Source organism: Jannaschia sp. W003, assembly GCF_025144335.1.
In the GTDB taxonomy this organism is placed as follows: domain Bacteria; phylum Pseudomonadota; class Alphaproteobacteria; order Rhodobacterales; family Rhodobacteraceae; genus Jannaschia.
This window is the reverse complement of sequence record NZ_CP083539.1, coordinates 187,501-297,332: the sequence shown is the minus strand read 5'-3', so window position 1 is coordinate 297,332 and position 109,832 is coordinate 187,501. Positions and strand designations below refer to the sequence as shown.

General features: G+C 72.5%; 113 protein-coding genes (2 of these 113 only partly in view). 44 read left to right on the top strand and 69 right to left on the bottom strand.

What is annotated here, in order from left to right; all coding sequences use genetic code 11:
• Positions 1-822 carry the 3' portion of a UbiH/UbiF/VisC/COQ6 family ubiquinone biosynthesis hydroxylase gene (locus tag K3554_RS01360; protein WP_409197328.1) on the top strand. 417 nt of this gene lie to the left of the window's left edge, so 822 of the gene's 1,239 nt are visible here — the last part of the coding sequence; the start codon falls outside the window, past its left edge; the stop codon is at positions 820-822.
• A gap of 5 nt (positions 823-827) precedes the next feature.
• On the opposite strand, the gene K3554_RS01355 is transcribed toward K3554_RS01360, so the two are convergent.
• The 9 genes from K3554_RS01355 to K3554_RS01315 all read right to left on the bottom strand — a co-directional run bounded on the left by K3554_RS01355 (position 828) and on the right by K3554_RS01315 (position 6,960).
• Positions 828-980 carry a Trm112 family protein gene (locus tag K3554_RS01355; RefSeq protein WP_259945729.1) on the bottom strand — a complete coding sequence of 51 codons (153 nt, stop codon included), beginning with the start codon at positions 978-980 and terminating at the stop codon, positions 828-830.
• A 35-nt stretch (positions 981-1,015) separates the two neighbouring features.
• Positions 1,016-1,657, bottom strand: coding sequence for an LON peptidase substrate-binding domain-containing protein (locus K3554_RS01350; RefSeq protein WP_259942621.1), 642 nt, complete (start codon positions 1,655-1,657; stop codon positions 1,016-1,018).
• A gap of 25 nt (positions 1,658-1,682) precedes the next feature.
• Positions 1,683-2,600, bottom strand: coding sequence for a tetratricopeptide repeat protein (locus K3554_RS01345; protein ID WP_259942618.1), 918 nt, complete (start codon positions 2,598-2,600; stop codon positions 1,683-1,685).
• Positions 2,601-2,667: 67 nt separating this feature from the next.
• Entirely contained in the window at positions 2,668-3,456 is a 789-nt protein-coding gene (locus K3554_RS01340; protein WP_259942616.1) for an exodeoxyribonuclease III, read from the bottom strand.
• Between the two features lie 265 nt (positions 3,457-3,721).
• The gene (locus K3554_RS01335) at positions 3,722-4,405 is read right to left on the bottom strand and encodes a hypothetical protein (RefSeq protein ID WP_259942613.1); all 684 of its coding nucleotides are present in this window, start codon (positions 4,403-4,405) and stop codon (positions 3,722-3,724) included.
• Positions 4,406-4,690: 285 nt separating this feature from the next.
• Positions 4,691-6,085 (bottom strand): dihydrolipoyl dehydrogenase, encoded by a 1,395-nt coding sequence (lpdA, locus tag K3554_RS01330; RefSeq protein ID WP_259942610.1) that lies wholly within the window; start codon positions 6,083-6,085, stop codon positions 4,691-4,693.
• A gap of 67 nt (positions 6,086-6,152) precedes the next feature.
• Positions 6,153-6,548: an MAPEG family protein gene (locus tag K3554_RS01325; protein WP_259942609.1), complete on the bottom strand. Its 396-nt coding sequence runs from the start codon at positions 6,546-6,548 to the stop codon at positions 6,153-6,155.
• Positions 6,545-6,724, bottom strand: coding sequence for a hypothetical protein (locus K3554_RS01320; protein ID WP_259942608.1), 180 nt, complete (start codon positions 6,722-6,724; stop codon positions 6,545-6,547). The genes K3554_RS01325 and K3554_RS01320 overlap by 4 nt, the downstream gene beginning before the upstream one ends.
• Positions 6,721-6,960, bottom strand: coding sequence for a DUF3303 family protein (locus K3554_RS01315; protein WP_259942607.1), 240 nt, complete (start codon positions 6,958-6,960; stop codon positions 6,721-6,723). Before K3554_RS01315 ends, K3554_RS01320 begins: the two co-directional genes overlap by 4 nt.
• Before the next feature lie 173 nt (positions 6,961-7,133).
• Between K3554_RS01315 and K3554_RS01310 the strand changes: the two genes are divergently transcribed.
• On the top strand, positions 7,134-7,517 hold the full coding sequence (locus K3554_RS01310; protein WP_259942606.1) for a rhodanese-like domain-containing protein: 384 nt from the start codon (positions 7,134-7,136) through the stop codon (positions 7,515-7,517).
• Between the two features lie 736 nt (positions 7,518-8,253).
• On the opposite strand, the gene odhB is transcribed toward K3554_RS01310, so the two are convergent.
• Positions 8,254-9,822, bottom strand: coding sequence for a 2-oxoglutarate dehydrogenase complex dihydrolipoyllysine-residue succinyltransferase (gene odhB / locus K3554_RS01305; protein ID WP_259942605.1), 1,569 nt, complete (start codon positions 9,820-9,822; stop codon positions 8,254-8,256).
• Positions 9,823-9,826: 4 nt separating this feature from the next.
• The gene (locus K3554_RS01300) at positions 9,827-12,778 is read right to left on the bottom strand and encodes a 2-oxoglutarate dehydrogenase E1 component (RefSeq protein WP_259942603.1); all 2,952 of its coding nucleotides are present in this window, start codon (positions 12,776-12,778) and stop codon (positions 9,827-9,829) included.
• A 62-nt stretch (positions 12,779-12,840) separates the two neighbouring features.
• Here K3554_RS01300 and K3554_RS01295 point away from each other — a divergent pair, with 62 nt between their 5' ends.
• A complete protein-coding gene (locus K3554_RS01295; protein WP_259942601.1) occupies positions 12,841-13,719 on the top strand; it encodes a hypothetical protein in 879 nt (292 codons plus the stop codon).
• A gap of 5 nt (positions 13,720-13,724) precedes the next feature.
• Here the strand turns inward: K3554_RS01295 and K3554_RS01290 are convergent, their stop codons facing one another.
• From K3554_RS01290 to mdh, 5 genes are all read right to left on the bottom strand, one after another.
• Positions 13,725-14,333, bottom strand: a complete 609-nt coding sequence (locus tag K3554_RS01290; protein WP_259942600.1) for a hypothetical protein — start codon at positions 14,331-14,333, stop codon at positions 13,725-13,727.
• A 14-nt stretch (positions 14,334-14,347) separates the two neighbouring features.
• Positions 14,348-15,235 carry a succinate--CoA ligase subunit alpha gene (gene sucD, locus K3554_RS01285; RefSeq protein ID WP_259942598.1) on the bottom strand — a complete coding sequence of 296 codons (888 nt, stop codon included), beginning with the start codon at positions 15,233-15,235 and terminating at the stop codon, positions 14,348-14,350.
• 10 nt (positions 15,236-15,245) lie between these two features.
• Positions 15,246-15,665, bottom strand: a complete 420-nt coding sequence (locus K3554_RS01280) for a succinyl-CoA synthetase subunit beta (RefSeq protein ID WP_259942595.1) — start codon at positions 15,663-15,665, stop codon at positions 15,246-15,248.
• 164 nt (positions 15,666-15,829) lie between these two features.
• Positions 15,830-17,023, bottom strand: a complete 1,194-nt coding sequence (gene sucC / locus K3554_RS01275; protein WP_259942593.1) for an ADP-forming succinate--CoA ligase subunit beta — start codon at positions 17,021-17,023, stop codon at positions 15,830-15,832.
• Positions 17,024-17,210: 187 nt separating this feature from the next.
• Positions 17,211-18,173 (bottom strand): malate dehydrogenase, encoded by a 963-nt coding sequence (mdh, locus tag K3554_RS01270; RefSeq protein WP_259942592.1) that lies wholly within the window; start codon positions 18,171-18,173, stop codon positions 17,211-17,213.
• A gap of 106 nt (positions 18,174-18,279) precedes the next feature.
• Here mdh and K3554_RS01265 point away from each other — a divergent pair, with 106 nt between their 5' ends.
• Positions 18,280-18,738, top strand: a complete 459-nt coding sequence (locus tag K3554_RS01265) for a DUF2267 domain-containing protein (RefSeq protein ID WP_259942590.1) — start codon at positions 18,280-18,282, stop codon at positions 18,736-18,738.
• A gap of 33 nt (positions 18,739-18,771) precedes the next feature.
• Here K3554_RS01265 and K3554_RS01260 read toward each other — a convergent pair whose 3' ends face one another.
• Entirely contained in the window at positions 18,772-19,110 is a 339-nt protein-coding gene (locus tag K3554_RS01260) for a hypothetical protein (protein WP_259942589.1), read from the bottom strand.
• 201 nt (positions 19,111-19,311) lie between these two features.
• Here K3554_RS01260 and K3554_RS01255 point away from each other — a divergent pair, with 201 nt between their 5' ends.
• The 5 genes from K3554_RS01255 to K3554_RS01235 are packed head-to-tail and all read left to right on the top strand — an operon-like array spanning position 19,312 to position 22,631.
• Positions 19,312-20,136 carry a CoA ester lyase gene (locus K3554_RS01255; RefSeq protein WP_311200389.1) on the top strand — a complete coding sequence of 275 codons (825 nt, stop codon included), beginning with the start codon at positions 19,312-19,314 and terminating at the stop codon, positions 20,134-20,136.
• A complete protein-coding gene (locus tag K3554_RS01250; protein WP_259942583.1) occupies positions 20,133-20,684 on the top strand; it encodes an NnrU family protein in 552 nt (183 codons plus the stop codon). The genes K3554_RS01255 and K3554_RS01250 overlap by 4 nt, the downstream gene beginning before the upstream one ends.
• Entirely contained in the window at positions 20,681-20,887 is a 207-nt protein-coding gene (locus K3554_RS01245) for a DUF1737 domain-containing protein (RefSeq protein ID WP_259942582.1), read from the top strand. Before K3554_RS01250 ends, K3554_RS01245 begins: the two co-directional genes overlap by 4 nt.
• Positions 20,884-21,909, top strand: a complete 1,026-nt coding sequence (locus K3554_RS01240) for a MaoC family dehydratase (protein ID WP_259942579.1) — start codon at positions 20,884-20,886, stop codon at positions 21,907-21,909. The genes K3554_RS01245 and K3554_RS01240 overlap by 4 nt, the downstream gene beginning before the upstream one ends.
• Before the next feature lie 32 nt (positions 21,910-21,941).
• Positions 21,942-22,631: a DUF4344 domain-containing metallopeptidase gene (locus K3554_RS01235; protein ID WP_259942577.1), complete on the top strand. Its 690-nt coding sequence runs from the start codon at positions 21,942-21,944 to the stop codon at positions 22,629-22,631.
• A gap of 57 nt (positions 22,632-22,688) precedes the next feature.
• Here K3554_RS01235 and K3554_RS01230 read toward each other — a convergent pair whose 3' ends face one another.
• Positions 22,689-23,729, bottom strand: coding sequence for a hypothetical protein (locus K3554_RS01230; protein WP_259942576.1), 1,041 nt, complete (start codon positions 23,727-23,729; stop codon positions 22,689-22,691).
• 99 nt (positions 23,730-23,828) lie between these two features.
• On the bottom strand, positions 23,829-24,167 hold the full coding sequence (locus K3554_RS01225) for a DUF3140 domain-containing protein (RefSeq protein WP_259942573.1): 339 nt from the start codon (positions 24,165-24,167) through the stop codon (positions 23,829-23,831).
• Between the two features lie 140 nt (positions 24,168-24,307).
• Here K3554_RS01225 and sdhC point away from each other — a divergent pair, with 140 nt between their 5' ends.
• From sdhC to K3554_RS01180, 9 genes are all read left to right on the top strand, one after another.
• On the top strand, positions 24,308-24,691 hold the full coding sequence (sdhC, locus tag K3554_RS01220) for a succinate dehydrogenase, cytochrome b556 subunit (RefSeq protein ID WP_259942570.1): 384 nt from the start codon (positions 24,308-24,310) through the stop codon (positions 24,689-24,691).
• 11 nt (positions 24,692-24,702) lie between these two features.
• A complete protein-coding gene (gene sdhD, locus K3554_RS01215) occupies positions 24,703-25,074 on the top strand; it encodes a succinate dehydrogenase, hydrophobic membrane anchor protein (RefSeq protein WP_259942567.1) in 372 nt (123 codons plus the stop codon).
• An 11-nt stretch (positions 25,075-25,085) separates the two neighbouring features.
• The gene (gene sdhA, locus K3554_RS01210) at positions 25,086-26,897 is read left to right on the top strand and encodes a succinate dehydrogenase flavoprotein subunit (RefSeq protein WP_259942564.1); all 1,812 of its coding nucleotides are present in this window, start codon (positions 25,086-25,088) and stop codon (positions 26,895-26,897) included.
• The gene (locus K3554_RS01205; protein ID WP_259942560.1) at positions 26,897-27,226 is read left to right on the top strand and encodes a hypothetical protein; all 330 of its coding nucleotides are present in this window, start codon (positions 26,897-26,899) and stop codon (positions 27,224-27,226) included. The genes sdhA and K3554_RS01205 overlap by 1 nt, the downstream gene beginning before the upstream one ends.
• Positions 27,223-27,414: a hypothetical protein gene (locus K3554_RS01200; protein ID WP_259942558.1), complete on the top strand. Its 192-nt coding sequence runs from the start codon at positions 27,223-27,225 to the stop codon at positions 27,412-27,414. The genes K3554_RS01205 and K3554_RS01200 overlap by 4 nt, the downstream gene beginning before the upstream one ends.
• The gene (locus K3554_RS01195) at positions 27,411-28,211 is read left to right on the top strand and encodes a sulfotransferase domain-containing protein (protein ID WP_259942556.1); all 801 of its coding nucleotides are present in this window, start codon (positions 27,411-27,413) and stop codon (positions 28,209-28,211) included. Before K3554_RS01200 ends, K3554_RS01195 begins: the two co-directional genes overlap by 4 nt.
• A complete protein-coding gene (locus K3554_RS01190) occupies positions 28,201-28,527 on the top strand; it encodes a hypothetical protein (RefSeq protein ID WP_259942554.1) in 327 nt (108 codons plus the stop codon). The genes K3554_RS01195 and K3554_RS01190 overlap by 11 nt, the downstream gene beginning before the upstream one ends.
• A 9-nt stretch (positions 28,528-28,536) precedes the next feature.
• Complete coding sequence (locus K3554_RS01185; RefSeq protein ID WP_259942551.1) at positions 28,537-29,316, top strand: succinate dehydrogenase iron-sulfur subunit; 780 nt, start codon at positions 28,537-28,539, stop codon at positions 29,314-29,316.
• A 103-nt stretch (positions 29,317-29,419) separates the two neighbouring features.
• A complete protein-coding gene (locus tag K3554_RS01180) occupies positions 29,420-29,944 on the top strand; it encodes a peroxiredoxin-like family protein (protein ID WP_259942549.1) in 525 nt (174 codons plus the stop codon).
• 67 nt (positions 29,945-30,011) lie between these two features.
• Here the strand turns inward: K3554_RS01180 and K3554_RS01175 are convergent, their stop codons facing one another.
• Positions 30,012-30,182 (bottom strand): hypothetical protein, encoded by a 171-nt coding sequence (locus K3554_RS01175; protein ID WP_259942547.1) that lies wholly within the window; start codon positions 30,180-30,182, stop codon positions 30,012-30,014.
• A 329-nt stretch (positions 30,183-30,511) separates the two neighbouring features.
• On the opposite strand from K3554_RS01175, the gene K3554_RS01170 reads away from it, so the two are divergent.
• On the top strand, positions 30,512-31,675 hold the full coding sequence (locus K3554_RS01170) for a type III PLP-dependent enzyme (RefSeq protein ID WP_259942546.1): 1,164 nt from the start codon (positions 30,512-30,514) through the stop codon (positions 31,673-31,675).
• Positions 31,676-31,903: 228 nt separating this feature from the next.
• On the opposite strand, the gene deoD is transcribed toward K3554_RS01170, so the two are convergent.
• From deoD to K3554_RS01150, 4 genes are all read right to left on the bottom strand, one after another.
• Positions 31,904-32,605 (bottom strand): purine-nucleoside phosphorylase, encoded by a 702-nt coding sequence (deoD, locus tag K3554_RS01165; RefSeq protein ID WP_259942545.1) that lies wholly within the window; start codon positions 32,603-32,605, stop codon positions 31,904-31,906.
• Between the two features lie 60 nt (positions 32,606-32,665).
• Positions 32,666-33,001, bottom strand: coding sequence for an H-NS histone family protein (locus K3554_RS01160; RefSeq protein WP_259942544.1), 336 nt, complete (start codon positions 32,999-33,001; stop codon positions 32,666-32,668).
• Between the two features lie 88 nt (positions 33,002-33,089).
• The gene (locus tag K3554_RS01155) at positions 33,090-35,048 is read right to left on the bottom strand and encodes a methylmalonyl-CoA mutase family protein (protein WP_259942543.1); all 1,959 of its coding nucleotides are present in this window, start codon (positions 35,046-35,048) and stop codon (positions 33,090-33,092) included.
• A 266-nt stretch (positions 35,049-35,314) separates the two neighbouring features.
• Positions 35,315-36,379: an alpha/beta hydrolase gene (locus tag K3554_RS01150; RefSeq protein WP_259942542.1), complete on the bottom strand. Its 1,065-nt coding sequence runs from the start codon at positions 36,377-36,379 to the stop codon at positions 35,315-35,317.
• 180 nt (positions 36,380-36,559) lie between these two features.
• Between K3554_RS01150 and K3554_RS01145 the strand changes: the two genes are divergently transcribed.
• The 7 genes from K3554_RS01145 to K3554_RS01115 all read left to right on the top strand — a co-directional run bounded on the left by K3554_RS01145 (position 36,560) and on the right by K3554_RS01115 (position 43,404).
• Positions 36,560-37,897, top strand: a complete 1,338-nt coding sequence (locus K3554_RS01145; protein WP_259942541.1) for a 1-acyl-sn-glycerol-3-phosphate acyltransferase — start codon at positions 36,560-36,562, stop codon at positions 37,895-37,897.
• A 118-nt stretch (positions 37,898-38,015) separates the two neighbouring features.
• Positions 38,016-39,296, top strand: coding sequence for a crotonyl-CoA carboxylase/reductase (ccrA, locus tag K3554_RS01140; protein ID WP_259942540.1), 1,281 nt, complete (start codon positions 38,016-38,018; stop codon positions 39,294-39,296).
• Between the two features lie 201 nt (positions 39,297-39,497).
• On the top strand, positions 39,498-39,689 hold the full coding sequence (locus tag K3554_RS01135) for a hypothetical protein (RefSeq protein WP_259942538.1): 192 nt from the start codon (positions 39,498-39,500) through the stop codon (positions 39,687-39,689).
• Positions 39,682-40,362 (top strand): autoinducer binding domain-containing protein, encoded by a 681-nt coding sequence (locus tag K3554_RS01130; protein ID WP_259942537.1) that lies wholly within the window; start codon positions 39,682-39,684, stop codon positions 40,360-40,362. Before K3554_RS01135 ends, K3554_RS01130 begins: the two co-directional genes overlap by 8 nt.
• A 124-nt stretch (positions 40,363-40,486) precedes the next feature.
• Positions 40,487-41,092 carry an acyl-homoserine-lactone synthase gene (locus tag K3554_RS01125; protein ID WP_259942535.1) on the top strand — a complete coding sequence of 202 codons (606 nt, stop codon included), beginning with the start codon at positions 40,487-40,489 and terminating at the stop codon, positions 41,090-41,092.
• 54 nt (positions 41,093-41,146) lie between these two features.
• Positions 41,147-42,688: an ATP-dependent RecD-like DNA helicase gene (locus tag K3554_RS01120; protein ID WP_259942533.1), complete on the top strand. Its 1,542-nt coding sequence runs from the start codon at positions 41,147-41,149 to the stop codon at positions 42,686-42,688.
• A complete protein-coding gene (locus K3554_RS01115; RefSeq protein WP_259942530.1) occupies positions 42,685-43,404 on the top strand; it encodes an SDR family oxidoreductase in 720 nt (239 codons plus the stop codon). The genes K3554_RS01120 and K3554_RS01115 overlap by 4 nt, the downstream gene beginning before the upstream one ends.
• A gap of 8 nt (positions 43,405-43,412) precedes the next feature.
• On the opposite strand, the gene K3554_RS01110 is transcribed toward K3554_RS01115, so the two are convergent.
• From K3554_RS01110 to K3554_RS01015, 20 genes are all read right to left on the bottom strand, one after another.
• Positions 43,413-43,946: a hypothetical protein gene (locus K3554_RS01110; protein ID WP_259942527.1), complete on the bottom strand. Its 534-nt coding sequence runs from the start codon at positions 43,944-43,946 to the stop codon at positions 43,413-43,415.
• Positions 43,947-44,019: 73 nt separating this feature from the next.
• Positions 44,020-44,784: a TIGR02186 family protein gene (locus tag K3554_RS01105; protein WP_259942526.1), complete on the bottom strand. Its 765-nt coding sequence runs from the start codon at positions 44,782-44,784 to the stop codon at positions 44,020-44,022.
• The gene (locus K3554_RS01100) at positions 44,781-45,707 is read right to left on the bottom strand and encodes a sulfite exporter TauE/SafE family protein (protein WP_259942524.1); all 927 of its coding nucleotides are present in this window, start codon (positions 45,705-45,707) and stop codon (positions 44,781-44,783) included. Before K3554_RS01100 ends, K3554_RS01105 begins: the two co-directional genes overlap by 4 nt.
• A 123-nt stretch (positions 45,708-45,830) precedes the next feature.
• A complete protein-coding gene (locus K3554_RS01095; RefSeq protein ID WP_259942522.1) occupies positions 45,831-46,631 on the bottom strand; it encodes a purine-nucleoside phosphorylase in 801 nt (266 codons plus the stop codon).
• On the bottom strand, positions 46,615-47,580 hold the full coding sequence (locus K3554_RS01090; RefSeq protein ID WP_259942518.1) for an ABC transporter permease: 966 nt from the start codon (positions 47,578-47,580) through the stop codon (positions 46,615-46,617). The genes K3554_RS01095 and K3554_RS01090 overlap by 17 nt, the downstream gene beginning before the upstream one ends.
• A gap of 10 nt (positions 47,581-47,590) precedes the next feature.
• Entirely contained in the window at positions 47,591-48,766 is a 1,176-nt protein-coding gene (locus tag K3554_RS01085; RefSeq protein ID WP_259942516.1) for an ABC transporter permease, read from the bottom strand.
• Entirely contained in the window at positions 48,763-50,607 is a 1,845-nt protein-coding gene (locus K3554_RS01080; protein WP_259942513.1) for a DUF262 domain-containing protein, read from the bottom strand. The genes K3554_RS01085 and K3554_RS01080 overlap by 4 nt, the downstream gene beginning before the upstream one ends.
• Positions 50,607-52,166 carry an ABC transporter ATP-binding protein gene (locus tag K3554_RS01075; RefSeq protein WP_259942511.1) on the bottom strand — a complete coding sequence of 520 codons (1,560 nt, stop codon included), beginning with the start codon at positions 52,164-52,166 and terminating at the stop codon, positions 50,607-50,609. The genes K3554_RS01080 and K3554_RS01075 overlap by 1 nt, the downstream gene beginning before the upstream one ends.
• On the bottom strand, positions 52,163-52,522 hold the full coding sequence (locus K3554_RS01070; RefSeq protein ID WP_259942508.1) for a hypothetical protein: 360 nt from the start codon (positions 52,520-52,522) through the stop codon (positions 52,163-52,165). Before K3554_RS01070 ends, K3554_RS01075 begins: the two co-directional genes overlap by 4 nt.
• Positions 52,522-53,535 carry a BMP family protein gene (locus K3554_RS01065; RefSeq protein WP_259942506.1) on the bottom strand — a complete coding sequence of 338 codons (1,014 nt, stop codon included), beginning with the start codon at positions 53,533-53,535 and terminating at the stop codon, positions 52,522-52,524. The genes K3554_RS01070 and K3554_RS01065 overlap by 1 nt, the downstream gene beginning before the upstream one ends.
• A gap of 82 nt (positions 53,536-53,617) precedes the next feature.
• A complete protein-coding gene (locus K3554_RS01060) occupies positions 53,618-54,046 on the bottom strand; it encodes a GNAT family N-acetyltransferase (protein ID WP_259942505.1) in 429 nt (142 codons plus the stop codon).
• Positions 54,039-54,650, bottom strand: coding sequence for a tRNA (adenosine(37)-N6)-threonylcarbamoyltransferase complex dimerization subunit type 1 TsaB (gene tsaB / locus K3554_RS01055; RefSeq protein ID WP_259942504.1), 612 nt, complete (start codon positions 54,648-54,650; stop codon positions 54,039-54,041). The genes K3554_RS01060 and tsaB overlap by 8 nt, the downstream gene beginning before the upstream one ends.
• Positions 54,643-55,203, bottom strand: coding sequence for a NifU family protein (locus K3554_RS01050; RefSeq protein ID WP_259942503.1), 561 nt, complete (start codon positions 55,201-55,203; stop codon positions 54,643-54,645). Before K3554_RS01050 ends, tsaB begins: the two co-directional genes overlap by 8 nt.
• A 109-nt stretch (positions 55,204-55,312) precedes the next feature.
• Positions 55,313-56,824 carry a serine protease gene (locus tag K3554_RS01045; protein WP_259942502.1) on the bottom strand — a complete coding sequence of 504 codons (1,512 nt, stop codon included), beginning with the start codon at positions 56,822-56,824 and terminating at the stop codon, positions 55,313-55,315.
• A 145-nt stretch (positions 56,825-56,969) separates the two neighbouring features.
• Complete coding sequence (locus K3554_RS01040; RefSeq protein WP_259942499.1) at positions 56,970-57,425, bottom strand: universal stress protein; 456 nt, start codon at positions 57,423-57,425, stop codon at positions 56,970-56,972.
• A gap of 67 nt (positions 57,426-57,492) precedes the next feature.
• Positions 57,493-58,605, bottom strand: coding sequence for a hypothetical protein (locus K3554_RS01035; protein ID WP_259942497.1), 1,113 nt, complete (start codon positions 58,603-58,605; stop codon positions 57,493-57,495).
• Entirely contained in the window at positions 58,602-59,465 is an 864-nt protein-coding gene (locus K3554_RS01030; protein ID WP_259942495.1) for a branched-chain amino acid aminotransferase, read from the bottom strand. Before K3554_RS01030 ends, K3554_RS01035 begins: the two co-directional genes overlap by 4 nt.
• A gap of 79 nt (positions 59,466-59,544) precedes the next feature.
• A complete protein-coding gene (locus tag K3554_RS01025; RefSeq protein WP_259942492.1) occupies positions 59,545-61,842 on the bottom strand; it encodes a glycosyl hydrolase family 28-related protein in 2,298 nt (765 codons plus the stop codon).
• 102 nt (positions 61,843-61,944) lie between these two features.
• The gene (locus K3554_RS01020; protein ID WP_259942489.1) at positions 61,945-62,340 is read right to left on the bottom strand and encodes a DUF4864 domain-containing protein; all 396 of its coding nucleotides are present in this window, start codon (positions 62,338-62,340) and stop codon (positions 61,945-61,947) included.
• A gap of 55 nt (positions 62,341-62,395) precedes the next feature.
• On the bottom strand, positions 62,396-63,976 hold the full coding sequence (locus tag K3554_RS01015) for a lysine--tRNA ligase (RefSeq protein ID WP_259942487.1): 1,581 nt from the start codon (positions 63,974-63,976) through the stop codon (positions 62,396-62,398).
• An 86-nt stretch (positions 63,977-64,062) separates the two neighbouring features.
• Between K3554_RS01015 and K3554_RS01010 the strand changes: the two genes are divergently transcribed.
• Positions 64,063-64,500, top strand: coding sequence for a tellurite resistance TerB family protein (locus tag K3554_RS01010; RefSeq protein WP_259942484.1), 438 nt, complete (start codon positions 64,063-64,065; stop codon positions 64,498-64,500).
• A 121-nt stretch (positions 64,501-64,621) separates the two neighbouring features.
• On the opposite strand, the gene yaaA is transcribed toward K3554_RS01010, so the two are convergent.
• A complete protein-coding gene (gene yaaA, locus K3554_RS01005; protein ID WP_259942481.1) occupies positions 64,622-65,389 on the bottom strand; it encodes a peroxide stress protein YaaA in 768 nt (255 codons plus the stop codon).
• A 1-nt stretch (position 65,390) separates the two neighbouring features.
• Positions 65,391-67,517, bottom strand: a complete 2,127-nt coding sequence (gene recQ, locus K3554_RS01000) for a DNA helicase RecQ (protein ID WP_259942479.1) — start codon at positions 67,515-67,517, stop codon at positions 65,391-65,393.
• Positions 67,518-67,614: 97 nt separating this feature from the next.
• Between recQ and K3554_RS00995 the strand changes: the two genes are divergently transcribed.
• Positions 67,615-68,292, top strand: a complete 678-nt coding sequence (locus tag K3554_RS00995; protein ID WP_259942476.1) for a hypothetical protein — start codon at positions 67,615-67,617, stop codon at positions 68,290-68,292.
• 6 nt (positions 68,293-68,298) lie between these two features.
• Here K3554_RS00995 and rsmD read toward each other — a convergent pair whose 3' ends face one another.
• Entirely contained in the window at positions 68,299-68,853 is a 555-nt protein-coding gene (gene rsmD / locus K3554_RS00990) for a 16S rRNA (guanine(966)-N(2))-methyltransferase RsmD (protein ID WP_259942473.1), read from the bottom strand.
• A gap of 7 nt (positions 68,854-68,860) precedes the next feature.
• Entirely contained in the window at positions 68,861-70,063 is a 1,203-nt protein-coding gene (locus K3554_RS00985; protein ID WP_259942470.1) for an NAD(P)/FAD-dependent oxidoreductase, read from the bottom strand.
• Positions 70,064-70,141: 78 nt separating this feature from the next.
• Between K3554_RS00985 and K3554_RS00980 the strand changes: the two genes are divergently transcribed.
• Complete coding sequence (locus K3554_RS00980; protein WP_259942467.1) at positions 70,142-70,630, top strand: peroxiredoxin; 489 nt, start codon at positions 70,142-70,144, stop codon at positions 70,628-70,630.
• Position 70,631: 1 nt separating this feature from the next.
• Here K3554_RS00980 and K3554_RS00975 read toward each other — a convergent pair whose 3' ends face one another.
• Positions 70,632-71,063 carry an Lrp/AsnC family transcriptional regulator gene (locus K3554_RS00975; RefSeq protein WP_311200350.1) on the bottom strand — a complete coding sequence of 144 codons (432 nt, stop codon included), beginning with the start codon at positions 71,061-71,063 and terminating at the stop codon, positions 70,632-70,634.
• A gap of 104 nt (positions 71,064-71,167) precedes the next feature.
• On the opposite strand from K3554_RS00975, the gene rocF reads away from it, so the two are divergent.
• Complete coding sequence (rocF, locus tag K3554_RS00970) at positions 71,168-72,088, top strand: arginase (protein WP_259942465.1); 921 nt, start codon at positions 71,168-71,170, stop codon at positions 72,086-72,088.
• 1 nt (position 72,089) lies between these two features.
• Entirely contained in the window at positions 72,090-73,166 is a 1,077-nt protein-coding gene (locus K3554_RS00965; protein WP_259942463.1) for an ornithine cyclodeaminase, read from the top strand.
• 115 nt (positions 73,167-73,281) lie between these two features.
• Here the strand turns inward: K3554_RS00965 and K3554_RS00960 are convergent, their stop codons facing one another.
• A complete protein-coding gene (locus tag K3554_RS00960; protein ID WP_259942459.1) occupies positions 73,282-74,175 on the bottom strand; it encodes a mechanosensitive ion channel family protein in 894 nt (297 codons plus the stop codon).
• Here K3554_RS00960 and K3554_RS00955 point away from each other — a divergent pair.
• Positions 74,174-74,395, top strand: coding sequence for a hypothetical protein (locus tag K3554_RS00955; protein WP_259942457.1), 222 nt, complete (start codon positions 74,174-74,176; stop codon positions 74,393-74,395). The genes K3554_RS00960 and K3554_RS00955 overlap by 2 nt on opposite strands.
• Before the next feature lie 29 nt (positions 74,396-74,424).
• Here K3554_RS00955 and K3554_RS00950 read toward each other — a convergent pair whose 3' ends face one another.
• The 9 genes from K3554_RS00950 to K3554_RS00910 all read right to left on the bottom strand — a co-directional run bounded on the left by K3554_RS00950 (position 74,425) and on the right by K3554_RS00910 (position 84,313).
• Positions 74,425-75,114 carry a hypothetical protein gene (locus K3554_RS00950; RefSeq protein ID WP_259942455.1) on the bottom strand — a complete coding sequence of 230 codons (690 nt, stop codon included), beginning with the start codon at positions 75,112-75,114 and terminating at the stop codon, positions 74,425-74,427.
• Between the two features lie 159 nt (positions 75,115-75,273).
• Positions 75,274-75,582: a 4a-hydroxytetrahydrobiopterin dehydratase gene (locus K3554_RS00945; RefSeq protein WP_311200349.1), complete on the bottom strand. Its 309-nt coding sequence runs from the start codon at positions 75,580-75,582 to the stop codon at positions 75,274-75,276.
• Complete coding sequence (locus K3554_RS00940; RefSeq protein WP_259942453.1) at positions 75,579-76,787, bottom strand: GNAT family N-acetyltransferase; 1,209 nt, start codon at positions 76,785-76,787, stop codon at positions 75,579-75,581. The genes K3554_RS00945 and K3554_RS00940 overlap by 4 nt, the downstream gene beginning before the upstream one ends.
• Before the next feature lie 46 nt (positions 76,788-76,833).
• Entirely contained in the window at positions 76,834-77,598 is a 765-nt protein-coding gene (locus tag K3554_RS00935; protein WP_259942450.1) for a glycerophosphodiester phosphodiesterase family protein, read from the bottom strand.
• Entirely contained in the window at positions 77,595-78,053 is a 459-nt protein-coding gene (locus K3554_RS00930; protein WP_259942448.1) for a RidA family protein, read from the bottom strand. The genes K3554_RS00935 and K3554_RS00930 overlap by 4 nt, the downstream gene beginning before the upstream one ends.
• A gap of 64 nt (positions 78,054-78,117) precedes the next feature.
• The gene (locus K3554_RS00925; RefSeq protein WP_259942447.1) at positions 78,118-78,789 is read right to left on the bottom strand and encodes a DUF2268 domain-containing protein; all 672 of its coding nucleotides are present in this window, start codon (positions 78,787-78,789) and stop codon (positions 78,118-78,120) included.
• Positions 78,790-78,992: 203 nt separating this feature from the next.
• Positions 78,993-80,372, bottom strand: coding sequence for an HlyD family type I secretion periplasmic adaptor subunit (locus K3554_RS00920; RefSeq protein ID WP_409197327.1), 1,380 nt, complete (start codon positions 80,370-80,372; stop codon positions 78,993-78,995).
• The gene (locus K3554_RS00915) at positions 80,369-82,114 is read right to left on the bottom strand and encodes a type I secretion system permease/ATPase (RefSeq protein WP_259942445.1); all 1,746 of its coding nucleotides are present in this window, start codon (positions 82,112-82,114) and stop codon (positions 80,369-80,371) included. Before K3554_RS00915 ends, K3554_RS00920 begins: the two co-directional genes overlap by 4 nt.
• Before the next feature lie 15 nt (positions 82,115-82,129).
• The gene (locus K3554_RS00910) at positions 82,130-84,313 is read right to left on the bottom strand and encodes a transglycosylase domain-containing protein (protein ID WP_259942444.1); all 2,184 of its coding nucleotides are present in this window, start codon (positions 84,311-84,313) and stop codon (positions 82,130-82,132) included.
• 281 nt (positions 84,314-84,594) lie between these two features.
• On the opposite strand from K3554_RS00910, the gene K3554_RS00905 reads away from it, so the two are divergent.
• Both K3554_RS00905 and K3554_RS00900 read left to right on the top strand, forming a co-directional pair.
• Positions 84,595-84,933, top strand: coding sequence for a P-II family nitrogen regulator (locus tag K3554_RS00905; RefSeq protein ID WP_259942442.1), 339 nt, complete (start codon positions 84,595-84,597; stop codon positions 84,931-84,933).
• Positions 84,934-84,953: 20 nt separating this feature from the next.
• Complete coding sequence (locus K3554_RS00900; protein ID WP_409197326.1) at positions 84,954-86,267, top strand: ammonium transporter; 1,314 nt, start codon at positions 84,954-84,956, stop codon at positions 86,265-86,267.
• Between the two features lie 126 nt (positions 86,268-86,393).
• Here K3554_RS00900 and trxA read toward each other — a convergent pair whose 3' ends face one another.
• The 8 genes from trxA to regB form a co-directional block, all read right to left on the bottom strand.
• Positions 86,394-86,714: a thioredoxin gene (gene trxA / locus K3554_RS00895; protein WP_259942438.1), complete on the bottom strand. Its 321-nt coding sequence runs from the start codon at positions 86,712-86,714 to the stop codon at positions 86,394-86,396.
• A 143-nt stretch (positions 86,715-86,857) separates the two neighbouring features.
• Entirely contained in the window at positions 86,858-90,220 is a 3,363-nt protein-coding gene (gene addA, locus K3554_RS00890; protein WP_259942436.1) for a double-strand break repair helicase AddA, read from the bottom strand.
• Positions 90,217-93,153: a double-strand break repair protein AddB gene (gene addB, locus K3554_RS00885; RefSeq protein WP_259942432.1), complete on the bottom strand. Its 2,937-nt coding sequence runs from the start codon at positions 93,151-93,153 to the stop codon at positions 90,217-90,219. Before addB ends, addA begins: the two co-directional genes overlap by 4 nt.
• A complete protein-coding gene (locus tag K3554_RS00880; RefSeq protein WP_259942428.1) occupies positions 93,150-93,827 on the bottom strand; it encodes a nucleotidyltransferase family protein in 678 nt (225 codons plus the stop codon). Before K3554_RS00880 ends, addB begins: the two co-directional genes overlap by 4 nt.
• Positions 93,824-94,819, bottom strand: coding sequence for an aminoglycoside phosphotransferase family protein (locus tag K3554_RS00875; protein ID WP_259942425.1), 996 nt, complete (start codon positions 94,817-94,819; stop codon positions 93,824-93,826). Before K3554_RS00875 ends, K3554_RS00880 begins: the two co-directional genes overlap by 4 nt.
• Positions 94,816-95,301 carry a tRNA (adenosine(37)-N6)-threonylcarbamoyltransferase complex ATPase subunit type 1 TsaE gene (gene tsaE / locus K3554_RS00870; protein ID WP_259942422.1) on the bottom strand — a complete coding sequence of 162 codons (486 nt, stop codon included), beginning with the start codon at positions 95,299-95,301 and terminating at the stop codon, positions 94,816-94,818. The genes K3554_RS00875 and tsaE overlap by 4 nt, the downstream gene beginning before the upstream one ends.
• 203 nt (positions 95,302-95,504) lie before the next feature.
• Positions 95,505-97,157: a PAS-domain containing protein gene (locus K3554_RS00865; protein ID WP_259942419.1), complete on the bottom strand. Its 1,653-nt coding sequence runs from the start codon at positions 97,155-97,157 to the stop codon at positions 95,505-95,507.
• A gap of 72 nt (positions 97,158-97,229) precedes the next feature.
• Positions 97,230-98,579 (bottom strand): sensor histidine kinase RegB, encoded by a 1,350-nt coding sequence (gene regB, locus K3554_RS00860; protein ID WP_259942416.1) that lies wholly within the window; start codon positions 98,577-98,579, stop codon positions 97,230-97,232.
• A 100-nt stretch (positions 98,580-98,679) separates the two neighbouring features.
• On the opposite strand from regB, the gene K3554_RS00855 reads away from it, so the two are divergent.
• Both K3554_RS00855 and K3554_RS00850 read left to right on the top strand, forming a co-directional pair.
• Positions 98,680-99,252 carry an ActR/PrrA/RegA family redox response regulator transcription factor gene (locus K3554_RS00855; protein WP_259942414.1) on the top strand — a complete coding sequence of 191 codons (573 nt, stop codon included), beginning with the start codon at positions 98,680-98,682 and terminating at the stop codon, positions 99,250-99,252.
• Positions 99,249-99,581, top strand: a complete 333-nt coding sequence (locus tag K3554_RS00850; protein WP_259942412.1) for a hypothetical protein — start codon at positions 99,249-99,251, stop codon at positions 99,579-99,581. Before K3554_RS00855 ends, K3554_RS00850 begins: the two co-directional genes overlap by 4 nt.
• Before the next feature lie 7 nt (positions 99,582-99,588).
• Here the strand turns inward: K3554_RS00850 and K3554_RS00845 are convergent, their stop codons facing one another.
• Together K3554_RS00845 and K3554_RS00840 are read right to left on the bottom strand one after the other, a co-directional pair.
• On the bottom strand, positions 99,589-100,065 hold the full coding sequence (locus K3554_RS00845) for a GNAT family N-acetyltransferase (RefSeq protein ID WP_259942410.1): 477 nt from the start codon (positions 100,063-100,065) through the stop codon (positions 99,589-99,591).
• Positions 100,062-100,691 (bottom strand): HD family hydrolase, encoded by a 630-nt coding sequence (locus tag K3554_RS00840; protein WP_259942408.1) that lies wholly within the window; start codon positions 100,689-100,691, stop codon positions 100,062-100,064. The genes K3554_RS00845 and K3554_RS00840 overlap by 4 nt, the downstream gene beginning before the upstream one ends.
• A 122-nt stretch (positions 100,692-100,813) precedes the next feature.
• Here K3554_RS00840 and K3554_RS00835 point away from each other — a divergent pair, with 122 nt between their 5' ends.
• The 8 genes from K3554_RS00835 to msrP all read left to right on the top strand — a co-directional run.
• The gene (locus tag K3554_RS00835; RefSeq protein ID WP_259942406.1) at positions 100,814-101,110 is read left to right on the top strand and encodes a hypothetical protein; all 297 of its coding nucleotides are present in this window, start codon (positions 100,814-100,816) and stop codon (positions 101,108-101,110) included.
• 89 nt (positions 101,111-101,199) lie between these two features.
• On the top strand, positions 101,200-102,585 hold the full coding sequence (gene ahcY, locus K3554_RS00830) for an adenosylhomocysteinase (RefSeq protein WP_259942405.1): 1,386 nt from the start codon (positions 101,200-101,202) through the stop codon (positions 102,583-102,585).
• A gap of 201 nt (positions 102,586-102,786) precedes the next feature.
• Entirely contained in the window at positions 102,787-103,620 is an 834-nt protein-coding gene (locus tag K3554_RS00825; RefSeq protein WP_259942403.1) for a PRC-barrel domain-containing protein, read from the top strand.
• Positions 103,621-103,862: 242 nt separating this feature from the next.
• A complete protein-coding gene (locus K3554_RS00820; protein WP_259942400.1) occupies positions 103,863-105,203 on the top strand; it encodes a PRC-barrel domain-containing protein in 1,341 nt (446 codons plus the stop codon).
• Positions 105,204-105,384: 181 nt separating this feature from the next.
• The gene (locus K3554_RS00815; RefSeq protein WP_259942397.1) at positions 105,385-105,726 is read left to right on the top strand and encodes a DUF2853 family protein; all 342 of its coding nucleotides are present in this window, start codon (positions 105,385-105,387) and stop codon (positions 105,724-105,726) included.
• Positions 105,727-105,909: 183 nt separating this feature from the next.
• Positions 105,910-108,525, top strand: coding sequence for an ATP-dependent chaperone ClpB (gene clpB / locus K3554_RS00810; RefSeq protein ID WP_259942396.1), 2,616 nt, complete (start codon positions 105,910-105,912; stop codon positions 108,523-108,525).
• A 100-nt stretch (positions 108,526-108,625) separates the two neighbouring features.
• Positions 108,626-109,369, top strand: a complete 744-nt coding sequence (locus K3554_RS00805) for a M48 family metallopeptidase (protein WP_259942394.1) — start codon at positions 108,626-108,628, stop codon at positions 109,367-109,369.
• Positions 109,370-109,529: 160 nt separating this feature from the next.
• Positions 109,530-109,832, top strand: the 5' portion of a protein-coding gene (gene msrP / locus K3554_RS00800) for a protein-methionine-sulfoxide reductase catalytic subunit MsrP (protein ID WP_259942392.1). Its footprint extends 600 nt past the window's final position; only the first 303 of its 903 coding nucleotides appear in the window; its start codon is at positions 109,530-109,532; its stop codon lies beyond the right edge, outside the window.

Genomic DNA, 109,832 nt, shown 5'->3' with positions numbered 1-109,832 from the left:
ATGCGGTTCGGGGCGCGCGTCGTCGCGCAGGCCCCGGAGCCGGCCGGCATCGCCGTGACGCTGGAAGGCGGCGAATCCTTGCGCGCGTCCCTCCTCGTGGGCTGCGACGGGCGGGCGAGCGGCGTGGCCTTGCGCGCCGGCCTGCGCCGCACCCGCAAGGACTACCGCCAGACCGCGCTGACCTGCGCCGTGGCCCACGAGCGGCCCCACGGCGGCGTGGCGCACCAGCTGTTCCTGCCCGCGGGCCCTCTCGCCATCCTGCCGCTCGCCGGGGACCGCTCGTCGCTGGTCTGGACCGAGACCCGCGAGGAGGCCGAGCGCATCCATGCCCTCGGCGACGATGCCTATCTGGAGGAGCTGCGCCCGCGCTTCGGCTCGTTCCTCGGGAACATCCGCATCGTGGGGCGGCGCGGCACCTATCCGCTCGCGCGCGACTACGCCGCCGACCTCGTGGCCGAGCGCGTGGCGCTGGCGGGGGACGCGGCGCACGGCATCCACCCGATCGCCGGGCAGGGCCTGAACCTCGGGTTCAAGGACGTGGCCGCCCTCGGCGATGTGGTGGCCGCGGCGCGGCGGCGGGGCGAGGACATCGGCTCCGCGCCGGTGCTGCGGCGCTACGCCCGGTGGCGGCGCTTCGACGCGGCGCAGATGGGCGTGGCGACGGATGCGGTGAACGCGCTGTTCTCGAACGACGACCCCGTCCTGCGCGGCCTGCGGCGGCTCGGCCTCGGCGCGGTGGACGCCGCCGCGCCCCTCAAGCGGCACTTCATCCGCGAGGCGGCCGGCCTCGCGGGCGACCTGCCCGCGTTGATGCGCGAGTAGCCCGGTCAGTCGATCTGCCGGGCCTCGTCCACCAGCATGATCGGGATGCCGCCCCGGATCGGGTAGGCCAGCCCGGCGGAGCGCGACACCAGCTCCTGCCGCTCGGCGTCGTAGGAGAGGGGGCCGTGGGTGCGGGGACACACCAGCGCCTCCAGCATCCGGCGGTCGTGCTCGGGGGCCTCGCGCGGTTCGGTCACTGCACCACCTCGTCGCCGTTCTCGCGCAGGCCGATCTCCATGAGCGTCACCAGCGTCTCGCGCCGGGTCTCGAGCGTGGGCGCCTCCAGCAGGGCCTGCTTCTCCTCGGGGTCGAAGGGGCAGAGCATGGACAGCGAGTTCACGAGCATCTCCTCCTCGGCGTCGCCCAGCGAGTCCCAGTCGGTGGACAACTCCTGCGACTCGAAGAAGCGGTGCAGGAGGTCCAGGAAGGCCGGGCGGTCGAAGCCCTCGTCGGTCTCGGGGCGGCCCAGGTCGCGCCCGAAGCTGGACCAGTCCACGTCGGCCTTGAGGTAGGGCTCGAACCCGCTCTGCTCCGCGGTCACCCGGTAGCGGGACACGCCCGCCAGCGTGATCATGTAGCGCCCGTCCTCGGTCTCCGAGAACTGCGTGAGGCGCCCCGCGCACCCGATCGACTGCAGCGCGCGCCCGTCGCCCGAGGGCTTGGCGCGCGGCTGCACCATGCCGATCAGGCGGTGCTCCGTGCGCAGCGTGTCCTCGATCATCTGCAGGTAGCGCGGCTCGAAGATGTGCAGCGGCAGCCGCGAGCGGGGCAGCAGCAGCGCCCCGGGAAGTGGGAAGACCGGGATCGTGTCCGGCAGGTCGGCCTGTCTGATCATGGCCCTCACCTAGTGCGCGGGGCGCTCAGGCAAAGATCATCGAAGACAGGCGCCTGCGGCCACGGATCGCCAGCGGGTCCTTGGGGCCGGCGGCGTCGAAGATCGTGAAGAGCTGCGCGCGCGCGGCGCCGTCGTTCCACTCGCGGTCGCGGCGGAACAGCTCCAGCAGCTGCTCCACGGCGCCCTCGGCGTCGCCCGAGGCCTGCAGCGCCAGGGCGAGGTCGTAGCGGGCCTGGTGGTCGGCGGGATCGGCCTCGACGCGGGCCTGGAGCTCGCCCACGGGACCGGCGTTCTGGCCCTGCCGGGCCAGCGCCACCTGGGCGCGCGCGGCCTCCAGCTCGGGGGCCCCGAAGATGGCGTCGGGCGCGGTGCTCAGGAGGCCCTCGGCCCGGTCCACGTCGCCGACCGCGAGGTAGGCGCGGGCCAGCCCGCCGAAGGCGGCGGCGTTCTCCGGGTCCTCGCCCAGCACGGCGGCGAAGGTCTCGGCGGCGTCCGCGGCCTCGCCGTTCGCCAGCATCTCCTCGGCGGCGGCCACGGCCTCGGCCAGCCCGCCGTCCTCCGCGCCGCCGCCCAGGGCGGCGACCTGCGAGACGAGCTGGGCGACCTGCGCCTGGCCCAGCGCGCCGGGAATGGTGTCCACGGGCTGGCCCTGCCACAGGATCAGCAGCGTGGGCAGCGACTGCACCTGGAGCTGCTGAGCCACGGCGGGGTTGGCGTCGACGTCCACCTTGACCAGCTTCACGGCACCCCCGGCGCGCGCCACCTCGCCCTCCAAGAGCGGGGTCATCGCCTTGCAGGGCCCGCACCAGGCGGCCCAGAAGTCGACGATCACGGGCACGGTCCGCGAGGCCTCGACGGCCTCGGTCATGAAGGTCCGGTCGGTGGCGTCCACGACGTGCGCGGACAGCGCGGCGCCGGCGGGCTTCTGTCCGAATTCGAGCATGGCGGCCTCCTCGGGATGGGTCGTGGCTCACTTAGGCGGGGCGGGGGGTGCCCGCAAGCGCGGGGCCTCAGAGGTCGAAGGTGGCGAAGACGGGGGCGTGGTCGGAGGGCTTCTCCCAGCCGCGGGCGCTTCGAAGGACGCGGGAGGAGTGGGCGGCGGAGGCGATGTCGGGGGTGGCCCAGACGTGGTCGAGGCGGCGGCCCTTGTCGGCGGCATCCCAGTCCGCGGCGCGGTAGGACCACCACGAGTAGAGGAGGCCCTCGGGGATGTCCTGCCGGGTGACGTCGACCCACCCGCCGGCGTCCTGCGTCTCGGCGAGGTGCTCGACTTCGACGGGGGTATGGGAGACGACCCGGAGGAGCTGCTTGTGGGACCACACGTCGTCCTCGCGCGGGGCGATGTTGAGGTCGCCCACGAGGATCGCGCGCCGGGGCCGGTCGGCGTGGAAGGCGTCGCGCATGTCGTTGAGATAGCGCAGCTTCTGGTCGAACTTGAGGTTCGCCTCGCGGTCCGGGACGTCGCCCCCGGCGGGCACGTAGAGGTTGTGGATCACGGTGCCGTCGCCCAATCGCCCCGCCACGTGGCGGGCATGGCCGAGGGCCGCGTGGTCGGCGCTGCCGGCGTCCTCCATGGGCAGGCGCGAGAGGATCGCCACGCCGTTGTAGCCCTTCTGCCCGCGCGCCGCCGCCCAGCGGTAGCCGAGCGCCTCGAAGGCGGCGAGGGGCATCTTCTCGACCGGGCTCTTGCACTCCTGCAAGCACAGCACGTCGGGCGCCTCCTCGCGCAGGAGGCGCGTGACGAGGCCCTCGCGCAGGCGGACCGAGTTGATGTTCCAGGTGGCGACGGTGAGGGGCATCGGGGCTCCGGGCAGGGTCGGGGAATCGGCTGGAAGGGGCGTACACCCTGCGTGCACCCCCTGTGCACCCCCCGTGCATACGTCGGGGCGCCGGGAAGGGGCTTCGCCACCATGCCCCCGGCGGGCTTCCGGGGCTTCGCCCGTCCGCGGGCGGATCGGTCCACCGGACCAATCTTCAGATGCCCGCGGACCCCCCCAAGGCATTTCTGGAACGAAGACCCGGAAGGCGCCGGAGGCGTTCGCCCGTGGCGAGGCTGAACGGAGCTCAGGCCGGGAGGAGCCAGCGCAGCTCGCCGGCCTCGCCGGGGGCCAGTTCGATGCCGCGGGCGAGGCAGCCGAGGAACGCGAACTCGCGCTCCTCCAGGGGGCCCGATTCCAAGAGCACGGCCAGCGCGGTCTCGAACAGGCGGCGGCGGCTCGCGTCCGAGAGCGCGCCGCGCATCCAGCGGAACGTGCCGGCGGTGACGGGGCGGTCGCACAGGGCGGAGGCCTCGCCGAGGCGCGTCTCGGCGTCCTTCAGCCCGGCCACCTCGCGGGCGATCTGCGCGGCGCGGGCGAGGCGATGGTCGTCGGGCGCGCGGCCTCGGCGCACGGCGTGGACGAGGAGGTCGAGCATCATGAACCGCTCGCCGCCCTCGGGCGCGAGGATCGCGCGGCGCTCGGCGCGGCGGCGCTCGGCGGCGCGGCGCAGGAGGCTGGCCGCGATGCTGCCGATGACGAGCACGAGCGCGACGACGCTGATCCAGGGCAGGCTCTCGAGCGAGAGGCGCAGGGCGTCGGGAAACACGAAGAACGGCTCGCGCTGGTGGGGCAGGAAGCCGGGGATCTCCTGCGCGCCCGCCTCGTGGGCCGAGAGCAGCACCGCGAGCAGGCCGGCGAAGGACCGGCCCCCGGCGCGCTGCGGGGGCTTCGGGGCGGGCGGCGGGGGCTTGCGGAACGGCAACGGCATGGAGGGATCCGGCTTGGGTTCCGTCCCTCATGGCATCGGAATGGGGCGGGACCGTGGAGCGCGCCGAGCGGCGCGGCGGCACGCCGGGGAAGTGTGGCATCTGGGTTGCGACGACCGTCCCGCCGCCGGCGGGCGGATCGGTCCAGTGGACCGATCCGAGGGAGGAGCGGCCGCCCGCGAGGGCGGCCGATAGCAGGTGGTGGGGTTGGGGGGCGAGGCTTCCGCCGCCAGCGCCCGTGGTGGGCGGAGGCCCCGGCGCGAGGCCGGGGCGTCAGGGTGCAGTCCTCAGGCGTGGATCGCCCCGTCGCCGCAGGCCAGCGCGGCCTCGCGCATCGCTTCCGAGTACGTCGGGTGCGCGTGGCAGGTCCGCGCCACGTCCTCGGCGGCGGCGCCGAATTCCATGGCCACGCAGATCTCGTGGATCAGGTCGCCCGCCATGGGGCCGATCACGTGGCAGCCGAGGATGCGGTCGGTCTCCGCATCGGCGATCATCTTCACGAAGCCGTCGGCCGCGAAGTTGGCCTTGGCGCGGCCGTTGCCCTGGAACGCGAACTTGCCGACCTTGTAGGCGCGGCCCTCCTCCTTGGCGAGCTCCTCGGTGAGGCCCACGGAGGCGACCTCGGGGTGGGTGTAGATCACGCCCGGGATCACCTCGTAGTTCACGTGGCCCGCCTGGCCGGCCAGGATCTCGGCCACGGCCATGCCCTCGTCCTCGGCCTTATGGGCCAGCATCGGGCCGGCGATGGCGTCGCCGATGGCGCGGATGCCCTCCACGGAGGTGAGGTAGTGGTCGTCCACCTCGATCTGGCCGCGCTGGGTGAGCGTGACGCCCAGGGCCTCCAGCCCCAGGCCGTCCGTGTAGGGGCGCCGGCCCGTTGCCACGAGCACGATCTCGGATTCGAGGGTGTGGGCGCTGTCGTCCTTGCGCAGGGTGTAGTGCGTGGTGGCCCCGCCCTCGCCGGTCTCGACCTTGGACACGGCGGCGCCGGTCACGAACTCGAGCCCCTGGCGCTTGAGGATGCGCTGGAAGGTCTTGGCGACCTCGGCGTCCTGGCCGGGGGTGATGCCGTCGAGGTACTCGACCACGGTCACCTTCGTGCCGAGGCGGGCGTAGACCGAGCCCAGCTCCAGCCCGATCACGCCGCCGCCGATCACGGTCATTGTCTCGGGGATCTTCTCCAGCGCCAGCGCGCCGGTGGAGGTGACCACCGTCTTCTCGTCGACGGTGACGTCGGCGCCGGGGACGGGCGCGCTCTCGGAGCCCGAGGCGACCACGATGTGCTTCGCCTCGTGGACCTCGTCGCCCACCTTCACCTTTCCCGCCTCGGGGATCGAGGCCCAGCCCTTGAGCCAGTCGATCTTGTTCTTCTTGAACAGGAACTCGATGCCCTTGGTGTTGCCGGCGATGACCTCGTCTTTGTAGCCGAGCATCTTGGCCCAATCGACCGAGGGGGCGTCGCCCATGAGGCCCATCTTCTCGAAGTTGTGCTGCGCCTCGTGGAGCTGGTGGGAGGCATGCAGCAGGGCCTTCGAGGGGATGCAGCCCACGTTCAGGCAGGTGCCGCCCAGGGTCTCGCGGCCCTCGACGCAGGCGGTCTTGAGCCCGAGCTGCGCCGCGCGGATCGCGCAGACGTAGCCGCCGGGGCCGGAGCCGATGACGATGAGGTCGTATTGGGCCATGGGGTGTCCTTCGTTGCGGAAGCCGGGGGCGCTGCCCCCGGGTTCCGTCGTCGCGGGTGGGAAGCGGTCAGATCAGGGCCGAGATAACCATCAGGAGCGTCGCGGTGAACCCCACCATCCACAGGAGCGAGCGGCCGGGGCGCAGGCCCATGGCGTAGGCCGGCACGTAGAGGATGCGGGCGCCGAGATGCACGAAGGCGAGCACGGCGGTGAAGGCCGTGGCCTCGCCCGAAAGCGTCACCACGGCCACGGCGGCGGTGAAGAGCGCGAGGCTGGCGGCGTGGTTGTCGAAGGCGCGCCCCATGCGCTCGGTGCGCTGCGAGAGCTGGCGCGAGGGCGGGCGGTCGCGGGCGGACATGGTGTAGCCCATGCCGACCTCGCGGTTGGCGGGGATCGCGTAGAGCGCGAACTGCGCCGCGTGGAGCAGCACGGCGAGGGCGAGGGCGAGGAGCTCGGGGGTCATCGGCGGGTCCTCAGGATCATCCAGGTGGTGAGCGCCGAGAGCGCCGCATACCCGAGGGCCAGCCACCACAGGAACGGGTCGGGCCCGCGCCAGGCCTGGATGGCGGCGGCCAGCACGAAGGCGACGGCCACGCGCAGGACCCAGAAGGCGAGGGCGCGGCGGGCGGGCTCGCTCATGCGCGGCGCATGAAGCGGGCCGCGAGCGCGGGGCCGGTGGCGTTCTCGACTTCGAGCCAGGCCTCGGCCTTGGCGCGGTCGTTGACCTCGAAGAGGGCGGTGACGCCGCCGCTGTCGGCGTCGCGCCAGAGCTGCAGGAGGGTGAGGCCCGCGTTCATGCGCTTCTCGGTGTCGGCGTCGAACCCGGCCTTCCAGGCGTCGTAGGCGGGGGGCGTGAGGTGGAGGAGGAGGTTCATGGGGGCGGCTCCGCGCGTGGGGGACGGGGGCACCCTCGCACGGCGGAGCCGCCGGTCGCCAGTGCCGAGGCGGGGGCGGGGAAAGGGCCGAATGCGACATGGGCGCCGGCACGGGGCGGTCGCGGCGGCGCGGAGGCGTGCTAGGCTGCGCGCGACCAACGGAGGAGGACACGATGGCGAAGTCGTCGAAGGACTACGTGGCGGAGGCCAAGGCGTCGGTGGAGACGCTCGACCACGAGGCGCTGCGGCGCAAGGTCGAGGCGGGGGCGCTGGTGGTGGACGTGCGCGACCCCACCGAGGTGGCGGCCTCGGGCCGCATCCCGGGCGCGGCCAACGTCTCGCGCGGCATGCTGGAGTTCCGCGCCGACCCCGACAGCCCCTACCACGACGCGCGGTTCGCCAAGGACCGCGAGGTGGTCGTCTACTGCGCAAGCGGCGGCCGCGCGGCGCTGGCGGCCAAGACGCTGGGCGAGATGGGCTACGAGAAGGTCTGGAGCGGCGGCGGGTTCAAGGAGTGGCAGGAGGCCGGGGGGGAAGTGGAGGAGGCGGAGGAGTAGGGCGCGCCTCAATGGGTTTGGCGACGCCGCGCTGGGCGTCGTAGCGCTCTATTCCAACGTAAGGCTAGGCATCACGTGCTATCGCCATCGGCAAAAAATTCCGCCTCAGGTGCCGTATAAAAGAGTAAGTCTCAATCGCCTATGAATCTTCGCTCTCTAGCATTTCGGCAAGCATATGTAGCCGCCTGAATTGCCTTCTGGCAGTTCTGCGGATACCAATGAAGGTAGTAATCGCAAACACTATTCCTGGAAAAGCGTAAATGGGACTGCTTTCCGAAACTGCTCTTTCCAGCGTCCATGCGACTAGAAGTACGGGAACTAACCAAGACAGAGACGTCAAGGTTTCTATTCGAGTGACTAGTCTAGAGACAACTGCCGTCTGGAATGCTCCACTATCTGACTTGTGGCTTTTGAATAGTTTGCCCTCAACGCGCATATCGTAATCGATGAGGGACCAGCCGCCATCGAGGAGGAGATCTCCAAGAACGTATGCAAAGAATATCCACGGCAACAGCAAAAGCGAGGCTTCATCACTATTGGTAAAGAGCCGCGCCACTTTCTGCGCATCTAAATCATTCCCGGTTACGACGGCAACGACTTCGAGTCCTTGGAAAGCTACGTAAAAGCTGAACGCCCCGATCCCGACTGCGGAGAAAGTCCTTGGCATGAACTAGGTAAAGGGTTCATTCCTTAACTCAGCCAACTACTTTCTACCGCAATCAGTCCCACTTGTCTGCTACAAATCCATCAGCAGCCGCCGCGGGTCCTCCAGCGCCTCCTTCACCCGCACGAGGAACGTGACCGCCCCCTTCCCGTCCACGATGCGGTGGTCGTAGCTCAGCGCCAGGTACATCATCGGGCGGATGACGATCTCGCCGCCCACCACCACGGGGCGGTCCTGGATCTTGTGCATGCCCAGGATGCCGGACTGGGGCGGGTTGAGGATGGGCGAGCTCATCAGCGAGCCGTAGACGCCGCCGTTCGAGATCGTGAACGTGCCGCCCTGCATGTCGGCCATCGACAGCTTGCCGTCGCGCGCCGCGGCGCCCTTCTCGGCGATGGCCTTCTCGATCTGCGCGAAGCTCATGGCGTCGGCGTCGTGGATCACGGGGACCACGAGGCCCGTGGGCGTGCCCGCGGCGATGCCCATGTGCACGTAGCGCTTGTAGACCACGTCCGTCCCGTCGATCTCGGCGTTGACCTCGGGCACCTCGCCGAGCGCGTGGATGCAGGCCTTGGTGAAGAAGCTCATGAAGCCGAGCTTCACGCCGTGCTTCTTGAGGAACAGGTCCTTGTACTCCGAGCGCAGCGCCATGATCGCCGACATGTCCACCTCGTTGTAGGTGGTCAGCATCGCGGCGGTGTTCTGCGCGTCCTTGAGGCGCCGGGCGATGGTCTGGCGCAGGCGCGTCATGCGCACCCGCTCCTCGCGGCCCTCGTCGGCGGCGGGGGTGGGGGCGCGGGATTCGGCCTTCGCGGGCGCGGGGGCCTTCGAGGGCGCCTCGGCGCGCTGGGCGTCCTGCTTCATGATGCGGCCGTCCTTGCCGGTGCCCTGCACCTGGGCGGGGTCGAGCCCCTTCTCGGCCATGATCTTCTTGGCCGACGGCGCGTGCTCGATGTCCGCGGACTGCGCCACGGCCTTCGCCGCGGGGCGCGGCTCGGGGTCGACGAGCTTCGGCTCGTGCACGTCCGCGCCGCTGCCCGCGGTCATGCGCGCGAGCGTGCCGCCCGCCTGCACCACCTCGCCCTCGGCCACGAGGATCTCGCTTAAGGTTCCAGCCGCGGGGGCGGGCACCTCGACCGAGACCTTGTCGGTCTCCAGCTCGCAGAGCATCTCGTCCTGCGCGACCGCGTCGCCGGGCTTCTTGAACCACGAGGCGACCGTGGCCTCGGAGACGCTCTCGCCCAGGGCGGGCACCACGACGTCGATGGACTGGCCGCCGCCGCCGCCGCCGGACGCGCCCTCGTCCGACTTCGCGCTCACCGCGCCGCCCGCGTCGCTGGTGCCCTCCTCGGAGCCGGGCTTGGCCACGGCCGCCGGAGCGGAGGCGTAGGAGGCGTCGGCGCCCGCGCCCTCCTGGATGGTGGCGAGCAGGGCGTCGACGCCCACGGTCTCGCCCTCCTGGGCCACGATCTCGCCGAGCGTGCCGGTGGTGGGGCTGGGCACCTCCACCGTGACCTTGTCGGTCTCCAGCTCGCACAGCATCTCGTCGGTGGCGACGGGGTCGCCGGGCTTCTTGAACCAGGTGGCCACGGTGGCCTCGGTCACGGATTCGCCCAGCGTGGGGACCTTCACTTCGATCATTCGATCACTCCATGCTCAGCGCTTCGGTGACGAGCGCCTCTTGTTGTGCCTTGTGCTGCGACGCGAGGCCCGTGGCCGGCGAGGCGGATGCGGTGCGGCCCACGTAGCGGGGCCGCGTGTGGGCGGCGCCGATGCGGGTCAGCACCCATTCGAGGTTCGGCTCCACGAAGGTCCAGCCGCCCTGGTTCTTGGGCTCTTCCTGGCACCAGACCATCTCGGCGTCCTTGAAGCGCTCCAGCTCCTTGACCATCGCCAGCGCCGGGAACGGGTAGAACTGCTCGAGGCGCAGGAGGTACACGTCGTCCGCCCCGGCGGCATCCCGCGCTTCCAGCAGGTCGTAGTAGACCTTGCCCGAGCACAGCACCACGCGGCGGATCTCGGCGTCCGGCTTCAGCTGCAGCTCGGAGTTGCCGTGCTGGGCGTCGTCCCACAGCACCCGGTGGAATGTGGAGCCGGACTGGAACTCCTCGGCGCGGCTGACGGCCATCTTGTGGCGCAAGAGCGACTTGGGCGTCATCAGCACCAGCGGCTTGCGGAAGGTGCGGTGGAGCTGGCGGCGCAGGATGTGGAAGTAGTTGGCCGGCGTGGTGCAGTTGGCCACGATCCAGTTGTCGCCGCCGCACATCTGCAGGAACCGCTCCAGCCGCGCCGAGGAGTGCTCGGGGCCCTGGCCCTCGTAGCCGTGGGGCAGGAGGCACACGAGGCCGGACATGCGCAGCCACTTCGACTCGCCGGACGAGATGAACTGGTCGAACATGATCTGGGCGCCGTTGGCGAAGTCGCCGAACTGCGCCTCCCACATGGTCAGGGCGTTGGGCTCGGCCAGCGAATAGCCGTACTCGAAGCCGAGCACCGCGTACTCCGACAGCGCCGAGTCGATCACCTCGAACGGGGCCTGCCCCTCGCGGATGTGGTTGAGCGGATAGTGCCGCTCCTCGGAGGTCTGGTCGATCAGGCCCGAGTGCCGCTGCGAGAAGGTGCCCCGCGTCGAGTCCTGCCCCGACAGGCGCACCTTGTAGCCCTCGGTCAGGAGCGAGCCGAAGGCCAGCGCCTCGCCGGTGGCCCAGTCGAAGCCCTCGCCGCCCTCGAACATGGCGCGGCGGCTCTCCATCAGGCGGCCCACGGTCTTGTGGAGCGGGAAGCCCTCGGGAACGCGGGTGATCGCCTCGCCCACCTCGCGGAAGGTCGCCTCGGAGATGCCGGTCTCGCCGCGCACGTATTCGGACTCGTCGCGCCGGTCGATGTGCTTCCAGCGCCCGTCGAGCCAGTCGGCCTTGTTGGGGCGGTAGTCGCGGCCGGCCTCGAACTCGTCCGCCAGCCGCTTCTGGAAGGCGGCCTGCATCGCCTCGACCTCGCCCTCGGGGATCAGCCCGTCGCGCGCGAGGCGCTCGGAGTAGAGCGAGAGCGTCGTCTTGTGGCCCTTGATGCGCTTGTACATCAGGGGGTTGGTGAACATGGGCTCGTCGCCCTCGTTGTGACCGAAGCGGCGGTAGCAGAAGATGTCGACCACGACGTCCTTGCCGAACTTCTGCCGGAACTCGATCGCCACGCGGGCGGCGTGGACCACGGCTTCGGGGTCGTCGCCGTTGACGTGGAAGATGGGCGCCTCGACCACCAGCGCGTTGTCGGTAGGGTAGGGGCTGGAGCGCGAGAAGTGCGGCGCGGTGGTGAAGCCGATCTGGTTGTTCACCACGAGGTGGATGGTGCCGCCGGTGCGGTGGCCGCGCACGCCCGAGAGCGCGAAGCACTCGGCCACCACGCCCTGACCCGCGAAGGCGGCATCCCCGTGGAGGAGCACGCCCGTCACCTTGCGGCGCTCGGTGTCGCCGAGCTGGTCCTGCTTGGCGCGCACCTTGCCGAGCACCACGGGGTTCACGGCCTCGAGGTGGCTGGGGTTCGCGGTCAGCGACAGGTGCACGACGTTGCCATCGAACTCCCGGTCGCTGGAGGCGCCGAGGTGGTACTTCACGTCGCCCGACCCGTCGACCTCCTCGGGCTTGAAGCTGCCGCCTTGGAACTCGTTGAAGATGGCGCGGTAGGGCTTGCCCATCACGTTGGCGAGCACCGAGAGGCGTCCGCGGTGGGGCATGCCGATCACGATGTCGCGCAGACCGAGCTGGCCGCCGCGCTTGATGATCTGCTCCATCGCCGGGATCAGGGCCTCGCCGCCGTCGAGGCCGAAGCGCTTGGTGCCCATGTACTTGACGTGCAGGTACTTCTCGAAGCCCTCGGCCTCGACCAGCTTGTTGAGGATCGCCTTGCGCCCCGCCTGGGTGAACTCGATCTCCTTGCCCAGGCCCTCGATCCGCTCCTTGAGCCAGGCGGACTGCTCTGGGTCGGAGATGTGCATGTACTGCAGCGCGAAGGTGCCGCAGTAGGTGCGGCGCAGGATCGACACGATCTGGCGGAGCGTCGCGACCTCCAGACCCAGCACCTGGTCGATGAAGATCGGCCGCTCCATGTCGGCCTCCTCGAAGCCGTAGGAGCGGGGGTCGAGCTCGGGATGGGGCACCTCGGCGCGCATGCCCAGGGGGTCGAGGTCGGCGGCGAGGTGGCCGCGGATGCGGTAGGCGCGGATCAGCATCAGCGCGCGGATCGAGTCGAGCACGGCGCGGCGCACCTGCTCGTCGGTGATGGACGCGCCCTGCTCGGCGGCCTTGGCCCGGATCTTGTCTCCGGCGGCCTTCGTCTCCTTGGCGGGGGCCTCGGGCCACTCGCCGGTCAGCGCCGCCGTGAGGTCGTCGGAGGGCTGCGGCGGCCAGTCGGCGCGGGCCCAGGAGGGGCCGGTGGCGCCCGACGACTCGCCGTCCATGGAGCGGAAGAACGCGGCCCAGGCCTCGTCCACCGCGCCGGGGTCTGCACTGTAGCGCGCGTAGAGCTGCTCCAGGTAGGCCGCGTTGTGCCCCTGCATGAAGGAGGTGGAGCGGAACGCGTCGTTGGGATTCTGTCCGGTCATCGGATCGCCTCCTGGGCGGGACGGCCCTCGCCTCGGGGGCGGGGCGGGGCTATGAGGGCGGCGTGAACCACCTGTTCCTGATCGGCGCGCCGAAGGGCGGCACCACCTCGCTGGCAGCAGCATTGGAGCGGCACGTGGCGGTCTCGGTGGCGCGGGGCAAGGAGCCGCGGCACTTCACCGACTTCGCCGAGCGGCGCTGGGCCGGGCCGGGCGCGCGCGCGTTCCGCGCCGACATCGTCGCCGGGCGCGCGGCGTGGGAGGCGCTGTTCGAGCCGGGCGCGGCGTGGCGCGTGGACGCCTCCACCGACATGCTCCACAACGCCGCCGCGCCGGAGCGGGTGGCGCGCTTCGCCGAAGAGCAGCCGGGCTGCACGGTCGTCGCCGCCGTGCTGCGCGACCCCGTGGAGCGGGCCGTGAGCGAGTACCGCCACACCCTGCGCGACGGGTTGGAGCGCGAGACGCTCGCCCACGCGCTCGATCTCGAGGCCGAGCGCCGCGCGGCGGGCTGGCAGCCCCTGTTCCGTCACGCCGAGCGATCCCGCTACGCCGAGGCGCTGGCGCGCTGGCGTGCTGTGGGGGAGGTGCTGGTGTTGGACTACCACCGGCTCGACGAGGCCCGCGGCGCCCTGTTCGCGGCGATGGGGCTGGAGCCGCCCGAGGGCGCCGCGCTGCCCCACGCGAACCGGGGCCGGGTGCCGCGCGTGGGCGCCCTGAACCGCCTCCTGCGCGCCGCGCCCCTGCGCCGGGCCGTGCGCCGCGTGGTGCCGGCCGGTCCCCGCGGCGCCGTGCGGCGCCTCCTGGAGAGCGCCACCACCGGCGCGTGGCAGCCCGCGCCCGCGGACCTCGCCCGCCTGCGCGCCCTGCTGGCCGACGACATCGCCCGGTGCGCCCGCGACGGGGACGTGCCCACGGCGCACTGGCACCTCGCGCGGGGCGGCTAGGGCGCTCATGCCGCTCCCCGCGGCCGGCGGGTCGGCGCGGCGAGGCCGAGGATCAGCAAGAGGCTCGCCCCCGCGGCCATGGCCAGCAGCCCGACGTCCACGGCCACCACCACCAGCGCGTCCACGAGGAAGGTGGCCACGAAGGCCCAGCAGAAAAGCACGACCACGACGGCCGTGGACACGAAGGCGTCCGTGGAGAGCGCCGCGAACAGCGCGCGGGTCAGCACGAGGTCGTAGAACTCGGCCACGCGCGCCAGCCACGCGAGCCACAGGGCCGCGGGCGCCACCACGAGGGGGACGCCGATGGCCCTAGCGAGGCCCGCGTCGCGCAGGCGCCGCACCGAGGCGATCCCGAGCGGCACGAGGGCGAGGGCCAGCACCAAGAGCCCCGCCGCCCCGAGCTGATCCGCCAGCCCCGCGAGGATGCGCCCCAGCGCCTCGGGCGCGGTCTCGGCCCCGGCGGTGGGGGCGGGCGTCGGCGGCGGCTCCGACAGTGCGGCGACGACCGCGACCCAGAGGGCGAGCAGCGCCAAGGGGGGCGCCACGGCGCGCAGGAAGTCGCGCCGCGCGAGCGGGCCGCGCCCGGCGTAGGCCCGCCGCACTCGCCCGGCCATGGCGCGAACCCGGCTCATCCCTTCGCGATCGCCTCCTGCACGGCCTCGCCCAGGGTGGCGGGGCTGTCGGCGACCACGATGCCGGCGGCCTTCATGGCCTCGATCTTGGACTCCGCGTCGCCCTTGCCGCCCGCCACGATGGCGCCGGCGTGGCCCATGCGGCGGCCCGGGGGGGCGGTGCGCCCGGCGATGAAGCCGGCCGTCGGCTTCCAGCGGCCCCGCTTGCGCTCGTCGGCCAGGAACTGGGCGGCCTCCTCCTCGGCGGTGCCGCCGATCTCGCCGATCATGATCATCGACCGGGTCTCGTCGTCGGCCAGGAACATCTCGAGGACGTCGATGTGCTCGGTGCCCTTGATGGGATCGCCGCCGATGCCCACGGCCGTGGACTGGCCCAGCCCGAGGTCGGCGGTCTGCTTGACGGCCTCGTAGGTCAGCGTGCCCGAGCGCGACACCACGCCCACCGAGCCGCGCTTGTGGATGTGGCCGGGCATGATGCCGATCTTGCAGGCGTCGGGCGTGATGACGCCCGGGCAGTTCGGCCCGATCAGCCGCGTCTTCGAGCCGTCGAGGGCGCGCTTCACCTTCATCATGTCGAGCACCGGGATGCCTTCCGTGATGCAGACCACCAGCGGGATCTCGGCGTCGATGGCCTCCAGGATGGAGTCGGCCGCGAAGGGGGGCGGCACGTAGATCACGGAGGCGTTGGCGCCGGTGCGCTCCACGGCCTCGTGGCAGCTGTCGAAGACCGGCAGGTCGAGGTGGGTCTGGCCACCCTTTCCGGGCGTCACGCCGCCGACCATCTTGGTGCCGTAGGCGATGGCCTGCTCGGAGTGGAAGGTGCCCTGCGAGCCGGTGAGGCCCTGGCAGATGACCTTGGTGTTCTCGTCGACGAGGATTGCCATGCGCGGTCCTTCAGTTGCGCGGAGCGAGACGCTCCACCTGCATGTATGTCTCGGTGCCGTCGGGGCCGGGGCGGGTGCCCACGTGGACCACGGCGACGCGCGAGGGGTTGAGGTAGCGGGCGGCGAGCAGCGCGGTGCCGTCCGCCGCCGCGTGGGTGCGGGGGAGGGGAGCCTCGTCCCGGATGCCCTCGGCCAGGAGGCCCGCCACGGCGGCCTCCACGGCGGCATCCGCGTGGTCGCCGTCGAAGGCGACCTCGCAGCGGCGGTCGGTGCCGGGCGTGGGCGCGCGGCCCCCGGTGGTCGAGGGAGGGGCGTCCGAGAACGGGCGGCTGTCGTAGAAGTCCACCCGCGCGCCGGTGGGGGCGAGCAGGGCCTCGGCCCGCTCGGCGGTCATGAGGGGCGAGAAGCAGTTCTCCGCGAAGGCCGTCATGGCCTCCTCCGGGCCGGCGAGGGCCGGGGGGGCGAGGAGGGACAGTGCCGTCGCGAGCACGAGCTTCCTGCCCTTCGCTTGCGCGTCCGCGCCGCTCCGGGGCTTCGCCCGTTCGGGGCTCGATCGATCCACTGGATCGATCGCCGGCTTTGCCGGGCCGCCCCTCACCCTTTGACCGCCTTCACGATCTTCTGCGCGCCGTCCTTCAGGTCGTCGGCGGCGATCACGTCGAGGCCGGAGCCGTTGATGATGTCCTTGCCCTTCTGGACGTTGGTGCCCTCGAGGCGGACCACCAGCGGCACCTTCAGGCCGACTTCCTTCACGGCCGCGACCACGCCCTCGGCGATCACGTCGCAGCGCATGATGCCGCCGAAGATGTTGACGAGGATGCCCTTCACGTTCGGGTCCGAGGTGATGATCTTGAACGCCTCGGTCACCTTCTCCTTCGTGGCGCCGCCGCCCACGTCGAGGAAGTTCGCGGGCTCGGCGCCATAGAGCTTGATGATGTCCATGGTCGCCATGGCGAGGCCGGCGCCGTTGACCATGCAGCCGATCTCTCCGTCCAGGGCGATGTAGTTGAGGTCGTGCTTCGAGGCCGCCAGCTCCTTGGGGTCCTCCTCGGTCTCGTCGCGCAGCTCGGCGATGTCCTTGTGGCGGTAGATGGCGTTGCCGTCGAAGCCGACCTTGGCATCGAGCACCTTGAGGTCGCCCGCGTCGGTCACGATCAGCGGGTTGATCTCCAGCATCTCCATGTCCTTCTCGGTGAAGGCCCGGTAGAGCTGCCCCATCAGCTTCACGCACTGCTTGACCTGCTGGCCCTCGAGCCCGAGGGCGAAGGCGACGCGGCGGCCGTGCCAGGGCTGGAAGCCGGTGGCGGGATCGACCGAGAAGCTGACGATCTTCTCGGGGGTGGAGGCGGCGACCTCCTCGATGTCCATCCCGCCCTCGGTGGAGCAGACGAAGCCGATACGGCTGGTCTGACGGTCCACGAGAAGGGCCAGGTACAGCTCGCACGCGATGTCCGAGCCATCCTCGATGTAGATGCGGTTGACCTGCTTGCCCGCGGGGCCGGTCTGGTGCGTGACGAGGGTGTTGCCCAGCATCCGCCGCGCCTCCTCGGCGGCCTCCTCCACGGACTTGGCCAGGCGCACGCCGCCCTTCTCGCCCGCATCGGTCTCCTTGAACGAGCCCTTGCCCCGGCCGCCCGCGTGGATCTGCGCCTTGACCACCCAGAGAGGTCCGTCGAGCTGCGCGGCGGCGGTCTTGGCGTCGGCGGCCTTGGTCACGGCCACGCCCTCGCTCACGGGGGCGCCGAAGTCGCGCAGGAGCGCCTTGGCCTGGTACTCGTGGATGTTCATGCGTGCGTCCCCGCTGATGTCCGGATCGCCGGCGGGGTGGCACGGGCGGGACGCGAGGGGAACCGGAATCGGGAAAGTTGGCGCTATCAGGCGCGGAAACGCGCCGATCGTGATCACACTCGATCGGGGTGTGATCACAAGTGGGCCGGCGGCCGGGGACGCACGCCCCCGGCCGCCGGGCGGGGACTCAGCCCAGCGTGCCGTCGATCGCCTTGCAGGCCTCCACGAGGCCCTTCACGGCGTCCACCGACTTGTCGAACATCGCCTGCTCGTCGCGACCGAGCTTGATGTCCACCACGCGCTCGATGCCGTTCGCGCCGATCACCGTGGGCACGCCCACGTACATGCCCTTGAGGCCCAGCGCCCCGTCGACCCAGGCGGCCGCCGGCAGGAGGCGCCGCTGGTCTTTGAGGTAGGCCTCGGCCATCTCGATCGCCGAGGCGGCGGGGGCGTAGAAGGCCGAGCCGGTCTTCAGGAGCCCGACGATCTCGGCGCCGCCGTCGCGGGTGCGCTGCACGATCGCATCGAGCCGCTCCTGGGTGGTCCAGCCCATCTGGACCAGGTCGGGCAGGGGGATGCCGCCCACGGTGGAGTAGCGGGTGAGGGGCACCATCGTGTCGCCGTGGCCGCCCAGCACGAAGGCCGAGACGTCGCGCATGGAGACGTCGAACTCGAGGCTCAGGAAGTGGCGGAAGCGGCCCGAGTCGAGCACGCCGGCCATGCCGACCACCTTCTCGTGGGGCAGGCCCGAGTACTCGCGCAGCGCCCAGACCATCGCGTCCAGCGGGTTGGTGATGCAGATCACGAAGGCGTCCGGCGCATGGGCGGCGATGCCCTCGCCCACGGATTTCATGACTTTGAGGTTGATGCCCAGGAGGTCGTCGCGGCTCATGCCCGGCTTGCGCGGCACGCCCGCGGTGACGATGCACACGTCGGCGCCGGCGATGTCGGCGTAGTCGTTGGTGCCCGCGAGCTTCGCGTCGAAGCCCTCGACCGGGCCGCTCTCGGCGATGTCGAGCGCCTTGCCCTGCGGCACGCCCTCGGCGATGTCGAAGAGGACGACGTCCCCCAGCTCCTTGATGGCGGCGAGATGGGCGAGCGTGCCGCCGATCTGGCCGGCGCCGATGAGGGCGATCTTGGGTCGGGCCATGCTGTTCACTCCGGGAATCCAGTCGCGCGGAGGGCTATCGGAACCGCCGGGGGCCGCGCAAGTCCCGCGCGGGACGGGGGGGTGGGGAGAGACCGGGGAGACGACGATGCCGATGCCATGGACCTACCGCCACGCCTCCGCCGAGTGGAGCGCGATGCTCGTGGACCTGCGGGACCGGATGGGCCTCGCGTCGGACAACATGGCCTACACCGCCTTCGACGGTGTGCTGCAGGTGTTCCGCCGGCGCCTCCGCGCGCGGGAGGGGCTGGACTTCGCGTCCGTGCTGCCGGCGGTGCCGCGCGCGATCTTCGTCGCCGGCTGGATCCCCGAGGCGGCGCCGCCGCCCTTCGCGGAGCGCGCCGCGCTGGTGCGCGAGGTGCAGGCGGTGCGCCGGGACCACAACCTCGCGCCGGACCACGTGATCGAGGCGGCGGCCTGGTGCTTGCGGCGGCGGGTCGACCCGCGCGCCTTCGAGAGGGTGCTCGCCCGGTTGCCCGAAGGGGCGGCGGCGTTCTGGCACGTGGACGTGGATGATCCGGGCGAGCTGGCGCCGCGGTTCCCCTAGGCGGCGCCCCGGGGAGGGGGCGCCGCGCGGGCCTCAGGCGTCGGCGTCGGCGGCGTGGGACAGGTCGTCCATCCGGTCCTCCCAGTGCTGGCCCGACGCCACGAGGCACATGCGCCCGTCGGGCAGCGTCACGGTCACGGTCCACGAGCCCGTCTCCTCGGAGGCGAACACCTCCAGCACGCGGTTCTCGGTGCCCAGCCCGATGCCGCGCCGCGTCTCGCCGAAATGCGAGGCGAGCCGCTCCACGATCTGAGGGCGCGTGCCGCAGGTGGAGCCGGCCGCCCCCGCGCTGCCGGCGAAGAGCGTGACGGCCACCGCGGCCACCGCGGCGAGCGCGGCGAGGGTGGCGTTCAGGATGTCCGTGTCGGTCATGGCACCGTCCTTGCTAGGAGGCGGGCCGCCCGCGAGGAGCGCGGGGGCGCGATCCTCGGAGGGCCCGGCCTCGTGCCGGGAACGGAGGGAGCCTGCGCCCGGGACGTGGAGATTCGGTTAACGATGGGTGCGTGCGAACGCGGCGTCCCATGCTGCACGTGCGAAGGTCGCGCTTGCCATGCGGTCCCGCCCCCCCTACCGATTCCGCCCATGACCCGACCCTTGCGCTCCGTGCTCTACATCCCCGGCTCCAAGCCCCGCGCCCTCGAGAAGGCCCGCGGCCTGCCAACGGATGCCATCATCTTCGACCTCGAGGACGCCGTGGCGCCCGCCGAGAAGGCGGCCGCCCGCGAGACGCTGCGCGAGGCGCTCGCGGGCGACTACGGCACGCGCCTGCGCCTCGTGCGGGTGAACGGCCTCGACACCGAGTGGGGCGCCGCCGACCTCGCCGCCTTCGCGGACGCCCCCTGCGACGCGATCCTCTTGCCCAAGGTCGACGGTCCCGAGACCGTGGAGGCGGCGCGCCAGCACGCCGCGCGCCCCTTCTGGGCCATGATGGAGAGCGCGCGGGGCATCCTCCACGCCGCCGCCATCGCCGAGGCGGTGGAGGGCTTCGTGCTCGGCACCAACGACCTCGCCCGCGAGTTGGGCTGCGAGACGCCCGCGGGCCGGATGCCGATGATGACGGCGCTGCAGACGGCCCTCCTGGCCGCGCGGGCCGCGGGCATCCCCTGCATCGACGGCGTCTACAACGCCTTCCGCGACGAGGACGGGCTGCGCGCCGAGTGCGCGCAAGGCAAGGCCCTGGGCATGGATGGCAAGTCGCTGATCCACCCCGCGCAGGTCGAGGTCGCCAACGCGGCATTCTCGCCGTCGGAGGAGGAGGTCGACCTCGCCCGCCGCCAGATCGAGGCGTTCGACGCCGCCATCGCGGACGGGCAGGGGGTCGCCGTGCTCGACGGGCGCATCGTAGAGAACCTCCACGTGGAGACCGCGCGGCGCACGCTCGCGCGGGCGAACGCATGATCGTCCTCGTCCTCGGCCTCCTGCTCTGGGCGGGCGCGCACTTCTTCAAGCGCATCGCCCCGGATGCCCGCGCCCGCCTCGGCGACCGGGGCAAGGGGCTCGTCGCCCTCCTGCTCGTCGTCTCGGTGGTCCTGATGGTGCTCGGCTACCGCGCCGCGCCCGCCGACGCCTACTGGGCGCCTCCTGCGTGGACGAAGCACCTCAACAACCTCCTGATGCTGGTCGCCTTCTACCTGTTCGGCGTGGGCGCGGCGAAGGGCACCACCGCCGGCTGGCTGCGCCACCCGCAGCTCACGGCCGTCGTGCTGTGGTCGGCGGCGCACGTGCTCGCCAACGGCGAGATCAAGGCCCTGGTGCTGTTCGGCGGCCTCGGGCTCTGGGCCGTGGCCGAGATGATCGTGATCAACCGCGCGCAGCCGTGGGAGCGCCCCGCCGCAACTTCGGTGAAGGGCGACGTGAAGGCCCTCGTCATCGGCCTCGTGCTCTACGCCGTCGTCGCGGCCGTCCATGTCTGGCTCGGCGTCTGGCCCTTCGGAGGACCCGCATGACCACCACGCTCTACCGCCTGCTGACGGGCGAGGACTCCTCGGAGTTCTGCCACAAGGTCACGCGCGCGCTCGACGCGGGCTGGGTGCTCTACGGATCGCCCTCCTACGCCTTCGACGCGGGCACGGGCGTCATGCGCTGCGCCCAGGCCGTGACGAAGGAGGCCGACGCCTACGACCCGGACCGGAGGCTCGGCGAGCAATGACCAAGACCAACCCGGGCCGCTTCTTCGAGGACTACCGCCTCGGCGAGACCATCCGCCACGCCGTGCCGCGGACCATCGCGGAGGGCGAGCGCGCGCTCTACCACGCGCTCTACCCCCAGCGCTTCGCGCTCCACTCCTCGGACGCCTTCGCGCTCGACTGCGGGCTGGACGGGGCGCCGCTCGACGACCTGCTGGTGTTCCACACGGTGTTCGGCAAGACCGTGCCCGACATCTCGCTGAACGCAGTCGCCAACCTCGGATACGCCGAAGCGCGCTTCCACCGCTCCGTCTGGCCCGGCGACACGCTGCGCGCCGAGAGCGAGGTGATCGGCCTGAAGCAGAACTCCAACGGCCGCTCCGGCGTGGTCTGGGTCCGCACGCGGGGGCTGAACCAGGCGGGCGAGACCGTGCTGAGCTACGTGCGCTGGGTCATGGTCCGCAAGCGCGACGAGGACGCGCCCGCGCCCGAGACCGCGATCCCAGAGCTGGCCCACGCGGTGGAGCCCGGCGAGCTGGAGATCCCCGAGGGCCTCGACTTCCTCGGCTACGATTTCGCCCTGGCCGGCGAGCCGCACCGCGCCCGCGACTACGCCGTGGGCGAGCGCATCGACCACGTCGACGGCGTGACGATCGAGGAGGCCGAGCACATGCTCGCCACCCGCCTGTGGCAGAACACGGCCAAGGTGCACTTCGACGCCACCCACCGCGACGACGGGCGCCGCCTCATCTACGGCGGCCACGTGATCAGCCTCGCCCGCGCCCTGTCGTTCAACGGGCTGGCGAACGCGCAGGTAGTGGCCGCGATCAATGCCGGCGCCCATGCCAACCCCTGTTTCGCAGGCGACACCGTGCGCGCCTGGTCCGAGGTGCGCGCCGTGGAGCGGCTGCGCAACGACGTGGGCGCCCTGCGCCTGCGCACCGTCGCCACCCGGGGCGAGGCCTTCGCGCTGACCGGCGAGGACGGCAAGTACCTCCCCGAGGTGCTGCTCGATCTCGACTACTGGGTGCTGATGCCGCGCTGACGCGCGCCCCCGGGTGCGCTAGGTTGCGCCCCATGATCCGTGCCCTTCTCCTCGCGTTCTTCGCCACCGCCGCCGCGGCGCCCGCCCGCGCGGACTTCGTGCTCAACAACCTGCGCTTCACGCTCTACCACGAGGCCGCCCATGCCGTGATCGACGGCTGGTCGGTGGGCCTGTCCGGCCCCGAGGAGGTCGCCGCCGACGGCTTCGCGGTGCTGCTGGCCCACCGGCTCCACGACGAGGAGACGTCGCGGGACCTCATCACCGACGCGGTGCGCCTGGGGCGGATGGACGCCGCCGAGGAACTGTTCGACCCCTGGGAGCAGTACATGCCCGGCGCCCAGCGCGTCGCCTGGACGCTGTGCCTGTGGTACGGGCTGGCGCCCGCGCGGCGCGGCGACCACGCCCGCGCGCTGGGCATGCCCGCGAGCCTCGCGCCGCGCTGCGAGGAGGCGGCGGGGCGCCTGCGCGCGGCGTGGGATCCGGTGCTGGAGCGGATGCGCGGCGCGGGCGGGCGCACCAGCTTCCGCGCCAGCCGCAGCGGCAAGGCCCTGCGCCTCCTGGCGCCCGACCTCCTGCGCCTCAACCGCGAGATCGCGCTGCCGCGCCCGATCCCGGTGCGCTCCGAGGCCTGCGGCGAGGACAACGCCTTCTACTACCACTTCGACGCCCGCATCGTGTTCTGCGACGAGATGGTGGGCGCCCTTCGCGCCGCCGCCCCCTGACACGCGAGAGGGGGCCGCGAAGGCCCCCTCCCACCCGTTGCCCGGCCCGGCCCGGCGTCAGGCGCGCGCGACGCGCCCCGCGACCGCGCCGCCGATCGCGGCACCGAGCCCGATCAGCGAGGCGAGGGCGGCCAGCCACGCGGCGGTGGCGGCGGCATCGGCGGCCGTGTCGGCGGCCTCCAGCGCGGCGGCCTGCGCCTCCTCGAGGGCGGCGGCGGCCTCGGCCTGCGCCTCCTCGGCGCGGGCCTGCACCGTGTCCACGAACTGCTCGGCCTCCGCGCGCGTCAGCCCGAAGCGCCGCTCCATCTGCGCCAGCGCCTCCTCGCGGTCCTCCTCGCCCAGCACGCCGCCGCGGCCGAACACGGTGTCGAGGAAGCCCGACACGTCCTGCCCGATGTCGCCGGGCGAGCGGATCGCGTCCGCGGCGGCCTCGGTGGCCTCCTGCGCGATGGCGGCCTGCTCGCGCTGCGACACCACGGCGCGAAACGCCTCGCGGGTCTCGCGGCGGAACGCCTGCGGGGTCAGGCCCTGCTCGCGCAGCGCCGACTGCACGCCTTCGGGCAGGCTGTCGATCGCCACCGACGGCACCGAGAGGTCGGGCAGCGACAGGTCGTCGGGGATCACGGCGCCCACCGCCGAAGTGGCGCCCGAGGCCGCCGTGCTCAGCGCCGAGCCGGCCACGCCCATGATGCCGCTCGCCGCCGACACCGCCAGCCACAGGGCGGCCAGCGTGGTCAGCGCCCAGACGCAGGCGCCGTGGATCGCGGCACCGACGGACGGGATCACGCCCGCCAGCCGCCCGGCCACGAAGCCGCCCGCCGCCAGCGCGACCAGTTGGCTGAGGAACTGCCAGATCGCGGTAGTGGTCAGCGCGCCGTTGGCGGGCGTCGCCTCGTCGGGCTCGAACAGCGTGAAGCCGAGGCCGATGCCCGCTACGCCCAGGAGCACGAACACCGCCAGCGCCACGGCCGTCCCGGCGAAGATCGCGCCCCAGACGGCCCGGCCGCGCGTGTCGTAGGTGCGCTCCACCGCGTCGTGGGCGAGGTCGGAAGTGGGGGGCACGGCGTCTCTGCGCGCGGTGCGGGGGGGCGTGGCCATGGGTGCGGTCTCCTTGCACGGGTCGGTCATGGATCGGGACGGGCCATCGGCCCGCCCGTCCCTTGGGCAACCGTCCGCAGCGGCGAGGGTTCCCCGTGGCTACCGGGCCATGCCGTTCTCGCCGAACGGATCGTGCCCCCAGTTCTTCATGGAAAACGTCCAGTCCGAGCCCTCGGGCTCGTCCGGCACCTGCGCGCCGTGGCGTTTGATGTAGCCCACCACTTTGCCCATGTGGTCCCAGTCGTCGTCCGAGAGGTCGCTCTTGTTGGTGCGCTTGATCTCGACGATGCGGCGCCCGGACTTGTGGCCGGTGCTCTCGCCCTCGCCCTGGCCGACGGACTTGGACTCCTCGGTCTCCAGCCAGTCCTCCAGCTCCTTGGGGGCCATGTTCACCAGCTTCCCCCATTCCTCCCAGATCTCGTCGTGCGACTTCGCCATGATGCGTCTCCTCGGTCGGGTCGGGGCCGCAACGGCCGGACGGGCCGGGGGTTCCCGCCGCCCCCCTGCGGCGCCGCGCCCCCGTGACACCGCGCGGGAAACCGCTAGAACCACCGCAGCACAGCTTGAAGGGAGGCCGCATGGCCGACGTGAACCGGGGCAACCGCCCGCTCTCGCCCCACCTGCAGATCTACCGGCCCCAGATCACCTCGATCTCGTCGATCCTCACGCGCATCACCGGCAACGCGCTGGTGGTGGCGGGCCTCATGGTCACCTGGTGGTTCCTGGCCGCGGCCGCCGGCCCCGACGCCTTCGCCACCGCCGACGCGGTGCTGACCTCGTGGTTCGGCAAGCTGGTGTTCCTCGGCTCGATCTGGGCGCTCTGGTACCACACGCTGGCCGGCATCCGGCATCTGATCTGGGACACCGGCAAGCTGCTCGACATCGAGAGCGCCGAGGCCATGGGCTGGGGCATCGTGATCGGCTCCGTGCTCTTGACCCTCTTCACCGTCGTCGTCCTCTAGGAGCCCTTCCCATGCCGTACATCACCGCGCGCAAGCAGGTCTCCGGCCTCGGCACGGCCCGCTCGGGCACCACCCACTTCTGGCAGCAGACGGTGCTGTCGGCGGCCCTCGTGATCCTGGTGCCGCTCTTCGTGTTCACCTTCGGCGCCATGCTCGGCGAGCCCTGGGCCGAGGTCGTCGCCTTCTACTCCCGCCCCTTCCCGGCGCTGGTGGCCGTGCTTACCTTGGCCGTTGGCTGGGTCCACTTCGCCAAGGGCGTGCAGGTGCTGATCGAGGACTACGTCCGCGGCTTCGCGCGCAAGGCGCTGATCGTCGTCACCAAGCTGCTGAGCTACGCCGCCGCGCTCGCTTCCGTCTGGGCCGTGGCCCGACTGGCCCTCTGAGAGGAATCCCGATGTCCGCCTACGAATACGAGACCCACGAATACGACGTCGTCGTGGTCGGCGCCGGCGGCGCGGGCCTGCGCGCCACCCTCGGCATGGCCGAGCAGGGCCTGCGCACCGCCTGCATCTCCAAGGTGTTCCCCACCCGCTCGCACACCGTGGCCGCCCAGGGCGGCATCGCGGCCTCCTTGGGCAACATGGGCCCCGACAACTGGCAGTGGCACATGTACGACACCGTGAAGGGGTCGGACTGGCTCGGCGACACCGACGCCATGGAGTACCTCGCCCGCGAGGCCCCCAAGGCCGTCTACGAGCTGGAGCACTACGGCGTGCCCTTCAGCCGCACCGAGGAGGGCAAGATCTACCAGCGCCCCTTCGGCGGCCACACCACCGAGTACGGCGAGGGCCCGCCCGTGCAGCGCACCTGCGCCGCGGCCGACCGGACGGGGCACGCCATCCTCCACACCCTTTACGGGCAGTCGCTGAAGCAGCGCGCCGAGTTCTTCATCGAGTACTTCGCGATCGACCTCGTGATGAGCGAGGACGGCCAGTGCCAGGGCGTGCTGGCCTGGAAGCTCGACGACGGCACCATGCACCTGTTCGCGGCCAAGATGACCGTGCTCGCCACGGGCGGCTACGGGCGCGCCTACTTCTCGGCCACCTCGGCGCACACCTGCACCGGCGACGGAAACGGCATGGTCGCGCGCCAGGGCCTGCCGCTCCAGGACATGGAGTTCGTGCAGTTCCACCCCACCGGCATCTACGGCGCCGGCTGCCTCATCACCGAAGGCGCGCGGGGCGAGGGCGGCTACCTCACCAACTCCGAGGGCGAGCGGTTCATGGAGCGCTACGCGCCCACCTACAAGGACCTGGCCTCCCGCGACGTGGTCTCGCGCTGCATGACGCTCGAGATCCGCGAGGGCCGGGGCGTGGGCAAGGACGGCGACCACATCCACCTGAACCTGAGCCACCTGCCCGCCGACGTGCTGGCCGAGCGCCTGCCCGGCATCTCCGAGTCCGCGCGCATCTTCGCCGGGGCCGATGTCACCAAGGAGCCGATCCCGGTGCTGCCCACGGTGCACTACAACATGGGCGGGATTCCCACGAACTACTGGGGCGAGGTGCTCGCCCCCACCGAGAGCGACCACGACCGCGTGGCCCCCGGCCTCATGGCCGTGGGCGAGGCGGGCTGCGCGAGCGTCCACGGCGCGAACCGCCTCGGGTCCAACTCGCTGATCGACCTCGTGGTGTTCGGGCGGGCGGCGGCGATCCGCGCGGGGCAGGTGGTCGACGCCTCGACCCCCGTGCCGACGCCGAACCAGCGTTCCGTGGACATGGCGCTCGCCCGCTTCGACGGCCTGCGCCACGCGCGCGGGCAGGTCGGCACCGCCGAGCTGCGCCTCGAGATGCAGAAGACCATGCAGCTCGACGCCGCCGTGTTCCGCACTTCCGAGACCCTCGCCCAGGGCAAGGAGAAGATGGACGGCATCGCCGGCAAGCTCTCGGACATCGCGGTCACCGACACCACGCTGATCTGGAACTCCGACCTCATGGAGACGCTGGAGCTGGCGAACCTCATGCCCAACGCGGTGGCCACCGTGACGGCCGCCGAGGCCCGCAAGGAGAGCCGCGGCGCCCACGCCCACGAGGACTTCCCCGACCGCGACGACGAGAACTGGCGCAAGCACAGCCTCGTGTGGTTCCGCGGCGACGAGATGAAGTCCGACATGGGCTACCGCGGCGTGCATGTGCAGCCGCTCACCACCCACAACGAGGGCGGCATCGACCCCAAGAAGATCGCCCCCAAGGCGCGGGTCTACTGATGCGCGCCGCCGCGGCCGCCCTCCTGCTCGTCGCCGCCTGCGGCCCCGCCGGCGCCCCCGTGGTGCCGGTGCCCGTGGACGCCGGCCCCGCGCCGGGCGTGGCGGTGACGCCGAGCGTGGCGACCGCGGCGGGCCCCGCGCTCGGCACGCCGCCCGACACGCCCGCGGGCGGCGGCACCAGCCTCGCCGCCGCGCCCGATGCGGGCAGCACCGCCGCCGACTGCGCCGCCGCCAACGGCGTCACGCTGGACGGCGCCGACGGCGTGCCCACGGGCGCCGCCGAGGACCTCGCCCGCTACCAGGCCTGCGTGGCCGCGGGCGCGCGGTGAGGCGCGCCGTCCCCCTCGCGCTGCTGCTCGGCGCCTGCATGGCCACCCCGGACACCCCCGAGGCGCGCCGCGCGGCCTATCTCGACTGCGCGCGGGACCAGGGCGTGCGCGTCGAGGACGGCACGATCCGCACCACCAGCCGCGCCGACCTCCAGCGGCTCGAGGCCTGCGAGGCGATCCCGCGATGATCCTCACCGCGCCGCGCCTCCTCGCCGTGGGCACCCACCACAAGACCGGCACGCTGTGGATGCGCGCCGTGTTCCGCCAGCTCGGCCGCGCCATCGGCGTGCCGGCCCACGTGGTCTACCCCACGACCCGGCCCGCCAAGGTCGCCCCCGGGGGCGAGCGCGCGATCCTCATGTCGTGGTCGTCGCGGTTCCCCGACTGGCTCCACCAGCGCCCCGACGCCCGCATCCTCCACCTCGTCCGCGACCCCCGCGACGTGCTCCTGTCCGGCGCCCGCTACCACCTCGACGCCGCCCCCGAGGGCGAGCAGTTCCTCCACGAGCCGCGCGCGGACCTCGGCGGCCGCACCTACCAGCAGCACCTGAACACCCTCCCCACCCCCGAGCAGCGCCTCCTGTTCGAGATGAGGGAGAAGCACGCCGAGACCCTGGCCGAGATGCTGGCCTGGGACGCCGCCGCCCCGAACACCGTGGAGGCCCGCTACGAGGACCTCATGGCCGACGAGGAGGGCACGCGCTTCCGCGAGATCCTGCGCGATCTCGGCCTGCCGGAGCCGGAGGTCGAGACCGGCCTCGAGATCTTCTGGGCCCGCTCGCTCTTCGGCGGGCTCAAGGACCCCGCCGCCCGCATCCGGCGCATCCGCGAGCACGTGGCCTCGGGCAGGGTCGCCCGCTGGCGCACCGAGCTGCCCCGCGCCGTGGCCGAGGCCTACGCCGAGGCCCACGGCGAGGCGCTCGTGACCTTGGGCTACGAGGACCACCCCACCGCCTGGCTTGGGGAGCTGCGCCATGCGGCCTGACCTCCTCCTCGCCGCCGCCGCCGCGCTCCTGCTCGCGGGCTGCAACACGCCCCTCGGCACCGAGGTCGCGCGCACCGCCGCGAAGTCCGCCGTGAACGCCGAGGTCCAGCGCCGCTTCCCCGGCGCCCCCGTGCAGCCCGTCACCGACTGCGTCATCGACAACGCCACCGGCGCCGAGATCATCGAGGTCGCCGCCGGCGCCGCCTCCGGCACCGACGCCCGCACCGCCGAGATCGTCGGCACCGTGCTGGCCCGCCCCGACACCATCCGCTGCGTGCTGGCCGAGGGCCTGCCCACGCTCGTCGGATCGCTCTAGGAGACTCCCATGGTCCAGTTCACGCTTCCCAAGAACTCCAAGATCACCACCGGCCGCACGTGGCCCAAGCCCGAGGGCGCGAACCGCCTCAAGACGTTCCGCATCTACCGCTGGAACCCCGAGGACGGCGCCAACCCGCGGATGGACACCTACTTCGTCGACCTCGACACCTGCGGCCCGATGATGCTGGACGCGCTCATCAAGATAAAGAACGAGATCGACCCGACGCTGACCTTCCGCCGCTCCTGCCGCGAGGGGATCTGCGGCTCCTGCGCCATGAACATCGACGGCGTGAACTGCCTCGCCTGCACCTACGGCATCGACGAGGTGGAGGGCGACGTGCGCGTCTATCCCCTGCCGCACATGCCCGTGGTCAAGGACCTGATCCCCGACCTCACCCACTTCTACGCCCAGCACGCCTCCGTCATGCCGTGGCTGGAGACCAAGTCGAATGAGCCGGCCAAGGAGTGGCGCCAGTCGATCGAGGACCGCAAGAAGCTCGACGGCCTCTACGAGTGCATCATGTGCGCGTCCTGCTCCACCGCCTGCCCCTCCTACTGGTGGAACGGCGACCGCTACCTCGGGCCGGCGGCGCTGCTCCATGCCTACCGCTGGATCATCGACAGCCGGGACGAGGCCACGGGCGAGCGCCTCGATCAGCTCGAGGACCCGTTCAAGCTCTACCGCTGCCACACGATCATGAACTGCACCAAGACCTGCCCCAAGGGCCTGAACCCGGCCAAGGCGATCCAGTCCATCAAGAAGATGATGGTCGAGCGCCAGGTCTGAATCCGCGCCCCCTGCCTCCGGGGCAGGGGGCGCCTCGCGCGCTCGTGAGAAACCTCCCCACGGTCCGGGACGTTGGACGCCTCCGGAACCACAGGAGATTTCCATGATCGCCACCGACACCCAGGCCCCGGCCCTCGCCTTCCCGCTCCTGGACGGCGGCCGCTTCGACCTCGCCCGGTCCGAGCCCGAGCGCTTCACCCTCGTGCTGTTCTACCGCGGCTCCCACTGCCCGATCTGCAAGCGCCAGATCGAGGAGGACATCGTGCCGCACCTCGGCGACTTCGCGGACATCGGCGTCGAGGTGGTCGCCGTCTCGATGGACGACCGCGAGCGGGTCGCGAAGCAGCAGGCCGAGTGGTCGTTCGGCGACCTGCGCGTCGGCTACGACCTCGACGAGGCCACGGCGCGGGCGTGGGGCCTCTACATGAGCCACGGGATCTCCGAGAAGGAGCCGGCGCGCTTCAGCGAGCCGGCCATGACCCTCGTGCGCAGCGACGGCCGCGTGTTCGCCCACTGGCAGCAGTCCACGCCCTTCGCGCGGCCCAAGATGGCGGACCTTCTCTCCGGCATCCGCTTCGTGGTGGACAAGGACTACCCCGCCCGCGGCACCGAGCGCGCGGCGGCCTGAGCGACCCCCGAACGAAAGGGAGGCCCCGCGAGGGGCCTCCCGTGTCGCATCGTCCCGGTGGGGGGGATCAGCCGGGCGCGCCGACCTCGACGCCGCCCTGGGGGATCGTGCCGTCGCCGTCGATGTCCTGATCGAGCGTGGCCTCCAGGCTGGTGTCGGTCGAGCCGGCGGTGCCCATGCAGCCGGCCAGAAGGGCCACCACGGGCAGGGCGACGAGAAGTTTCCAGGTGCGGGTCATCGTGGTCTCCAAAACGTGATTTGTGCGGGTTCAACCGGCCGGGGCGCGCTTTGTTCCCCGCCCCGGTTCCGCGCGCGTCAACCGCGCCCCGCGGGCCTGCGGCGGAGCCCGTGCGTGACGCGGGGGAATTCGCGAGAAAACCCATTGACCGAATCACGTTCCCGCTCCACATGCCCCCGCAAGACGCCAACGCACGCGCCTCTGGCACGGCTGACGGGCGGAGCTCCGGCTTCGCGGCACGGTCACGTAGCGACGGTAACGTCTCCCTTGGAACTGAGCGGTCTTCGCCGGGTGGATCCGGAATGGCCGGGTCTGATCGGAGATGACCAATGACTGCAGTGACCGGCTTCGGCCGCATCGCCCCCGTTGCGCCCTCGCGCGTGGAATCCTTCATCGCCGAGAACGCGTTCGACCGGCCCACGCTGGTGCTGGACCTCGACGCCGTCGAGTCGCAGTTCCGCGCCCTCGCCGCCGGCCTCGAGGGCGCCCACATCCACTACGCCGTGAAGGCCAACCCCCACCGCGCCGTGATCGAGCGGCTGGTCCAGGTCGGCTCGGGCTTCGACGCCGCCTCGCGCGGCGAGATCGAGCTGTGCCTCTCGCTCGGCGCCGACCCGGCCCACGTGTCGTTCGGCAACACCATCAAGCGCGCCTCGGACATCGCCTTCGCGCATTCGGTCGGCATCGACCTCTTCGCCGCCGACGCCGAGGAGGAGCTGGAGAAGATCGCAGCCCACGCCCCCGGCGCGCGCGTCTACATCCGCCTGCTCGTCGACAACCCCGAGGCCGACTGGCCGCTGTCGCGCAAGTTCGGCGTCGCCCCCGCCCGCGTCCTGCCCCTCCTGGAGCGCGCCCGCGCCCTCGGGCTGGTCCCCCACGGCCTAAGCTTCCACGTCGGCTCCCAGACCCGCGAGCCGCGCATGTGGGACGGCACCCTCGACCGCGTGGCCGAGGTGTGGGACGCGGCGCAGGACGCCGGCTACGGCCTGCGTCTCCTCAACATCGGCGGCGGCTTCCCGGCCTTCTACGGCACCGCGATCGACCACCCTACCGACTACGCCGCGGCCGTGATGCGCCGCGTGCGCGCCCGCTTCGGCGCCGTCGAGGTCATGGCCGAGCCGGGCCGCGGCATGGTCGCCGAGGCCGGCGCCATCGCCGCCGAGGTGCTGCTGGTCAGCCGCAAGGACGAGGCCGACCTCCACCGCTGGGTCTATCTCGACATCGGCCGCTTCTCGGGTCTCGCAGAGACCGAGGGCGAGGCGATCCGCTACCAGTTCGCCACCGCCCGCGACGGCGGCCCCGCGGGGCCCTGCGTCATGGCCGGCCCGTCCTGCGACTCGGCGGACGTGCTTTACGAGCAGCGCCCCGTCTCGCTGCCCCTGAGCCTCGCCGCCGGCGACCGCGTGGTGATCCGCAACTGCGGCGCCTACACGTCGAGCTACTCCTCGATCGGCTTCAACGGCTTCCCGCCGCTCGACGTCGTCGTGATCTGAAGCGGGGTAGGGGGGCGCCGCCCCCCGCCTTCGGCTCCCCCCGAGGTATTTCCGGCAAGGTGAGGGCCATTAACGGGTCCTCAACCTTTCCGAGGTTAGCGAGAGTGTGCGGAACAGGCTGAGGAGCCGATGGCCGTGCAAGGTGAGGGCGTGTGCCTCGCCGGAGCGAGATGAGGCCCTCCCTCATCTTGCTCCAAATACCTCGGGGTCCGGGGCAGAGCCCCGGCGCTACCCGAACGCCGCCTCCAGCGCGATCTCCACCATGTCCCCGAAGCTCGACTGCCGCTCGCTCGCCGGCAGCGCCTCGTGGGTCAGGAGGTGGTCGCTCACGGTCAGCACCGCCAGCGCCCGGCAGCCGTGGCGCGCCGCCAGGGTGTAGAGCTCGGCCGCCTCCATCTCGACCCCAAGGATGCCGTGGCGCGTCATCTGCTCCGTCAGGTCGGGCCGCTCGTCGTAGAACACGTCCGACGAGTAGATGCCCCCCACATGGACCGGCGCCTTGCCCTCGGCGGCCGCGTGGGCGGCCCGCAAGAGCCCCCAGTCGGCGCAGGGCGCGAAGTTCACCTCCCGCAGGATGCCCCGCGAGGGCGTCGAGATCGAGGTCGCCGTCATCGCCAGGATCACGTCGCGGATCGCCACCCGCTCCTGCATCGCCCCGCACGATCCGATGCGGATCAGCGTCCGCGCCCCGTACTTGGTGATCAGCTCGTTGGCGTAGATCGACAGGCTCGGCATGCCCATGCCCGAGCCGTGGATCGTCACCCGGTTGCCCCGCCACGTGCCGGTGTAGCCCAGCATCCCGCGCACGTCGTTCACCAGTTCGGGCGCCTCCAGGTACGTCTCCGCGGCCCACTTCGCCCGCAGCGGGTCCCCGGGCATGAGCACGGTCTCGGCGATCTGGCCGGCCTCGGCGCGGATGTGGGGTGTCATGGCGTCTCCAACGAAAAAGGGGCCCGGAAGGCCCCTTCTGCCGCGTGGAATGCCCCGGCGCTAGATCGCGAGGTCCTCGGGCTTGCCGCCGTCCTCGAGGTGGCTCTTGTACCAGGCCGGCTGGCGCCCGCGGCCCGACCAGGTGATCGAGGGGTTCTCGGGATGGCGGTACTTGGCCGGCGACTTCGCGCGGCCGCCCCCCGCCTTGCGCTGCGCCTGCCCGCCGTTCCCGCCGGTGAGGTCGTCGAGGGAGTACCCCTCCTTGGCGAGCATCGCGTCGATCTCGGCCCGCAATTCCTTGAGGCGGCGCCCGTCGTATTCGGCCTGCGCCTTGGCGATGGCCTTGAGATTCGCCTCCGCGTCGGCCTTGGCCTTTTCCAGGTCTTCGCGTGTCATCTTGTCGAGGTCCGCCATGTGAGAAATAGCCTTCGGTGAACGGTGCGTACCGTTCCATTAATCCGGCCATTTCCCTTTGGCAAGAAATCTATTCGGCCGCCATTTCCGAAGGCGCGGCCAATTCCACCACGTCGCCCATGATCCGGTTCAATTCGAAGTCCTTCGGCGTGTAGATCCGGGCGACCCCGAGCGCGCGCAAACGGGCCGCGTCCTCGTCGGGAATGATCCCCCCCACCACCACCGGAATCGCCATTCCCTCGGCCCGCAATCGCGCCATCACCGCCTCCACCAATGGCAGGTGCGAGCCGGAAAGGATCGACAGGCCAACCACATGCGCCCCGTCCGCACGCGCCGCCTCGACGATGGCGTCGGGCGTCAGGCGGATGCCGGCGTAGCTGATTCGCATGCCGCAGTCGCGCGCGCGCACCGCGATCTGCTCCGCCCCGTTGGAGTGCCCGTCGAGCCCGGGCTTGCCCACCAGGAACGTCAGGCGCCGCCCTAGGCGGTCGCTCGCGGCGTCCACCGCGGCGCGCAGGCCGTCCAGACCCTCGACCCGATTCGAGGGCGCTTCGCTGACCCCGGTGGGGCCGCGGTACTCGCCGTGGACGGCGCGCATCACGCCCGCCCACTCGCCCGTGGTGACGCCCGCGCGCGCCGCCTCGATCGAGGCGGGCATCACGTTGCGCCCCTCGGCCGCGGCCGCCCGCAGCGCCTCCAGCGCCCGCTCCACGCGCGGGGCGTCGCGCGCGCCCCGCCACGCCTCCAGCCGGGCGATCTGGTCCGCCTCGACGCCCGGATCGACGGTCATGATGCCGCCGTCCTCGCCCACCAGCGGCGAGGGCTCGGCCTCCTGCCAGCGGTTCACGCCCACCACCACCGTCTCGCCCCGCTCGATCGCGCCCAGCCGCTCGGAATTGGCCTCCACGAGGCGGCCCTTCATGTAGGGAATGGCCTCCACCGCTCCGCCCATCGCGTCCAGCCGCGCCAGCTCCTCGCGGGCGCGGCCCTTCAACTCCTCGACCTTCGCGGCCACGACCGGCGAGCCGTCGAACAGGTCGCCGTATTCCAGGAGGTCCGTCTCGTAGGCCAGCACCTGCTGCATCCGCAGGCTCCATTGCTGGTCCCAGGGCCGGGGCAATCCCAGCGCCTCGTTCCACGCCGGCAATTGCACGGCGCGGGCGCGGGCGCCTTTCGATAGCGTTACCGCGAGCATTTCCAAGAGGATGCGATAGACGTTGTTCTCGGGCTGCTGCTCGGTCAGGCCCAGCGAGTTGACCTGCACGCCGTATCGGAAGCGGCGCAATTTCGGATCCTCGACGCCGTAGCGCTCGGCGCAGATCTCGTCCCAGAGTTCCGTGAACGCGCGCATCTTGCACATTTCCGTGACGAAGCGGATTCCCGCGTTCACGAAGAAGGAAATGCGCCCCACCAGCCTGGGAAAGTCCTTGGAATCAACGCGCGGGCGCAATTCGTCCAGCACCGCCTGCGCGGTCGCCAATGCGTAGGCCAGCTCCTGCTCGGGCGTCGCGCCGGCCTCCTGCAGGTGATACGAGCACACGTTCATCGGGTTCCACCGGGGCGCGTGCCCGGCGCACCACTCGGCCACGTCCCCAATCAGGCGCATTGAAGGCCTAGGCGGCAGCACGTAGGTGCCGCGGCTGAGGTACTCCTTCACGAGGTCGTTCTGCACCGTGCCCTGCAGCGCGCTCACGTCCGCGCCCTGCTCCTCGGCCACCGCCACGTAGAGGCTCAGGAGCCACGGCGCCGTGGCGTTGATGGTCATCGAGGTGTTCATCCGCTCGAGGGGGATGTCCGCGAAGAGCGCGCGCATGTCGCCGAGGTGCCCGACGGGCACGCCCACCTTGCCGACCTCGCCGCGGGCGAGCACGTGGTCGCTGTCGTAGCCGGTCTGGGTGGGCAGGTCGAAGGCGACCGAGAGGCCGGTCTGCCCGCGCCCGAGGTTGGCGCGGTAGAGCGCGTTGGACTTCTCGGCGGTGGAGTGCCCCGCATAGGTCCGGAAGAGCCAGGGCCGGTCTTTCTGCGTCATGGCGAAGCGTCCCGCAATATTGTTTCCTGCTGGCGGGACTATCGGACATTTGCGGAAAGTGTCAATTCGCCGCGCCGCGGCGCGAAGCGCCGTGGCGCGGCGCCCCGGCCCCCGAGCCGGGGCCTCCCTCCACCCGCGCGACGGGTCCGGTAGGAAGAACCTTCCCGAACGACAACGCCCCGACCGACCGGCCGGGGCGCACTTCGGTATGCACGGGGGGTGTACGGGGGGTGCACAGGAGGCGCCCCCCTTTTCGCGGCCTCCGGTCAGTCGTGCATGCCCTCGGCCAGATGGTGCCGCAGGAACCCCGCCGCCTGCTCGATCGCCGCCTTCGGCGCAGGCGTGTCGGCGATGGCGTTGAGCATCGCGAAGTCGTGGATCGTGTGCAGGTAGCGCGTGCCCTCCACGGACACCCCGGCCTCCACCATCTTCGCCGCGAAGGCCTCGCCCTCGTCGCGCAGCACGTCGTTCTCGTCGGTGATCACCAGCGTCGGCGGGAAGCCGGCGAGCTGCTCAATGCTCGCGTTCAGCGGCGAGATCATCGGGTCCGCGGCGTCGGCATCCTCCGGCAAGTAGTTCTCCCAGAACCACGCCATCGCAGCCTTCGTCAGCCAGGGGCCGTCGCTGAAGAGGTCGTAGGACTCGCTGTCGAGCGATGCGGTGGTGACGGGGTAGAACATCACCTGCGCGTCGATCTCGGGGCCATTCCGTTCCTCGGCCATCATCGCCATCACGGCCACCATCTGCCCGCCCACGGAGTCGCCCGCGGTGGCGATCCGCTCGGGGTCGATGCCGAACTCGGCGCCGTTCGCGGCCACGTACTCCAGCACCGCGTAGTCCTGCTCGAGCTGCGTGGGATGCTTGGCCTCAGGGGCGGGATCGTACTCCACGAACACGAAGGCCGCGCCGCTGGCATTCGCCAGGTCGCGCATCAGCCGCTCGTGGGTGGTGAAGTTGCCCAGCACCCAGCCGCCGCCGTGGAAGTAGACCACGCCGGGCAGGGTCTCGCCCTCCGAGCCGGCGGGGCGCACCAGCGTCACGTCGACGTTGCCCGACGGGCCGACGGGCAGCGACATCTCGGACACCTCGGCGTCGGGCATGGCCACGTCCACGCCGGTCTGGGCGTCCACGAGGACCTGCCGGGCCTCCTCGGGGGGCAGCTCGTTGATCGGGGTCGAGCCCTCCAGGCCGTCGATGAAGGCCTGCGTGGCGGGCGCCAGCACGACCGGCTCCTGCGAGGGGTCCATCGTGTGCTGCTCGGCGGCGGCGGGCAGGGCGGCCAGCGCGGCGGCGCCGGCGAGAAGGGCGGAGAGAGTGGTGCGAGGGGTCATGAACGGTCCTTGTCTGCGCGGCGCGGGAACGCGCCGGGGGGCGTGGGAAACGGCGGCGGCGCAAGGCCTTTCCGTCCGTGTCGCCCGCCTCAACGCTGGACCGGGGCGGGACGGTTCCCGGCGCGGCGCACACGCCTGCGCGATGGACGCCGGGCGCCCGGCGCGTCAGGGTCGCCCGCGATGCTGCGGACGGTCGAGATCCCCCTCTGGGCGCTGATGCTCCTGGTCGCCTTCGCGGCCGTGACCTTCGCGTCGCACTTCCTGTTCCCGAGTGTCCGCTGGTTCCTGCGCCGGCGGGCCGAGCGGCTGGTGGCGCGGCTCAACGCGCGCCTGCGCCACCCGATCCAGCCCTTCAAGCTGGCCCGGCGCGCCGACACCGTGATGCGCCTCGTCCACGACCCCGCGGTCGCCGAGGCCATCGCCGAGCATGCGCGCAAGGAGGGCGTCCCCGAGGAGGTCGCCTTCGAGACCGCCCGCCGCTACGCCCGCGAGATCGTGCCGGGCTTCTCGGCCACGCTCTACTTCTCGGTGGCGATGCGGCTGGCGCGCTGGCTGTCGAAGCACCTCTACCGGGTGCGCGTCTCGGGCGCGCCGCCGCCGGGCGATCCGGACACGACGACCGTGTTCGTGATGAACCACCGCTCCAACATGGACTACGTGCTGGTGACGTGGCTGCTGGCCGGGGAGACGTCGCTCGCCTACGCGGTGGGCGAATGGGCGCGGCGCTGGCCGCTGCGGCCCCTGATCCGGGCGCTGGGCGGCTACTTCGTGCGCCGGCGCGACCTCAACCCCCTCTACCGCCGGGTACTGGCCCGCTACGTGCAGCGCGCCACCGCCGCCGGGGTCACGCAGGCGGTGTTCCCCGAGGGGCGCCTGAGCCGCGACGGCGCCCTGCAGCCGCCGAAGCTGGGCATTCTGCACTACGTCGCCGAGGGCGGGGGGGCGCGCGACGTGCGCTTCGTGCCGGTGGCGCTGAACTACGAGCGGGTGATCGAGGACCGCAGCCTCCTCGCCGCGCGCGAGGGGCCGGGCGCCTTCCGCCTCCACTGGTGGCAGGTGGCGCGCTACCTGCTGCGCCACGTGCAGCTGCGCCTCACGGGGCGCTTCACGCGGTTCGGCTATGCCGCGGTCTCCTACGGCGAGCCCCTGTCGCTGCGCGCCTTCCTCGCCGACGGCCACCATGACCCCACCGAGGCGCTTGGTGGCGCGCTGATGGCGCGGGTCGAGGCGGTGCTGCCCGTGCTGCCCGTGCCGCTGGTGGCCGAGGCTTTGCTCGCGGGCCATGCGACCCTGCCCGCGGTGGCGGGGCATCTGGAGCGGCGCGCCCGCGCCTTCGCGGGCGGGCGCCATCCTCTCCACCACGCCGCCGACGCGCCCCGCGACGTGGCCCTCGCGGCGCTGCGGATGCTGGAGGTGCGCGGCGTCGTCCGTTGGGAGGAGGGCCGGATCGCGGTGGACGGCGGGCAGATCGGCCTCCTGCGCTTCTACGCCCGGACCCTGCCCACCGGGGAATCCTGACAGACAGAAAGTTACGCATCCGGCGTTTCGAGCTATTGGAATGTTGCCGAAGGGGTGGTAGCCCTCCCGCAGCGCAGCATTTCCGCCGCATCGCGGCGACAGATTCGGAGGATGACCCATGGCCCTCGACACGCAGACCGACCTGCCCGCAAAGGATCTCTACGAGGTGGGCGAGATGCCGCCCCTCGGCCACGTGCCCCGCCAGATGTACGCCTGGGCCATCCGCCGCGAGCGCCACGGCGAGCCCAACACGGCCATGCAGCAGGAGGTCGTCGACGTCCCCGTCCTCGACAGCAACGAGGTGCTGGTGCTCGTGATGGCGGCAGGCGTGAACTACAACGGCGTCTGGGCCTCGCTCGGCACGCCGATCTCGCCCTTCGACGGCCACGGCGCGCCCTACCACATCGCGGGCTCGGATGCCTCGGGCATCGTCTGGGCCGTGGGCGACAAGGTGCGCCGCTGGAAGGTGGGCGACGAGGTCGTGATCCACTGCAACCAGGACGACGGCGACGACGAGGAGTGCAACGGCGGCGATCCGATGTTCTCCACCACCCAACGCATCTGGGGCTACGAGACGCCCGACGGCTCGTTCGCGCAGTTCACCAACGTGCAGTCCCAGCAGCTCATGCCGCGTCCGAAGCACCTGACCTGGGAGGAGTCGGCCTGCTACACGCTGACCCTCGCCACCGCCTACCGGATGCTGTTCGGCCACGAGCCCCACGACCTCAAGCCCGGCCAGAACGTGCTGGTCTGGGGCGCGTCGGGCGGCCTCGGCTCCTACGCGATCCAGCTCATCAACACGGCCGGCGCCAACGCCATCGGCGTGATCTCCGACGAGTCGAAGCGCGACTTCGTGATGGGGCTCGGCGCCAAGGGCGTCATCAACCGCAACGACTTCAGCTGCTGGGGCCAGATGCCCACCGTGAACACGCCGGAATATGCCGCGTGGTTCAAGGAGGCGCGCAAGTTCGGCAAGGCGATCTGGGACATCACCGGCAAGGGCGTGAACGTCGACATGGTGTTCGAGCACCCCGGCGAGGCGACGTTCCCGGTCTCGACCTTCGTGTGCAAGAAGGGCGGAATGGTGGTGATCTGCGCCGGGACCACGGGCTACAACCTCACCTTCGACGTGCGCTACATGTGGATGCACCAGAAGCGCCTGCAGGGCTCGCACTTCGCGCACCTGAAGCAGGCGGCGGCCGCCAACCGGCTGATGGTGGAGCGGCGGCTCGACCCGTGCATGTCCGAGTGCTTCGCCTGGACCGACCTGCCCGAGGCCCACATGAAGATGCGCCGCAACCAGCACCTGCCGGGCAACATGGCGGTCCTAGTGCAGGCCCCGCGCACCGGCCTGCGGACCCATGAGGACGTGATCGAGGCGGGCGGCGCGGGCGCCTGACGCGCCCGGTCCCGCGCCGCGGCCCCGACCCCCCGGTCGGGGCCGTCTTTCGTTCTCCCTCCGTTCCGAAACATTCCCCGAATCAACGTCCTGACGCCCGCCGACCCCCTGTTTTGGGGGGAGAGGAACCGGTGAATGTCGCAACCGCCTTTGCAATGTTAGGTTGACGTTAACCCCGCGTTAACCACTGGGAGATGAAGCATGGGCAAGCACTGGATCATCGAAGTGCTGGGGGACCTGCGCATCTTCGCGGACGCCAACGACCTGCCCTGCCTCGCGCGCCGGCTCGAGGAGGTCGCGCAGGGCGCCGAGGAGGAGATCGCGCGCGCCGCCCCGGCGGAGACGGAGGCGGATGACACGGCGGATCGAGGACTTCTCCGATCGTTTGGCTGAGGCGAGGGACCTCGCCGACCTCGATCGCGCGCTGGGCTGGTTGCGCGACAGCTTCGACGCGGAGCACATCGTCTACCACTGCGTGCGCTCCTGCGGGCGGCAGTGGGCCACGCTGACCTACCCGCACGCCTGGGTGGAGACCTACCTCGCGGAGGGGCTGCACACCGTCGACCCGGTGGTGCAGGCGGGCTTCGGCGGCGTCGGGCCGTTCGACTGGAAGCGCCTCGACTGGTCGGCGCGCGCGGCGCGCGAGCTCATGGCCGAGGGCATGGCCCACGGGCTGGGCGGGCAGGGCTGCTCGACCCCGGTGCGCGGCCCCGCGGGGCGCTTCGCGCTGTTCACCGTGAACGGCCGCGGCTCCGACGACACCTGGGCGCGCTTCACCACGGAGCGAATGGGAGAGCTGATCCTCGCCGCGCACTACGTCCAGGAGCGTGCGCTCCTCCTGGAGGGCGAGGGGATGGAGACCCCGCACCGGCACCTCTCGCCCCGCGAGGTCGACACGCTGGCCCTCCTGGCCCTCGGGCTGAGCCGCGGGCAGGCCGCCGAGCGCCTCGCCATCTCGGAGCATACCTTGCGCGCCTACATCGAGAGCGCCCGCGCCAAGCTCGGTGCCTCGAACACGCTGCAGGCCGTGGCCAAGGCGCTGACCCACGGGCTGATCTCGCTCTGACCGCGCGCGCCCGCGCGTGCCCGGGCGCCGCGCCCCGTTTCACGATTCCCGCCCCCACCGCGCGGTGAGACCGCGTTAACCGCTCGCCCCGACTTCCGGGTCCCATCCAACGATGGGGACCCGAATGATCCGCTTCTTCCACGCCACCAACCTCGCCGACCACGCCGACCTCGCCGCCGCCATGTTCCGCGACCGCGCCGCGCAGTTCCGCGACCGCCACCGCTGGGACGTCACGGTGGACGCCCTGGGGTGGGAGACCGACCCCTACGACGCGCTCGACCCGCTCTACGTCGTCGCGGTGGACGGGGCCGGTGGCCATGCCGGCTCCTTGCGCCTCCTGCCGACCGCGGGGCCGACCATGCTGGCCGACCACTTCGCCCACCTCGCCCCGTGTCCCGCCGTGCCCGGCACCTGGGAGGCGACGCGCTTCTGCCAGGCGCCGGGCGCCGCGCGGGACACCGCCCGCCGGGTGCTGGCCGGGGTCTCGCAGGCCGCGCTGTCGCTGGGGCTGCGCCACCTCGTCGGGGTCTACGACGCGCCCATGGCCCGCGTGTACCGCCGCCTCGGCTGGGAGCCGGCGGAGATGGGCCGCGACGGCGCCATCGTGGCGGGCCGCTGGACCGTCTCGGACGCCGCCCATGACCGGGTATGCGCCGGCGCGGGGCTGTCGGCCCACCACACGCTGCGCTGGTTCGAGCGCGACCTCGGCCACCTAGCCGAGGCGGGCTGACGCATCCGGGGGGCGGGCGCTGGACCCCGCCCGCCCCCCGCGCCACAAGGGCCCATGGACGCCTCTCCCACCGCCCCCCAGCTCTCCGAGGACCAGGCCGAGGCCTGGGACCGCATCGCCGAGGTGCTCCGCGACAGCGGCGTGGATCTCGTGTCCGGCTGGGCCTCGGAGCGCGAGGACGACGAGGGGCGCGTGCTCGCCGTCACCGGCAAGGCCGGCTCGGGCAAGACGCTGCTCCTGGCCGAGCTGGTGAAGGCCATGCGCGAGGCGGGGCTGGACCTCGTCTCGGGCGACTACGAGCGCCGCCGCAAGGACCGCCGCACGCTGGCCGTGCTGGCCCCCACCAACAAGGCCGCGAGCGTGCTGCGCACCCGCGGCGTGCCGGCCACCACGATCCACCGCATCATCTACACGCCCGTCTACGACCCCGAATACGAGCGCATCGCCGAGTGGCTCGCGGGCGACGCCGACCGCCCCGAGACCGAGGCGCTTTCGGACGAGATGCTGGACCGGGCCAAGCGCGTCTACGAGGAGACCTCCTCGGTGCCCGGCGCGCTGGCCGCCGCCGGCCTGCGCGGCTCGGACTTCATCACCGGCTGGAAGCGCCGCGACGCGCCGCTCGACATCGGCTTCGTGGACGAGTCCTCCATGCTGGACGACCGGCAGTTCGAGGACCTCAAGGAGATCTTCCCCACGTTGGTCCTGTTCGGCGACCCGGCCCAGCTCGCCCCCGTGAACCAGTCGGGCCGCATGGTGTTCGACCGCTTCGAGGGGGACGACCACCTCCACCTCTCCCGCGTCCACCGGCAGGAGGCCGACAGCCCGATCCTCGACCTCGCCCACGCGCTGGGCGACGACCAGGTGGACTTCTACCGCTTCGAGCGGCTGGTCGAGGAGGCCGCCGCGCGCGACCCGCGCGTGGTGATGGCGAGCCGCGTGGACTCCGACCTCATGGCCCGCTCGCCCGTGCTGGTCTGGCGCAACGCCACCCGCATCCGCCTGATCCGCGCCTTCCGGCAGGCCCACGGCGCGGACGATACGCACCTCCTGCCCGGCGAGCCGCTGATCTGCGACGGGCTGGAGCTGCCCCTCAAGCACCGCAAGCGCCGCATCGACCTGGAGGCGCGGGGCCTCATCAAGGGCGCGCAGGTGGTCTATCTCGGGCCGGGCAAGAAGCCCGGCTTCTCGCGCCTCCACGTGGTCGGCGCGTCCGACCCGTTGGTCTCGGTCTCCTCGATCGTGAAGATCGAGCAGCTCGGCGAGGAGGAGCCGTTCCTGCCCTTCGCCGCGCGCATGGGCGCGGCGTTCCTGCATGGCGCCGCCGTGACCATGCACAAGGCGCAAGGTTCCCAGTGGGAGACGGTGCAGGTGTTCGGCCCCGACCTCTTTGCGGCCGCCCGCGTCGGGCGTACCGAGGCGGGGCAGCCCTTGTGGAAGCGCCTCGCCTACGTCGCCATTACGCGGGCCGTGGACCGGCTGGTCTGGGTGCGCCGCTATGCGCTCGCCAAGCCCAAGGCGCCGCTCGACACGTCGGACCTTCGGTCGGTGGAGCCCGCCCCCCTGGAACTCGAACGGCAGCAGGAGCCCGAGCCATGAAGACCATCCTCGTCACCGGCGCCTCCTCGGGGATCGGCGCCGCCACCGCGCGGCTGTTCCTCGCCGAGGGCTGGCAGGTCGGCCTGCTCGCCCGCCGCCGCGAGGCGCTGGAGGAGGTGGCCGCCGGCCACGAACGCGCCCACGTATTGCCCGCCGACGTGGCGGAGCCGGGCGCGGTGGACGGCGCCGTGGCGGCGCTCGTGGCGAAGACGGGCGGGCTGGATGTCCTCTTCAACAACGCCGGCGTCTTCGTGCCCGCCGCCATGATCGACGAGATCGCGCTGGAGGACTGGGACCGCGCGGTGCGGGTGAACCTGACGGGCATGTTCCTCGCCGCCCGCGCCGCGTTCCGGCAGATGCGCGGCACCGGCGGGCGCATCGTCAACAACGGCTCGATCAGCGCCCACGTGCCGCGCGAGGGGGCGGTCAGCTACACCGTGACCAAGCACGCGATCACGGGACTGACCAAGCAGCTCGCCCTCGACGGGCGCAGCCTCGGGATCGCCTGCGGCCAGATCGACGTGGGCAACGCGCGCACGCCCATGCTGGAGGCGCTGGACCACGCGCAGCGCGCGGGCGGCGGCGGGGGCGTGGCGATGATGGAAGTCGAGGACGTGGCCCGTTCGGTGCTGCACATGGCCTCGCTGCCGCCCGGGGCGAACGTGCTGACCATGACGGTGATGGCGAACGCCATGCCCTACGTGGGCCGCGGCTGAAGCATACCCTAGTCCGAGAACCGCGCCCGCACCGCCGCCATGTCCAGGGGACGCTCCGTGAGCGCCTCGGGCTCCCACTCGTGCCGCTCCGCCTCGAAGAAGTCGCCGCCGTAGACGTGCAGCGCCGCGGTGAGGCGCGGGATCGGGTTGGCGACCGAGTGGATGATGTCCGGCCCCATCGGGCAGACGTCGCCGGTGGAGAGGGCGCGCGCCCCGGCCGCCTCGATCCGGCCCTCGGCCTCGCCTTCGAGGCGGCGCCAGAAGATGTTGTCCTCGCGCCCGCCGTAGATCCCGATCACCGCCCACATGGCGTGGTCGTGAGGCGGGATCATCATCGTGGGCTTCCACGCGAGGCGCAGGATCGTCAGGTCGCTGTTTCGATAGAGAGGCTCCAGCCCCGGTCCCTCGGGCGCGCCGAAGGCGTCCATGACGGCCCCGGGGTCGGACAGGGCGCGGCGCATCACCTCGGCGACGGCGCGGTGGGAGGCGTCCTGCCGCACGGCGTCGCGGCAGTCCTCGACGAAGCGTTCGGGGTCGAACATGGGCGGTCTCCCGGCTTCCCTGCCGCGCCAGTCTAGCACGGACGGGGCGGGCGGGGCCGGGCCGCCGTTCCCCTCAGTTCCGCAGCACCAGCCTGAACGCCGCGGAGGCGCCGCAGCCGGCGGCGATGGCGATCAGGAGCGACAGGAGGCCGTAGGCCAGAGGCTGGTCGTGGGCGAGGGCGTGGATCCACCGCTCCAGCCCCACCTTCCGCACGAAGATCGAGGTCGCGTAGCTGTCCACCACGCGGCCCTCGCGGGTGAGGAAGATGCGGGTGGCGTAGTCTCCTTCCGTCAGCGCGGCGGGCAGGGCGATGGTGGTCGAGAACAGGGTGTCGTCGCGCAGCTGCACGGTGTTCGGGGCCGTGGCATACAGGCCCGCGGCCTCGCGCACCCGGATCAGCGCCGACAGGAACTCCGGCGCGTCGGCGGCCGCGTCCGCCACGCCCACGGCGCGGATCGCGAGGCGCGGCGAGATGCGCCAGCGCTGGTCCTCGGTGCGGGTGAGCACGTCGCGCAGGGGCGCCGAGGTGGCCACCGCGTAGAACGAGGGCGCGCGGTCCACCTCCACGCCCTCGACGTTGACCCAGATGCCCAGGCGCCGCGCCTTGCGGCGCACCGTGAGCGGCTCGCCCGGGCCGGCGACGGTGACGATGATGCCCAGCCGGCCGTCGGGCGGGGCGGGGGCGTCGCGCTTCACGGCGCCGAAGACGAGGATCTCGGAGCCGTCGAACGAGGTCGAGATCGAAACGCGGTCCTGGCTGAGGGCGGCGACCACCTCCTCGTCGGCCGCCGCGGGCAGGGCGAGGGCGAGGAGGGCGAGGAATGCCGCGCGGATCAATGCCCCCCCTCCGCGGCGATGGAGTAGAGCTCGGCCGGCTCGAGCAGGAGGTCGAGCGCCAGCTTGCCGCAGACCGCCAGCACCATGGCAGCGAGCAGGATGCGCAGCTGCTCGGCCTTGAGCTTGGTGCCGATGCGCGTGCCCACCTGCGCGCCGATCACCCCGCCGAGCAGCAGGAGCACGGCGAGCACCATGTCCACCGTGTAGTTGGTGGTGGCGTGGAGGAGGGTCGCGAAGGCGGTCACGAAGATGATCTGGAACAGCGATGTCCCGACCACGACCTTGGTGGGCATGCCGAGGATGTAGATCATCGCGGGCACCATGATGAAGCCGCCGCCCACGCCCATGATCGCCGCCAGCACGCCCACGGCGAGCCCCACGCCGAAGGGCGGGATCGCCGAGATGTAGAGGCCCGAGGTGCGGAACCGCATGCGCAGCGGCATGGTCTGCACCCAGGTCCGGCCGCGGCGGACGGGACGGTGCGGGACGGGACCGGTGCGCCGGGCGCGTCGCAGGGCGCCGAGGCTCTCGACGAACATCAGCCCGCCGATCACGCCGAGGAACACCACGTAGCTTAGCTTCACCAGCAGGTCGACCTGGCCTTGCGCGCGCAGCACGTTGAAGAGCTGCACCCCCAGCGCCGCCCCCACGAGGCCGCCCGCCAGCAGCACCAACCCCATGCGGAAATCCACGGTCTTGCGCTTGAGGTGGGCCAGCACGCCCGAGAAGCTGGAGGCCACGATCTGGTTGGCCTCGGTGGCCACGGCCACGGCAGGCGGGATGCCGATCATGAACAGCAGCGGCGTCATCAGGAAGCCGCCGCCCACCCCGAACATTCCCGACAGAACGCCCACCATCCCCCCCAGCCCGAGGAGCAGGAAGGCGTTGACCGAGACCTCGGCGATGGGGAGGTAGATCTGCACGCGGCGCCTCCGTTGCCCCTCGCGGTCCAGTGACCGCACGGTGGGGCGGCTGTCAAACGCCCCGGCGGGGACGGGCCGCCGCCGCCGACCCCGTGCGGCCCGCCGGCCTCACGGCCCCAAGGCCTAGCCGCGCAGCATCCGGCGCAGCACCCGCTCCAGCTTGGCGGCGCCCACGGGGGCCATGGCCTTGGTGTGGTCGTGGCAGATCGCCTCGGCGGACAGGCCCGCCGCCATGTTCGTCACTACCGAGACGCCCGCGACGCGCAGCCCCAGGAAGCGCGCCAGGATCACCTCGGGCACCGTGGACATGCCCACCGCATCCGCGCCGAGGGTGCGCAGCGCGCGGATCTCGGCGGGGGTCTCGAAGGAGGGGCCGGAGTACCAGGCGTAGACGCCCTCGGGCATGGCGATGCCCTCGGCCTCGGCGGCGGCGCGCAGGCGGGCGCGCAGCCCGGGGTCGTGGGCGTCGGTCATGGGCACGAAGCGCGCGTCGGTCGGCTCGCCGATCAGCGGGTTGAGGCCCGAGAAGTTGATGTGATCCGACAGCAGCATCACCGAGCCGGTGGGCATGTCCTCGCGCAAGGAACCTGCGGCGTTGGTGACGACCAGCTCGGGCACGCCCAGGGCATGAAGCACCTCTAAGGGAAGGCGCATCGCGTCCGGGCGCCCGTTCTCGTAGTAGTGCGCGCGGCCCCCCAGCACGGCGACGCGCGTGCCCTCCAGGGTGCCCACCACCAGCTTCGGCGCGTGGCCCGAGACGCCGGCGTGGGGGAAGCCGTCGAGCGCGTCGTAGGGGATCGAGACGCCGTCCACCGCGTCCGCCAGGTGCCCCAGCCCCGAGCCGAGGATCAGCCCCAGCGCCGGGGCCTCGGCGCCCGCCTGCGCGCGGACGAGGGCGGCGAGGTCGTCAGCTTTCCTTGACATAGGGCTCGCCCCCGGCACGCGGCGGGATGGCGCGGCCTACGAAGCCGGCCAAGATCACGACCGTGAGGATGTAGGGCAGCGCCTGCATGAACTGGGTGGGGATGTCGAAGCCGCCCACGTCGATGTTCTGGTAGCGGTTGCCGACCGCCTCCAGGAGGCCGAACAGGAGGCACGCCCCCAGCGCGTACCACGGGCGCCACTTGGCGAAGATCAGGGCGGCCAGCGCGATGAAGCCCCGGCCCGCCGACATCTCCTTGACGAAACCCGCGCCGAGCGCGGTGGCGAGGTGCGCGCCGGCGATGCCGGTGAGGACGCCGCAGATCATGACGGCCGCATACCGCAGGCCGACCACGCTGACGCCGGCAGTGTCCACGGCGGCGGGGTTCTCGCCCACGGCGCGCAGGCGCAGGCCGAAGCGGGTGCGGAACAGCACCCACCACGTCAGGGGCACGATGGCGAGGGCGATGTAGACCAGGATCGAGTGGCCCGAGAGGAGGTCGGAGTAGACCGGCCCCAGCACCGGCACGTCGCGCACGGCGTCCGCGAAGGGCAGCTCCACCTCGCCGAAGCGGGCCGGGCCGGCGAGGGCGGGGGTGCGCCCGCCGAGCGAGAACCACGTCTCGCCCACCACCACGGTCATGCCCGAGGCGAGGAAGTTGATGGCGACCCCGGAGATCAGCTGGTTGCCCCGGAAGGTGATCGAGGCCAGCCCGTGGATCGCCGCCAAGACCATCGCCGCGCCGATGCCGGCCAGCAGGCCCAGCCAGGCCGAGCCGGTGGCGTAGGCGGCGGCAGCCGAGAAGAAGGCAGAGGCCAGCATCTTGCCCTCGAGCCCGATGTCGAAGATGCCCGCGCGCTCCGAGAAGAGCCCGGCGAGGCAGGCCAGCAGCAGCGGCGTGGCGAGCCGCAGGGCGCTGTCGAGGATCTGGATCAGGTCGGCGAAGTCCATGGCGGATCCTTCAGGGCTCGGCGCGGTGGACGGGGTCGTTGTCCGCGCCCCGGGGCGAGGTCGGCTCGGGAACGGCGGCCGCGGCGGCGGGACGGCCGCGGCGGCGGGCCACGAAGAAGCCCTCGAGGGGCCGGCGCACCATGCCGTCGAGCGCGCCGGTGAACAGGATCACGAGCGCCTGGATCACGATCACCAGCTCGCGGGTGATGGCGGGACGCTCGAACTCCAGCTCCGCGCCGCCCTGGTAGAGCACGCCGAAGAGGAGGGCGGCCAGGATCACGCCCACGGGGTGCGACCGGCCCATCAGCGCCACCGCGATGCCCACGAAGCCCGCGCCCTGCACCGGGTCGATCACGAGGCGCTCGGCCTCGCCCAGCACGGCGTTGGTGGCCATCATGCCGCACAGGCCGCCCGAGATCAGCATGGCGATCATGGTGATGCGCACGGGGCTGATGCCGGCGTAGAGCGCGGCCGGCCCGGACAGGCCGAAGGCACGGATCTCGTAGCCCAGCCGCGTGCGCCAGATCAGCACCCAGACGAACAGCGCGGACAGGAGGGCGAGCGCGAACGAGACGTTGAGCGGCGTGGAGCGCGGGAAGCCGAGGAAGGGCAGGACGTCGGCTGCGTTCGGCAGGCGGACGGCTTCCGCGAAGCGCGCGGTCTCGGGCGAGCCGCCGGCGCCGGGGACCAGGAGGACGCGGGAGAGCAGGTAGACCATCAGCGCCGAGGCGATGAAGTTGAACATGATCGTGGTGATCACGATGTGGCTGCCGCGCCGGGCCTGCAGCCAGGCCGGGATCGCGGCCCATGCGGCGCCGAAGAGCGCGGCGGCCACGGCGGCGGCCACCAGCGCCACCGACCAGTGCGGCCAGGGCACCCAGAGCATCGCCAGCGCGACCCCGAGGCCGCCGATGGCCGCCTGCCCCTCGCCGCCGATGTTGAACAGCCGCGCGTGGAAGGCGACCGCGACGCCGAGGCCGGTGAAGATGAAGTTAGTGGTGTAGTAGAGCGTGTAGCCCCAGCCGTAGGCCGAGCCCACGGCCCCGTTCACGAGGATGCGCATCGCCTCGAACGGGTTCTCGCCGATGAAAAGGACCACGAGGCCCGACACGAACAGGGCCAGCACGAGGTTTAAGAGCGGGATCAGGAGGACGTCGACCCACTTCGGAAGGATGTCGCCGCTCATGCCGCGTCCTCCCGGTCGGCGGCTTCTTCGTCGACCGACTCGAACTCCGGTTCGTCCTCTGGGATGACGTCACGGATGACAGGGTTCGTCATTTCCTGTTCGATAAGCTCGGTAAGCGCCTCGCGGCGGGCCTCGTAGAATGCATGGAAGTCGTCGGCTTGAAGATGCTCGGGGTCGATCAGATGCGAGCGCAGGATCGCGTCCTGCGCTTCGTCCGACAGGCCCTGATTGTCGCGGAGGGCCGACAGGTACCTCGATGGGGCCTGCCCTCCTATCAGACGGTTGGAGCGTGCCGTCAGCGCGGTCTTGTTGACGATGCTGTCGTACTGACGCCAATCGAGCCCCTGCTTCTCGCACCAGGCCTTCGGAAAGATGTGATGAATGTCGATCGCCTCGTTGTGCACCGTGCTGAGGTCGAGCGGAGCACCGGTGACGAAGTCATAGCAGCCCCGTCCCATGAGCAAAGCGTGGATCGCCTTGTAGCCGGCACTGACCCGGCCGCGGAGCTGGTCCAGGCGGGCCTGCCGGAAGCTAGCCTCGCGGATGGAGCGCGGCTCCTCTCCCCCCTCGAGCCAGTCGAGGATCTCCAAGACGTCGCGCGCGATGCGGGTCTCGGTGGACGAGCCGTAGAGCTCTCCCAGCGAGGTCGCCCAGAACCAACGAGCGACAAGGTCCGCCTCGGGGGCGGAGAGCGGGCGGTTGTCCCGCGCTGCGAACAGCGCAGCGAGCGCTGTCCGCTGGGGCGGGTAGGGCACGTCCTTCGCGTAGAACACGCTGCGAGCGTTCAGGAACCGCGCAGCGGCCCCGAACCCGTCCTGTACAGTGTCGGCATGGGCTTCGTAGTCCTCCCGACGCAGGGCGAGCAGATCGCCCCGCTTGATGGACACCTGCGGCAGTTCCCGGCCGGTCTTGCCTTCCGTCTTGGCCGCGTCTCGGTCCCCGAGCGTGCGCAGGAAGGTCACCACCTGCAGAAAGCTCGTGCTGTCGATCTCTCGGTAGGGCTGGTCTCCCTTGAGGATGTGATGGGCCTGCCGGCCCTGATCGAACATGGCGGACCTTCGACGCTTCCAGTCCGCTCTCAGATCGAACGAGGAGGCGGCGAAGATAGCCGTGACCAGTTCGAAGGCATCGAGCTTCTTGCCGCCTACGTTCACCTTTTCGAACACGAGGCAGATCGCCTCGCGGCTGTTCGATCGATCCAGCGTAATCACCGGCATCTTGTAGTAGCGGATGGCCTCGAGGATGCCTTTCACCGAATCCCGCAGGGGCCGTCCGTCCGCCCCCCAGGCATCGTTCCAAGCGTCCCACCACCCTGCTTCGTCGAAGATGCGGTCGAGGGGGAACATCCGAGCGTCGATCTCTCGCTCACGGCTGGACAGATCTTGGTCCACGTCGCGGGCGAAGTTGCTCCGGCGAACGCGATCTGCGGGAAACCCCTCGATGCAGTCTACGATGTCCGCGCCAGCTTCCGCGGCCCGCACCATGTCCAGGTAATAGTGACGGTCCACTTCCCGGCGGCGCGCATCGCGGGTGCGGACCGGATCGCTGGACCACAGCGCCTGGAACAGGGAGGTGATGCGCTGCTGACCGTCGAGGAGAAGCGTGCGCGGTGCCCTAGCGCCTTTCGAGCCCTCCACTGGGCGGGGCGCGAACTCGACCTCCCCACCTGTCTCCAGAGCGAGGAGGGCGCCCACGGGAAAGCCGCGGGCCAGAGAGGCGATGATGCCGCGCACGTCGCTATCGTCCCAGACGTAGCTGCGTTGGAAGTCGGGCAACTGAAGCTCTCCGTCGCTCGCCGCCTTGAGCAGATCTCTCAGCTCCTCCGGGTTGGTCCTGAACATCAGACCGCATCCCCCGTCATGCCCGCCATCAGGAGGCCCAGCTCGCCCTCGTCGGTCTCCGAGGGCAGGCGCTCGCCCATGATGCGGCCGTCGAACATCACGGCGATGCGGTCCGAGAGGCCCATGATCTCGTCGAGCTCCACGGAGACCAGCAGGATCGCCTTGCCGCGGTCGCGCAGGGCGACGATCTGCTGGTGGATGAACTCGATGGCGCCGATGTCGACGCCGCGCGTGGGCTGGCCCACGAGCAGGAGGTCGGGGTCGCGCTCGATCTCGCGGGCGAGCACGATCTTCTGCTGGTTGCCGCCCGAGAAGCTGCGGGCGTGGAGCGCGGGGTTGGGCGGGCGCACGTCGAAGCGCTCCATCTTCTCGACGCAGTCGCGCTTCATGGCGGCGTGGTCCATGAACAGGCCGCGACTGTAGTCGGGCCGGTCGTGGTAGCCGAAGGCCACGTTCTCCCAGGCGTGGAAGTCCATGATGAGGCCCTCGCGCTGGCGGTCCTCGGGGACGTGGGCGATGCCGCGCAGGCGGCGGGTGCGCGCGTCCGAGGCGTGGCCCGTCAGGTCGATCTCCTGGCCGTTCACGCGGATCGTGCCCGTTCCTGTCGCGTAGCCGCCCAGCACCTCCAGCAGCTCCGACTGGCCGTTGCCGGCCACGCCGGCGATGCCGAGGATCTCGCCGGCCTGGATGCGCAGGTCGATGCCTTTAAGGCGCTCCACCCCCTGCTCGTCGCGCACGTGCAGGTCCCGCACCTCGAGCACGGTGTCGCCGGGCCGCGCGGGCGTCTTCTCGACGCGCAGCAGCACCTTGCGGCCCACCATCAGCTCGGCGAGGTCGGCCGGCGAGGTCTCGGCGGTCGACACGGTGGCGGTCATCTCGCCGCGGCGCATCACGGAGACGGAGTCGGTCACCTCCATGATCTCGCGCAGCTTGTGGGTGATGAGGATGATCGTCTTTCCCTGGTCGCGCAGCCCGCGGAGGATGCGGAACAGGTGGTCGGCCTCGGCCGGCGTCAGCACGCCCGTGGGCTCGTCCAGGATCAGGATGTCGGCCTCGCGGTAGAGGGCCTTGAGGATCTCCACGCGCTGCTGGAAGCCGACGCTCAGGTCCTCGACCACGGCGTCGGGGTCGACGTCCATCTCGTAGTCGTGAGCCAGCTCGGTCAGCAGCTTGCGGGCGCGCGCCAGCGAGGGCCGCAGCATCGGGCCATCCTCGGCGCCGAGGATGACGTTCTCGAGCACGGTGAAGTTCGGCACCAGCTTGAAGTGCTGGAACACCATGCCGATGCCGGCGTCGATGGCGTCCTGGCTGGTGTGGATCTCGGTGCGCCGGCCGCCGACGAACACCTCGCCGCGGTCGGCGCGGTAGAAGCCGTAGAGGATCGACATCAGCGTCGACTTGCCGGCGCCGTTCTCGCCGATGATGCCGTGGATCGTGCCGCGCCGCACGGCGAGCGCGATGTCCTTGTTGGCCTGCACGGGGCCGAAGCTCTTGGAGATGCCGCGCAGCTCGAGGGCGAGGTCGTCGTCCCCCGGCCGGGGCGCACCCCCGGCGGTCATTCGCTCTCCACGAAACCGGCGACGCGCGCGAGGCCGTCCTCGCCCATGACCCCGATGTACCGCAGTTGGGCGAAGGGCTCGCCGCCCCTGTCCAGCCGTGCGCGTACCATGGCGGTGCCGTGGGTCACCTCGGGGCTGCCGAGGGGCAGCAGCACCGCGTCGGGCAGGTTCTGCCGGAAGATCGAGAGGTACTGCGCCATGCCGTCCGCGCCCCGGAAGGGGGCGGGGGCGTGGGGGTCCTCGTAGAGGAACGAGGCCGCGAGGGCCTCGTCCAGGATCGCGGCGCGGGCGTCCGCGTCGGCCTCGTTCCAAGCCGACAGGAGCTGCACCAGCGTCTCGCCCGCGCCGCCTGCCATCAGATGTCGACCGGGCAGGAGTTGTCGGTGAGGTAGTCGTGCACCTCGATCTCGCCCGAGACGATCTTCTGCTTCGCCTCCTCGACGGCGGCGACCATGTCCTCGTTCACCAGATCGGCGTTGTTCTCGTCCATGGCGAAGCCGACGCCGTCGTTCTCGAGGCCCATGACCTCGATGCCGGCTTCCAACTCGCCCGCCATGGCCTCGCTGAACGTGTCGTACACGGCGTTGTCGACGCGCTTGACCATCGAGGTCAGCACCGAGCCGGGATGGAGGTAGTTCTGGTTCGAGTCGACGCCGATCGACTTGATCCCCTCGTCCGAGGCAGCCTGCAGCACGCCGATGCCGGTGCCGCCCGCGGCGGCGAACACCACGTCCGCGCCCTGGGAGATCTGCGAGCGGGTGAGCTCGGCGCCCTTCACGGGGTCGTTCCAGGCCGACGGCGTAGTGCCGGTCATGTTGACGATCACGTTGATGTCCGGGTTCACGGCCTTGGCGCCTTGCGCGTAGCCGCAGGCGAACTTCGAGATCAGCGGCACGTCCATACCGCCCACGAAGCTGACGGTGCCCGTCTCGGAGGCCATCGCGGCCATCATGCCCACGAGGTAGGAGCCTTCGTGCTCCGAGAAGACGATCGACTTCACGTTGGGCTGGTCGACCACCATGTCCACGATCGCGAACTGGGTGTCGGGGTAGTCGGGGGCGACCTGCTCCAGGGTGGAGGCGTTGGCGAAGCCCAGCACGACCACGGGGTTGGCGCCGCGGTCGGCCATGCGGCGCATGGTCTGCTCGCGCTGCGCCTCGTTGGCGAGCTCGGTCTCGGAGTACTCGCCACCGGTCTCCTCGACCCAGCGCTGCGCGCCGTTGTAGGCGCTCTCGTTGAACGACTTGTCGAACTTGCCGCCCAGGTCGATGATCAGGCCGGGCGTGGCGGAGTGGGCGTCGGCGAGGGCGGCGCCGGCCGACAGGGCGAGGCCCGCGGTGGCGGCCATCAGCATGTGCTTGACGGTCATGTGGTTCGTCTCCCGTTGGGTGGTGCGGGCCCGTTGGCCGGCCCGTGCATGGGCGGATTTAGGCCGCAGCCGCGCGGGAAGGTCAACCGGATGTTCCGGGCGCCGCGTCCCCGCCGAGCACCCGGCGCAGCACCAGCGCATCGGTGCCCGCATAGTAGCCGCGGCGCCGCCCGGCCTCGCGCCAGCCTGATGCGACGTAGAGCGCGCGGGCGGGGGCATTCGCCTCGGACACCTCCAGGAACGCCTCGGCGGCGCCCCGGGCGCGGGCGGCGTCCTCGAAGGCGGCGAGAAGCGCGCGGGCGCGGCCCTCGCGGCGGCGTTCGGGGGCGACGGCGAGGGTCAGCAGCTCCGCCTCGCCCGCCACCGCGCGGCCGAGGGCGAAGGCGTCGTCGTCTCCAGCCGCGAATCCGAGGGGGTCGTGGAGGGCGGCGCGGATCGCGGCCTCGCTCCAGCGCTCGGGGCCGCGGAAGCAGCGGGCGTGGAGCGCGGCCCACGCCGCCGCGTCAGGCATCCGGGATGATCCGCGGCGGCGGGTCGGAGCGGGGCAGGGCGTCGGCCTCGCGCCCGTAGAGCGGCGCGGGCCGGGGGCGCCCGGGCGCGGCGCGCGCGGCGGCGATGCGGGCGATGGACTGGGCGAGGGGACGGGCCGGCACCGCCTCGATGCCGTTCACCGCGGCGCCCGCGGCGCGGCGGGGCCAGCCCTCTGGCCAGGGGGCGCCCGCTTCCAGCAGCATCTGCCCGCCGCGCCAGCCGACGTGCATGGCGCCGCGCGGGGCGGCCACGGCGACGGGGGTGTCCTCGTCCGGGGCGAGGGCCTCGAAGGCGCTCACCCCCTCGCAGGGGATGCGGAGGCCCAGCGCCAGCCCCCGGGCCGCGGCCACGGCGATGCGGATGCCGGTGAAGTTGCCGGGGCCGACGCCCACGCCGAGGGCGTGGAGGTCGTCCCACGCCGCCCCGGCCTCGCGCAGGAGGCCGTCCAGCAGCGGGAACAGCGCCTCGGCCTGGCCGCGCGCCATCGCCTCGAAGCCCTCGGCCACGACGCGGTCCCCCGACACGAGAGCGGCCGCGCAATGCGCGGCCGCCGTGTCGAAGCCCAGTGTCAGTCGGTCAGACACCGACGGGGCGCACCTCGACCACCTCGGGGATGTAGTGCCGCAGGAGGTTCTCGATGCCCATCTTCAGGGTCATCGTGGACGAGGGGCAGCCCGCGCAGGCGCCGCGCATCTGCAGGTACACCACGCCCCGGTCGAAGCCATGGAACGTGATGTCGCCGCCGTCCTGCGCCACGGCAGGGCGCACGCGGGTGTCCAGCAGCTCCTTGATCTGGCCCACGACCGCGTCGTCGGCCTCGTCGTGGTTCGAGCCGTGGGCCGCCTCCATCGCGCCCTCCATGACCGGCTCGCCGGACTGGAAGTGCTCCATGATGGCGCCGAGGATCGCGGGCTTCACGTGGTCCCAGGCCACGCCCTCGTCCTTGGTCACGGTCACGAAGTCGCCGCCGAGGAACACGCCCGAGACGCCGTCCACGCCGAACACGCGGCGGGCGAGGGGCGAGGGCGCGCCGCTCTCGGGGGTGGGGAAGTCCGCGGTGCCGCTGTCGAGCACGCTCTGTCCGGGCAGGAACTTGAGCGTGGCGGGGTTCGGGGTGGTCTCGGTCTGGATGAACATGGGGACGCCTCCGGGTCGGCCCTCTATGTGCGGAGCCGGCCCGGGGGAGTCAAGGTTCTGGAACCGTTCTAAAACGCGCGGTGGCCCCCGCGGAGGCCGCCGCGGAGCCTCAGTCGCGGCAGTCGAGCGTCACCACGGCGCCGCGCACCTCCTCGGGCACCGCGCCGCGCACCGCCGCCGAGGGGCGGGCATCGGTGGCGAAGTCGATGCCGCTGTCGCGCAGCCAGTCCACGGCCCGCTCGACGCCGACCATCGCGTCGATCTCGCCGGGGCGCACGGTGCCCACCACGCGGCCGTCGTCGCCGATCAGCGGCGTGCCGGCGATGCCGTTGCCGCGCAGCACGGCGGAGTGATCGACCAGCTCGTTGGCGCGGCGCGCGCCGACCCGGCCGCGCGCCTCGCGCAGGGCGCCGTTGCCGGGGCGGAACGACACCGCCGAGACCGGGGTGCCCTCGGCGGGCGCCTCGGGCGCGAGGCGCAGCCACGGCCCCGAGCGGCCCCCGTCGGCGGTGAACACCGCGAAGCCCTGGCCCACGGCAACGCGGCGCAGGAGGGGCCCGCCCTGCACGCCGATGGCGCGGCAGGCGTTGGCCATGGGCTCGGTGGAGAGGATGTCGGAGGGGTTCACGTAGAAGCCCGTGGCGAACACGCGCTCGGGCTCCGCGGCGGGCGGCGGCAGGGCGAGGTCGCGCTCGCGCTCGCGCGCCGCGCGCTCCGCCTCGCGGCGCTCCTCCTCGGCGCGTAGGGCCTGCTCGACGCGCCGCTCGGTGCGCTCGAGCGAGCCGTCCATGAGGCCGCCGAGAACGGAGCCCACGGCGGCCACGGCGAAGCCCTCGCCGCCCGGCTCGGCGACGGGGCTCTCGGGCGCGCGCCCCGAGGCGCCCAGGAGGTCGGCCAGCGTGCCGTCCGGCCCCACCGCAAGGTTCGCGTAGGGCTCGCGTGAGACGCTGGAGAGGATCAGGAGCGCGCGGGCGAGGTTGGCGTCGTCGGCCACGATCACGTGGGTCAGCCAGCGCGCGCCGCCGTCGTAGCTGTCGGAGCGCACGTAGGCGTTGCGCCCGCCGCGCAGCTTGGCGCCGGTGACCAGCAGGCCCGGGGCCTCGCGCTCCAGCGGCTCGGCGCCGCGCTGGCGGTCGGCGAGCACGGCGTCGTGGATCTCGCGCGGGCGCTCGGGCGAGGTGCTGACGAGCAGGATCAGCCCGGCGTCCTCGGTGGCGAAGCGGATGTCCTCGGCGGTCTCGTCGCGGCGCAGGATCGCCTCGGGGCGCAGGTGCCAGACCCCCGCGTCGCGGCGCGACACCACCTGCCAGCCGCTGGCCCGGCGCTCGCGCTCGTAGGCGTCGAGCAGGCGCTTCACGGTGTCCCAGGTGACCACGTCGCCCCGGCCGAACCGGTCCTGGAACCGGGCGAGGGCCTCGCGGCTGCCCGCGCCCCACAGCCCGTCGATGGAGGCGTCGTAGCTGCCCGCGAGGGTCAGCGCGGCCTGCATGATCCGCACCTCCTGCCGGTCCAGCGCGCCGGGGTCGAACGGGGCGTCGAGGCGGACCTGCGCCGTGGCGGGCGCGGTCGCGAGCGCGGCGGCGGCGACGAGCGCGAGCGCGGCGAGGAGGGGTCGGAGCATGGCGGCGGTCCTCGGATGGTGGCGGTTAGGGGACGCGCCCGGGGGCGGAGTGGTTCCCCCCGGGATGCGCCGTCGGGGGGGGACGCTAGCGCCCGGAACGCCGGGAGCGAAGGGCTATCGGATAGCGGGGGACGGCGCCCGGGGCCTAGCTGATCGCCTCGAGCTGCTCGCGGGTGAGGGTGCCGGGCACGATCGTCAGGGGAACGGGCAGGGTGCCGGAGGCCTTGGAAAGCTGGGTGACGAGGGGGCCGGGGTCGCCGCGCTCGGGCGCCGCGCCGAGGACGAGCACGCCGATCTGCGGGTCCTCGCGGACCTGGGCCAGGATCTCCTCGGCGGGCACGCCCTCGCGGATCACGAGGTTCGGCTCCACGCCGTGCTTCGAGCGCATCCACTTCGCGAACACCTCGAAGTGGGCGACGATGCGCTCGCGGGCGTCCTCGCGCATCACCTCGCCCACGCCGATCCAGTGGCGGAACTCGTCGGGCGGGATCACCGAGAGCACCTCCACGCCGCCGCCGGTCTTCTCGGCGCGCATGGAGGCGAAGCGCATGGCGTTGAGGCACTCGCGGCTGTCGTCCAGCACCACCAGGAACTTGCGCATCGTGCCTCCCCGCATCCTCGCCGGCGCACCATGGCGGGCGGGCGGGGGGCTGTCCACCGCGCCCGCGTCAGAGCGCGGCGCGCAGCACCCGCCCCCCGAGCCACGCCGCGGCGGCGCACAGGAGCTGGACGCCCGCGAGCCACAGGAGCGCGAGCGTGCCCGCGGCGGCGCGGGTGAGCCGCACCGTAACGCGGAACAGGCGCCCCTTGCCGAGGACGGCGGCGGTGCGCGCGGTGCGGGGCCCCATGGCCTCGGCCACGCGGGCGAGGCGGGCGGCATCCTCGGGGCCGTCCACGAGGGCCGCGAGGCGCAAGGCGTCCGCCGTGGAGGTGGCGCGGCGCACGCGGCTCATGTCGGCGGCGAGCGTCCCCAGTGCCGCGAGGCGGGCAGCGTCGGTCACCTCGTCCAGCGTCGCGCGCCCGGCGGCGAAGGCGGGCAGGCGCCCCCACGCCACCGGCAGGTCGAGCTGGCGGGTGAGCGCAGGGGTCAGCGTGCCCATGCGCCGGGCGAGCCGCAGGAGCCCCGCGCCCGCCTTCACCGCCGCGCTGCCGCCGCCCGAGGCCAGCAGCGCCCCGGTCGCCCCCAGCCCCACGAGGGCCAGCGCCACGTCGAGCCGGTCCACCTCGGCGCCCTCGGCCCAGGTCACCCCGGCGCGGCGCAGGGCGTTCAGGTCGCCCAGCGGGGACAGCTCGAACGGCACCGCACAGGCGGCGATCTCGGCGGCCGAGCGGCACCGCGCGGCGTCGGCCATGCAGGCGGCGCAGGACGTGGCGGTGGCGAGCGCGCCGGCTTCGCGCGCGATCAGCGCCTCGGCCCCGGCGCGCGCGGCGGCGTCCACGGGGCGCCCGAGGTCGGCGGCCAGCTCCAGCAGCATCGCGGCGCGTTCGGCGTCCCCGGCGGCGACGGCCTCGCCCAGGGCGCCGGCGATCCACGCCTCGGACGCGGTGCGCCGCACCGCCCCTTCCAGCGCGAGAGCGAGCGCGCGGCCCTCGCGCTCCGCCCAGGGCGCGGCGAACGGGTTCGTGGCGAGGGCCGCGAGGAGGGCGGCAAGCGTAAGGAGCGTCGGCAGCGTGCGCAGCAGCGTCCGGACCCACCCGCGCCGGCGCGTCGGCGGCGGGCGCGGCGCCGCGGGCCGCGGCCCCGTGCGGTGGAGCGGCGGCTCGCGCCGCGGCGCGGTCATGCCGCCGACAGCGCCCAGTCCCAGTAGAGCTCGCGCGCCCGGCGGGTGATGGGGCCGACTTGGTACCGACGGTCGTCGAAGGCGGTCACGGGGGTGATCTTGGCGAGGTTGCCCGACAGGAACACCTCGTCGGCCTCCTCCACGTCGCGGAACGACAGCACCGCCTCGCGCACCTCCACGCCGTCGGCGCGCAGGTTCTCGATGTGGCGCGCCCGCGTGATGCCGGCGAGGAAGGTGCCGTTGGCCACGGGCGTCAGCACCACGCCGTCGCGCACGACGAACACGTTCGAGGTCGCGCTCTCGGCGACGTTGCCCAGGGCGTCCGCCACCAGCGCGTTGCCGAAGCCCTTGGCGCGCGCCTCGACCAGCATCCGGGCGTTGTTGGGATAGAGGCAGCCCGCCTTGGCGTCGCACACGGCGTCCTCCAGCACGGGGCGGCGGAAGCGGGTGCGGGTGAGCGTGGTGGCGGCCTCGGGCGCGGGCATCGGGACCGTCTCGAGGCACAGCGCGAAGCCGGTCTCCTCGGGCGAGGGCGCGACGCCGACGTCGGAGCCGTGGATCGCCCAGAACATGGGCCGCACGTAGACCGCCTCGCCGGGCGCGAAGCCCTCCAGCCCCTCGCGCGCGATCGCCTCGATCTCGACCGCCGACAGGGTGGGGCGGATCATCATCGCCTCGGCGGAGCGCACCACGCGGGCGCAGTGGCGGTCTAGGTCCGGCATCACCCCCTCGAAGCGCCGCGCGCCGTCGAACACGCTGGAGCCCTGCCACATGCCGTGGTCGGCCGCGCGCATCACCATCACGTCGCCGTCGTGCCAGCGGCCCTCGTGCCAGGTGCGGATCGTCTTGCCGAACGCCATCGCGGTGCTCCTCCCGATTCGGGCGCACCCTAGGAAGCGGGCCGGGGGGCGTCCAGCGCTCCCCGGCCCCACCGCGCGGTCAGGTCGGCGCGTCGCAGCGCGCGGTCACGAACACCTTGCCCTTCACCGGCTTGCGCCAGCTGATGCGCACGGTCTGCCGGTCGGAGCCCTGCTTGCCGGCGGCGTACGGCATGTCCCAGACTGTCGCGTTGTCCGCGTCGCGGATGCGCCCCTCGGGGAGCACCGCCTGCACCACCCGCGCCTCGCCGCCGAAGGGCAGGTAGTCGGTGAGGTCGAGGTCCCAGGTCGCGTCCGGGCTGCTCTGGACCAGGGGCACGGTTACCGGGTTCTGCGCCTGCCGGGTGACCGAGTGGAAGGTGTTGGAGTGGAACGCGACGTCGGCGTAGCGCCCGTGGTCGAGATCGGCGCGCGAGGTGTCCACCTTGTCGACCCGCGAGAGCGCCTCGCCCTTGATGGTCTTGAACGTGTTTCCGACCACCGTGAGGCCGTTGATGTAGTGCCCCGCGCCGAAGGGCTTGATGCGCAGCGGCGCGAAGCTGGAGGGCACGTTCGACGAGAAGATGATGTTGCCTAGGATCTGCAGGCCGCCGAAGCTCAGCTCCGAAGCGAACGCGGGGACGGGGTCGTACTCGTTGGTCCACTCGATCGTGCAGTTGTCCACGTAGTTCGCCTGGAACACCGTCTTGGCCTGCGCCTCGGCGAACACGATGCCGGCGGTGCGCGAGCCCAAGGACGTGTTGTCGCCCTGGAAGAAGTGGTTGCCGGTGACGATGTGCCCCGAGCCGGCCATCACCGCCCAAGTGCGGAACTTCACCGCCCGGTTGTTGCGGATCTTGCAGTCGTTCTTGTTGACGTTGAACCCGATCGTGTGCCGCGCGCCCACGTCCTGCCCGCCTTCGGTGCTCAGGAACTGGCAGCGGTCGATCAGCATCCCCTGGCAGCCCTCGGCGTGCGAGGTGAGGCCGCGGTCCTTGGGCCCGGTGAAGAAGCAGTCCTTCACGTGGAAGATCAGCCCCACGGGCGGCAGCAGGATGCCGCTGGCCTTGTCGGCGAGCAGGAACTCGATGTCCTGCAGCGTGAAGCGCTGGAGGTTCGCCCAGCCCGAGAAGTCGAACGCGTAGCGGAAGCGCCGAAAGGTGTAGGTCTGCGACGCGGGCGCCCCCCAGAGCGGCTGGCTGAGGTAGAGCTTCTGGCCCGACACGCTCTTGCCCGAGACGTAGACCTCGCGGCCCACGCCCGTGGAGGCGGTCACGAGGCTTCCCACCTCGATCGCGCTGACCTGCGCGACGTTGCGCAGCTCGCGCGGGGCCGAAGGCGAGTAGGAGCAGGACTCGGACCACGTGTCGGTGTCGAAGGCCGCGCCGCCCACCACGTGGATCTGGCCGTTCCGGATCTTGCGCTGGTTGGCGTAGGTGGTCTTGTCGCCCACCACCCCCTGCACGTCGAGGGGGCGCGTCAGCTCCACCCGGCGCCCGCACATGTCGAGCGTGTCGTGGTCGGTGAAGTCGAACAGCGCCTGCACCGCCCGCTCCAGCCCCTCCTGGTCGCCCCCGAACGCGTAGATGTAGGTGGGCAGGTCGTAGGAGCGCACCAGCGACAGGCGCTTCGAGGCGGGCATGTCGAGCGTGCCCACGAAGCGCACGGGGCTGCCGAGGGAAAGGTCGTCGGTGATCCGGTAGCGGCCCTCGGGCACTAGCAGCGTGCGCCCGCGCGCGGCGGCGTCGGCGGCGCGGAACGCGGCCGTGTCGTCCGCCAGCCCGTCGCCCCGCGCGCCGTAGTCGCGCACGTCCGCCACCGCGATCATGTCGCGCAGGAAGGCGCCGGTCACGTCCTCGACGCGGATGTCGTCGATCCGCACGACGCCGCCGTTCGGCCCCGAGAGGTCGAGGCCCACGTGGGCGTTGCGCACCCGGTCGTCCCAGGCCACGTCCACGCCGCCGCGCGCGCCGATTCCGACGATGCCCGAGACCTCGACCACCTCGCCGTAGGCAATCAGCTGCACCTCCGCCGCGCCCTGCGGCAGGCCGGCGACGCCCGCACCGTCCGCGCCCACCGGGAAGGCCGCGGCGCGCACCCGCGGCAGCGGCCCCGAGACCGCCTTCACCCGCGCCGAGACGCGCAGGTAGCAGCCCGGCTCCACCGGGGTGCGCACCATGTAGCGGATCTTCTGAGTGTCGAGCGTCTTCGACAGCTCGCAGCAGCCTCCGAAGTCCTGGTCGGCCGGCACCACCACCGCGTCGGTGCGGTTGGCGTAGCTGTCGTCGTCCGGCAGCCCGTCCTGGTTCGACCAGTCGTCCAGCCCGTCCAGCCACGGCTCCGGCATGAGCCGAATTCCCTCGGTGATCGCCTTGTTCATGCCCGGTCCCCGCGCCTGTGAGGGGCGGGCCGCGCCCGCCCGGAAGACGGGATTCCTCCGGGCGAGCGGTTCAGACGGGGTTAACGGACGGGAAGGGCGCGCTCAGACCGCCACGTCGGGCGCGCGCAGCAGCTCCACGCCGGCGATCCGCCACGCGCCGCCCATCCGCACCATGCGGTAGAGCAGCCGGTGCGGCTGCCCGGCGCCGTCCACGATCGTCACCTCCTGCGCCCAGATGCGCCCCTCGCCCTCGGAGCGGCCGTACTCGACGGTACCGGGGCGCCAGACCATCGGGTAACCCTGCCGAACCATCTGCCCGAACCGCTCGGGCGAGCCGAACATGCCCTGGATCATCGGCGCGGCGTAGGTGAACGCCTCGGCGAAGTCGTCGGCGCGGAACGCCTCGATCTGGCTGTCGATCACGCCCTGCACAGCATCCGGATCGGCGGCGGCGGGCGTGGCGAGGGCGAGGAGGGCGGCGGCGATCCAGTGGCGCATGACGGGTCTCCCTGAGGTCCCCTCCGAGCCTAAGGCGCCGCCCGCCCCGATCAAATCACGCCTTCGCCAACTCGCCCGCCAGCGCCCGGTCGATCAGCGCGGCCGTCTCCTCCACGCCGTAGAGCGCGATGAACCCGCCGAAGCGCGGCCCCTGATCGGCGCCCAGCAGCACCTGGTAGAGCGCGCGGAACCAGTCGCGCATGGGATCGAAGCGCTCGCGCCCGATCTCGTAGACCACGCCCTGCAGCGCCTCGTCGGTGCGCTCGCCGTCCCAATCCCGCAGGCGGTCGCGCAACGCTTCCAGCGCCTCGCGCTCGGGTTCCGAGGGCGGGCGGTAGGTCTTCGCCGGCTTCACGAAGTCGTTGTAGTAGCGCACCGCGCCCTCGGCCGCGCGGTCGAGCTGCGGGTTCGCCTCGGGGCTGGCGTCGGGCGCGTAGCGGCGGATGAAGCCCCAGAGCGTCTCCTTGCTCTCGGCGCCCGCCACGGAGGCGAGGTTCAGGAGCATCGTGAACGGCACCACCATGTCCGAGGCCGGCACGTCCCCGCCGTGGATGTGGTGCACCGGGTTGGCGGCCTGCTTGTCGGCGTCCTGCGAAGGGTACGCGCGGAGTTGCTGGTGGTACTCGTCCACCATCTTCGGGATCACGTCGAAGTGCATCCGCTTCGCGGTCTTGGGCTTGAGGTACATGAAGTAGCTCAGGGACTCGGTGGCCGCGTAGTGGAGCCACTCATCGATCGACAGCCCGTTGCCCGACGACTTCGAGATCTTGCCGCCCTCCGCATCCAGGAACAGCTCGTAGGTGAAGTGCTCGGGCGGCTTGGCCCCCAGCGTGCGGCAGATGCCGTCGTAGATCGGCGTATTGGTCGAGTGGTCCTTGCCGTACATCTCGAAGTCCACGCCGAGCGCCGCCCAACGGGCGCCGAAGTCGGGCTTCCACTGTAGCTTCACGTTGCCCCCCGTGACGGGCAGCGTCCACTCGCGCCCCTCCTCGTCGTCGAAGGTCACGGTGCCTTCCGCCCCGTCCACGTGCTTCATGGGCACGTAGAGCACGCGGCCCGTCTCGGGGTGGATCGGCAGGAAGATCGAGTAGGTCCGCTGCCGCTCCTCGCGCAGGGACTTCAGCATGATCGCCATGAGCGCGTCGTAGCGCTCGGCGCAGCGCCGCAGCACGTCGTCGAAGCGGCCCGAGCCGTAGAACTCGGTAGCCGAGATGAACTCGTACTCGAAGCCGAACGTGTCGAGGAAGCGGCGCAGCATCGCGTTGTTGTGGTGGCCGAAGCTCTCGTGGGCGCCGAACGGGTCTGGCACCGAGGTCAGGGGCCGCTGCAGGTGCCCCGTCAGCGCGTCCGGGTTCGGCACGTTGCCCGGCACCTTGCGCATCCCGTCGAGGTCGTCCGAGAAGCACACCAGCCGCGTGGGGATGTCCGAGATCGTCTCGAAGGCCCGGCGCACCATCGTCGTGCGCGCCACCTCGCCGAAGGTGCCCAGGTGCGGCAGGCCCGAGGGGCCGTAGCCCGTCTCGAACAGCACGTGGCCCTTCTCGGGCGGGGCCGCCTCGTAGCGTTTCAGCAGCCGGCGGGCCTCCTCGAACGGCCAGGCCTTGGACTTCAGGGCGGCGTCGCGCAGGGCGGTCATGGGCTCGGTCCTCTCGGGGGAAACGCGCCGTCCCTATTGCGGCAGTGCGGCATGGTCAAATAGGATCGAGGTCCGGGGGACATGCCATGACCGAAGCCAAGGACATCCTCGACGGGGCGAGCTTCTCGCCGCAGGACGCGCTGGTCGCGCTGATGATGACCGTGTCCGTCTCGGACGCCACCATCCGCACGTCGGAGCTGCTGACCATCGAGCGCACCGTGGACCACCTGCCGGTCTTCGCCGACTACGACACCGATCGGATCGGGGTGGTCAGCCAGACCGTGTTCGACCTCCTGGAGGAGGAGGACGGCCTCGACGCCATCATCGGCCTCGTGCGCTCCGCCGTGCCGCGCACCCACTGGGAGACGGCCTACGCCCTGTCGTGCGACATCGCCGCCGCGGACGGCAAGCTGAAGCAGAGCGAGCTGCGGATGCTGCAGGAGCTGCGCGAGGAGCTGGAGATCGACCCGCTCCATGCCGCCGCGATCGAGCGCGGGGCGCGGGCGCGGCACTTGCGGTTCTAGTCGCCGGGGGGCTCTGCCCCCGAGGCCGGGGCTTCGCCCGTCCGCGGGGGGATCGGTCCACTGGACCGATCCCGGGAAGCCCGCGAACCCCCCGAGATATTTCCGGCCAGAGGAAGGGGGGCTAGGCTGCAGCCTGGTCCGCCTCGGTGCGCAGGAAGACGGGGCGCTCCGGGGTGGAGTCGCTTGCCTGCCAGCGGTAGCCGCCGGCGGCGAAGGCGCGTAGGTCGTCCGCCGCCTCTAGCCGGGTCTCGGCGGCGAAGCGGGCCATGGCGCCGCGGGCGCGCTTGGCGAAGGCGCCGATCTGCTTCGGCCCGCCGGGGCGGTCCTCCAGGAACACCGGCGTGACGACGGGAAGGCCGAGGGCCTCGCGGTCCACGGCGCCGAAGTACTCCACGCTCGCGCAGTTCAGCACCACCCGCGCGCCCGCCGCCTCGGCGTCGGCGCGCAAGGTCTCCGCGATGCGCGGGCCCCAGAAGCGATAGAGGTCCCGGCCCCGGCGGGTCCGCAGCTTCGTGCCCATCTCCAGGCGGTGCGGGCGGATGGCATCCAGGGGACGCAGGACGCCGTAGAGGCCCGATAGGATCCGCAGGCGTTCCTGCGCCCACCGAAGGGCGTCGGCGTCCAGCGTCGCCGCCTCCAGTCCCAGATAGGTGTCGCCCGCGAAGGTGAACGCCGCCGGCGTCTCGGGGGCGGCGTCCCAATCGCGGTATCGGTCGCGGTTCAGGCGGGCCAGCGGCTCCGACAGGTCCATGAGTGCCGCCAGCCCGGCGATCCCCTGCCGCCGCAGCGCGCGCACGAGCGTCGCGGTCTCCTCGGGAAAGCGCGGCGCGGTGGCGGCGGCGACGTCCGTGGCGCCGAGGCGCTTGGCGGGCGAGACGACGACGAGCATCTCAGTCCTCCGCCTCCAGCACGGCGGTGAAGGCCGCACCGAAGCGCTCGGCATGACGCTCGCCCAGGATGCGGTCCACGGCGGCGCGGTCGGGCGGAGCCTTGGCGACCTTGGCCAGCACCGAGGAGGTGCAGGTCATGGGCTTGCCGTGCCCGTCCTCGCCGCGGATCAACTCGGACTGAGCGGCGAGCAGCCGGTCGTAGAGCGCGCCCTCGCCGCGCCCCGCCAGCTTGCGCCGGGCGGGGTGAACCTCCTCGGGCGCCTCGCCGGTGACGATGGCGAGGAAGGCCGCGCCGTAGCGCTCCAGCTTGGTGGCGCCCACGCCCGAGACGCGCGCCATCGCATCCAGCGTGGCGGGCCGGGTCTCGGCCATCTCGATCAGGGTGCGGTCGGTGAACACCACGTAGGCGGGCACGCCCTGCGCCTCGGCCAGCGCGCGGCGCTTGGCCTTGAGCGCGGACAGGAGCGGCGCGTCCTCCTCGGAGACGAGCTGGCGCACCTGCGGGCGGCGCTCGGCCTTCTGGATCGTGTCGCGGCGCAGCGTCACCTCGGCCTCGCCGCGCAGCACGGGGCGCGCGGCCTCCATGAAGCGCAGGGCGCCGTGGCGCTCGGGGTCGGGGCGCACGAGGTCGAGGCCCATCATCTGCCGGAACACCGCCTGCCACTGGTGCTTGGGCATGTCCGCGCCGGCGCCGAAGGTGGGCAGCTGATCGTGGCCGAAGCGGCGCATCTTCTCGGTCGCATTCCCCAGCAGCACGTCGATCAGGTGCCCCGTGCCGAACCGCTCGTCGGTGCGCAGCATGGCCGACAGCGCCTTGCGCACGGCGGTGGTGCCGTCGAACAGCTCGGGCGGCTTCTCGCACAGGTCGCAGTTGCCACAAGGAGCGGAATCTTCCCCAAAGTAGCGCAGGAGCACCTGCCGGCGGCACCCCTGCGCCTCGGCGAGGCCGAGGAGCGCGTTCAGCCGCCCGTGGTCGGCGGCCTTGCGCTCGGGCGGGGCCAGCCCCTCGTCCACTTGCGAGCGGCGGAAGCGGATGTCGTCGGCGCCATAGAGCGTGAGCGTGTCGGCGGGCGCGCCGTCGCGGCCCGCGCGGCCGATCTCCTGGTAGTAGCCCTCGATCGACTTGGGCAGGTCGGCCTGCGCCACCCAGCGGATGTCGGGCTTGTCGACGCCCATGCCGAAGGCGATCGTTGCCACCACCACCAGCCCGTCCTCGCGCGCGAACCGGCTCTCGACCACGCGGCGGTCCTCGGCCTCCATGCCGCCGTGGTAGTGGCAGGCGGCGTGGCCGTCCTCGCGCAGCGCCTGCGCCAGCGTCTCGGTCTTAGCGCGGGTGCCGCAGTAGACGATGCCCGACTGCCCCCGGCGCGCGGCGGCGAAGCTCAGGATCTGGCGGCGCGGGCCGTTCTTGGGCTGGAAGGCGAGGGAGAGGTTCGGGCGGTCGAAGCCGCGCAGGAAGGTGGTGGGCGCGCCCTCGAACAGGCGCTCCGCGATCTCTTCGCGGGTCTCGGCGTCGGCGGTGGCGGTGAAGGCGGCAAGCGGCACGCCCAAGCTTCGGCGCAGGGGGCCGATCCGCAGGTAGTCGGGGCGGAAGTCGTGACCCCACTGGGCGACGCAATGCGCCTCGTCCACGGCGATCAGCGAGCAGCGCGCCCGGCGCAGCATCCGCTCCGTGCCGCCCGAGGCGAGGCGCTCGGGCGCGATGTAGAGCAGCTTGAGCCGGTCCTCCTCGATCGCCTGCCAGACCGCGTCGATCTCCTCGTCGGTGTTGCCCGAGGTCAGCGCGCCGGCCTCCACGCCCGCCTCCTGCAGCGCACGCACCTGGTCGCGCATCAGCGCGATCAGCGGCGAGATCACCACCGTCAGGCCGTCGCGCACGAGCGCGGGAAGCTGGAAGCACAGCGACTTGCCGCCGCCCGTGGGCATGATGGCCAGCACGTCCTCGCCGGCGGCCACCGCCTCCACCACCTCGCGCTGGCCGGGCCGGAACGCGCCGTAGCCGAACACCGAGGCGAGCAGCGCGTCGAGGTCGGGCAGGGGGGCGGGGCCGGCGGGCGGGGCGTCGGGCAGGGCGGTCAAGGGCACCTCGCGGGGCTCGGGCTGGGCGGCGGAGCATCGAAATCGCATGTTGCGATCCCGTAAACAAGCGGGGCTCCTTCGCATTTTCGTCATACTCCCGCGCTAGGCTGGAGCCATTCCGCACGGAGGCTTCGCAATGTTCGGCATGACGCGACGATTCCAACGGCGCATCCGCCGCGCCGGGCTCGACTGGGCGCAGGACCGGCTGTCCGGCCCGTTCACCCTCGGCGGCATGTTCGACGGCCTCGAAGCGCGTGCCGCGACGCTCGGGGGACGCCGCCCGGCGCGCTCGCCCTCCGATGCGTCCAAGGCCACGCTGGTCGATTTCCACCTGCGCCCCGGCACCGACGTGATCGAGCTCGGCGCCGGATGCGGGACCCTCTCGCCCGCCCTGCGCGCCCGCATCGGCCCCGCCGCCCGCCACCTCGCGGTGGAGGCCGATCCCCTGCGCGCCGCGCTGGTCTGCGACGCCGCGCCCGAAGCCGAGGTGATCGCCGCCGCGGTGGACCATTCCGGCGCCGCCAGCCTCGGCATCGGCCCGGCGCGCGAATGCTACGACGTGCCGGCCATCACGCTCGCCGCCCTGCTCGCCCGCCTGCCGGACCGCTTCGCGCTGGTCTGCGACATCGGCGGCGCCGAGGCGGCGATGGTGGCCGCCGAGGCCCCGGTGTTCGAGCGCTGCGACGTGGCCGTGCTGGCCTGCCACCCCGCCCGCTACCCCGACGGCGAGGCCGACCTCGACGCGCTGGTCGCCGCCCTGGCGACCACCGGCCTCCACGCCGCGGCGCGGGTGGGCGACGTGCTGGCCTTCGTGCGCCGGTAGGCGCCCCTAGGACGCGTCCCGCCGCAGGAGGGCCACCGCCGTGTCGCCCCAGCGGCGCGCGTCGAGCAGCGTCCAGCCCTCCGGCGCCCGGGGCGTCTCGCCCTCCTCCCACACCGCCAGCGCGCCGGGCGCGATCCAGCCCTCGCGCGCCAGCGCCTCCAGCGCGGGCGCGCCGAGGCTCCGGCCGTAGGGCGGATCCAGGAACACCACGTCGTGAGCCGTGCCCGGCCCGGGCCTGCGCGCGTCGCGCGCCACGATCCGCGCCGGCGCCTCCAGAAGGGCCACGTTCTCGCGCAGGATCGCGAGCGCCTTTCGCCCGTTCTCCACGAAGGTCGCCTCCGCTGCGCCCCGGCTCAGCGCCTCCAGCCCCAGCGCACCGGTGCCGGCGAAGGCGTCGAGCACCCGTGCGCCCTCCAGCGCCATGCCGTGGGCGCCGTGGGCGAGGAGGTTGAAGATGCTCTCGCGCACCCGGTCCGTGGTGGGGCGCAGGTGCGCCGCCGCGTCCCCCACGCCCACGGAGGCCAGCCGCCGCCCGCGCCAGCGCCCCCCCACGATCCTCACGGGGCGCTCATGCGAGCAGCGCCTTCGCGGGCACCGAGGCGTCGGCCACCTGCGCCGGGTCGGGCGAGCGGCCCGCCTCCAGCAAGCGCATCCCCACCATGTATGCGCGCGGGTCGTTCATGGCGTCGACCGCCAGCAGCTCCGTGCCGCGGAAGTACCAGTGCGAGCGCGCCGCGCCTCCGTCGCGCACCACCACCCGGTCGTGGCCCGCGTTCACGCCGGCGATCTGGAGCTTCACGTCGTACTGGTCGGACCAGAACCACGGCACGGCATGGTAGTCCTCGGCGCCGCCCAGAACGTTGCGCGCCACCACTTCGGCCTGGTGGATCGCGTGGGGCACGCTCTCCAGCCGCACGCGGCCCCCGCGCCAGGGGAACGAGCAGCAGTCGCCCGCCGCCCACACGCCCGCCGCCGAGGTCTGCCCCCTCGCGTCCACGGCGATGCCGTCCGCGATCTCCAGCCCCGCCGCCTCGGCCAGCGCCGTGGCGGGGCGCACGCCGATGCCGCAGACCACCGCGTCGGCCCGCAGTTCCGAGCCGTCCGCGAGGCGCGCGCCGGTGACGCGGCCCTCGCCGAGCAGGCGTTCCAGCCGCGCGCCCTCGCGGATCTCCACGCCGTGCGAGCGATGGAGGTCCGCGAACCACGCGGCGGTCTCGGGCGCGGCGACGCGGGAGAGCAGCCGCTCCGCCGCCTCCAGCAGCACCACCGCCATGCCCCGCTTGCGGGCGACGGCGGCGGCCTCCAGCCCGATGTAGCCGCCGCCCACCACCAGGAGGCGCGCGCCCTCGCGCACGTGGGGCTCGAAGCGGTCGATGTCCCGGAGGGTGCGGATCGTGAACACGCCCTCCAGGTCGCCCCCAGCGGCGGCGGGCAGGCGGTTCGGCACCGACCCGGTCGCGAGGATCAGCGCGTCCCAGGTCTTGGTGCCGCCCGCATGGCGCAGGGTGCGCGCCTCCGTGTCGATCCCTTCGATCCGGGTGCCGAGGTGCAGCTCCACGCCCCGCTCCGCCCAGAAGGCCTCGGGGCGGAAGTGGAGGCGCTCGCGCTCCATCTCGCCCAGCAGGTAGGCCTTCGAGAGGGGCGGGCGCTGGTAGGGCAGCTCCGGCTCGTCGCCCCAGAGGGTGAGGCGGCCCGCGTAGCCTTCCTTGCGCAGGGTCTCGCAGGCGACCGATCCGGCCTGGCCCGCGCCGATGACGGCGATGTGCTCCATTGCGGCGGTCCTCTCTGGCAGGCGCGTCCCGGCGGGGTATATGGCAGCCCTTGTACAAGGCAACGCCGGAGAGCCGCCATGACCATCGCCACGGGTGAGACCCTGCCCGACGCCGAACTGATCCGCGTGAACGCCGAAGGTCACGAGGCGGTGACGCTCTCCAGCCTCCTCTCGGGCCGCCGCGTGGCCATCTTCGGCCTGCCGGGCGCCTACACGCCCACCTGCACGGCCAGCCACGTGCCCTCGTTCATCCGAACCAAGGACGCGTTCCTAGAGAAGGGCGTGAAGGCGATCATCTGCATCGCCGTGAACGACCCCTTCGTGCTGCGCCACTGGGGCGAGGAGACCGGCGCCTTCGAGGCCGGCATCGTCATGCTCGCGGACGCGGACGGCAGCTTCACCCGCGCGATTGGCACGGACTTCGACGCCCCGGCCGTGGGCCTCTACGGGCGCTCGGCGCGCTACGCGATGCTGGCCGACGACGGCGAGGTGCGCGCGTTCAACGTCGAGGAGGAGCGCGGCGTGTGCGAGCTGACCACCGGCGAGAGCCTGCTCCAGAACGCCTGAGCTAGCGCCGCAGCGTCGAGAGGTAGAGACTCGTCTCGCTGCGGCTCACCCCCTCCACGGCGCGGATGCGCGCCAGCACCGCGTCCAGCGCCTCCAGCGTGCCGGTCGCCAGCTCCGCCACGAGGTCCCAGCGCCCGTGGGTGGAGTGGACCGCGGTGACCTCGGGCATGCCCGCGAGGCCCCTTGCGATGCGCGCCGCGCCCCGGCCTTCGATCTCCAGCAGTACGATGCCGCGCACGGGCGCGTCGGCCAGGTCGGAGCGCAGCACGGCCCGATAGCCCGCGATCTCGCCCGAGCGCTCCAGCCGCTCCATCCGCGCGCGCACCGTGGCCCGCGTGACCCCCAGCGCGGCGGCCAGCGCCGAGATGGTCGCGCGCCCGTCGGCGGCGAGCGCGGCCAGAAGTCGCCGGTCCAGATCGTCCAGATCGCTCATCCGCACCGCCCATTCCGCGCAGGGGACTGTCCCGATCGCGCACTATTCCGGCTTGGAGCCGCCATGCCAAGGGACGACATCGGAGGCAACGGACAGGAGACCCCATGACCAAGAGCATCCAGTTGATCGGCATCCCTCTTCAGGACGGCGCGGGCCGGGGCGGCTGCCTCATGGGCCCCGACGCCCTGCGCACCGCCGGGCTGGAGCGCGCCCTCGCCGCCCTCGGCCACGCGGTCGAGGACGCCGGCAACGTCCGCCCCGAGGCGCGCGACGTGCCCCCGCACCCGAACCCGCTCCTGAAGAACCTCGCCGCCTGCGCCGGCTGGACCGCCGCGATCCAGGAGGCCGCCGCCGCCGTGCCCGCGGGCACCGTGCCGGTGTTCCTGGGCGGCGACCACCTGATGGCCGCGGGCACCGTGGCGGGCATGGCGAAGCGCGCCGGCGACCGGCCGCTGTTCGTGCTCTGGCTCGATGCCCACAGCGACATCCACGACCTCGCCACCACCGACAGCGGCAACATCCACGGCACGCCCGTCGCCTACTTCACGGGCCGCGCGGACTTCACGCCGCACTTCCCCGCGCCCCTCGCCACGGTCGCGCCCGAGCGCATCTGCATGATCGGCCTGCGCTCCGTGGACGCTCCCGAGCGCGCCGCGCTAGGCGAGGCTGGCATCGACGTGGCCGACATGCGCCACGTGGACGAGCACGGCATCAAGGCGCCGCTGGAGGCCTTCCTCGCCCGCGTCGAGGAGGCGGGGGGCGACCTTCACGTCTCGCTCGACGTGGACTTCCTGGACCCGTCCATCGCGCCGGCCGTGGGCACCACCGTGCCCGGCGGCGCCACGTTCCGCGAGGCGCACCTCATCATGGAGACGCTCCACGACTGGGGCCTCGCCACCTCGCTCGACCTGGCCGAGCTGAACCCCTTCCTCGACGAGCGCGGCCGCACCGCGACGCTGATGGTGGACCTCGTGTCCTCGCTGTTCGGCAAGTCGGTGCTCGACCGCCCCACCCGGAGCCACTGAGATGACCGCCCCGACCCCCGACACCGCCGCCCCCGCCCCCTCGAAGCTGGCCATGGTGCCCTTCGTGTCGGTCGCCGACATGATGCGCATTGTGAACGAGGCCGGGATCCCCGAGACCATCCTCGCCATCGCCGAGCGCATCGAGGCCGACTTCCGGCGCTGGCCCGAGTTCGACAAGGTCGCGCGCGTGCCCTCGCACTCCCGCGAGGGCGTGATCGAGCTGATGCCCACCTCGGACGGCGAGCACTACGGGTTCAAGTACGTGAACGGCCACCCCGCCAACATGGCGCGCGGCTTCCAGACCGTGACCGCCTTCGGGGTGCTGGCGCGCGTCGACACGGGCTACCCCGTGATGGTCACCGAGATGACCGTGCTGACTGCGCTTCGCACCGCCGCAACTTCCGTGATGGCCGCCAAGTACCTGGCGCCGAAGGATTCCCGCACGATGGCCATGATCGGCAACGGGGCGCAGTGCGAGTTCCAGGCGCTGGGCTTCCAGCATGGGCTGGGAATCGAGACGGTGCGGCTCTACGACGTCGATCCGGCGGCCACCGAGAAGGCCGCGCGCAACCTCGCCGGGTCGGGGCTGGAGGTCGTCCGCTGCGCCTCGCCCGAGGAGGCCGTGGAGGGCGCCGACGTCATCACCACCTGCACCGCCGACAAGCGGCAGGCGACGATCCTCTCGGACAACATGGTGGGCGCGGGGGTCCACCTGAACGCCATCGGCGGGGACTGCCCGGGCAAGACCGAGCTGCATCGCGACATTCTGCTAAGGTCTTCGATCTTCGTGGAATATCCGCCGCAGACGCGGGTCGAGGGGGAGATCCAGCAACTGGGCGACGACCACCCCGTCACGGAGCTCTGGCGCGTGATCGCGGGCGAGGCGGAGGGGCGCACGGCGGCCTCGCAGATCACGCTGTTCGACAGCGTCGGCTTCGCCACCGAGGACTTCTCAGCGCTGCGCCACATCCACGGCGAGATGCGCCGCACGGGGCACTTCGCGGAGCTGGACCTGCTGGCCGATCCCGACGATCCGCGCGATCTCTTCGGGATGGTGCGGCGGGCGGCGGAGGGCTGAATCGGGGGGGCGCCATGCGTGCACCCCCTGTGCACCCCCCGTGCATACTTCGGGACGCCGGGGCTCTGCCCCGGACCCCGAGATATTTCGGGCCAGAGGAAGGGGAGTGCCGCGCTCAGGCCCCCGCCGAGGCCGCCTGCTCGTCCGACAACTCGGGGGCGCCCGCGCCGCGCTGCACGATGACGGTGCGGTGGGGGAAGGGGATGGAGATGCCGGCGCTCTCGAGGGCGATCTTCACGTCGCGGTTCATGTCCTTCGAGAAGCCGAAGAAGTCGGTGCGCTTGACCCAGGCGCGCACCAGGAAGTTCACGGAGCTGTCGGCGAGGCTGTCCACCAGCACCGTCGGCTCGGGCAGGGGCACGAAGCGCGGGTCGGACGTGATGGTGTCGCGGATCACCTGCGCGGCGAGATGGAGGTCGGCGTCGTAGCTGACCCCGAAGTGCCACTCGGCCTGGCGCATGTCGTAGGCGGTGTAGTTGACGATGGTGTTGCCCCAGACTTGGCTGTTGGGGATGATGATCTGCACGTTGCCCACCGAGGCCAGCTCGCAGAAGTTGAGGTTGATCGACTTCACAGTGCCCATCTGGCCCGAGATCTCCACGAAGTCGCCCAGCTTGATGGGCCGGAAGAAGATCAGCATCACGCCGGCGGCCACGTTCGACAGGGTGCCCTGCAGCGCGAGGCCGATGGCGAGGCCCGCGGCGCCGATCACGGCGACGATCGAGGTGGTCTGGATGCCGAAGGTGTTGAGCACCACCACGCCGGCGAGGATCAGGATCGCGTAGCGTGCGATGTTGCCGAGGAAGTCGAACAGGGTGTCGTCGAGCTTGGCGTGCCGCGCCGACAGCCCCTGGATGCGCCGCGAGACCCAGCCCGAGACGGCGAAGGCCAGGATCAGGATCACGGCGGCGGCGAGGATGTCGCCGAGGATCGAGGCCAGGAACTCGAGGCTGAGGAAGTCGCCAAGCGCGCGGCCGGCGTAGATCTCTCGGGAGAGGAGTTCGTTCATGGAAGGGCGCTCCGCGGTATGGGTCAGCGTAGTTGTTAACCGCAATTGCGATGCGCTGCCAGTCTACGGAATAGTCTCCACGATAGAGACAAAAAACCCAAAGCCGCGCAAACTTTATATCGGCGCCAAATTCAACATTATTACTTGCATTTTTGCCATTGTACAGAAAACTGGAATTAATAGTGTAAAGGTTTTAAGTGCAGCTTGTGCTTCTGTCTGACAACTTAACTTAGTATCCGATGTGGGGTTCTACTGTCGCGAGCCGACAACGCTGGGGCAAAGCCCCCTTAGATTTTCGCAAACAGACTTCACATCCTTTTCAGACAAATCAACTACAACGGAAAATTTGCTTCCGAATCCTCCAAACGAGGTGCCGATAATCTTCCCAGCGTTGTTGTCTCTTATTAGGAAGCGATCATGAATACCGCTCGAGCTAAAATGCCGAATGCTCCGCCCCGCCTTCAATTTACCCACAACTGCGCGCTTGGCAGTTATAGTATGGCCGTTGCTATAAATATCGATGCGTGTCGCAGATTTCGGCAGCATCTTCTCTATAGAAGAGGCGTACTTCTCTACCGTAGGATAGATTCCGTTCGGAATAAATTTAAAAAAGTAGGGGTCACAAATTATGACATGCTTTGCCCCCTTCAGCCAATTCCTCAAGCGTGAGATCGCGTCATTCGCGGAGGGAGCGTTCGCCGCGATAAGGAATTTCAGAATGGTTGGTTCGGTAGTTTCGTTTTGAATCTCGACTGAGGTAGAGTTCAACTGGCTTTCAAGACGCTCACATATAAAACCGATGGCCGCCCGATACTCAGCGCCTTTCACAATTGGGTCATCTACTTTCCCACTTTCTATAAGATTCTGAAAAAATTGTAGATGCAAGGCAGCCCCCATTAATAGTTTGGTATTAGCCGCTCGTTCGGACTTGGTCTCCATTGACTATCCTTCTTCGGCGCGAAGTGATTCTGTTGCGAACGCAGTGTGTTTTGGGTATGCTTAATGTACTAATGGAAGGTAATGTGGCCCCACGGTTCCAGCCTATTGCTGACGTCTTCGGTTTGGCATGTCGTAATTGGGGTTGGGGCGACTAATGGTTTATGTATGGTGCAGCGAAAAGTATGCGGTTTCAGATTTCGAAAATGCTTGAACCATTCGCCCAATCCCCTCCGCCAACCGCCGATCCCGCTCCGTCACCCCGCCCACGTCGTGGCTCGTCAGGCGCACCCGCACCGTCCCGTAGCTGTTCGACCAGTCCGGGTGGTGGTTCGCCTTCTCGGCCAAGAGCGCCACGCGGCTCATGAAGCCCCAGGCCTCCGCGAAGTCGCGGAAGCGCCATTCACGCTCCAGGCCGCCGTCGCGGAGGGTCCAGCCCTCGGGGACGACGCTCTCGCCGAACTCGGTCATTCGCGTTCCTCCACCTCCGCGTGACGGAACGGACCGTAGCTCGTCAGGACCTCGATGTCGCGGTCGACCGCGCCGCGCTCGGCCTCGAGGAACTGGGCGACCGCGCGGCGGAAGCCCTCGTTGGGCAGGTGGTGGAGCGAGTGGCAGGCGACGGGGAGGTAGCCGCGGGCGAGCTTGTGCTCGCCCTGCGCGCCCGCCTCGACGCGCTTGAGTCCGTGGCGGATCGCCCAGTCGATGGCGCGGTAGTAGCACAGCTCGAAGTGGAGCGCGGGGTGGTGCTCGGTGCAGCCCCAGTAGCGGCCGTAGAGCGTGTCGCGGCCGATGAAGTTGAGGGCGCCGGCGACGTATTGGCCCTCGCGCTCGGCGAGGACGAGGAGCACGTCGTCGCGCATCGTCTCCTGCACCTCGTCGAAGAAGCGGCGGGCGAGGTAGGGGGTGCCCCATTTGCGCGCCCCGGTGTCCTGGTAGAAGCGCCAGAAGGCGTCCCAGTGGCGGGGCTCGATGCTGTCCCCGGTCAGCTCCAGGATGCGGCCGCCGAAGCTCTGCGCCTGCGCACGCTCGCGGCGGACGTTCTTGCGCTTGCGCGACGAGAGGGCGGCGAGGAAGGCGTCGAAGTCGGGGTAATCCCGGTTCACCCAGTGGAACTGCTGCGAGATGCGGCCCAGGAGGCCCGCGGCCTCGCCGGCCTCGCGTTCCGCTTCGGTGCAGAAGGTGACGTGGAGCGAGGAGAGGTCGTTGGTCTCCGTCACCTGCACGGCGCCCTGGGCGAGGGCGGCGAAGGCGGTCCGCTCGTGGCCGGGGCGGACCAGGAAGCGGCGGCCCGTGGCGGGGGTGAAGGGGACCGCGACCTGGAGCTTGGGGTAGTAGTCGCCGCCCGCCCGCTCCCAGGCGTTGGCCCAGGCGTGGTCGAAGATGTACTCGCCCTGGCTGTGGCCCTTCACGTAGAGGGGCGCCGCGCCGATGACCCGGCCGCCCTCGCGGGCGAGGAGGGGCTGGGGCTGCCAGCCCGTGCCGGGGCCGACCGAGCCGGAGCGCTCGAGGGCGGCAAGGAAGCGGTGGGTGGTGAAGGGGTCGTATGGGCGGCCGCCATCCGCCGCCTCGGGGCAGGCGCAGGCGTCCCAGGTGGCGGGGTCGGCGGCGAGGACGCCGTCGAGGACCTCGACGGAGATCTCGGCGGCGGGGTCGGCGGGCTGGGCTTGGGTCATCGCGCTGACATGGGGGCGCATGGGCCCGCGGCAAGGCGGTGCGGCGTCAGGGGCGGTAGCCCTCGAAGGTGACGGCCCGGGCGACGGCACGGGCGGCCTGCTCCTCGGCGGCGGAGCGGACGGTCCAGCACAGGATCGGCAGGCCCGCGTCGCGGAGCGCGGCGACGCGGGGGTTGGCGAGGTCGCGGTGGTCGTGGCTGAGGAAGGCGGCGCCGGTGCGGGCGACGTCCCCGATGGCGCGCAGCTCCGCGAGGCGCGCCTCGGGGACGCCGGGCCAGCTGCGGGGCGCGAAGGCGTCCGTCACGAGCCCGCGGGGGATCGCGGGGGCCAGTTCGGCCATGGCGGCGACGGCGTGGGGGTTGAAGCTCATGACGGCGACGGGGCCGCCGTAGTCCCGCAGGAGGGCGGCGACGGCCTCCTCCAGGGGGCCGACGTCCGCGCCGAGGGCGCCGTCCTGGTCCTTGATCTCGATCAGCAGGGGGACGCGGCCGGCGACCTGCTGGAGCACCTCGGCGAGGGTGGGCGCGCCCGCGCCGCCTCCGCCGAGGAGGGGCAGGGCGGCCATCTCGGCGGCGCTGCGCTCGCGCACCCGTCCCTCGGTGCCGGTGAGGCGGCGCAGCATGTCGTCGTGGAAGGCGAGCGCGACGCCGTCGGCGGTGCGCTGGAGGTCCAGCTCGATGCCGTAGCCCGCCTCCAGCGCCGCGGCGAAGGCGGCGCGGGAGTTCTCGGGCACGCCGGGGCCGTGGAGGCCGCGGTGGGCGAGCAGGCCGGGATGCAGGAAGGCCGGGGGGAGGGGCACGCGGAGGGTCATTCGATCTCGAAGATGCCCTCGATCTCCACGGCCACGCCGAAGGGCAGGGCGCCGGCCGAGACCGCGGAGCGGGCGTGGCGGCCGCGGTCGCCCAGGGCCTCGACCAGGAAGTCGGAGGCGCCGTTCACCACCTTCGGCTGGTCGCCGAAGCCGGGCGTGGAGTTCACGAAGGCGGTGAGCTTGACCACGCGACGCAGGCGCTCGATGTCGCCGTCGCAGGCGGCCTTGACCTGGGCCAGGAGCGAGATCGCGCAGAGGCGCGCGGCCTCGGCGCCGGCCTCCACGTCCATGTCCTCGCCGAGGCGGCCCCGCACCATGCCCCCGGCGTCCTGGCTGATCTGGCCCGAGACGTAGAGCGTGGAGCCGGTGCGCACGAAGGGCACGTAGTTGGCGGCGGGCGCGGGCGGGGCGTCGAGGGCGACGCCGAGCTCGGCGAGGCGCTGTTCGATGGACATGGGCAGGCTCCTCGGGTTGGCCCCGCAGCCGTGGCACGGCGCGGGCGCGCGGGCAACGGCGCTCTCAGGCGAGCGCGGCGGTCTCGATCACGGCGCGGGCGGACACCTCGGTCCAGTCGCGGCCCTTGGGGCGCGTCAGCATCGCCCAGCGCGAGGCGATGCGGTAGCCGAGGGCGTAGCCGATCCACAGCGGAAGGTCGCCGGTGCCCGCGAACCAGCGCCCGTGGTCGCAGGGCGCGGCCAGGATGTCCGGGGCGGGCCAGTGGCGCAGCAGCGTGGCTTCGCCCACGGCGTCCTCCCACGGCTCGGGCACGGTGCCGAGGGCGGCGGAGACGAACGCGCCGGCCAGCCCCTCGGACACCAGCGCCTCGCCCAGGGTGCGGCCGTAGCCGGGCCCGGCCATGCGCAGGCAGTGATGCGCCTCGTGGACCAGCACGCGCACCAGCGCGCCGTCGTGGAGGCTGCGCCCGAAGGCGCGGGCGGACGGGTCGCCGTTCAGCGCCATCAGCCGAGGCTCCAGCGCCACGGCGGCGAGGCCGAGGTCGGGGAGCGTGGCCTCGGGGCCAGCGCGGCGCAGGAGCAGGTCCAGCGCCGGGCAGGGCACGATCCGGTGGATCGCGGCGCGCGCCGCCTCGGCGGCCAGCCGGACCGGCCCGACGTGATCGGCCATGTCGCCGCCGGTGCGCAGCAGGTGGAGGTGCCAGGGGGGCGGCTCGGACGGCCGGCGCAGGCGCATGGACACTCCGTCGGTGCGGCGCCGCCGCGGCGCCGGGCGGGGCGCCGCCGGCGCGGCGGGTTCGGGCCGCATCCTGCCCATGCCCCCGGCGCGTGCCAAGGCCCCGCGCGCCGGGCGGCCCCGATCCGCCGGCGGCGGCCCGTCCGGGTCGGTCCCGCCCCGCCGGTCCGGCGGCCCCGACCCGACTGCCCGGCGCGACGTCGCTACTCTCGGAACGCGCGGGTGAAGTAGTCCGAGAGCGGCTTCACGAGATAGGCCAGCGGCGTGCGGTCGTCGGTGCGCAGGTAGGCCTCCACGGGCATGCCGGGCAGCAGGGGCTGGCCGCCGAGGCGCTCGATCTCGCCCTCCTCGGGCAGCACCGCGGCGGCGTACCAGGTGCGGCCCGTGGCCTCGTCCACGAAGGCGTCGGGCGAGACGCGCACCACGCGCCCCTCCAGCTCGGGCGTGGTGCGGGCGTCGAAGGCCGAGAGGCGCAGGGTGACGGGCTGGCCGGGGTAGATCTGGTCGACGTGGATCGGATCGACCTCGGTGCGGATCACCAGGGGCCGGTCCTGGGGCACGATGTAGAGCACCGGCTCGGCGGGGCGGACCACGGAGCGGGGGCCGAACACCTTCAGGTCGTAGACGATGCCGGGCACCGGCGCGGTGATGTCGAGGCGCGAGAGCTGCTCGCGCAAGGTGGACAGCCGCTCGGCGAGCTCGATCTCGTCGACGCGCAGGTCGCGCAGCTCGGTGATCGCCTCCTGGCGGGCCTGGGCGTCGAGGGCCTCGATCTCGATGTCGATCTCGGTGACGCGGCCCTCCAGCTCGGCCACCGCGGCGATCAGCTCGCCCGAGGTGCCCAGGAGGCGGGACTTCTCGCGCTGGAGCGCGAGCACCCGGCTGGTCTGGGCGAGGCCCCGGTCGAGCAGGGACTGGGCGTCCTCGAGCTCGGTGTCGACGAGGGCGAGCTGCTCGTCGATGGCGACGCGCTGGGCCTCGGTGCCCTCGATCTGGCTGGCGATCTGCTCCTTGCGGCGGCGGAGCTGCTCGGTGCGGGTGGAGATGGAGCGGGCGCGGGCGTCGAAGAGGTTGCGCTGGCCCTCGACCACCTCGGCGATCTCGGGGTCGGCCTCGGCGGCGGCCAGCAGGGCCTCGGGGAAGTCCGGCTCGGCGCCGTCGCGCTCCGCCTCGAGGCGGGCGGAGCGGGCGAGCAGCTCCCACAGGCGGTTGGCCACGGTCTGGGCCTCGGAGCGCAGCAGGGTGCTGTCGAGGCGGATCAGCACCTCGCCCTCGTCGACGCGGTCGCCCTCGCGCACGAGGACGGCGCCGACCACGCCGCCGTCGGGGTGCTGCACGACCTGGCGGTTGTCCTCCACGGCGACGCGGCCGGGCGAGATGATGGCGCCCGAGATGTTGGCGGTGACGGCCCAGGTGCCGAAGCCGCCGAGCAGCAGGGCGAGCGAGAGGAATCCGAGCGCGAGGTGGCGGTTGGCCTTCCAGCGGGCGGCGGGGTTCGGATCGCCCGCGGGCGCGGCGGCGGGGGGCTTCGCGGGGGCGGCGGGGCGCGGCGTGGCGGGCGCGGGCGGGGCCACGGCGTTCACGACACGCCTCCGCCGGCGGGCGACCGGGCGATCTGCTCGTGGTTGGCGACGGTGCGGCGCAGCACCTCCTCGCGGGGGCCGAAGGCGACGGACATTCCGGACTTGAGCATCAGCAGCATCTCGCATTCCTGGATCGCCGCGGGGCGGTGGGCGATGATGATCACCCCGCCGCCGCGGCCCTTGTGGGCGGCGATGGCGCGGTTGAGGGCGGCCGTGCCCTCGTTGTCGAGGTTGGAGTTGGGCTCGTCGAGCACCAGGAGCACAGGATCGCCGTAGAGCGCGCGCGCGAGCCCGACGCGCTGGATCTGCCCGCCCGAGAGGCGCCCGCCCACGGCCGAGACCGGGGTGTCGTAGCCCTTGGGCTGGGCGAGGATCATCTCGTGGGCGTCGGCTAGCTTGGCGGCGGTCACCACGCGGGCGGGGTCCGGGTCGGGGGCGAGGCGGGCGATGTTCTCGGCGATGGTTCCGTCGAACAGGGTCACGGTCTGGGGCAGGTAGCCCACGTAGCCGCCGAGCACGTCAGGGTCGTACTGGTCGAGGGTGGCGGCATCGAGGCGGATCTTGCCGCCCGCCGCGGGCCAGGCCCCGGTGAGGGCACGCGCGAGCGTGGACTTGCCGGCGCCCGAGGGGCCGATCACGCCCATGGCCTCGCCGGGCCGGAGCGCGAAGCTCACGCCGCGCAGGCTGGCCTGCTGGGCTCCCGGCGGGAACACGGTGACGTTCTCGGCCACCAGGAGGGCCTGGGGGCGGGGCAGGGGGTGGCGCGGCGTCTCGGGGGGCACCTCGCTGAGCAGCTCGCGCACGGCGCGGCGACCGCGGATCGCGGTCATCACCAGCTGCCACTGGCCGATCAGCATCTCCACGGGGGCGAGGGCGCGCCCCAGGAGGATCGAGCCGGCGATCATGGCGCCCGCGGTGAGCTGGTCCTGCAGGACCAGCCAGGCCCCGAGGCCGAGCATGAGGGACTGCAGGAACAGGCGCAGGGTCTTGGTGGCGGTGGTGAACAGCCCCGAGCGGTCGGAGTGCATCACGCCCTCGTCGAGCGACGTGGCGCGCGCGCCCTTCCAGCGGTTGAACGCGGCGCCGCGCATGCCCAGCGACTGCACCAGCTCGGCGTCCGAGGCGAGCTGCTGGGCGGTCATCTCGGCGCGGGCGGTGGCGGCGTTGGCCTGCGCCGCGGGGCCGGAGGTGAGCCACTGGTTCAGCAGCGCGACCCCCACCAGCACCAGTCCGCCGCCGCAGGCCAGCGCGCCGAGCAACGGGTGGAAGATGAAGATCGCGGCGAGGAAGAACGGCGTGAACGGCAGGTCGAACAGGGCGAGGAACACCGGCGACGACAGCAGGCGCTGCACCGCCTCCACGTCGCGCAGGGGCGTGCGCGAGGCGCCGCCGCCGCCCGGCGTGCCGGCGGAGCGGCGCAGGTGGGCCTGGAAGACCCGCGCGTCGAGCCCGTCCTGGAAGCGCGCCCCCACCCGGGCCATGACCCGGCCGCGCAGGTAGTCGAGCACGCCCATCATCAGGAACAGGAAGGTGATCAGCACCGTGAGCGCGATCAGCGTCTCCTCGGAGCGCGAGCCGAGCACCCGGTCGTAGACCTGGAGCATGTAGATCGGCCCGGTCAGCATCAGGACGTTGACCGCCACCGAGAACGCGAAGGCGGCGGCGAGGAGTCCCGTGCTGCGCCTGCGGATCTGCGTCATCTCGCGGGCGCCGTCGTTCGGTTGGGTGCGGCTGGGGGGCATGGCGTCAGGCTCCGGTCATTCGCGTCGCAGGATGCCGCCGAGCACCTCGAGCAACACCCGCTCGGCGAGGGAGTCGCCGGCGGCGGGCGCCGGCGGGGCGGGTTGCTGGGGCAGGGGGGCGGGTTGGGGCTGGGGCGGCGCGGCGGGGCGGTCCTGCGCGGGGTCGATCATCGGCAGCGGCGAGACCGCCACGCCGTCGTGGACGCGCAGCATCACCTCGCGCCAGATGTCGGCGGGCAGGCCGCCCCCGGTCACGCCGGTGAGGGGAGTGTTGTCGTCGTAGCCCATCCAGACGCCGGCCACGTAGTCGCCGGTGAAGCCGATGAACCACGCGTCGCGCGCGGCCTGGGTGGTGCCGGTCTTGCCGGCGGCGGGGCGTCCGTCGAGCCGGGCGCGGGTGCCCGTGCCCTCCTCGACCACGCGGCTCATCATGTAGACGAGCTGGCGCGCGGCGCGCTCGGCGATCACGCGCTCGCCGAGGCCCGAGTCGTGGTCGAGCAGCGGCGCCGCGTCGCCGCGCAGCGTGACCTCGGCGATGCCGTAGGGCGTGACGGACGTGCCGCCGTTGAGGATGCCCGCGTAGGCGCCGGTCATCTCCAGGAGGGTCGACTCGCTGACGCCCAGCGCCAGCGCGGGGCCGGCGGCGAGGTCGCTGTCGATGCCGAAGTCGGTGGCCACGTTGCGCACGATGTCGCGCCCCACCTCCTCGCTCAGGGCCACCGTGGCGGCGTTGAGCGAGTTCGCCAGCGCCTCCGTGAGGGTGACGTTGCCGTAGAACCGGTTGGTGTAGTTGTCGGGCGAGTAGGTGCCCGAGCCGGGGATCTGGATGGCCAGGGGGCGGTCCTCGATCACGGAGTAGTGGCTCCACCCGAGGTCCAGCGCGGCGGCGTAGACGAAGGGCTTGAAGGCCGAGCCGGTCTGGCGCACCGCCTGCACCGCACGGTTGAACTGGCCCGCGCCGCGGGTGTTGCGCCCGCCCACCATCGCGCGCACGGCGCCGTCGGCGCTCATGACCACCACGGCGGCCTGCGCCTCGGAGCCCTCGCGGACCTTCTCGCCGAACACGTCGTCGAGCGCGGACTCGGCGGCGCCCTGGATGCGCTGGTCGAGCGTGGTGCGGATCACCACGTCCTCGGTGGTGTCGGTGGTCAGGAAGTCGGGGCCCGACTGCACGACCCAGTCGGCGAAGTAGCCGCCGGTGTCCTGGCGCGCGGCCGGCGACAGGGTGGCGGGGGCCTCGAGGGCGGCCTGGAACTCGGCGGCGCTGAGGAAGCCCTGCTCGCGCATGAGGCGCAGCACCGTGGCGGCGCGGTCCTGCGCCCGGCCGAGGTTGCCCGTGGGCGCGTAGTAGGAGGGCGCGGGCAGCAGCCCCGCGAGCATCGCCGCCTGGGCGGGATCGAGCCGCGAGACGGGCGTGCCGAAGTAGCGCTGCGCGGCGGCCGCGAAGCCGCGGGCGCCGGCGCCGAGATAGGCGCGGTTGAGGTAGATCGAGAGGATCTCGTCCTTCGAGAACTTGGCCTCGAGCGCGAGCGCGTAAGGAATCTCCTTGACCTTGCGCCAGACCGTGCCTCGGCGGCACTCGGCCTCGAACTCGGCCTCGGTGACGCCGGTGGTGGGGTCCCAGTCCTGCCCGAGGCACAGGAGCTTGGCGACCTGCTGCGTGATGGTGGAGCCGCCCGCCCCCGAGAAGGCGCTGCGCCCAGCGGCGAGGTTGGTGCGGATCGCGCCGAGGATGCCGCGTGGGGAGACGCCGAGGTGGCGGTAGAAGCGCTTGTCCTCGGAGGCGACCACCGCGTCGCGCAGGTGCGGCGACACGGCGTCCGCGGTGACGATGCCGCCGAACTGGTCGCCGCGCCAGGCGAAGGTCTCGCCCTCGCGGTCCTCGAGCGTGACGGAGCCGCGGGCGCGCCCGTCGGCCAGCTCGCTCATCGAGGGGATGCCGCCGTAGTTGTAGAACACCGCGGCGGCGAGGATCAGCGCGAGCACGGCGGCGCCGCGCCACGCCGCCGCCCAGAGCACGCGACCGAGCAGCCGCACGGGCAGCAGCAACCAGCCGAGGGGCCCCCGGCGCCCGCCGCCGCCGCCGCCCGCCCGCGCCTTCGCAGGCGCGGCGCGCGGCTTCGCGGCGCGCTTGGCCGGAGCCTTGCGCCCGGTGGCGCGCCGCGGCGCTGCCAGGGGTTTCCTCGTGTTCTTCGCCATGTCGTCTGCCCGTCCCGCTTCGGGGGTTTCCTCCAGATAGGCCCGTTGCGCGGGAATGTGGACCCGCCGCCGTCACCAAACCCCTCACCGCGGCACGGAAGCGGCATCCCTCCGCTGCCCAAATCGTGGGCAGTTGCCTCGAATCCGCGCGGTTCGCTTCGGCATCGGGCGCGCGGCGCCCCGCGGGGGACGTCGCCGCGATTGCACGCGGCGGTGCGGCGGGGCGTGTGGACGCATCGCCCCCGGCACGTGGGGGGCTCCTGCTCCGAGGAGGAAGCGACGTGAAACTGGTGATCGCGACGATCAAGCCGTTCAAGCTCGAGGAGGTGCGCGAGGCGCTCACCACCGTCGGCGTGCGCGGCATGATGGTCTCCGACGTGAAGGGGTTCGGCGCGCAGTCGGGCCATACCGAAATCTACCGCGGCGCGGAGTACGAGGTGAACTTCGTGCCCAAGCTGCGCCTCGAGCTGGTGGTGCCCGACACCCTTGCCGACGCCGCCGTGGAGGCCATCGAGACCTCGGCCCGCACCGGCCGGATCGGCGACGGCAAGGTCTTCGTGCTCGACGTGAACCGGGCCGTGCGGGTGCGCACCGGCGAGCTCGACCTCGAAGCCATCTGACGCAAGGACGCATGACTCCCATGAAGCGACTTCTCCCCCTGGCGGCCCTGGGCGCCCTCCTGGCCCCCGCCGCCGCCCACGCGCAGAACGCGCCGCCCGCCTCGCTCGAGGACGTGGGCTACATCTTCACCACGCTGCTCTACCTCATGGCCGGCTTCCTGGTGTTCTGGATGGCCGCGGGCTTCGCCATGCTCGAGGCGGGCCTCGTGCGGTCCAAGAACGTGACCACGCAGCTCCTGAAGAACATCGGCCTCTTCTCGATCGCCGCGATCCTCTACTGGCTGGTGGGCTACGGCCTGATGTACCCGGGCGACAACTGGACCGTCGCGGGCTACCTGGGCAGCTTCTTCGCGCCCGGCGCGCTGGAGCCCGTGGGCGGCGCGGGCGCGATCGACTACGCGGCCACCGGTTCGGACTTCTTCTTCCAGCTGATGTTCTGCGCCACCACCGCCTCGATCGTCTCGGGCACGCTGGCCGAGCGCATCAAGATCTGGCCGTTCTTCGCCTTCGTGGTGGTGCTGACCGGGTTCATCTACCCGATCGAGGCCTCCTGGCAGTGGGGCGGCGGCTGGCTGTCGGAGCTGGGCTTCTACGACTTCGCCGGCTCCACGCTGGTCCATGCGGCGGGCGGCTTCGCGGCGCTGGCGGGCGCGATCGTGCTGGGCCCGCGCCTGGGCAAGTACGCCAAGGACGGCCGCGTCGTGCCGATGCCGGGCTCGAACCTGGCGCTGGCGACCCTGGGCACGTTCATCCTGTGGCTCGGCTGGTTCGGCTTCAACGGCGGCTCGCAGCTCGCCATGGGCACGATCGGCGACGTGACCGACATCAGCCGCATCTTCGCCAACACCAACATGGCGGCCGCGGCCGGGGCCATCGCGGCGCTGACGCTGACGCAGGCGATGTACCGCAAGCCCGACCTCACCATGGTGCTGAACGGCGCGCTGGCCGGCCTCGTGTCGATCACCGCCTCGCCGCTGGAGCCCTCGCTCTTCGGTGCGCTGTGGATCGGCGCGGTGGGCGGCGCGATCGTGGTGATCGTGGTGCCGATGCTCGACAAGATCGGCATCGACGACGTGGTGGGCGCCATCCCGGTGCACCTCGTGGCCGGCTTCTGGGGAACGATGGTGGTCCCGGTCTACGCGGCGGACGCCAACTTCGTGACCCAGGCCATCGGCTTCGCGGCCATCGGCGCCTTCACCTTCGCGGTCTCGCTGGTGGTGTGGCTGGTTCTGCGCGCCACGGTGGGCATCCGGGTGGGCGAGGACGCCGAGCAGCGCGGCCTCGACACCACGGAGCTGGGCATGGAGGCCTACCCGGAATTCCAGCTGGGCTGACCCTCCCTCCAGCCCGCTGGAGCGGCCCCGCGCAGCGATGCGCGGGGCCTTTTCGCGTCCGCGAAACGCGCGAGGGCCCCGGACGTCGCCGTCCGGGGCCCTCGGGATCGGAGCGGAGACGCGCGCTCAGACGGCGGCGTCGATCCAACTCTTGAGGGCGGCCTTCGGGGCGGCGCCGATCTTCTGGTCCACGGGCTGGCCGTCCTTGAACAGGAACAGCGCGGGGATGCCGCGCACGCCCATGGCGCCGGGGCTCTGGGGGTTCTCGTCCACGTTGACCTTCACGATCTTCACGCGGCCGTCGTACTCCGCGGCCAGCTCCTCGAGGGCGGGGCCGATCTGCTTGCAGGGGCCGCACCACTCGGCCCAGAAGTCGACGACGACGGGGATCGGGGACTGGCGCACCTCGGCGTCGAAGGTGCTGTCGGTGACGGGAACGGTGCCCATGGGGGTGGCCTCCTTGGCTGCTGGCGCGCGGAGGCGCCCGGGGAAGCCCGAGAGCTATGGGTGCGGAGCGGCACCGTCAATCGGGGGACGCGGGCACCGGCACGGGCGCCGCCTGTGCGCCGATGCACGGAACGCGCGCGCCGTCAGTCCGACGCGGCGCGCGCCCAGGCGGCGTCCACGAGGTCGGCCGGCAGCGCCATGAGCCGCGCCGAGCCGGTCCACAGGATCGCGCAGTCCACCGCGCGCCCCGGCCAGATCGCGCGGGCGGCGGCGCGGTAGGCGCCCATCTGACGGAGCAGGCCTTCGGGCACCGCCTCGGGGGTCTTCGGCTCCGTGCGGTTGGTCTTGTAGTCCACGACGCGGATGCGCTCCGGCTCCACGATCACCCGGTCCATGGTGCCCGAGAGGCCCGGGCGCGCGCCCTCGGCAGGCAGCACGAAGGGCAGCTCCGCGAAGGTGCCCGCGCCGAACAGTGCGGGATGGGCGGCGATCACGGCGAGCGCCTCGCCGAGCGCCGCCGCGGCGTCGTCGCCGCGCTCCAGCGGCGCGAAGCGGTCCACCAGCACCGGGGCGGCGGCGGCGCGGTCCGCCTCGGGGATCGGGGGCAGGTGCTCCAGCAGGGCGTGGACGCGGGTGCCGTGGCGGATCGCGGCGTCGCGGTCGATGACGTCGCGGTGCTCGCCCGGCAGGGTCTTGGCGCCCCCGAGGCCCGACGGCTCGGCGAGGGCGCGGGCGGGCGCGTGCTCGGGCACGGGCGCCTCGGCCCAGGGGGGCACGGGCGCGGCGGGCGCGGGGGCCTCGTCGGTGGTGGCGCCCTCGGGCGCCGCGCTCCAGTCGCCCCACTCGAGGCGCAGGCCCTCGCCGCCCTCGAAGGGATGGGACGCGGCGCCCTCGGCCTCGAGCGCCAGGCGCAGGCGACCGGCCCAGCTCGTGCCCTCCTCCTTCTCCTCGGGGCCCGCGGCGGCGCAGATCAGCCAGCTCTCGGCGCGGGTCAGTGCCACGTAGAGCAGGCGGTCGCGCTCCTCGAGGATGCGGGCCTGGTGCGCCTCGTGCAGGGCCCCGAGGGCCTCGTTGCACTCGCTCTTCTTCGGCATCCACATCGTCGGCGCGTCCGGCCCGCTCCGCAGCAGGGGCGGCGGTGGCTTGAGCTGCCACGGCCCGCACTGGGGCACGATCACCACCGGCGCCTCCAGCCCCTTGGAGCCGTGGATCGACATCACCCGGATCGCGCCGCCCGTGGCCTCGCGCTTCAGGTCAATCGCGGCCTCCTCGATCCAGCTGAGGAAGCCGGTCAGCGAGGGCACCTCGAGCGCCTCGTAAGCTAGCGCCTGGTGCAGCAGGCCGTCGATCGCCTCCTCGCAGGCGGCGCCGAGGCGCCCCACGAGGCGGCGGCGCCCGTCATGGCGCACCAGCACCCGCTGGAGCAGCTCGTAAGGGCGCAGGAAGTCGGCCTGCGCGAGCACGTCGTCCAGCATCGCGGCCACGGGCGCGAAGGCGCCGTGGTCGCGCAGGGCGCGCAGCAGCGTGCGGTGCCCGCGCCCGTGCGCCACCGCGAAGAGGTCGCGCTCCGACAGGCGGCCCAGGGGCGAGCGCAGCACCTCGGCCAGCGACAGGTCGTCCTCGGGCGTGGCGGCGAAGCGGCAGAGGGCGAGGAGGTCGCGCACCGCCACGTCCTCGGCGAGGCGCAGGCGGTCGGCACCGGCCATGGCGAGGCCGCGCGCCTTGCAGGCCTCGATGGTGGCGTAGAACTGATCGCCGCGGGCGCGGAACAGGATCAGCACGTCGCGCGCCTCGACGGGGCGGACGCCGTCCCGGGTGCGCACCGGCACGCGGTCGCGGATCATCGCGTCGATCGCGGCGGCGATCCGGCGGGCCAGCACCACGTGGGCGGCGTCGCGGGCGGGGCGGTCCACGGGGTCGTGCCAAAGGGGCGCCTCGGGCGTCTCGGGCTCGGGCACGTGGGGCCAGAGGTCGACGCGGCCCGGATGGTCCTCGCGGAACGCGATGTGCCGGGTGGGGGCGCCCGCGCCCGAGGGCGCCGCGAACACCCGGTCCACGCAGCGCAGGATCGCGGGCGAGGAGCGGAACGAGTGGAGGAGCTGGCGGTCCGCGATCGGCGTGCCGCCCTCCAGCGCCCGTCCCAGGGTGGTGCGCATGGCGTCGAAGGCGGCCGGGTCGGCGCCCTGGAAGCCGAAGATCGACTGCTTGCGGTCGCCCACCACGAAGAGCGTGCGGCGCACGCCGCGCGCGCTCTCGCCCGCGCCGAAGTCGCCGGCGAGGGCGGCCACCACGTCCCACTGCACCTGGGAGGTGTCCTGCGCCTCGTCCACGAGCACGTGGTCGATGCCGCCGTCGAGCTTGTAAAGCACCCACTGCGCGGTCTCGCGCGTGGACAGGAGCGCGCGGGCGCGCAGGATCAGGTCGTCGTAGTCGAGCCAGCCGCGCGCGGCCTTCTCGGCTTCGAGCCGGGCCAGGAAGCGGGGCGCGAAGTCGTGGAGCAGCAGCGCCCGGTCCAGCGCGTCGTGGCCGCGCAGGGCGTCGCGGGTCCGGGCGAGGGTCTCGCAGAAGGCCTCCACGTCGCCCATCGCCTCGTCGCCGCCGAACGCCTCCAGCGCCTTCTTGGTGAACGGCTTCTTGCGCGGCGCGTCCCCGTCGGTGAGGAAGCACTTCGCGCACAGCTCGAACCGGCGTTCGGGATCGGCCAGCAGCGCCTGGGTCAGGCGGTCCGCCATGTCCGCGGCGCTCATGGTGGTGTCCGCCCGGGCCGCGGCGATGCTGCGCTCCACGAGGTCCAGCGCGTCGCCGTCGACGGCCAGCTCGCAGAGCTGCGCGCGGCTCTCGCCCTCGACGCCCAGCGCGCGGCGCAGGGCTTCGGGGTCCGCGCCCCGGGCCAGCGCGTCGCGCATCCCCGCCAGCGCGCCGGTGAAGGCGCCCGCATCCCCGGTGAGGCGGTGGCTCAGGGCCTCGACCGCGGCGGCGTCGTCGGCGTCGGCGGCCATGTCCTCCAGCACGTCCGCGAGGAGGCGGGCGGCGGCCACGTCGTCCATCTCGCGGAAGCCGGGCGAGACGCCCGCCTCCAGCGGGAAGCGGCGCAGGAGCGAGGCGCAGAAGGCGTGGATGGTCTGGATCTTCAGCCCGCCCGGCGTCTCGATGGCGCGCGCGAAGAGGGTGCGCGCGCGCTGCAGCGCCTCGGTGGAGACGCGGCCGCGGGGCACGCCGAGGTCGAGGAGCGCGCGGCGCAGCGCGTCGTCGGGCAGCATAGCCCAGGTGCCCAGCCGGTCGGCGAGGCGGTTGTGCATCTCGGCGGCGGCGGCCTTGGTGAAGGTCAGGCACAGGATGCGCTCGGGCGCGGTGCCCTCCAGGAGCAGCCACGCCACGCGGTCGGTCAGCACGCGGGTCTTTCCCGAGCCGGCGTTGGCGTGGAGCCAGACCGAGCCGGAAGGGTCGGCGGCGGCGATCTGCGCGAGGGTCGCGTCGTCCGGGGGCGGGGGGCTGGCGTCGTTCACGGGTCCACCGGCTCTGGCTCGAAGGGGTGCGCGTCGGTCCACTCGCCGTGGCGGGCGAGGTGGTCGTAGTCGCCGGCGTAGCCAACCATGTCGGGGGCGAGGCGGGCCGGGAAGGGGGCGTCGCCGCCGTAGCGCGCGATCAAGGCGCGCAGGCCCTCCAGCAGCTCGGCCCGGATCTCGTCGTCGATCCGGGTGCCGCGCGTCGCCAGCATCGTGCCCACGCCGAGGAACGCCACCTCCTCGACCGGGCGGGGGCCGAGGTCCGCGAAGGCGCCGCCCTCGACCATCAGCGCCTCGAGGAGGAGCTGCTTGGCGAAGAACGCCTGCTGCTTCTCGGTGGGCACCGTGCCGGTCTTGTAGTCGAAGATGGCGACGGCGGTGCCGCGGTCGTCGATGCGGTCGGCGCGGGCCGTGAGCGTGAAGTCGGTGCCCGGCACGCGCCATTCGCCCATGCCCTCGATCACCGCGGGACGGCCGAGGCCGCGCCGCGCCGCCTCCTGCGCCGCGAAGTCCGGGGCGATGCGGGCGAAGCGCCCGAGCCAGAGCGCGCGGGTGGCGGCGCCGGGCACGGCGTACTCCATCTCCGTGCGCAGCGCCTCCAGCAGGGCATCGGCCTCCACCGCGGCGGCGTCGCCGAACGAGGCGAGCACGTCGTGCACCACCTCGCCGCGCAGGGCGGCATCGGAGGGCGGGCGCAGGGGCGCGAGAAGCCGCAAGCGCAGCACGTCGCGGGCGTAGATCGCGTAGGGGTCGCGGATCAGCCGCTCCACGGCCGTGACCGACAGCTTGCGCGGACGCGCGGCGCGCGGCGGCACCGGCGCGGGGCGGCGGGCGGGCGGCGCGTGGTGGCGGCGCGGGCAGGGCGCGCGCAGCGCGCGGGCGAGGCCCAGCGCCTCGGCGCCGCGGGCGCGCATCCCCGCCAGCGCCGCCTCGCCCTCGGGGCCGATGCCGCCCAGGAGCGAGGTCATGCGGTTGAGCCAGCGCGACGGCACGGTCTGGGTTTCGGCCGAGCGCAGCGCGCGCGTCAGCCAGACGGTGCGCCCCGCGGCGGCCTGCTCGAAGTCGTGCGCCGACAGGCCCACGGTGCGCTCGGGCGCGCGCAGGCCGCAGGCGGCGCGCATGCCCCGGCTCATCCACATGTCGGGGCCGGGGAGCGAGGGCCAGGTGCCGTCGTTCAGCCCGCCCAGGATCACGAGGTCAGCGCCCTGCACCCGCGCCTCCAGCGCGCCCCAGATCATGACGTCGGGATGCGGGCGGTCCGGCTCGCGCACGTCGCGCGCGGCGAGCAGGCCGGCGAGGAAGCGGGCGTAGTCGTCGGCGGTGAACTCCAGCGGGCCGGCGGCCTCGGCGTCGCGGATCAGCTCCTGCATGGCGGCCAGCGCCTCGCGTCCCGCCGCCTCGTCCCACAGCGCGCCGGTGGGCCGCTCGAAGGGATCGCCCGGCGGCAGCGCGCTGCCCGCGCCGATGCGGTTCATCAGGGCCAGGTGCTCTGAGGCGTGCTCCAGCAGCGTGCCGCGTCGCGTCTGCTCGCGCTCCAGCAGCACGAGGAGGTCGGACAGCCACGCCGTCCACGCGTCGTCCACGCCGCGCGTGCGCTCGTCCTGCGCCCAGTGGCGCAGCCCGAGCGGATCGGGGTGGAGCGGGCCGCCGCGCAGCCAGCCCATCTCCATGTCGCGGGTGCGCTTGAGGTGCTCGCGCCGGGCGCCGTTCGAGTGGGCCAGCGGGTGCTTGAGCAGGGCCACCAGCGTCTCGGCCTCGGCGGCGCGGCCGCGCAGGCGGGCGGTCTGGATCAGGAGGCGCCCCGGCGGCGAGAGGTCGAGGGGCCGGCCCGCGCTGTCGTCGGGCTCCAGCCCCCAGCGGTCGAGAACCGCGGCCACCTGGCGCGAGAGCGTCCGGTCGGGCGAGATCAGGGCGGCGCGCGTGCCCTCCTCGACGGCCTGCCGGAGCCGCAGGGCGATCACCTCGGCCTCCTCGATCGGCGTCGCCGCCTCGACGAGGGTGAGGCCGGCGCAGGCCGCCTCCGCCTCGGCGGCGAGGGGCGGGCCCTCGGCGAGCCAGGCGTGGGTGACGGGGGGCGGGCGCAGGGCGAGCGACAGGAGGCGCGTGCGCTCCGGCGCGGCGGGGCGGTGGTCGCTCCACTGGGGCACGTCGCTGTTGGCGAGCCCGAGGGCGCCCAGGAAGGCGCGGTGGCGGAACTGGGGGTGGTCCTGGGTGGCGGGATCGAGCGCGTCCCAGGCGTCCACCGGCATCTCGCGGTCGAGGCCGGGCAGGACGACGGCGCCGTTCGGCAGCGCGGCCACCATGCGCATGAGCCGCGCCGTCTGCGCGCGCGAGCCGGTCGAGCCGGCCACGATCACCCGGCCGGGCGGGGGTGCCGCAGCCCAAGCGGCCTCCAAGGCGTCGAGGCACAGCGCCTGCACGTCGGCGGCGGCGCCGAGGTCGGCGCGCTCCGCGAAGTCCACGGCGATGCGCAGGAAGCGCACGCTGTTCTGCCAGTGCTCCGGCAGCGGGTGGAGGTCCACCGCACCCAAGGCGGCGGCGCCCACGCCCTCCTCCTTCATCTCCGCCAGAAGGTCGCCCAGCGAGCCGGCGAGGTCGAAGGCCGCGGCGCGGGGGGCGAGGTGGGGCATCTCCTCCAGGAGCGCGTCCACGAGACGCGCCAGCTCCAGCCGCAGCGACAGCGCCGAGCGCTCGGGCGGCAGCGCGAGGTGCGGCACCAGGGGGCCGAGGTCGGAGACGAGCGCGATGCGCGGCAGCACGGCGGCGCCGCCCCGCAGCATCATCTCGGCCAGGCGCCGCTGCATCCGGCGGGTGGGCAAGAGGAGCGTGACGCCGGCCATGGCCTCGGGCGGCTCGCCGTGCAGGCGCGCGCGCAGGCCGTCCACGAAGGCCGCGGTGAAGTCGACGCCGAGGGGTTCGTGGAACACGTTCATGCCGGCGCCCCCGCCAGCAGCGCCTCGGCGGCGGCGATGTTCTCGGGGCGGCCCACGTCGGCCCAGCCGCCGGGATGGACGACGCCGTGGAGGCGGCCCCGCTCGATCATGGGCAGCCACAGCTCGCGCAGGGAGAACGGGCCGTCGGGCATGGCGCCCATGCCGTCCGTCTTGACGATGCCGGCGCCGAGGTAGTCCAGCCCCTCCTCGGCCAGGGCGATGCGTCCCTCGCCGTCCAGCGCCATCTTCCAGCGCCCGGCCTCGGCGCGGCCGCGGATCGGGCCGAGCAGCAGGAGGCCGTCCATCGCCCCGGGGTCCCACGCGGCCCGCAGGGTGGCGGCGGCGCGGGGGCCGGTCCAGACGTTGTCGGCGTTCATGGTGAGGACGGGGCCGCCGCCCAGGTGCGGCAGGGCGTTGCGCAGGCCGCCGCCGGTCTCCAGCAGCAGCGGACGCTCCTCGACCAGGGTGACGCCGGCGCGGTCTGCCAAGTGGGCGCGCAGGGCGGCGGCGTGGTGGTGGGCGTTGACGACGACGGGGGCGCAGCCCTCGACCTGCTCCAGCGCGTGGTCGATCAGCGGGCGGCCCGCCACCGCGACCATCGCCTTGGGGCGGTCGTCGGTGAGCGGGCGCATCCGGGTGCCGAGCCCGGCGGCGAAGACCATCGCGGCGATCATCGGGCGCGCACCTCGCCCCGGCGGGTGCCGGCGGCCGCGCGGATGGCATCCAGCCGCGCCTCGGTGGGGGCGGGGATCGCCCGCTCGACGATCGCGCGGACGCCTGCGAGGGCGGGGTGGGCGAGGTCGCGCTGCAGCAGCATCCACGTGCGGGGGATCCAGTCGGGGTAGCGGCGCTTGCCGTCGCGCAGGCACAGGCGCGCGAACACGCCGAGGATGCGCAGGTTGCGCTGGGCCGAGGCCACCGCGAAGCCCCGGCGCGCGTCCTCCTCGGAGCGGCCCGAGAGCGCGAGCCAGCGCGCGCAGGCGGCGTCGATCGCCTCGGGCGCCACGTCGCGGCGCACGTCGTGGAGCATCGAGGCCATGTCGTACTCGGCCGGCCCCGCGGCGGCGTCCTGGAAGTCGAGGATGCCGACGCGGGCCGTGCCCTCGCGCTTCGGCAGCCACAGGAGGTTCTCGGCGTGCCAGTCGCGGTGCACGAGGCGGGCGGGGCCGGGGAGGGCGGCGAGCGCCTCGCCCACGGCCGCCACCAGCGCGGCCCGGCGGTCCAGGGCCTCGGGCGCGTACCAGTCGAGGGCGAGGCCGGCGAACTCGGGCATCAGGAGGCGGTAGTCGGGCAGGCCGTCCGCGGGAGCCTCGGCCATCGCGGCCAGGGTCTCGGCGGCGGCGACGTAGAGCGCGGGCTCGTCCCCGGGGTGCGCGGCGACGTGGCGGGCGAAGAGCGCGTCGCCCAGGTCCTCCATGAGCACCAGCCCGGCCTCGGGGTCGGCGGCCTCAATGCGCGGCACCGAGAGGCCGCGGGCGCCGAGGCGGCCCGCCACGTCGAGGAACGGGCGCACGTCCTCGCCGCTTCCTGGGGGCGCGTCCATCAGCACGAGGCCGGCCACACGCTCGTAGCGGCGGGCCGAGGCGTCGCCGGCGAGCGGGGCGCGCGCGGCGCCGGCGTGGCCGTGGGCGGCGAGGAAGGCGTCGATCTCGGCGTCGCGGCTCATGCGGGCACCCCGGCGGGCTGCGGGCCGAGGAGGCGGGCCAGGGTGGATTCCGGGCCCTCGAGCCGGGCAGTGCGGGCGGCGCCCCCTTCGCTGAGGGCGAGCGTGACGTCCACCGCGCCCGAGGGGCGGTCGGCGCCGAGCCGGTCGGGCCACTCGATCAGCGCGGCGGCTGTGTCGAAGGCCTCGGCGAGGCCGAGTTCCCACAGCTCGTCCGCGGAGGCGAGGCGGTAGAGGTCGGCGTGCCAGATCTCCAGCGGGCCGGCGCGGTAGGTCTGCACGAGGGTGTAGGTGGGCGAGGGCACCGCCTCGGGCTCCCGGCCGGCGCGGCGCTGGGCCTCCTGGATCAGGGCGCGCGCGAGCAGGCTCTTGCCGGCGCCGGTGGGGCCCGCGAGCAGGAGCGCGTCGCCGGGGCGCAGGGCGCGGGCGAGCCGCCGCCCGAGCGCCTCGGTGGCCCCGGGTCCGGAGAGGAGAAGGTCGGTCATGGCGCGAGTTACCCGCGCCCGGGGGGCAAGGGCAAGCGGCCCGGCGGGGCTTCGGGGCCATGCGGCCATGCGAGCCGGTGACGGAAGGGGGCCGGGGCGGCGGATGTGCTAGGGGGCCCGCTGTCCGGGTCGCCCGTCCCTCGCCGGGCGTCGCCGCACGGCCTACCCACGGGAAGGCCCGCGGCGACCGGCCTCCGGCCCCGCTAGCTTCCGCCGACCGCGCGGCGTTCCCCGTCGTCCGGCACCGCCGCCGCCGAGCCCAGCGCGCCGGCCACGTCGCGCAGCGTGGCGACGCGGCGGGAGCCTTCCAGCCGCGAGAAGTCGCCGCAGATGCGCAGCGCGAGGCGCCGGTCGGGGATCGGCAGCACGTGCACCTCGAGCGGCTCGCCGCAAAGGTGGGCGAGCGTCTCGGTCCAGTCCGCGCGCGGCTCGGCGCCGCGCCCGAGGTCGCGGATCTCGCCCCAGAGCGGCGAGGGCGCGCAGAGCGTGGCGAGGCGCGCGAGGAAGGCGTCGAGCGAGGGGGGGGCGTCCGGCTCGAAGCCGCACAACTCGCGCATGCGCACGTTGAGGTGGAGGGGCGCGCCGTCCGGGCCGAACGCCGCGGCCGCGTCCTCGCCCGCGTCGAGCAGGGCGGCCAGCGCATCGCCGTCGGAGCGACGCCGGCGGGCGAGCGACAGCTCGGCGGTGACGTCCTCCAGGAGGATCGCGACCGCGCCGTCGGCCTGGGGGCGGGCGGTCATGCGCAGGCTCTGGCCCGTGGCGAGGGTCCAAGTCTCGTGCCAGTCCCCGCGCGCCTCGCCCGAGCCGGTGGCCACCAGCGCGTCGCGCCAGGCGCGCCAGTCGCGCGGCTCGGGCAGGCGCTGACGTTCGCGCAGGGCGTCGAGCACGTCCGCCAGGTGGGGGCGCCCCGCGAGCCATGCGCCGTCGAGGCCGGTCATCTCCAGCAATGGGGGGTTGAACATCACCAGAGAGCGGCCCCGGTCGAAGATCGCCAGCCCCGTGGGCAGGGCCGTGAAGGTCCGGGTGAGCGTCTCGATGAAGCGGCGGAGGTTCTCCTCGGCCTCGATCAGACGGCCGAGCGGCTGGGCGTAGGCGTGGCGCAGGCCGCCCTCGGGCGGGGCCATCGTGACCTCGAACCAGCTGTCGGTGCCGTCGGCGTCCGCGGCGCCCGCGGCGGCGGGAGTGCCCGCGCCGAGGCGCCGCCGCGCGGGGCCGTCGGGGGCGTCGGCATGGCCGGGAAACAGTGCCGGGATCGGCCAGCCGGCTGCGGCGCCCGGACCGAGGCACCGCTCCACCTCGGCCATGTAGCGGCCGTTGGCCCAGATCACGCGCCCTTCCTCGTCGAGCACCCAGGCGAGGCCCGGCGCGGCGGCGTGGGACTGCAGCAGCAGCGCGTTCTCGGCCTCGAGGGCGGCCAGGATCGGCACGTCGATGCGGATGGAATCCTGCGCCTCGTCGGCGGCGGCGAGGGTGATGCGCAGCTCCTCGCCGTCGCGCAGGCCGAGGAGGTGGAGGCGGTCGCGACCCATGCGCCCCTCGATGCGGAAGCTCTCGCCCGTGCGGGCCAGCGCGTCCATCGCCGCCTCCACGCCCGGGATCAGGTCCGAGAGCGCGGCGCGCAGCTCGTCCCAGGCGGCGAGGCGGTTCACGGGGCGCGACAAGAGGAACCCGGTGCCCCGCTCGGGCGAGACGAGGTAGCCGTCGCGGAAGCAGAAGCTGCGCGGCTCGCCGAGGTGGTCGAGGCTGACGGGGCCGCCGCGGGCGTGCCGGCGCGGGCGGATCAGCGCCAGGACCGCGACGACGGCGAGCGCCGCCGCCCCGGCCGCGAGCGCGGCGTGTTCGACTGCGAATTCCAATCCCGTCCCTCCGTTCCGTTCCCCCTCCGGACCCTCAAGGGAAGGGGTAAAGGAAACGTGAACGCCGGGGCGTCAGAGCGTGGGGTTCTCGCCCAGCGCGGTGCGCGTGACCTCGAGGCGCGCGCGGGGCCAGACGATCTCCACCGTGGCGCCGCGGCGGCGCCCGAAGGCGCGGCGGTTGCCGAACGAGAGGCGCGCGCCGGTGCGCTCAAGGAGGGTCTTGGAGATGAACAGGCCCAGCCCCATGCCCTCGTAGTCCTCGCGCGCGTCGCGGGCCCCAGGCACGCGCAGGAACGGGTCGCCCAGCCGGGCCAGCATCTCGGTCTGGTAGCCCGGCCCGTCGTCCTCGATCACGAGGCGGATCTCGCTGTCCGACCACCGGCCCTCGACGCGCACGGTGGACTCCGCGAAGTCGACCGCGTTCTGCACGAGGTTGCGCAGCCCGTGGATCACCTCGGGGGCGCGGCGCACGCGGGGGCGGCGCCCCTCGGTGCCCGGCTCGGCGGCGAAGTCGTAGAGCAGGGCCTTGCCGCGGCCCGCGTGGGGCTCGGCCGCCTCGGAGACCACCGTCTCCAGGGGCGCGGCCTGCATGTGCAGGTCGTCCTTTCCGGCCCGGCCCATGGAGCGCAGGATGTCGCGGCAGCGGTCCGCCTGCGAGCGGATCAGCGCCACGTCGGCGCGGGCATCGGCGTCCTGCAGCTCCTCCTCCAGCTCCGTGGAGACCAGCTTGATGGTGGCGAGCGGCGTGCCCAGCTCGTGCGCCGCGGCGGCGATCACGCCCGAGAGGTCGTGGAGCTTCTGCTCGCGCGCGAGCGCCGTCTGCGTGGCGTGGAGCGCGCGGCTGGCGCGGTCGTTCTCGGAGGTCAGCCCCAGCGCGAAGGCGCCGAAGATCAGCGTCGCCAGGACGATCGCCACCCAGTAGCCCAGGAGGTAGAGCGGCGGCAGCGCCAGCTCCCAGCCGTCGGCGTGGCGCAGGGGCACGTGGTATCCGCCCAGGAGCGAGATGGACACGAGCGCGAGCGCGCCCACCAGGAGCGTTGCGCGCAAGGAGAGCGTGGTGGCGGCGAGCGTGACGGGGCCGACGACCAGGAGCGCGAAGGGGTTGTTGAGCCCGCCCGTCAGGAACAGCAGGGCGCCGAGCTGGGCGAGGTCGATCAGCAGGATACCCAGCACTGCGCGCTCGCCGAGGCGGGTGGAGCCGGGCACGCGCCACGCCGCGGCGAGGTTCGTCGCGGCCAGGGCGCCCACCAGCGCGGCGCAGGGACCGACGGGAAGCTCGAAGCCCAGGAGGGTCGCGGCGGCGAGCAGCGTGACGGTCTGGCCCGCGACCGCGACCCAGCGCATCGCCAGGAGCGTGCGCAGGTGGACCCGGTGCCCGGCGAGCTCGGGCGGCAGCAGCGGGACGGCGGGGCGATCGGACATGGGGCCGAGGGTTAGGCGCGGCCTGCGCGCCCGTCCAGCGCTTGCCGCCGCGTCCGCGCGGGCCATAACGTCACGGGCGGGAGGGCCGCAGGAGAACGCCATGACAGACGCCGCCGCCGACGCCGCGCGCCCCGAGGGGCGGATCGGCCCCGACCCCACGCTGCTGCTCGTGGACGACGACGAGCCGTTCCTGCGGCGCCTCGAGCGTGCCATGGCCAAGCGCGGCTTCGCCGTGGAGGCCGCGCTCTCGGTGGCCGAGGGCATCGCCAAGGCCGAGGCGCGTCCGCCGGCCTACGCGGTGGTGGACCTGCGGCTGGAGGACGGCAACGGGCTCGACGTGGTGGAGCACCTGCGCGAGCGGCGCCCCGATGCGCGCGTGGTGGTGCTGACGGGCTACGGCGCGATCGCCACCGCGGTGGCCGCCGTGAAGATCGGCGCGACGGACTACCTCGCCAAGCCTGCGGATGCCAACGACATCACCGCCGCGCTCCTGTGCCCCGACGACGGGGCGCCGCCGCCGCCCGAGAATCCCATGAGCGCCGACCGCGTGCGGTGGGAGCACATCCAGCGGGTCTATGAGCTGTGCGACCGCAACGTGAGCGAGACGGCGCGGCGGCTGAACATGCACCGGCGCACGCTGCAGCGTATCCTCGCGAAGCGCTCGCCGAAGTGAGGCCGCTTCTCCTCGTGCTGCTGCTGGGCGCCTGCCAGCCCGGCCCCGCGCCGGAGACCGCCCGCGGCCTTGCCCTGGTGCCGGCGGCGGGCGGCCTCGACGTGGCCGGCTCGGGCGGGCGGGAGATCGGGTTCGGGCGCGACCGCCTCGGCGCGATCGAGAGCGCGGCGAAGGTCACCGGCCTGCGCCCCCGCGCGGTCGCCTGCGCGGCGCCGGGCCGCGACGCGGTGCGCTTCGGAGAGCTGGAGATGGTGTTCGAGCGCGGCGCCTTCACGGGATGGCGCACGCCGGAGGGGGCGGCCGGCGCGGCCTGCGGCGGGACCGTCTGAGCATTCTTCAGAGGCGGAACCGCTTCACCACCTTGTCGACCTGCCGCCCGTCGCTCAAGCGGACACCCTCCCGCCACCCCACCGCCTCGAAGCCGCGCGAGCGGTAGTAGGCGCAGCCCCCGTCGTTGTCGGCGCGGATCACCGCCTCGACGACGCGCCAGCCCCGCGCCCGCGCCTCGGCGCGCGTCGCCTCCCACAGCGCCGAGCCGATCCCCAGCCCGTGCCGGCCCCGCGCCACGAAGGTGGCGATCTCGCACGCCTCAGGGTCCGCGGCGTGGGGCGCGATCCACTGGAAGCCAGCCACGTCGCCCGCCACCTCGGCCACGTGCCATGCCGCCTCCGGGTCGCGCATCCGGGCACGCAGGGCGTCGCCGGTCACGGGCTCGGTCAGCGCGGTCGTGCCGCCCTCGGCGATGATCGCGTTGAGGAGCGCGGCCATCGCGCCGGCGTCGAAGGGCGCCGCCCGGCGCACGGCAACGCTCATGAGGCGCGGTCGAGGAGCGCGAGCAGTTCCGCATGGCGGGCCGCGTAGGCCGCGCGCACCTCGGCGGGCGGGCGCAATACGAGGTGCAGGCCCTCCAGCACGCCCGCCGCGGGGCGCCCGAAGAAGCGGTTGGCCTCGGACACCGTGAAGCCCGCCAGCTCCACGGCCTCCAGCCAGGCCGACAGCTTGTCGGCGGCCTTGATCCGGCGTTTGAGCGGGGCAGGCGTGCGTGCGGGCAGGCCGAAGCGGATGTGCACGGCGGCCGCGAGCCGCGCGTCGAGCGCCTCGTAGCCCGGTCCCACGGCGGCCTTCACCGGAGAGATCATGTCGCCGATCACGTATTCCGGCGCGTCGTGGAGGAGCGCGGTCAGACGCTCGGCGGGCGTCGCGGCGGGATGCAGGCGGCCGAGGATCGCCTCGACCAGCAGCGAGTGCTCGGCCACGGAGTAGGGCCAGTCGCCCCGCGTCTGCCCGTTCCAGCGCGCCACGAAGGCCAGCCCGTGGGCGATGTCGCCGATCTCGACGTCCACGGGCGTGGGGTCCAGGAGGTCCAGCCGGCGGCCCGACAGCATGCGCTGCCAGGCGCGGGGCGGGGCGTCCTTGCGGGACGGTCGGGCAGGGGGCATGGCGCGGTCTCGGGCAGGGATCGTTCGGGTCGATGCAACCCTAGAGCCGTTTCCGGGGTTGCAACACCACGAAGGCCAATCCGACGGCGCGTGGCGCGCCTCCGAATCGAGGAAGACCGACCATGCGCACCGTCCTCTCCGCCGTCCTGATCGCCGCCTTCGCCGCCCCCGCCTACGCGGACGAGAACTGCGCCCCGCGTGCCCAGGTCGTGGAGCAGCTCTCCTCCGGCTACGGCGAGGCGCTCTCTGGCGGCGGGCTGCAGAACGACGACGCGCTGTTCGAGGTCTGGACCTCGGAGATCGACGGCACCTGGACGATCCTCATGACCCGCGCCGACGGCCTGACCTGCGTGATGGCCGCGGGCACCGACTGGCACCCGGCCGCGGCCGCGGCGCGCACAGTGGGCGCGCCCGCCTGACGTTCGGCCTCGGGCGCCATCGCGCCGCGTTGCCCGCCCTCGGGCGCTCTGGTAGGCCCCCGCGCGACCCAGACCCGAGGACAATCGAGATGACCGACCACGTCGTGAAGGACGTCGCGCTCGCCGAGTTCGGCCGCCGCGAGATCGAGATCGCCGAGACCGAGATGCCCGGCCTGATGGCCCTGCGCGAGGAGTACGGCGCCGCGAAGCCCCTCGCCGGGGCGCGCATCGTCGGCAGTCTCCACATGACCATCCAGACCGCCGTCCTGATCGAGACGCTGACCGCCCTCGGCGCCGACGTGCGCTGGGCGTCGTGCAACATCTTCTCGACCCAGGACCACGCTGCCGCCGCCATCGCCGCCGCCGGCGTGCCCGTGTTCGCGGTGAAGGGGCAGACGCTGGAGGAGCACTGGGACTACCTCGACCGCTCGTTCGGGTTCGCGGAAGGGGCCAACCTCATCCTCGACGACGGCGGCGACGCCACGCTCTACGTGCTCTTGGGCGCGCGCGCCGAGGCCGACGAGTCGGTGCTCGGCGTGCCGACCTCCGAGGAGGAGGAGGTGATCCACGCGCAGATCCGGAAGCGCATGAAGCAGTCGCCCGGCTGGTTCGCGCGGACCCGCGAGGCGATCCTCGGCGTGTCCGAGGAGACGACCACGGGCGTCCACCGCCTCTACGACCTGCACAAGCGCGGCATGCTGCCGTTCCCGGCGATCAACGTGAACGACAGCGTCACGAAGTCGAAGTTCGACAACAAGTACGGCTGCAAGGAGAGCCTCGTCGACGGCATCCGCCGCGCCACCGACACCATGATGGCCGGCAAGGTCGCCGTGGTCTGTGGCTACGGCGACGTGGGCAAGGGCTCGGCCGCCTCGCTGCAGGGGGCCGGCGCGCGGGTGAAGGTCACGGAAGTGGACCCGATCTGCGCGTTGCAGGCCGCGATGGACGGCTTCGAGGTCGTGACCTTGGAGGACGTGGTCGAGACCGCCGACATCTTCGTCACCACCACTGGCAACAAGGACGTGATCCGCATCGAGCACATGCGTGCGATGAAGGACATGGCGATCGTCGGCAACATCGGCCACTTCGACAACGAGATCCAGGTCGCGAGCCTGCGGAACCACAAGTGGACCCGAGTGAAGGACCAGGTGGACATGATCGAGATGCCCTCGGGCAGCCGCATCATCCTCCTGAGCGAGGGGCGGCTCCTGAACCTCGGCAACGCGACGGGGCATCCGTCGTTCGTGATGTCGGCCTCGTTCACCAACCAGGTGCTCGCGCAGATCGAACTGTGGACCAAGGGCGACGAGTACCAACCGGGCGTCTACATCCTGCCCAAGCACCTCGACGAGAAGGTGGCGCGGCTGCACCTCGCCAAGGTCGGCGCGAAGCTCACCGAGATGTCGGCGGAGCAGGCCGCCTACATCGGCGTGGCCCCCGAGGGCCCCTTCAAGTCCGAGCACTACCGCTACTGATCCCGGAGGCGGCGCGGGGCACGTTCCGGCGCCGCCGCCACGGGGGTTTCCGCAGGCTGGATCCCGCCGCTGCATCGGCCATTTGCAGCGCATGGATCGGTGCGGCGCCTTTGCGGATTAGTGCAGGGAACGCAGGGGCTTGTACGCGCATTCTCCGATCATCGAGGGGCCTTTCGGGCCCCGTTGACCTGGAGAGAATCCATGAGCATCCGCAGCACACTTCTGACCGGCGTGGCCGCCCTGGCCTTGGCCGGCACCGCCTTCGCCCAGACCGCCGACACCGACGCCAACGCCACCGTGGACGCGGACGGACAGCCCCGCGTCGTGGGCGCCACCGGCGGCGAGGCGTCGGGCGACATGACCGGCACCTCCGAGGAGACCATGACCGCCGAGGGAGGCGTCCTCGAAGTCGAGGGCGAGACCGACGCGTCCGAGGCCGACATGGCCGAGAGCGAAACGCTCGAGACCACGACCACCCAGCAGGGCGACACGATGGTCACCACCGCGGGCGGCGACGCCGAGACGGTGACGACGGGCACCGATACGACGGGCGGCGCGATCGTGGCCGACGCGGCGGCGACCGGCCTCTACGGCACCTTCGCTGACCGCGCAGTGTCGGACATCGTCGGCCTCGACGTGCTCGCGCGCGACAACGACGGCGACGAGATGGAGGACGTGGGCGAGGTGGAGCGCCTCGTGCGCACCTCCGCCTCGGACGAGGTGCTGGCCGTGGTCGGCATCGGCGGCTTCCTCGGCATCGGCGAGCACGACGTGGCCGTGCCGCTGTCGCGCTTCCAGGAGAGCGAGGACGGCCTCGTGCTGCCCGAGTTCACCGAGGAGGAACTCGAGGCGATGGCGCCGTTCGAGGACGGCGAGGGCGTCGAGGAGCTGACGTTCGACACCACCGTCGCCGGCACCCCGATCGCCGTGGAGGAGCAGACCCAGATGGACGGCCTCGCGCCCGCCCCGGCGGATGCCGAGATGACCGGCCAGGGCACGGTGGTCGAGGGCGAGGGCACGGTCGCCACCGACTGATCTCGCCCCGCGAAGATCGGCCGAGCGGGCCGCTCCGTCCACCGGGACGGGGCGGCCCGTCTCGTTTCAGCAGGCCCTCCTCACGCCGTCTCCTGGCCGGACACGAGCGCGTGAAGGCGACAACGGGTCATGCCATGGGTTTGTTCCGCAAGTTTATTTTTGCGCCTCCGCCGGAACGGAGGGGTTGGGCGACTGTTGTCTGAGCACAACGATCGCAACCACCCCACGTGGAGGAAATTCCTATGAAGACGCAGAACCTGCTCCTGAGCAGCGTCGCGGCGTTCGCCCTGCTCGGCGGCGCGGCCTACGCCGAGAGCCACGTCATGGCGGACGGCACCGAGATCCAGATGGACGCCGACGGCAACCCGGTCCTCGACGCGAACGGCCAGCCCGTCGCCGTGGGCGTGGTGCTCGACGCCGACGGCCTGCCGGTCGCCGACGCCGAGATGGAAACAGAGATGGACGCCGACGGTCAGCCGATCGTCGTCGAGGGCGGCACCACCGCCACCGACACCATGGGCGGCCAGATCGTGGTCGAGCAGCCCGACGCCGAAGTGACCGTCGACGTGGCCGAGCCCACCGTGACCGTCGACCAGGCGCGTCCCGAGGTGCTGGTCGAGCAGGCCGAGCCGCAGATCACCGTGACCGTGGCCGAGCCCACCGTCACCGTCGAGCAGCAGGCGCCGATCATCACGATCGAGCAGGCCCAGCCCGAGGTGGTCGTGACCATCCCCGAGCCGGTGATCACGGTCCGCATGCCCGAGCCCGACGTGAACGTCTCCACCTCGGAGCCGCAGGTGCAGGTCGCCCAGCCCGAGCCGATCGTTCGCTTCGTGCGTCCCGAGCCGCGCATCACCATCGAGGAAGCCGAGCCCCGCGTGAACGTCACCTCGGCCGAGCCCGAAGTGCGCGTGAACCGTGCCGAGGCCGCCGAGGTCATGGTGGAGCGTGCCGAGGCCGACGTGAACATCGAGCAGGAAGGCGAAGCCAACGTCGTGGTCTCCGAGGAAGAGCCCGTGGTCGAGGTCGAGCAGGCCGAAGGCGCCGAAGTGGCCGTCGAGCAGGGCGAGGCCCAGATCAACATCGAGGAGTCGGAGGCCAACGTCGCGGTCGTCGAGGAGACCGAGATGGAAGCCGACGCCGACGTCGCGGTCGTCGAAGAGACCGAGATGGAAGTCGAGGCCGACACCGAGACCGTCGCCGCCGCCGGCGCGCTCGCGGTCGATCCCACCATGGACGTCGACGCCGAGATCACCGACGCCGGTGGCCTCTACGGCGCCTTCGCCGAGCGCCGCGTGTCGGACATCGTGGGCATGAACGTGCTCTCGACCACCGGCGAGGACGTGGGCGAGATCGACCGTCTGATCCGCGGTGCCGGCGGCCAGCTGCTGGCCGTGGTCGGCGTGGGCGGCTTCCTGGGCCTGGGCGAGCACGACGTCGCCATCCCGCTGGACCGCTTCGCGGTGGCCGAGGACGGCATGCTGCTGGAAGGCGTCACCGAGGAGCAGCTCGAGTCGCTGCCCGAGTGGGACGAGCGCGGCGAAGTGATGCCGCTCGGCATGATGGTGGGCGACGCCTACTGATCGCGCGCCGATCACCCGACGACCGGAGGGCTCCCGCGAGGGGGCCCTTCTTCGTTCGGGGAAGGCGGCGAGGGGCCGATCGGGGAGATCGGCAAATAATCGCTTCCCCCCACCCCCCTCCCCCGGCAGGATCGCCCGCGGGCGCGCCCAGACGCCCGAGTGTACAGGGAGGATGTCCGCGATGAGCAAGCTGGATGAGAAGGTCGGCAAGTACCTGCAGGTGGTCAAGGAGAAGGACGTGGAGCTGGACATGGACCTGCTGCGCAAGGTCACCCGCGCCTGCGGCCCGTCGATCTACAACCGCGACAGCGAGACCATCGCCGCCAGCCAGCCGGGCGAGATGGAGACCATCAAGCGCAACTACCTGGTCAAGAAGCTGGGCCTCAGCGAGGGGCCGAAGCTGGACGAGGGGATCGACGCGGTGATCGAGAAGTACGGCCGCTCCGACCGCCAGAAGTTCCGCGCCGTGATCTACTACATGCTCTGCAAGCACTTCGGCCGCGAGGAGGTCTACAAGACCTGACCGGGGCCGCCGCGAGGACCCGACGGGGGGGCGCCGCGGGGCGCCCTTTTTCGTGCGTGGTCGCCGCCCCGGAGGGGTTGCAGATCGGCAACACCCCTCCCATCTCCCCCCTGCAAGGCCCGCAGGCGGCCCGTGCCCATCCGGGGCGGGCGCATCCCGGGCGCTTTCCGAGGAGAGACGACCATGAACCTGGAGAAGTTCACCGAACGCGCCCGCGGCTTCCTGCAGGCGGCGCAGACCATCGCCACCCGCGAGGGGCACCAGCAGCTGACCCCCGAGCACCTGCTCAAGGCCGTCATGGACGACGAGCAGGGCATGGCCGCCAACCTGATCGACCGCGCGGGCGGCGCGAGCGCGCGCGTGCGCGAGGCCGTGGACGCCGCCGTGGCGCGGCTGCCCAAGGTGTCGGGCGACGCCGGGCAGGTCTACGTCGCGCGCGACACTGCGAAGGTGCTGGACGAGGCCGAGAAGGTCGCCGCGAAGGCGGGCGACACGTTCGTGCCGGTGGAGCGGGTGCTGATGGCGCTGGCGCTCGTGAAGTCGAAGGCGCGCGATGCGCTGGAGGCGGGCGCGGTCAGCGCCCAGTCGCTGAACGCGGCCATCGAGGACGTGCGCAAGGGCCGCAAGGCCGACTCGGCCTCCGCCGAGGACACGTTCGACGCGCTCGAGAAGTACGCGCAGGACCTCACCCAGCGGGCCCGCGACGGCAAGATCGATCCCATCATCGGCCGCGACGAAGAGATCCGCCGCGCCATGCAGGTCCTGTCGCGCCGCACCAAGAACAACCCCGTGTTGATCGGCGAGCCGGGCGTCGGCAAGACCGCGATCGCGGAAGGCCTCGCCCTGCGGATCGTGAACGGCGACGTGCCCGAGAGCTTGCGCGACAAGCGCCTGATGGCGCTCGACATGGGCGCGCTGATCGCGGGCGCGAAGTATCGCGGCGAGTTCGAGGAGCGCCTGAAGGCGGTGCTGTCCGAGGTCGGCACGGCCGCGGGCGAGATCATCCTGTTCATCGACGAGATGCACACCCTCGTGGGCGCCGGAAAGACCGACGGCGCCATGGACGCGGCCAACCTCATCAAGCCGGCGCTGGCGCGCGGCGAGCTGCACTGCATCGGCGCGACCACGCTCGACGAGTACCGCAAGTACGTGGAGAAGGACGCGGCCCTCGCGCGGCGCTTCCAGCCGCTCGTGGTCGAGGAGCCGACCGTGGAGGACACGGTGAGCATCCTGCGGGGCATCAAGGAGAAGTACGAGCTGCACCACGGCGTGCGGATCTCGGACTCGGCGCTCGTGGCCGCCGCGACCCTGAGCCACCGCTACATCACCGACCGGTTCCTGCCCGACAAGGCGATCGACCTCATGGACGAGGCCGCCTCGCGCCTGCGCATGGAGGTGGACTCGAAGCCCGAGGAGCTGGACGCGCTGGACCGCGACATCCTACAGAAGCAGATCGAGGTCGAGGCGCTGCGGCTGGAGGACGACACGGCGTCGAAGGACCGACTCGAGACCATCGAGCGTGAGCTGGCCGAGCTGCGCGAGCGCTCCGCCGAGATGACCGCGCGGTGGCAGGCCGAGCGCGACAAGCTCGACTCCGCGCGCGGGCTCAAGGAGCAGCTGGATCATGCCCGCGTGGAGCTGGATCAGGCCAAGCGGGCGGGAGATTTCGCCAAGGCGGGCGAGCTGCAGTACGGGCGCATCCCCGAGCTGGAGCGTCAGCTCGCCGAGGCCGAGGCGCGCGACGAGGGCATGATGGTGGAGGAGGCCGTGCGGCCCGAGCAGATCGCCGCCGTGGTGGAGCGCTGGACCGGCATCCCGACCTCCAAGATGCTGGAGGGCGAGCGCGAGAAGCTGCTGCGCATGGAGGACGCGCTGCAGAAGCGGGTCGTGGGCCAGATGGCCCCGGTGCGCGCTGTCTCGAACGCCGTGCGCCGCGCGCGGGCGGGTCTGAACGACGAGAACCGGCCCCTGGGCTCGTTCCTGTTCCTCGGGCCGACCGGCGTGGGCAAGACCGAGCTGACCAAGGCGTTGGCCGAGTACCTGTTCGACGACGACGGCGCGATGGTGCGCATCGACATGTCGGAGTTCATGGAGAAGCACGCGGTTTCGCGCCTCATCGGCGCGCCCCCGGGCTACGTGGGCTACGACGAGGGCGGCGTGCTGACCGAGGCCGTGCGGCGCAGGCCCTACCAGGTCGTCCTGTTCGACGAGGTCGAGAAGGCGCATCCGGATGTCTTCAACGTGCTCCTGCAGGTGCTGGACGACGGTGTCCTGACCGACGGCCAGGGCCGCACGGTGGACTTCAAGCAGACGCTGATCATCCTGACGTCGAACCTCGGCGCGCAGGCCCTGAGCCAGCTTCCCGACGGCGCGGACGCCAGCCAGGCCAAGCGCGACGTGATGGACGCGGTGCGGGCGCACTTCCGGCCCGAGTTCCTGAACCGTCTGGACGAGACGATCATCTTCGACCGGCTCGCCCGCGGCGACATGGCGGGGATCGTGGACATCCAGATCGCGCGGCTCGCGAAGCGGCTGGCGGATCGCAAGATCACGCTGACCCTGGATGAGGCGGCCCGTGCCTGGCTGGCGGAGGAAGGCTACGACCCGGTCTTCGGCGCCCGCCCCCTGAAGCGCGTGATCCAGCGCGCGCTGCAGGACCCGCTGGCCGAGATGCTCCTCGGCGGCGAGGTGCGCGACGGCGACGTGGTGGCCGTCTCGGCCGGCTCCGAGGGGCTGATCATCGGCGACCGGGTCAGCACCTCGGACCGGCGCCCGCCCGAGGATGCCGTGGTGCACTGAGGCGCGGCACCGGTATCGTGAACGGGAAGGGGCGGCTCCGCGAGGGGCCGCCCCTTTCGCGCGTGCGGAACGCGGGGCGGGGGAGGGGGGTTGGGGGCGCATGTGCACCGCCTGCCTCTCGCGCCGCCGCTTCCTGCAGGGCGCCGTCCTCGCCGCGCCCCTGGCCACCGCCGGGTGCGACCTGCCCATCCTCGTCTCGGAAGCCGAGGCCGCCGAGATGGGGCGCGAGGCCTGGGCGGCGATCCTCCAGCGCACGCCGGTGTCGAACGCCGAAGGCGAGGTGGCCCCTGTGCGCCGGGCCGCGGCGAAGCTGCTGGCGGCCGGCGGCCACGATGCGCGCGAATGGGAGGTGGCCGTGTTCGCCACCGACACCGTGAACGCCTTCGCGCTGCCGGGCCGCAAGATCGGCATCCACCGCGGCATGCTGCGGCTGGCCGGCGCCGAGGACCGGCTGGCCGCCGTGATCGGCCACGAGATCGGCCACATCGAGGCGGCGCACTCCCGCGAGCGCATGAGCGCGCAGGCCGCGGGCAACGCGCTGGTACAGCTCGTGCGCTGGCTCCTGAACATGGGCCAGATCGAGTTCGCCGCCGAGATCGCGGGCGCGCTGGGCGTCGGCCTCGAGTTCGGGGTGCTGCGGCCCTACGGGCGCGGGCAGGAAGAGGAGGCCGACATTCTGGGCCTCGGACTGATGCGCCGGGCGGGCTACCGGCCCGAGGCCGCGCTGGAGCTGTGGCAGCGCATGGACGCGCGGGGCGGGCGGGGGCCGGAGTTCCTGTCCACCCACCCTGCGCCCCAGAGCCGGATCCGGACCCTGCAGGAGGCGATCGCCGCGCAGGCGTGAGCCTCGGCGCTTCCCCCCGAATAGGACGGTCGCTGTGCGTCCCGGTTCGAGCGGGCCTGGCACGGGATATGCAAACTTTTTTGTGAGAAAGACCGGATTCGTGCACGACGATGCGGCCGCGGGCGCTATGCCTTGGAGGGAGACCCGAAGGGAGGCCCCCATGCCGCGCGCCGAATACACCCGCTCCGACATCACCCCCGAATCCGTCTGGCTCAACCGGCGGCGCCTCATCGGGGCGCTCGGCGCCGGCTCGCTGGCCGGCTCGCTGGATCTCCGGGGGGCATGGGCTGCCGAAGGGCTGCCCGAGCCGAACACCTGGGAAGAGATCACCACCTACAACAACTACTACGAGTTCGGCGTCGACAAGGGCGACCCGGCCGAGAACGCACCGGCGATGGAGACCTCGCCTTGGTCCGTGACCGTGGACGGGCTGGTGGACGCCCCGGGCGATTATGCCTTGGAC

Bases quoted from the DNA above. Each gene is read 5' to 3' on its own strand.
- K3554_RS01355 (WP_259945729.1), bottom strand. From the start codon at position 980: ATGCTGGAGGCGCTGGTGTGTCCCCGCACCCACGGCCCCCTCTCCTAC.
- K3554_RS01350 (WP_259942621.1), bottom strand. From the start codon at position 1,657: ATGATCAGACAGGCCGACCTGCCGGACACGATCCCGGTCTTCCCACTT.
- K3554_RS01345 (WP_259942618.1), bottom strand. From the start codon at position 2,600: ATGCTCGAATTCGGACAGAAGCCCGCCGGCGCCGCGCTGTCCGCGCAC.
- K3554_RS01340 (WP_259942616.1), bottom strand. From the start codon at position 3,456: ATGCCCCTCACCGTCGCCACCTGGAACATCAACTCGGTCCGCCTGCGC.
- K3554_RS01335 (WP_259942613.1), bottom strand. From the start codon at position 4,405: ATGCCGTTGCCGTTCCGCAAGCCCCCGCCGCCCGCCCCGAAGCCCCCG.
- lpdA (WP_259942610.1), bottom strand. From the start codon at position 6,085: ATGGCCCAATACGACCTCATCGTCATCGGCTCCGGCCCCGGCGGCTAC.
- K3554_RS01325 (WP_259942609.1), bottom strand. From the start codon at position 6,548: ATGACCCCCGAGCTCCTCGCCCTCGCCCTCGCCGTGCTGCTCCACGCG.
- K3554_RS01320 (WP_259942608.1), bottom strand. From the start codon at position 6,724: ATGAGCGAGCCCGCCCGCCGCGCCCTCGCCTTCTGGGTCCTGCGCGTG.
- K3554_RS01315 (WP_259942607.1), bottom strand. From the start codon at position 6,960: ATGAACCTCCTCCTCCACCTCACGCCCCCCGCCTACGACGCCTGGAAG.
- K3554_RS01310 (WP_259942606.1), top strand. From the start codon at position 7,134: ATGGCGAAGTCGTCGAAGGACTACGTGGCGGAGGCCAAGGCGTCGGTG.
- odhB (WP_259942605.1), bottom strand. From the start codon at position 9,822: ATGATCGAAGTGAAGGTCCCCACGCTGGGCGAATCCGTGACCGAGGCC.
- K3554_RS01300 (WP_259942603.1), bottom strand. From the start codon at position 12,778: ATGACCGGACAGAATCCCAACGACGCGTTCCGCTCCACCTCCTTCATG.
- K3554_RS01290 (WP_259942600.1), bottom strand. From the start codon at position 14,333: ATGGCCGGGCGAGTGCGGCGGGCCTACGCCGGGCGCGGCCCGCTCGCG.
- sucD (WP_259942598.1), bottom strand. From the start codon at position 15,235: ATGGCAATCCTCGTCGACGAGAACACCAAGGTCATCTGCCAGGGCCTC.
- K3554_RS01280 (WP_259942595.1), bottom strand. From the start codon at position 15,665: ATGACGGCCTTCGCGGAGAACTGCTTCTCGCCCCTCATGACCGCCGAG.
- sucC (WP_259942593.1), bottom strand. From the start codon at position 17,023: ATGAACATCCACGAGTACCAGGCCAAGGCGCTCCTGCGCGACTTCGGC.
- mdh (WP_259942592.1), bottom strand. From the start codon at position 18,173: ATGGCCCGACCCAAGATCGCCCTCATCGGCGCCGGCCAGATCGGCGGC.
- K3554_RS01265 (WP_259942590.1), top strand. From the start codon at position 18,280: ATGCCGATGCCATGGACCTACCGCCACGCCTCCGCCGAGTGGAGCGCG.
- K3554_RS01260 (WP_259942589.1), bottom strand. From the start codon at position 19,110: ATGACCGACACGGACATCCTGAACGCCACCCTCGCCGCGCTCGCCGCG.
- K3554_RS01250 (WP_259942583.1), top strand. From the start codon at position 20,133: ATGATCGTCCTCGTCCTCGGCCTCCTGCTCTGGGCGGGCGCGCACTTC.
- K3554_RS01245 (WP_259942582.1), top strand. From the start codon at position 20,681: ATGACCACCACGCTCTACCGCCTGCTGACGGGCGAGGACTCCTCGGAG.
- K3554_RS01240 (WP_259942579.1), top strand. From the start codon at position 20,884: ATGACCAAGACCAACCCGGGCCGCTTCTTCGAGGACTACCGCCTCGGC.
- K3554_RS01235 (WP_259942577.1), top strand. From the start codon at position 21,942: ATGATCCGTGCCCTTCTCCTCGCGTTCTTCGCCACCGCCGCCGCGGCG.
- K3554_RS01230 (WP_259942576.1), bottom strand. From the start codon at position 23,729: ATGGCCACGCCCCCCCGCACCGCGCGCAGAGACGCCGTGCCCCCCACT.
- K3554_RS01225 (WP_259942573.1), bottom strand. From the start codon at position 24,167: ATGGCGAAGTCGCACGACGAGATCTGGGAGGAATGGGGGAAGCTGGTG.
- sdhC (WP_259942570.1), top strand. From the start codon at position 24,308: ATGGCCGACGTGAACCGGGGCAACCGCCCGCTCTCGCCCCACCTGCAG.
- sdhD (WP_259942567.1), top strand. From the start codon at position 24,703: ATGCCGTACATCACCGCGCGCAAGCAGGTCTCCGGCCTCGGCACGGCC.
- sdhA (WP_259942564.1), top strand. From the start codon at position 25,086: ATGTCCGCCTACGAATACGAGACCCACGAATACGACGTCGTCGTGGTC.
- K3554_RS01205 (WP_259942560.1), top strand. From the start codon at position 26,897: ATGCGCGCCGCCGCGGCCGCCCTCCTGCTCGTCGCCGCCTGCGGCCCC.
- K3554_RS01195 (WP_259942556.1), top strand. From the start codon at position 27,411: ATGATCCTCACCGCGCCGCGCCTCCTCGCCGTGGGCACCCACCACAAG.
- K3554_RS01190 (WP_259942554.1), top strand. From the start codon at position 28,201: ATGCGGCCTGACCTCCTCCTCGCCGCCGCCGCCGCGCTCCTGCTCGCG.
- K3554_RS01185 (WP_259942551.1), top strand. From the start codon at position 28,537: ATGGTCCAGTTCACGCTTCCCAAGAACTCCAAGATCACCACCGGCCGC.
- K3554_RS01180 (WP_259942549.1), top strand. From the start codon at position 29,420: ATGATCGCCACCGACACCCAGGCCCCGGCCCTCGCCTTCCCGCTCCTG.
- K3554_RS01175 (WP_259942547.1), bottom strand. From the start codon at position 30,182: ATGACCCGCACCTGGAAACTTCTCGTCGCCCTGCCCGTGGTGGCCCTT.
- K3554_RS01170 (WP_259942546.1), top strand. From the start codon at position 30,512: ATGACTGCAGTGACCGGCTTCGGCCGCATCGCCCCCGTTGCGCCCTCG.
- deoD (WP_259942545.1), bottom strand. From the start codon at position 32,605: ATGACACCCCACATCCGCGCCGAGGCCGGCCAGATCGCCGAGACCGTG.
- K3554_RS01160 (WP_259942544.1), bottom strand. From the start codon at position 33,001: ATGACACGCGAAGACCTGGAAAAGGCCAAGGCCGACGCGGAGGCGAAT.
- K3554_RS01155 (WP_259942543.1), bottom strand. From the start codon at position 35,048: ATGACGCAGAAAGACCGGCCCTGGCTCTTCCGGACCTATGCGGGGCAC.
- K3554_RS01150 (WP_259942542.1), bottom strand. From the start codon at position 36,379: ATGACCCCTCGCACCACTCTCTCCGCCCTTCTCGCCGGCGCCGCCGCG.
- K3554_RS01145 (WP_259942541.1), top strand. From the start codon at position 36,560: ATGCTGCGGACGGTCGAGATCCCCCTCTGGGCGCTGATGCTCCTGGTC.
- ccrA (WP_259942540.1), top strand. From the start codon at position 38,016: ATGGCCCTCGACACGCAGACCGACCTGCCCGCAAAGGATCTCTACGAG.
- K3554_RS01135 (WP_259942538.1), top strand. From the start codon at position 39,498: ATGGGCAAGCACTGGATCATCGAAGTGCTGGGGGACCTGCGCATCTTC.
- K3554_RS01125 (WP_259942535.1), top strand. From the start codon at position 40,487: ATGATCCGCTTCTTCCACGCCACCAACCTCGCCGACCACGCCGACCTC.
- K3554_RS01120 (WP_259942533.1), top strand. From the start codon at position 41,147: ATGGACGCCTCTCCCACCGCCCCCCAGCTCTCCGAGGACCAGGCCGAG.
- K3554_RS01115 (WP_259942530.1), top strand. From the start codon at position 42,685: ATGAAGACCATCCTCGTCACCGGCGCCTCCTCGGGGATCGGCGCCGCC.
- K3554_RS01110 (WP_259942527.1), bottom strand. From the start codon at position 43,946: ATGTTCGACCCCGAACGCTTCGTCGAGGACTGCCGCGACGCCGTGCGG.
- K3554_RS01095 (WP_259942522.1), bottom strand. From the start codon at position 46,631: ATGTCAAGGAAAGCTGACGACCTCGCCGCCCTCGTCCGCGCGCAGGCG.
- K3554_RS01090 (WP_259942518.1), bottom strand. From the start codon at position 47,580: ATGGACTTCGCCGACCTGATCCAGATCCTCGACAGCGCCCTGCGGCTC.
- K3554_RS01085 (WP_259942516.1), bottom strand. From the start codon at position 48,766: ATGAGCGGCGACATCCTTCCGAAGTGGGTCGACGTCCTCCTGATCCCG.
- K3554_RS01080 (WP_259942513.1), bottom strand. From the start codon at position 50,607: ATGTTCAGGACCAACCCGGAGGAGCTGAGAGATCTGCTCAAGGCGGCG.
- K3554_RS01075 (WP_259942511.1), bottom strand. From the start codon at position 52,166: ATGACCGCCGGGGGTGCGCCCCGGCCGGGGGACGACGACCTCGCCCTC.
- K3554_RS01070 (WP_259942508.1), bottom strand. From the start codon at position 52,522: ATGGCAGGCGGCGCGGGCGAGACGCTGGTGCAGCTCCTGTCGGCTTGG.
- K3554_RS01065 (WP_259942506.1), bottom strand. From the start codon at position 53,535: ATGACCGTCAAGCACATGCTGATGGCCGCCACCGCGGGCCTCGCCCTG.
- K3554_RS01060 (WP_259942505.1), bottom strand. From the start codon at position 54,046: ATGCCTGACGCGGCGGCGTGGGCCGCGCTCCACGCCCGCTGCTTCCGC.
- K3554_RS01050 (WP_259942503.1), bottom strand. From the start codon at position 55,203: ATGTTCATCCAGACCGAGACCACCCCGAACCCCGCCACGCTCAAGTTC.
- K3554_RS01045 (WP_259942502.1), bottom strand. From the start codon at position 56,824: ATGCTCCGACCCCTCCTCGCCGCGCTCGCGCTCGTCGCCGCCGCCGCG.
- K3554_RS01040 (WP_259942499.1), bottom strand. From the start codon at position 57,425: ATGCGCAAGTTCCTGGTGGTGCTGGACGACAGCCGCGAGTGCCTCAAC.
- K3554_RS01035 (WP_259942497.1), bottom strand. From the start codon at position 58,605: ATGACCGCGCCGCGGCGCGAGCCGCCGCTCCACCGCACGGGGCCGCGG.
- K3554_RS01030 (WP_259942495.1), bottom strand. From the start codon at position 59,465: ATGGCGTTCGGCAAGACGATCCGCACCTGGCACGAGGGCCGCTGGCAC.
- K3554_RS01025 (WP_259942492.1), bottom strand. From the start codon at position 61,842: ATGAACAAGGCGATCACCGAGGGAATTCGGCTCATGCCGGAGCCGTGG.
- K3554_RS01020 (WP_259942489.1), bottom strand. From the start codon at position 62,340: ATGCGCCACTGGATCGCCGCCGCCCTCCTCGCCCTCGCCACGCCCGCC.
- K3554_RS01015 (WP_259942487.1), bottom strand. From the start codon at position 63,976: ATGACCGCCCTGCGCGACGCCGCCCTGAAGTCCAAGGCCTGGCCGTTC.
- K3554_RS01010 (WP_259942484.1), top strand. From the start codon at position 64,063: ATGACCGAAGCCAAGGACATCCTCGACGGGGCGAGCTTCTCGCCGCAG.
- yaaA (WP_259942481.1), bottom strand. From the start codon at position 65,389: ATGCTCGTCGTCGTCTCGCCCGCCAAGCGCCTCGGCGCCACGGACGTC.
- recQ (WP_259942479.1), bottom strand. From the start codon at position 67,517: ATGCGATTTCGATGCTCCGCCGCCCAGCCCGAGCCCCGCGAGGTGCCC.
- K3554_RS00995 (WP_259942476.1), top strand. From the start codon at position 67,615: ATGACGCGACGATTCCAACGGCGCATCCGCCGCGCCGGGCTCGACTGG.
- K3554_RS00985 (WP_259942470.1), bottom strand. From the start codon at position 70,063: ATGGAGCACATCGCCGTCATCGGCGCGGGCCAGGCCGGATCGGTCGCC.
- K3554_RS00980 (WP_259942467.1), top strand. From the start codon at position 70,142: ATGACCATCGCCACGGGTGAGACCCTGCCCGACGCCGAACTGATCCGC.
- K3554_RS00975 (WP_311200350.1), bottom strand. From the start codon at position 71,063: ATGAGCGATCTGGACGATCTGGACCGGCGACTTCTGGCCGCGCTCGCC.
- rocF (WP_259942465.1), top strand. From the start codon at position 71,168: ATGACCAAGAGCATCCAGTTGATCGGCATCCCTCTTCAGGACGGCGCG.
- K3554_RS00965 (WP_259942463.1), top strand. From the start codon at position 72,090: ATGACCGCCCCGACCCCCGACACCGCCGCCCCCGCCCCCTCGAAGCTG.
- K3554_RS00955 (WP_259942457.1), top strand. From the start codon at position 74,174: ATGGAAGGGCGCTCCGCGGTATGGGTCAGCGTAGTTGTTAACCGCAAT.
- K3554_RS00960 (WP_259942459.1), bottom strand. From the start codon at position 74,175: ATGAACGAACTCCTCTCCCGAGAGATCTACGCCGGCCGCGCGCTTGGC.
- K3554_RS00950 (WP_259942455.1), bottom strand. From the start codon at position 75,114: ATGGAGACCAAGTCCGAACGAGCGGCTAATACCAAACTATTAATGGGG.
- K3554_RS00945 (WP_311200349.1), bottom strand. From the start codon at position 75,582: ATGACCGAGTTCGGCGAGAGCGTCGTCCCCGAGGGCTGGACCCTCCGC.
- K3554_RS00940 (WP_259942453.1), bottom strand. From the start codon at position 76,787: ATGACCCAAGCCCAGCCCGCCGACCCCGCCGCCGAGATCTCCGTCGAG.
- K3554_RS00935 (WP_259942450.1), bottom strand. From the start codon at position 77,598: ATGACCCTCCGCGTGCCCCTCCCCCCGGCCTTCCTGCATCCCGGCCTG.
- K3554_RS00930 (WP_259942448.1), bottom strand. From the start codon at position 78,053: ATGTCCATCGAACAGCGCCTCGCCGAGCTCGGCGTCGCCCTCGACGCC.
- K3554_RS00925 (WP_259942447.1), bottom strand. From the start codon at position 78,789: ATGCGCCTGCGCCGGCCGTCCGAGCCGCCCCCCTGGCACCTCCACCTG.
- K3554_RS00915 (WP_259942445.1), bottom strand. From the start codon at position 82,114: ATGCCCCCCAGCCGCACCCAACCGAACGACGGCGCCCGCGAGATGACG.
- K3554_RS00910 (WP_259942444.1), bottom strand. From the start codon at position 84,313: ATGGCGAAGAACACGAGGAAACCCCTGGCAGCGCCGCGGCGCGCCACC.
- K3554_RS00900 (WP_409197326.1), top strand. From the start codon at position 84,954: ATGAAGCGACTTCTCCCCCTGGCGGCCCTGGGCGCCCTCCTGGCCCCC.
- trxA (WP_259942438.1), bottom strand. From the start codon at position 86,714: ATGGGCACCGTTCCCGTCACCGACAGCACCTTCGACGCCGAGGTGCGC.
- addB (WP_259942432.1), bottom strand. From the start codon at position 93,153: ATGAACGTGTTCCACGAACCCCTCGGCGTCGACTTCACCGCGGCCTTC.
- K3554_RS00880 (WP_259942428.1), bottom strand. From the start codon at position 93,827: ATGATCGCCGCGATGGTCTTCGCCGCCGGGCTCGGCACCCGGATGCGC.
- K3554_RS00875 (WP_259942425.1), bottom strand. From the start codon at position 94,819: ATGAGCCGCGACGCCGAGATCGACGCCTTCCTCGCCGCCCACGGCCAC.
- tsaE (WP_259942422.1), bottom strand. From the start codon at position 95,301: ATGACCGACCTTCTCCTCTCCGGACCCGGGGCCACCGAGGCGCTCGGG.
- regB (WP_259942416.1), bottom strand. From the start codon at position 98,579: ATGTCCGATCGCCCCGCCGTCCCGCTGCTGCCGCCCGAGCTCGCCGGG.
- K3554_RS00855 (WP_259942414.1), top strand. From the start codon at position 98,680: ATGACAGACGCCGCCGCCGACGCCGCGCGCCCCGAGGGGCGGATCGGC.
- K3554_RS00845 (WP_259942410.1), bottom strand. From the start codon at position 100,065: ATGAGCGTTGCCGTGCGCCGGGCGGCGCCCTTCGACGCCGGCGCGATG.
- K3554_RS00840 (WP_259942408.1), bottom strand. From the start codon at position 100,691: ATGCCCCCTGCCCGACCGTCCCGCAAGGACGCCCCGCCCCGCGCCTGG.
- K3554_RS00835 (WP_259942406.1), top strand. From the start codon at position 100,814: ATGCGCACCGTCCTCTCCGCCGTCCTGATCGCCGCCTTCGCCGCCCCC.
- ahcY (WP_259942405.1), top strand. From the start codon at position 101,200: ATGACCGACCACGTCGTGAAGGACGTCGCGCTCGCCGAGTTCGGCCGC.
- K3554_RS00825 (WP_259942403.1), top strand. From the start codon at position 102,787: ATGAGCATCCGCAGCACACTTCTGACCGGCGTGGCCGCCCTGGCCTTG.
- K3554_RS00820 (WP_259942400.1), top strand. From the start codon at position 103,863: ATGAAGACGCAGAACCTGCTCCTGAGCAGCGTCGCGGCGTTCGCCCTG.
- K3554_RS00815 (WP_259942397.1), top strand. From the start codon at position 105,385: ATGAGCAAGCTGGATGAGAAGGTCGGCAAGTACCTGCAGGTGGTCAAG.
- clpB (WP_259942396.1), top strand. From the start codon at position 105,910: ATGAACCTGGAGAAGTTCACCGAACGCGCCCGCGGCTTCCTGCAGGCG.
- K3554_RS00805 (WP_259942394.1), top strand. From the start codon at position 108,626: ATGTGCACCGCCTGCCTCTCGCGCCGCCGCTTCCTGCAGGGCGCCGTC.